Below are 114,441 nucleotides of genomic sequence, written 5' to 3'. Positions count from 1 at the left end.
CGACTACATCAGGCAATCGGCCAAGACCGTCTTCCATCCGGCGGGAACGGCGCGCATGGGCCGCGCTGATGATCGCATGGCGGTCGTCGGATCGGATCTCAAGGTGCGCGGCGTCGAGGGGCTGCGTATCTGCGACGCCTCGGTGATGCCGACGCTGGTGTCGGGCAATACCAACGCGCCGACGATGATGATTGCAGCAAAGGCTGCCGCATTCATGACGGGAAAGGCGATTTCCGGCTGAGCCCGAAATCGCCGATCGCACTACCCCGTGGGGAGCGGGGCAACAACTGGAGGAGACAATGCCTATAAATCCAAGAGGGCTGGCAATCGGCCTTTTTCTGACGCTCGTTTCGGCGTTCAGCGCCCATGCCGCCGCATCCTGCGGCGACAATAGCGGCAAGCCGGCAACCGGCGAGCCGATCGTGATCGGCGCCATCACCGGCAAGACCGGGCCGGACGATTTCTCGAATTCGACCAAGGCTGCCAAGGCTTATTTCGACTGCCTCAATGCCAATGGCGGCATCAAGGGGCGACCGGTCAAATATCTGGTCGAGGACGACCAGTGGAATCCGGAGATCGCCGCGCAGCTTGCGGCCAAGCTCGTCAATGACGAGAAGGCCGTGCTGATGGTCGGCAATTCGAGTTTCGTCGAATGCGGCGCCAATGCCGATTTCTACAAGAAATCCGGCATTCTCGTCGTCGCCGGCGTCGGCGTCCCCCGCGAATGCTTCTTCGCGGCAAATTACGCGCCCACCAATGCCGGTCCGCGCGTCTCGATGCTCGGCGCCATGGGCTATGCGCTCGATCAGCTCAATGCCAAGTCGGTCGTCTGCATCGGCCCGAACATTCCGAATGTCGGAACCTGGTCCTGCGACGGGATCATCCAGCTTGCCAAGGAGAAGGGCCTGAAGGCCGACAGAATCCTGATGGATCCCGGCACCGCCGATTCCACATCGACCATCCTGCAGGCCGCGGCTTCCAAGCCGGATGTGATCATCCTCGGCCTGCCCAAGGGCGTCACCGTGCCGCTCTTGACCGCCGCCGAAGAACAGGGGCTGAACCAGAGCATCAAGTTCCTCAGCGCCGCCTCCGCCTATGATCTCTCGGTTCCCGGCACGATCGGCGGCGGCTGGGACGGCAATTTCATCGTCAACATGGAATTCAACGATCTCGAAGCGACGACGCCCGACAATCAGAACTGGCTCGCCGTCATGGATCAGTACGGCCAGAAATCGGATCCGCGCGATACCTTCGCCCAGGCCGGCTATCTCGCGGCACGGATTGCCGAAACGGCGCTGATGACGCTCGATCCCGCCAACATCAATCGCGAGACGGCTTCGGCCGCCGTGCGGGGGATCAAGGGCTTCAAGAGCGATATCTTCTGCGCGCCCTGGTATTTCGGTGACGGCCAGACCCGCCACAACGCCAATTCGACGACGCGCATGGCCGTCAGCGAGGGCGGCAAGTGGAAAGTCGTCTCCGACTGCGCGCCGTCGCCGGATCCTGAGCTGAAGGACATCCGCGCCTTCGAAAAGTCCGCCGGTCTCAACTGAGCCTGCGTCTGCCATCATGCTCCGCGGCATCACCCGCGGAGCATGATAAGTCCCAGAGGATCGCCCATGAACATTCTTCCTTTCATCATTTCGGGGCTCGGGATCGGAGCGGTCTATGCCCTGTCGGGCGTCGGCCTCGTCGTGCTGTTTCGCGCGACCGGTGTTCTCAATTTCGCTTTCGGCGCCTTCGGCGCGATCGGCGCACATTGCGCCTGGCAGCTGCTCGAATGGAAGATGCCGCTCGGCGTCGCCATCCTTGTCGCCGTTGCCGTCTCGACGGCGATCAGTTTCCTCTATGGCCGGGTCTTCGCGCCGATGCTGTCGCATCGCGACACCGTCGTGCGCGCCGTCGGCACGCTAGCGCCGGCGCTCGTCCTGATCGCGGTCATGGGCGTCACCTGGGCCGAGCTTCCGCGCCGCCTGCAATTTCCGACCGACCAGATGTTTGTGTCGCTCTTTGCCGTGCGCCTCACCTACACCCGTATCATCGCCCTTCTTCTTGCCGTCGCCATGGTCGTCGCGATCACCTTGCTGCTTTCTCGCACGCGGCTTGGCCTCGACATGCGCGCACTTGCCAATGATCGCGATCTCAGCGCTGTGCTCGGCGTACGCGTCCTCCATACCGAGACGGCCGCCTGGATCATCACCGGTATCTTCTCAGGCCTGGCCGGCCTGTTGCTTGCCGATCTTGTGCGCCTGCAGGGCACGTTTTTGACCCTGCTGGTCATCCCGGCCATTGCCGCGGCGATCCTTGGCCAGTTGCGCTCGCTCTGGGAAACGGCGGTTGCCGGCATTCTGATCGGCATCGCCGAGGCGGCACTGACGCCGATTGCCTGGATATCGCCCTATCGCGCGGCGGCCCCCTTCATCATCGCGCTTGCCGCTGTCACGATCCTGGGAGGCACGGCGAAGGCCGCGTTGAAAGACCGATGAGCGTTCAGCCGCAAACGATCGCCTCCAAGACCGAAGGCCCGCCGATGATCCGCTTGCCGAAGCAGCTTCTGCATGTCCCCGTGGCAATGACGCTCTTCGCAGCCGTGGTCGCTTTTCTCGCCAATTCCTTCTGGCTTTCGGCGGCAACATCGGCCGTCGCGCTGTCGCTGTCGGTTGCCGGTCTTGCCATTCTCTACGGTCAGCTCGGCCTGGTTTCGCTCTGCCAGTTCGCCCTCGTCGGCGTCGGCGGCTGGGTAACGCTGCGCATCGGTCACGCCTTTCATCCGCCCTTCGAGGTCAGCCTGCTTGCCGGCGGCATCGTCGCCTCCGCGGTCGGGCTCGCCTTCGGCGTGCCGGCCTTGCGGCTGCGTGGTCTCTACCTCGCGCTCGTCACCCTGATGCTCGCCGGCGGCTTCCAGATCATCATCAGCGCTTGGGGTTTTCCTGATGGCGGTCCTGGTTTTCTCGGTCGGGCGGACGGCTCCGGACGCGAAATGCTGGCGAGGCCTGCCATGGCCGACGGCGAGATTGCCTATTTCCTCTATGTCTGCGCGGCAGCGGCGATCGGTCTTTTGATCGCGCAATGGCATAAGCTTGCGCGTCCCGGCAGGGCCTGGGCGCTGATCCGCAAGGGCGAGACTGTCGCAGTCGCGAGCGGCGTCAACGTTCTCATCTACAAGGCCTGGGCTTTTGCGCTCAGCGGCCTGCTCGCCGGCCTTGCCGGCGGGCTGCTGGCCGGCAATGTCGGCCAGCTCGACGGGCGCGCCTTCGGCGCCTTTGAGAGCCTCAACCTCTTCGCGCTCGCCATCGTCGGCGGTGTCTTCAACTGGTATGGCGCGCTGATCGCCGGGCTTCTGCTGCGCGCGGTGCCGGCGCTGCTGACCGATCTCGGTATCGATGGTTATGTCACGATCGGCATTTTCGGCGTCGCCCTGTTCCATGCGCTGGCAACGGCGCCGACCGGCATAGCCGGCCAGATCGCAGCTCTGCTCGCCCGTCTGAACAGCGGCCTATCAAGGGGGAGGGCACGATGATCACCATCGACAATCTCGTCGTCCAGTTCGGTGGTGTGAAGCCGATCAACGAGCTCAGCGCCGTGCTCACCGCACCGGTCGCGGGCCTCATCGGCCCGAATGGAGCCGGCAAGACGACGTTGCTCAACGTGCTCTCCGGTTTCATCAGGCCGGTTCAGGGGACTGTGTCGCTCGGTGCTCAGGCGCTGTTGCCGATGACGCCGCTGCAGCGCGTGCGCGCCGGCCTGCGCCGCTCGTTCCAGACCGAACAGGTGGTCGAGGACCTGACCGTCGCCGGCAATATCGCGGCGATCGCCGATCATGTGGTTGGCGCGCCGCATCGCTCCGAAGCCGTGGACGAGGCGCTTTCCTTCGTCGGTCTCAGCGCCGCTGCCGACCGACTGGGGCAATCGCTCAATCTCTTCCAGCGCCGCCTGGTCGAACTGGCGAAATGTGTCGTCGGCGAGCCGAAGTTGATCCTGCTGGACGAGCCGGCCGCCGGCCTGACCGAGGAGGAGGGAAAGGCGTTTCGCGAGCTGGTGCTGCGCATCCCCGCGGAATTCCGGGCGCAGGTTCTGGTCATCGATCACGACGTCGACCTTATCCGCTCCATGTGCAGCGAAACCATGGTGCTCGACTACGGCAAGCTCCTGGCCCTCGGCCCGACGCAGGCCGTGCTCGCCGATCCGAACGTGCGGCGCGCCTATCTAGGGGAGTTCTGAGATGAGCGGGAATTCCGAGGTCCGCGTCGAAAACCTCGTCGTCGAACGCGGCGGCAAACGCGTCATCCACGACATTTCCTTTTCGGTCGCGGCCGGCAAGGTGACGACCCTGCTCGGCGCCAACGGAGCGGGGAAATCGAGCACGGTCATGGCCATGGCGGGTGTTCTGCCGCGCGGCGGAGCGGTGCGTCTGGGCGATGTCGCGCTCGAAGGATTTGTGCCCGACCGCATTCGCCGGGCAGGCCTTGCGCTCGTTCCGGAAGGGCACCGCGTGCTCGGGCAATTGTCGGTGGAGGACAATATCCTCGTCGCCGCGCTCGATCCTTCGGCAACGGCGCGCCGGCAGGGGCTGGAGCGCGCCTATGAGATCTTTCCCGAGCTTGCCGAGCGCCGGCGTCAGTCGGCTTCCGATCTTTCCGGCGGTCAGAAGCAGATGGTGGCGATGGCACAGGCTTTCGTCGCAAAGCCGCGTTTCATGATCGTCGACGAGCTTTCGCTCGGCTTGGCGCCTGCCGTGGTCAAGCGTCTGGCCGAGGCGCTGAAGATTGCCGCTGCCGGCGGCATCGGCGTGCTGCTGATCGAGCAATTCGCCAATCTGGCGCTGGATCTTGCCGATAAGGCTCTCGTGCTGGAGCGCGGCCGCCTCGTCTTCGACGGTCCCGCCGCGACGCTGAAAGGGCAGCCGGACATTCTCCACGGCGCCTATCTGGCGAGCTGAAGCGAGGAGGATGTCATGCGTTTTTCCGCTGATTACCGCCCTATCGAGACGGCTCGGGGCCAGGAATTCGCCGGGCTTGCCCGCGCGCTGTTCGGCAATGTCAGGCTCGATTTCACTGCGGCCGACGAGGAGAAGAGTTCGATGCTCTCGGCCATGCTGGGAGCCTGCCGGCTGACGCGGCTCGAAGCCGACCGGCATGTGGTTTTCGGCGAGCGGGTGACGGCGGGGCCCGACGATCCCGACGCGATCAAGCTGATCCTGCAGACCGAAGGCAGCGCCTCGATCACCCAGGGTGGCTTGCACGCGCCGGTCTCCAGCAATGCGCTTGTGATCTATGATCCGCGCCGGCCCTATGTGCTGACAAACAGTACGCCGGTTCGCCAGCTGCTATTGCAACTGCCGCGGCAGGCATTGCCGGAGGCCGCCGTCGAACGGCTGGCGGCACCCTTCAGCGCGCATGCCGAGCATGACGGCATGTGCCGCATTCTGTTGTCGCTGATGGAATCGACCATGTATGAGATCGGCCATCTGGATGCGGCGCGGCGCTCAAGCGTCGGCCAGACCATGATCGACCTCGTCCGCACCATGATCGGCGAAGGTCCGGCCGGACAGGTCGTCAACCCGCTTGACCTGTTGCTGGCGCGCATCAAGGACTTCATCGCCCGAAATATCGACCGGCCGGATCTCACCATCGCCATGATCGCGCGGCGCATGGGCTGCTCGGTGCGTTACATCTATCGCGCATTCGAGGCCGAGCGGCTGACGCCCTCCGACTATATCTGGGACCTGCGGCTGCAACGGGCCGCGGCGAAGCTGCGCGAGGCCGGCGGCCACAGCGGCGAAATATCGGGGATCGCCTTTGCGCTCGGCTTTTCCTCCAGCGCGCATTTTTCGCGGGCTTTCCGCGCCCGCTACGCTGTCTCGCCGTCGCAATGGCGCAAGGCCGCGCTTTCCTGAGGCGGCCCGGCTTTGCGCCGGGCCGCCCGGATTCTATCGCATCGATTCAGCGACGCGCAGCGTATCGGTAAACTGCTCGAAGCGCCGGATCTTGCCGTCCGCCACGCGCCAAGCATGGATGACGCGGGCCTTGAAGGATTTGCCGGTCTGCCGGTGGGTGCCGCTATAGTCACCGATGGCGATGACGTCGTCGCCGGCATCGAGGAGGCGCTCCAGCTTGAAGGTATAGCCGTCGAATGTCTCGCCGAGCGCCTGGAAGACATTCTTGCAGACTTCCTGCGGACCGACATAAGTGCCGGCGCAGGGAAAGCCGTCCATTTCGGTCCAGCGGCAGTCGGATGCGATGTCGGCCAGCATGCCGTTGATATCGCGGCGGTCGTTGGCGTCGTAATGCGCCTTTACGATGTCGAAAGCTCTTTTCATTGTCTTGTCCTCACACCGGTTCCTGGCCCGGCAGGTAATAGGTCATCGAGGCCTTGCGGATGAAGGCGCCGGCCGGGCTGTTCTGTATGCGTCCGTCACCGGCGATACCGAGAAATTTGCCGGTCGAGCGCATGTCGTCGAAATTATAGAAAAAGGTGGAAGCGACCGGGATTTTGAACTCGCGGAAGGTGAAGACGTACTGGTTCTCGTCGAATTTGTAGGTGGTCGTCAGATCGACGTCGCCATGGCCGCGCTGGACACCGACCAAGCACTGCCAGGCGTAGCGCTCAGAGGAAAGGTACGTGTGTTCGTAGACGTGATTGGGGCTGTAGGTGAAATGCGCCCTGAGCCCGATGAGGTCGCGGCTTTCGGCCGGCGCTGGCCCGCCGGCAGCGGCGCCCTCGACGATGCCGGGCCGGAAGATCTGCGCCACCTGCGGCTCGCCGACGGCATCCTTCGCATCGCGGACGATGGAATAGATCGAAAGCGCTCGGCGGGTCTGAACATTGACGATCAGCGTTTCGGCTTCCTGCGGCCGGCCGGCAAAGACGATCTCGACGAAATAGGTATTCGACCCGACCTCGATCACCTCAGCCCTGTCGGTCGCGCTTTCCTTGCCGTCGGACCAGCGGACCTCACCCTTGCCGAAGGAAAGTTCGAGCCGACGGCCATCGTCGAAGTTGACCCTATGGACAGAGCCGGCTAGCGCCTCCGTTGCCGGCAGCCGGTTGGTGTCGATGCCATAGGCGAATTCGTCGTAAGTCTTCCAATCCTTCGGCTTGTCGTTCATCGCTCTCTCCTCCTCATATCAATCCGCAAAGGCAAGGGTCGGCAGGTCGACGGTGCCGGCGCCGCCATCGACGGTCAGGATGGCGCCGTTGATCATCGCCGCCTCAGCCGAGGCGAGAAAGCAGACCGCGCCGGCCACGTCGTTTGCGGTGGCCGGCCGGCCGAGCGGCACATCCTTGGTAACGAGCGCGTAGGCCTCGTCGATATTCCTGAGCTTGAATTTTTCGACCACGGCCTGCATCTGCTCGTCAGCCATCGCCGTCCTCACCCACCCCGGGCAGACCGTGTTGGTGCGCACGCCCTTGCGGCCGTAGTCGCGCGCCAGCGACTTCGCAAGCCCGATGCAACCGTGCTTCATCGTGACGTAACCAGCCGCATCCGGCCCGGCGAACAGCCCGGCGATCGAGGCGAGAACGACGATATTGCCCTTGCTCCGGATCAGATGCGGCAGGCATTCGCGGGCGCTGACAAAAGCGGTATTGAGGTTCATCCGGATGGCGAGGTCCCAGGTCTCATCGGACATGCTGATCGTCGGCCCGACACCGTGGCCGCCGGCATTGGCAATCAGAATGTCGAGCCCGCCGAAGTCCTCGACGACCGTTTCGAGTGCTTCCCGCATCGCGGCGCCGTCAGCCGCATCGGCCGTGATGACGCTGGCGCCGATCTCATCGGCAACGGCGCGAAGCGGTTCGGGGCGCCGGCCGACGAGCGCGACATTGCCGCCTTCCTGCCGGATGCGCCGGGCGACCGCAGCACCGATGCCGGTGCCGCCGCCGGTGATCAGCGCCGTCTTATTGCTGAAACGCATATCTCTTCCTCCTGGACCTTTCGATTATCATGGTCGAAAGGCCGGGAGGCGTCCTGCCCAGGCGTGCAGTCCGTTTTGACTGAGCGTGCAAAACGCTGCGGGATGCGGGAGGTCAGTAGACCTTCACGTCGCCCGCCGGCCTGGCCGCTTCGGCCTTGTGGAAGTCTTCGAGCAGCTTGGCCGTGGCATTGGCGAGCAGCATGACGTCGTTGCCGATCGCGACGAAGGTGGCGCCGAGTTCGAGATAGCGCTTGGAAAGGGCGAGATCGCCGATCAGGATGCCGGCGGCCTTGCCGTGCGACTGGATCCTGGCAAGCGCCTTTTCGACTTCGGCCTGCACTTCGGGCGCGCCCGGTCGGCCGAGATAACCCATGTCGGCGGCGAGATCGGAGGGGCCGATGAAGACGCCGTCGACGCCTTCGGTCGTGGCAATCGCGTCGAGCGCGGCAAGCCCCGCGCGGCATTCGACCTGCAGCAGCAGGCAGATCTCGTCATTGGCGGTCTGGAGATAATCTGGAATGCGATTGAAATCGGAGGCGCGGGCAAGGGCAGCACCGACGCCGCGCACACCCTGCGGCGGATAACGCACGGCGCGGACCATAGCTTCGGCCATCTCCTTGCTGTCGACCATCGGAATGAGCAGCGTCTGCGCGCCGATATCGAGCATCTGCTTGATGATCCAGGTCTCGCCGACCGGCGGGCGGATCACCGCATGGCTTGCCGATCCCTTCATGGCCTGCAGCTGCGAGGCGAGAAGCGGCACGTCGTTCGGCGCATGTTCGGCATCGAGCAGCAGCCAGTCGTAACCGGCGCCGGCGCAGATTTCGACCGTATAGGGGCTGGCGAGCGCCTGCCAGAGACCGATCTGCGCCCGCCCCTCTTTCAGGGCCTGCTTGAAGAGGTTCTTAGGCGCCGGCATGTCTTTGCTCCTTCATGCAAAATAGAGGCTGACCGAGCCGTAAGGGCCGAAATCGGCATGAATGGTGTCGCCGTGCCGCGCCTCGATCGGACGGATGAATGAACCAGCCAGCACGATCTGTCCAGCCTCGATGCCATCGCCATATTGCGCCAGCCGGTTGGCGAGCCAGGCGACGCCGCGGGCCGGCTGGTTGAGGACGCCGGCCCCAAGCCCCGTCTCCTCGACTTCGGCATTGCGGCTGACGATCGCGCCCATCCAGCGCATGTCGATCTGGTCAGGCTTCACGGCGCGGCCGCCGGTGACGATGCCGGCATTGGCGGCATTGTCCGAAATCGTGTCGACGATGGTGCGCGCTTTCTTCGTGTCGGGATCGACCCGGAGGATGCGCGTATCGAGGATTTCAAGCGCCGGCGTCACGTAGTCGGTGGCGTTCAAGACATCGAAGATCGAGACGTTTGGCCCTTTGAGTGGAGCCTTCATCACGAAGGCGATCTCGGCTTCGATGCGCGGCTGGATGAAACGGTCAGCCGGTACGGTCGCGCCGTCTTCGAAGACCATATCGTCGATGAGCACGCCGGAATCGGGGATGTTGATGTTGAGGGCATACTGCATCGCCTTCGATGTCAGCCCGATCTTCCAGCCGATCGGCTTGCGGCCGCCGGCGATCTTCTTCTTCACCCAGGCGCTCTGGACGGCATAGGCGTCGTCCATGTCCATGGCGGGGTGTTTCAGCGACAAAAGCCCAGTCTGGACGCGGGTTCGCTCGGCCTGGTCGAGGCTTTCGGCCGCCACCTGGATTTCGTCCTGCGACAGCATCAGAACACCTCGTCGGCGATGGTGTTCTTCAGGATGCCGAGCCCGTCGGCCTCGACTTCGACGACATCGCCGGGCTTCAGCCAGATCGGCGGATCGAAGCGGGCGCCGGCGCCCGTCGGCGTTCCTGTGACGATGACGTCGCCGGGAACGAGAGTGGTGAAGGTGGAGATGTAATTGATGATCTTGCGGAAGGAGAAGATCATCCGGCTGGTGCGGTCGCTCTGGCGAACCTCGCCGTTGACGCGGGTTTCGAGCTTGATGTCCTCGAGCTGCGCGGCGTCGGTGAAGGGGATCAACCAGGGGCCGATCGCGCCGGTACGATCGAAATTCTTGCCCTGGGTGACGTTGAACTTCGCATGGCGCACCCAGTCGCGGATCGTGCCTTCATTGCAGAGCGACAGGGCGGCGATGTGGGAGAAGGCGTCGGCCTCGGCGATCCGCCGGCCGCCTTTGCCGATGACGATGACGATCTCGCCCTCATAATCGAGCTGCGGGCTTTCCGGCGGGCGGATCAACGCCTCGCCGTGGCCGGTGAAGGAACGGGGAAAACGGATGAACAGCGAGGGGTTGGAGGGGGCTGCCTGGCCGTCCTTATATTCCTCGTTGCGGTCGGGGAAATTGACCCCGACGCAGATGATCTTCTCCGGAGCCGGAATGGGAATTTCGAAGCGGATGTCGTGAAGCGCGAAATCCGGCTGCAATGATCTGCTCTCCTCGGCGAGCTGAACGAGGCGGCCCGCCTCGATCACCTCGCGAAGGCTCGCCCAGCTTGCGCCGTGGCGAGCCGACAGGTCGATGACGCCGCCCTCGACGGCAAGCCCATAGCCATGACGGCCGTTTCTGGAAAAGGACAGGAATCGTGGATGGGTCATGCTTGTCTCGGGCCTTCTCTTGGCCTCAGGCGATACCGCCGAGGCAGACATATTTGATTTCGGTGAATTCCTCGATGCCGTATTTCGAGCCTTCACGGCCGAGGCCGGAAAGCTTGACGCCGCCGAAGGGGGCTTCGGCCGTCGAGATCAGCCCGGTATTGACCCCGACCATGCCGTATTCCAGCGCCTCGGCGACCCGGAAGACCCGGGCGAGATCCTTGGCGTAGAAATAGGAGGCAAGGCCGAACTCGGTGTCGTTGGCCTGGGCGATCACATCGGCTTCGTCCTTGAAGCGGAAGAGTGGCGCCACGGGTCCAAACGTCTCTTCCTTCGCCACAGCCATGGCAGGGGTGACGTCGGCGAGCACTGTCGCCTCGTAGAAGCGTCCGCCGAGCCGATGGCGATGGCCACCCGCAACGACGCGGCCGCCCTTGGACAGCGCATCGGCGACATGCTCCTCGACCTTGGCAAGGGCGGACTCGTCGATCAGCGGGCCGAGATTGATGCCTTCGTCAAGGCCATTGCCGGTCTTCAACGTGGCCACCGCCTTCGACAACTTCTCGGCAAAGGCATCATAGACGCCCTCCTGCACATAGAGGCGGTTGGCGCAGACGCAGGTCTGGCCGTTGTTGCGGAATTTGGCGATCAGCGCGCCTTCCACCGCCGCATCGAGATCGGCATCGTCGAAGACGATAAAGGGCGCATTGCCGCCGAGCTCCAGCCCGAGCTTCTTGATGGTCGGCGCACTCTGCCTATAGAGCTCGGCGCCGACTTCGGTCGAACCGGTAAAGGTCAGCTTGCGCACGACGGGACTTGCAGTCATCTCGCCGCCGATTGCGCGTGCCGAACCGGTGAGAACGCTGAAGAGGCCCTTGGGAAAACCGGCGCGCTCGGCAAGGATGGCGATGGCGATCGCCGAAAACGGCGTCTGCGAGGCCGGCTTCAACACCATGGCGCAGCCGGCGGCAAAGGCGGGCCCTGCCTTGCGGGTGATCATCGCATTCGGGAAATTCCACGGAGTGATGGCTGCAACCACGCCGATCGGCTGCTTCATCACCAGGATGCGCTTATCCTTCTGATGGCCGGGAACGATGTCGCCATAGACGCGCCGCGCCTCCGCGGCAAACCATTCGATGAAGCTCGCCCCATAGGCAATCTCACCCTTGGCTTCGGCGAGCGGCTTGCCCTGTTCCGCCGTCAGGATGCGGCCGAGATCGTCCTGATTGTCCATCATAAGCTGGAACCAGCGGCGCAGGATGACCGACCGCTCCTTGGCGGTGCGGGCGGCCCATTCCTTCTGCGCAATCTCGGCCGCGGCAATCGCCGCCTTGGTCTCGGCTGCGCCGAGATTGGGAACGCGACCGATGATCTCGCCGGTCGCGGGATTATCAACCGCGATCCCATTGTCCCCCGCCTCGATCCAATCGCCGCCGACCAATGCGGCCTGCCGGAACAATGTTGCGTCTTTCAATTCCATGACTCTATCCTCGCCAACGTTGAAAAGCGGACGATTTCGCCCGCTTTCGGGGTAAACGTTCAAGGCGCGATGATCGGCTGTGCCTTTAACTCAGGCTCGACCACCTCGGCGCCGGCAAACAGGCTACCATGTTCGAACCAGGATTTGGGAGCCGGTGCGCCCCAAAGTGTCTGGCGCTGCGGATCCTTGAGGTCCCACTTGATCGGCTCCAGATCGGGATCGACCGTCTGGTAGTCCGAGCAGTAGATCTCGATGCGGTGGCCGTCGGGATCGAGGATATAGAGGAAGAAGGCATTGGAGATGCCGTGGCGGCCCGGGCCGCGCTCGATGTTGGAGACCCATCCGGTGGTTGCCATCAGGTCGAGCAGGTCGATGATGTTGAGCGGCGTCGGCACCCAGAAAGCGGTGTGGTGCAGACGCGGGCCGCGGCCGTTGGTGAAGGCGATGTCGTGCACGCCGCCCTTGCGGTGCGTCCAGGCGGCCCAGAGACGGCCGGTCTCGGCATCCTCGGTATATTCGGTGACGCGGAAGCCAAGCTCGTTATAGAAGGCGACGCTCTCGTCGACATTCGGCGAGAAGCAGTTGAAGTGGTCGATGCGCAACGGCTTGACGCCCTTGTAGAGCGCATATTTCTGATGGATCGGCGGCAGGCGATCCATCTTCGAATAGAATTCGAGCGGAATGCCGTGCGGATCGCGGGTGCGGAAGGTGCGCGCCTGATAGGGGCGCTCGATCCATTCCACAGGCAGGCCCTTGTCCTTGAAGAAATGGGCGGCCTTGTCGAGATCCTCGTCGCCGAAGACCTTGAAACCAAGGTCGCGGGCTTCGGCCTTGCCGGATTTCTTCAGCACGATGCAGTGATGGCCGCGTTCTTCGAGCGCCCTGAGATAGATGGTATCGACGGTCTCATCCGTCACCTGCAGGCCAAGCGTATCGACATAGAAGGCGCGGGACTTGGCGAGATCGGTGACGCCGAGTTCGACATGGCTGAGACGCACGATGTTGAAGGGCGGATAGAGATTGGGTGTCGGCAGGGGCATGGGTTCCTCCTCTTTATCAGTATGGCTCAGCCGCCGAGTTTCTGGATGGCGTGCGGCTTGGTGGCGAAGGCGACGTTCTTGGTTTCCATGTAGAAATCGAAGGACCAGTCGCCGCCGTCGCGGCCGATGCCGGAGTTCTTGACCCCGCCGAAAGGCGTCGGCAGGTGGCGGACGTTTTCCGAGTTCACCCAGATCATCCCGGCATCGAGATGGTCGGTGAAACGGAAGGCGCGGGTGACGTCGGAGGTCCAGAGATAACCGGTGAGCCCGTACTGGACGTCGTTGGCCAGCGCCAGCGCGTCGGCTTCGTCCTTGAAGGGGATGGCTGTCAGTACCGGCCCGAAAATCTCTTCCTGGGCGATGCGCATCTTGTTGTCGGCGCCGGTAAAGAGGGTGGGGGAGACATAGCAGCCGCCGCCCGGGCCATCGAACTTCTCGCCGCCGGCGGCAAGCGTCGCGCCTTCGGAGCGGCCGATCGCGATATATTCCAGCACCTTCTTTTCGTGCACGGGATGGATAAGCGGGCCGATGACCGTTTCGGGATCGAGGGGGTGGCCGACCTTGATGCGCCTGGCCTTTTCGGCGACGAGCGTGGTGAACCTGTCATAGACGCTGTCTTCGACCAGCAGGCGCGACGACGAGGTGCAGCGCTCGCCGTTCAGCGAATAGATCATGAAGACGGCGGCATCGGCGGCGCGTTCGAGATCGGCGTCGGCAAAGACGACGACCGGGTTCTTGCCGCCGAGTTCGAAATGCACTCGCTTCAGCGTGTCGGCGCCCTGTTTCATGATCATCGAGCCGGTGCGGCTTTCGCCGACGAAGCCGATCGCCTTGATCAGCGGATGTTCGGTCAGCGCCTTGCCGGCATCCTCGCCGAAGCCGTTGACGAGGTTCCACACACCCTTGGGCAGGCCGGCCTCTTCGGCGATTTCGACGAGCAGGCGGGCCGTCAGCGGCGAGAATTCGGCCGGCTTGTGGACGATGGTGCAGCCGGCAGCAAGGGCCGGCGCGATCTTCCAGGTCGACAGCATGAAGGGCGTGTTCCACGGCGTGATAATGCCGACCGGGCCGATCGGCACGCGCGTCGTCAGGTTCACCTGGCCGTCGGCGCGCAGCGCCTTGCCGTCACGGGCCTCAGGCGCGCGATCGGCGAAGAAGCGGAAATTTTCCGCACCGCGCAGCGCCGCCTTCGCCATGAACTTCAGCGACTGGCCGGTATCCATGCATTCGACGAAAGCGATCTCCTCGGCCCGCGCGACGATCGCGTCGGCGATCTTATGCAGCAGCTTCTTGCGCGCATCGCCCGGCATGGCGGCCCATTCGGCAAAGGCCGATTTGGCGGCTCTGGCGGCGCGGTCGATATCGGCGGCGGTGCCGCGGGCGATGCTGGCGAGCGGCTTCAGATCGACCGGCGAGAGCGTCTCGAAGGTTTCCCCGTCACCACCCCTCACGTCCTCGCCGTTGATGCGGTTGAGGACGCCGCGCTCCTTGAACTTCGCAAGATAGGTTTCGGCCTTTGCGATGTTTTCCTGCAGTTTGGACATCGTCTGTTTCCCTGATGTTGTCTCGTCCCGCGGTGGGGGTGTTGTCACTTGCCGCGAAGCCGCGGATGGAGGGCGTTTTTCTTCCAACTCAGCTCCGCATCGATCTCGCGGATCTCCAGCGATAGCGCAAAATGCGGCGTCTCGAAGAGCGGGCCGAGGATGTCGGCCGCCGCCGCAAGGATCGCTTCGCCGGTGCGCTTCTTCTCCTCGGCCGTGCGGCCCTTGCCGATGCGGAAGTTCAGATCGACGAAGGCGTTTTCCGGGAGCTGGTCGGCAATCGCATAGTGATCGGCGCGCAGGGCGCGCACGCGCACCGCGCCGAGTTCGAAAAGGTCCGTCTCCAGCACGGTCTTCAGCAGCGCCTCGCAGAGCGCGCCGATATCGGCGCGGCCATCGAGATTGGCCGAATATTCGATGGTGAGATGTGGCATCGATCCTCCCCGATCGCTAGCTCTTTTTATTAACATGTTAAATATATCAGGCGCTGTCAAGCGCTTCTTGCAAAAAATTGCTTAACATGTTCTCTTTCTTCGACCGTCCGGGGAGGGAGGGTGGATGAGAGGTAGGGAACCGCAGACGAGTGCGGCACAGATGCCGCAGGCCGCGATGCGCGCCGAGCATGATGCGTGCGAGCATGGTATGGCGATCAACGGCTGGCAACTCGAATGTCTTCAACTGTCGGAAGGACCTTTCGAGAGCCATTTGTTCCAAACTCGCTTCGAGCATCTTCAATTGATCCGCGAGCGCACCAACCGCGCGCTGTTGAAGCGCGGCGCCGGCTGGGCCGGGTCGGTCGTGTTCAGCCTGCCATTGGCCGCGTCGGGAGACGGCTGGACGGGCGGGCGGCCGATCGCCTATCCGTCCGGATTGCTTGCGGACGGACAGGACCTGCCGGAACTCGTGACACCCGTCGAACTCGACCTCGTCTGCATCGCACTCGATCGGCAGTGGTTTGCGCTACAGGCAGACGCTCTCGGCCATGCCGCGCTTGCCCAGCGTCTCCGGCGGCAGGAAATATTGGTGATTCCGCCGTCTCGGCTCCACCTCTTGCAAGCATTGTTTCGGGAGCTTTTCTGCGAGATTTCGCAACGGCCGGCGGTGCTCGGCTTCGAGAACGCCCGCCGAGAGATTCAGAATGCGATCATCGAGCATATCGTGGAAGCCTTGGCCGCATCGGTGTCGGTCGAGCCGCGCGAGGACACGCCACGCAAGACCACCGCCGATCGGGCGCGGGCGCTGGCGCTTGCCGACGCTTCGGAGACACTCGATATCGGCGGGATTTGCCGTCGGCTGAGTGTCAGCCGGCGCCATCTGCAGAATTGCTTCCTAAGCTCTTACGGCCAGAGCGCGACCCATGTGCTGCGGGCTATCCGGCTCAATGGCGTGCGTCGCGAGCTTCGCCACCATGCCCAGCTCGGCGTCCGCGTTTCGATCGGCGATATCGCCGCCCGGTGGGGATTCTGGCACTGGAGCCGGTTTGCCGAAGATTATCGGAAGCACTTCGGCGAGCTTCCATCGGCAACGGTGCGCGACGGGAAAGCACTGCCGGCATGGCAAAGTTTTCCGGCCGTGCCGAAAACGGATAACGCCTGGCGGCGCTGATCTTCTAAAATCCCCGAACTGGTTCAGAAGAGACCAGCAGGGGAACCTTATCATGAAGACCAGCGCATGTGGATGCGCCCTCGGCCTTGCCGCGGGTGCCGCGATTTTCAATGCCTTCTGTTTCGTACCCGGCGTCTTCGCCGCCGAGAACGGCGCGACGATCACGCCATTCGGCGTCACCGATTTCGGCGCAGGCATGCTCCCGCCGTCAACGCCCTTCGGGACGGTCGGCGTCAGAGCGGCCTACTACTCCGCCGACGTCGTGAAGAACGGCAGGGGCGACAGGATCGACAATGATTTCGATCTGACGGTCAAAACGATCGGCCTCGCCTACATCCACATGAGCGAGACCCAACTGTTCGGCGCCTCGGTCGGGTTCGGCACCATCATTCCGCTGATGGACATCAACGGCAGTCTCACGGTGCCGACGCCGGGCGGGCCGTTCACACTGGCCGGCGAGGATTTCGCACTCGGCGATATCCAGATCATGCCGCTGATGCTGCAGTGGAACGCGCCACCCAATCTCTTCGTCAATGCCAGCCTGCAGGTTCAGGCGCCGACGGGCTCCTATGACGTCAATGAGCCCTTCAACGTCGGCACCAACCATTGGGCAATCGCTCCCCTCGTCGGTTTTACCTATCTCACCGACGGCGGCTTTGAGATCTCCTCGCGAATCGAGCTCAACTTCAATACGGAGAACCCGGATACGGACTATACCAGCGGCGTCGAATACAAACAGGAATTCGCCGTCGGTCAGCATTTCGGCCCCTGGACCCTCGGGGCCGGCGGATATGTCTACCAGCAGCTCAGCGATGATACGGGACCGACGGCCGGCGACGGCAATCGTGGGCGTGTCATGGCCCTCGGACCCGCCATCAGCTTCTTTGAACCTGGTCTGCCGGTGATGAGCCTGCATGCCTACCGCGAATTTGCTGCCGAGAACCGGGCTGAAGGGGTCAATGTCGCCTTCCGCATCGGTATGGCTTTCTGAGGAGGTTGAGATGAGTCATTCTTCTTTCCCCGGCGGCGCCGACCGCCAAGCCGGACCGAAGCAGGGCCTGGTAATCCAGATTGCCAGCAGCCTGACGATCATGGGCGCCGTCATGATCGCGCCGATGCTGCCCAAGCTTGCTGCGGAATTCGCGCCATCCTCGCCGCGGGCGGCCGAACTGGTTCCCCTCGTCGCCACGGGACCGGCGCTTGCGATCGCCCTTTTTGCTCCGGCCGTCGGTTTCCTTGCGGATCGGCTCGGCCGTAAGACGATGCTGATCGTCGGCAGCCTTCTCTATGCCCTTTTCGGTTTCTTGCCGGCGGTCCTCGACGATCTGGGCAGTCTGCTTGCCGCGCGCCTCGCCTTTGGTTGCGCCGAAGCGATCATCATGACCAGTTGCACGACCTTGATTGCCGACTACTGGACCGGCGAGGACCGCTCGCGTTATGTCAATCGCCAAGTGGTGACGATCGGCATCGTCGGTTCGATCTTCTTCGTGCTGGGCGGTGCTGCCGGCGAGACGAACTGGCGCTACCCATTCTATCTGTATCTGCTGCCGCTCCTTCTGCTCCCCTTCATCGCTCGCACGCTGTGGGAGCCGGCGCGCCGCGCCGAGCAGGACGTCCGGGAGTATACGTTTTCGCGGCCAAGGATCCTCGGCGCCGTCACGGCTTCCTATCTGCTGGTCTTCACCGGCATGATCGCAAGCTTCATCGTGCCTGTCATGGCGCCCGGGCTTCTGGTCGCGCTCGGCACGACCTCGTCGTCGCTTATCGGTCTTTGCACCGGTCTCGGGCTGCTGGCCACACTCGTCGGGTCGCTCGCCTGGCCGAGCGCCCGCCGGCGTCTCGGCACCGCCGGCGTCAATGTCCTCCTGCTTTCGCTGCTGGCGCTCGGCCTGTGGCTGCTGACAAGTGCCGGAAGTTATGCCGCCGTCATGATCGCAGTCGCGGTTCACGGTTTGGGTGCGGGCTTTCTGGTGCCGAACGCCATGTTGCCGCTGTTGCAGACATTGTCCGCCCGCTATCGGGCGCGTGGCGTCGGCGGCTTCACCTCGGCACTCTATCTCGGGCAATTCGCAAGCCCGCTCATCATCCTGGCTTTCGCGCAAGGCTTCGGGGGAACACCGCAGGGAATTCCCGCGGCGATCAACCTCTGGGCCGGCGTCGTTCTGGCCATAGCGCTCATCTGGGCCGGTATCTGGCTCCTCCACCGCGAAAAAGGACGGCGGGTACTCCCCTCCTGACGGCTCGACGCGGCCTTGCGCCGGCGCGTCGCGGGCGCTCCGGCGCATTTTTCATACCGAGGAAAGGTATTCAGCATGAACGACTTGTCACGTCTCGCCACGCCGGATGGTCTTGCGCTCGCCGCGGCCATCGGCAGCGGCCGGCTCTCGCGCCGAAGCGTTACCAGCGAGGCCGTTGCGCGCATTCGCCGGGTCAATCCAGCCCTGAATGCAATCGTCGACGATCTCGGCGACGATGCGATGGCAATGACCACAGCATCCGCACCGGGCGGCGTTTTCGATGGCGTGCCGACGGTGATCAAGGATCTCTTCATGCCCGTCGCGGGCGCAAGAATGACCAACGGCTCCCTGGTCTGCGGCACCGTCGTCGCACCCTTCGATGCGGAAGTGGTGAGACGGGGCCGGGCCACCGGCATTTCGATCCTCGGCACGACGACTTCGCCGGAATTCGGCACCTCCTATACAACGGAAAGCCGCCTTTTCGGGAAGACCGCCAATCCCTGGTCGCTCGAACATACGGCTGGCGGCTCCAGCGGCGGATCGGCGGTGCTGGTGGCAGCCAGAGCCGTCCCCTTTGCCTTCGGCAATGATGGCGGGGGATCGCTGCGCGTTCCAGCCTCGTGCTGCGGCATATTCGGCCTGAAACCATCCAGGGGTCGAGTGCCGATGGGGCCGATGATCGGGGAAGGATGGGCCGGCATGGGATGTAACAATATCATGTCGATTTCCGTCCGCGACAGCGCCGCAATGCTGGATGCCCTGAGCGGGATGGAGACCGGCGCGCCCTATGCCGCCCCTCATGACGAAGACAGTCTTCTCTCCTGCTGCGCGAAACGGCCGGCCCGCCTGCGTATCGGCCTGGTCACGCAGCTCGATCCCTTTGGAACCAGCAGCCAGTGCCTGCAGGCGGTCGAGGACGCAGCCCGGCTCTGCGAGGAACTTGGCCATCATGTCGAGACGGCGACGCTGCCGGTGGATGCGATCGAATACTACGATACCGTTTTCACGATCATCGGCGCCCAGACCAGAAGCTTCATAGGCATGATCGAAGAGATGGGTGGCCGGGCGGTCGACCGTGGTGCGCTCGAGGCGCGCACGCGCATCATCCTTCGGGAAAAGGGCGAGGTATCCGGTGCAAACTACGCTGCGGCGGTGGATTACATTCACGCCTTCGGCCGCCGTATGGGGCGGCTTCTGGAGGATTACGACGTCCTGCTGTCACCGACGCTTGCCAAGCCTCCGCAACTGCTCGGCAGCTTCGATATGAAAGACAGCGAAGCGCTGTCGGATCTGATCGAACGTTTCCACAGCTTTTCCCCCTTTACCTCGTTGTTCAATGCGAGCGGCCAGCCCGCCATGTCGGTCCCGCTTTGCTGGTCGCCGGAAGGCCTGCCGATCGGCGCGCACTTTGCCGCCGGCTTCGGCCGGGAAGGCTTGCTGTTTTCGCTTGCCGCTCAGCTTGAAGAGGCCCGCCCCTGGGCAGGGCGCATTCCGTCCCTCAACGCATTGGCGCCGTGAGGACGCGGTCAGACCGAGCTTATAGACAGGAGAATGGCCGAGGAGTTCGGACGCTTCAAGAGGCCGCGACGAGTTATTCGTTGCCCCAGATGTAGGTTTGACCGACACTCATTCGTCATGAAGGCGTAACCTCAATCGATCGGTCACGGAGAACGCAAATGACCAAGGTCGCTTTCAATATCAGCATGTCGCTCGACGGCTTCATTACCGCAGGAAGCCAGACCAGGGAGGAACCGCTCGGCAAGAACGGCGAATTTCTTCACGAATGGTTCTTCAACGGCGGTGCAGAGGGTGATGCGTATGTGCAGCGCCTCACCAGCAATGTTGGCAGCGTGATCTGCGGGCGCAAATGCTATGACGACTCGATCCCATACTGGGACGAAAATGGGCCGACGGGGCCGTTAAAGCTGCCGCTTTTCGTCGTCACCCACCGGCCGTTACTCGCCTCGCACAGCACTGGAATCTATCACGCGACTGGGACAATTCCCGACGCGGTGAAGCAGGCGAAGTTGGCGGCCAGAGGCAAGGATGTGAGCCTCATGGGCGGAGCCGACGTCTTTCGCCAAGCATTGACCGGCGGGCTTGTCGACGAGATTGAGTTGCATATCGTGCCGGTGCTCTTTGGCGCTGGGACTCGCCTGTTCGACATGCTGCCCAATCAGATCAAACTTGAGCCCACCAGCGTGCTCGACACGCCGCTCGCTCGGCATATCGCCTATCGCATTGTGAAGTAAGCGAACGCAACCAGCCCTGTCTGATTAGGGTCCAGCCCATAAATTTGCTTTATGATCAGCGAGGAATGTCCCTCCTGTCCGGGAAGATCCGGGCATGAACCGCGACCTGTTTTGGCTATCGGACGAGCAATTCGAACCAAATCGCGGCGACCGTCGCCTACTGGTTATGGGTGCGGAACCTAGAGAAATCGGGAAAGCGCTAGCGAATGGGCGCAGCAAGTTCCATCGCTTCCTCGACGTAGCGGCGCAGGCGCTCTTCCGCGTCCGGCATATCCGGGCGCGCGCCGACCCAGCCGATATAGGTGAGGCTTCGCAAGAGCAGAAAGAGCGGCAGCGTCTTAAGGGTTGAATCCGATAGAGGCCGCCGTTTGCAGTAGCCGGCAATGAGCGCGTCCCGGATCAGGTCGTAGCAGGGTTCGCGCCGGTTTCTGAGAAGCGCGGTGGCAATGTCGAACATGCGCCAGCCATAGCCCGCGTCGTCGAAATCGATGAACTCGACGCCGTCTGCGCCGAGGAGCACGTTTTCACGCACCAGATCGGCGTGAATGAGCCCGTAGTCGAGCCCGGACCGTTCGGCCAATCTGAGTTTCTCGCCGAGAAGAGACCTGAGATCCCCGAGCTGCCCTGCGGTTGCGGGTGTCAATCCCCGGCAGTCCCAGAACCGGCCCCAGAACGGGCTCTCGCCGAGCAGGCCATCAAAGTCCCACGCCGGGCGGGTGAAGGATGCAGGCGGTGTCCACCGGTCGGATATGGTGTGAAGCTCAGCCATGGCTTCGCCCAATCGGCTGAAAATGGCCTCGATGCGATCGGTCGAATGATGAAGGGGCACGCCGGACCGGCCCAATTCTTCGCCGCTCATCCAGCTCACGATATCGGCATGCTGAACTGCAAACGCCGAGCTGGCCGGCAAGGTCACCAGATGGCGGCCGTCCAAGGTCGGGATTGGTGCAGGAACCCGAAGCCCGCCCGCTTCGAGCGCCGCCACCCACTGCAGCTCCGAGACAAGGGTGCGATCGTCATGGTATCCGGGCCGATGGAGACGAAGGGCCGCCGGTTCGCCATCCGCCAGGCGAATCCGAAACACCGCATTCTCTCGGAATTTCAGCAGCGTCGGTGCCTGGTCGGCCAGGCCCCAATGCCGAAGCGCCTCCTTCGCCCTCGCGGAAAGGGCATCCATTGGCCATGCGAATTCGTTTTCGCCCATCGAGCCGCTCACAGGCCCGACAGCACGTCGTCGAAGACCGACAACATCAGATCGGCATTCTCCCGGGAGAAGGGCATCGGCGGCCGGATCTTGGTGGCGCATTGATGGAGGCCGATCTTGCCCATTAGCACGCCGCGTTCGCGCATTTCGTTGACGATCCGGTTTGCCTCGGCGGTGGCCGGTTCCTTCGTCGCCCGGTCCAGCACGAATTCCATACCCATGAAGAGGCCGCTGCCGCGCACGTCGCCGATGATCGCATGTTTTTGCGCAAGCCGCTTGAAGGCGTCGCGCGTATATTCGCCGACATCGCGGGCGTTCTCGACAAGCTTCTCATCCTCGATGACGTCGAGGACCGCCATGGCGGCGGCGCAGGAGACCGGATTGCCGCCGAACGTATTGAAATAGCGGAACGCCTTGCGGAAGGCGTTCAGCACATCGGCGTTGGCAACGACGCCGCCGACAGGATGACCGTTCGCCATCGGCTTGCCGAGCGTCACGATATCGGGAACGATGCCGGCGCGCTGGTGGCCCCACATATCAGAGCCGGTGCGGCCGAAACCGGGCTGCACCTCGTCGGTGATGACGAGGCCGCCGGCCTTGCGCACTGAAGCCACCGTCTTGTCCAGAAAGCCCTGCGGCAAATCCGGAAAGCCTTCATTGGCAAAGAAGGGATCGATGATCAGTGCGGAAAAACCATGCGGGCTTTCCTGCAGCGAGGCGATCGCCGCCTCGACTTCGGCCGCGAAGGCCACGGCAAAAGCCTCGCCGCCTTGGCCGCCGAGCGGGCGGTAGCTGTCGGGCGCCGGCACGTGCCTGACATGGCCATCGAAGCCGCCGACCGGCGGCATGCGGGTCGAGAGCTGCGACACGGCGGCCGTGTTGCCGTGATAGGTATGGTTTGTGGCGATGACGCCGGTCTTGCCGGTAACGGCCTGGGCCATGCGCAATGCCACGTCGTTTGCTTCGCTGCCGGTGCAGGTGAGGATCGCCGCGTTAAGGCTCCTGTCGAAGGTTGCGGTCAGGCGATCGACGTAGTCGAGAATGCCTTCATGCAGATACCGCGTATGCGTGTTCAGCGTCGACGCCTGCCGGGTGATCGCCTCGACTACGCGCGGATGGCAATGGCCGACGTGCGGCACATTGTTGTAGCAATCGAGATATCGCCGGCCGTCGGCATCCCAGAGCCAGACGCCTTCGCCGCGCACCAGATGGACCGGCTCGTCATAGAAGAGCGACATGTTGTGGCCGAGAAGCCGCTCGCGGCGCGCGATAAGGGCTGCGTTGTCGGACATGATCAGGCTCCCGCCGCGGTTAGGCCGGCGTCGAGCGCCGTCAGGATCGTCTGCACATCCCCCGCCGTGATGACCAGCGGCGGCGACATGATGACGTTGGCGCCGGAAGTGCGCACGAGCGCGCCGGCATCATAGGCGACATCCTGCACTTTCTGCAGGATGTCCTTCGATGCCGCGCTTTTCCTCTTCCGATCGCTGACGAGTTCGAGCGCGCACATCAGGCCCTTGCCGCGCACGTCGCCGATCAGCTCATGTTTATCCTGCAGCTTCCTCAGGCCGGCAATCAGTTCTTCGCCGCGAGCCGCAGCATCGTCGGCGACGTTCAGCCGCTTTGTTTCCTTAAGCGTCGCGAGGGCTGCAGCCGCGCCGGCCGGATGGCCGGAATAGGTATAGCCGTGGCCGATGCTGCCGAATGCGCCCTTGCTGCCTTCGAAGACCTCCGCCACCTTGTCGGCGATCATGACCGCGCCGAAGGGGAAATAGCCGTTGGTGATCGCCTTGGCGGTCGACATCAGATCCGGCTTGACGCCCCAGAGGCGCGATCCCGTCCAGGCGCCGGTCCGGCCGAAAGCGGTGATGACCTCGTCCGCGATCAGCAGGATGCCGTGACGGTCACAGATCTCGCGCATCAGCGGCAGGAAGGTCTCATGGGGAACGATGACGCCGCCGGCGCCGAGCACCGGTTCGACGATCAGCGCGGCGATGGTATCAGCGCCCTGGAAGGCGATCTCGTCCTCGAAGAGCCGGCCGATGGCGGCGGCGATCTCCGCCCCGTCGCTGGTGCCGAACGGATTGCGATAGGAGAACGGTGCCGGCAGATGGATGACACCGGGAAGCAGCGGCTCGTAGCTGCGGCGGAAATTCTGATTTCCGTTGACGGAGGCGCCGCCGAAATGCGTGCCGTGATAACCCTTCTTCAGCGCGACGAATTTGGTGCGTTCCGGCTGCCCGTTGATCTTGTGATATTGCCGGGCAAGCCGCAGGCAGGTCTCGACCGAATCCGAGCCGCCAGAGGTAAAAAAGGAGCGGCTCAATCCATCCGGCTGGAACCATTCGGCAAGCTCGTAGGACAGCTCGATCAGCGGTGAGTTCGTCGTGCCGCGGAATGTCGAATAGTAGGGCAACTCGTCGAGCTGGTCGCGGATCGCCTTCTTCACCGGCTCGCAGGAATAGCCAAGATTGACGTTCCACAGGCCGCCGACCGCATCGAGCACCTTCTTTCCCTGAATGTCGACGATTTCGACGCCTTCGCCCGCAGTGATGATGCGCGGCGGCTGGGCCTGCATTTCGGCCGGATGAGCCATCGGGTGCCACATGTGGCGGGCGTTGTTTTCGATTATGAAATTGGTTTCACGCATCTCTATTCCTCTCGGGTTCAGAGGCCCAGCATCGCAAGGGCGCGGGCATAGCTTTCGGCAGGGCGGGTGACGTCGAAATGCACATGCGGCAATCCGGCGGCTTCGGCGCCTTCAATGTTCTTCTTCTGGTCGTCGACGAAAACGCAGGCTTCGCGCGGCAGGCCGAGTTCGGACAGCACCTGTTCGTAGGCGCGCGGATCGGGCTTGAGGATCTTGGTGTAGGTGGCGTCGACGATGACGTCGAAGAGCTCGATCAGCGGGAAGCGCTTGCGGAATTCGGCTCCGTAGAAAAGGTCGAGTTCGTTCGACAGGATCGCGAGCTTCAGTCCCGCGTCCTTGGCCCGCAGGATGGCGTCGCGGGCCTCCGGGCGCAGCACCAGCTCGGGTTCGGCGCCGCGGGCGCGGCGCACGAATGTCTGCATGTCCGTCCAGCTCTCGCCGACCATCTGGCCGATTTCTCCGGCGCGCGTCAGCCAGTAGTCGCGTTCGGTGATCTCGCGGTTCTGCATCGCCACCCAGAGCGGGTCGGTCGCGGTATCGAACGGCCCAAGCCAGGTGAGCGAGCCTTGGGGAAGGCCGAGCGTGCGCTCGGTGATCTCATGCGTTTCGAACAGGGTGCGGGTGACCACACCGCCGAAATCGAGGATGAGGGCGCGTTCTCTTGTCATGGCCGTCCTTCCGGGATGATGCCCTCGGCCACCCAGCCGTCGAAAACGGCAAGGGCTGCGCCGGAAAAGGAGGGAGAATTGATGTGGGCATCGACTTCCTGAAAAGTGACGGAAGACGGCACGGTGCGACGCATCTCGTCGAGGAAGGCGGCGAGACCTTCCGGATCGTGCAGCGGCTCGTCCGGCTTGTCCCATTCCTGCAGCCCTTCGGTCGGCAGCAGAAAGGCGACCTTGGCATCGGCCCGCGCCAGCTTTTGTCCAATCAGCCGAGCCACTTCCCGCCGGCCTTCCGGCGAGGTCGTCACCGACCCTATCAGCCGGTTATGGGCATGATAGGGGCGGTCGGCAAAAATATCAGGCAGCGTCTGCCAAGCCTGGAGATCGACCATGTCGACGGCGCCGGGAGCCACGATCTGGGGAATGCCGGCGCGCCCGGCATTTTCGAGCCTGTCCGGTCCCGAGGTTACCACCGTGCCGTAATGGTGATTGCTGACCTCCTGGATGCAGAAGTCGAAGACGGCGGCAAAGCCCGACTGCGCGGCGATGGCTTCGAAGGCGCGGCCGCCCATGCCGGTGGAGTGGAAAACGGCGACATCATAGCCGCGCTTTTCCAGTTCGGGCCGCAGATGCTTCATGTATTTCAGGCAGGAGGAGCCGAGCGAGGTCATGCCGATCAGCGGACGGGTGCGATCGGGTTTGGTTCCGTGCCGGGCAGCGCCGACGACGGCGCCGCAGGCCTGCGACAGCACCGAACGGCAGATGCTGTTGAGGCCGTAGAGGCCGCCGGCCCACAGGATCATCATCAGGTCAGGCGCGATGCGTTCGGGCGGGATCAGGTGGGAATAGGCGATCGTCGAGACCACGAATTTCGGCACGCCTAGCGGTAGGACGGCGGCGACATCGAGGGCCAGATCCGTGCCCATCGAGCCGCCGAGAACGATGATGCCGTCGACGAGCCCGTCCTTGTAGAGCCGGAGGGTCAGCGCCGCCGCACCCTCAGCCATCGCCGCCATGGCGCTGTTTTCATCGCCGCTTTCTGTAATGGCCGCAATCGAGGTGGCGGCGGCCTTGGCGATGTCGTGCTTGGAATAATCGGGAACATAGGGCGGATCGCCGAGAATGCTGACATCGACCATAACAGGCCGGCCACCGGCTTCCGCGATGACGGACGCCATGAACTGCAGTTCGTCGCATTTGGTGTCACCGGTTCCGATGACGAGTATCCTTGGCAGGGGAGCCGCAGGGCTCATCAATCTCTCCTCCTGATGTTTGGACTGGTTCCCATGAGCCTTTCCGACCCGTAGTATTTTTCTGAAATTCCATTGGCGGCGGTGATGGCCTGCGCGCCGAATTCGTGAATGGCCGTCTTCGTGGTGCGCGAAAGCGGGGCGGCGATCGCAACGCAGCCGACCGGCCGTCCATCCGGTGCGCGCACGGGCGCTGCAGCACTGATGACGCCGGCTTCGAGACCCTGATGGCTGATCGAAAAGCCGCGCGCGGCCGTCTCGTCGAGCAGCCCGCGGATCAGTTTGGGATCGACGACGGTATGGTCGGTGAATTTTTCGAGCGGCTTTTGCAGCGCCGCGTCGATCTGCTTGGGCGGGCAGAAGGCGAGGAAGGCAAGCCCGGAGGCGGTGGCGTGAAAGGGCAGGATGCTGCCGACATCGACGATGATGCGATGCGCCCGCGGCGGATCTTCCACATGAATGGTCGACAGCCTGCCGCCTGAGAACTCGGAAAGATGCACCGTCTCCGCCGAGGATTCGGCGAGCGTCTTGATGAAGGGCACGGCGACCCGCAGAAACGGATAGCGGGCCTCGCGGATGCGGGCGAGCCGAACCGGCGCCGAGCCGATCCGGTAGCGGCGGCTATCGGGGTCCTGCTCGACGAAACCGTGTTTTTCCAGTTCCACCAGAAAGCGTCGTGCCGTCGCCTTGTCGAGCGAACACAGGCGGGCGATGTCCGTCAGACCCACCTCCTTGTCCAGCCGTGACAGGGTATCCAGCAATGAAAGCGCCTTTCCGATCGTGCTCATCGTTCGTCCTCTTGGGGTGGGTTCATGTCCCGGCTTGTCGCATCCGGCTTTACGCCATCCGCCAAATCAGCCCGCAAACCCTGTACCGCGGCACGATGGCAGCGACCCAAGATACTTAACATGCGAATTAACTTGACAGAGGCCGGTAATGTTTGCAAGTCTATATTTGAAGCTGAGGTTCAAATAATGAACCGTAAGCGCTGACGGCGGCAAAATCAACAAAAGCCAAAAACACCGTTTGTCAGTCCGGTTCTGGTGGAGGTCGCTTGCGCATATCGCAGCGATGATCGGATGTTCTTAAACAAGGGGAACGAAGGCAGATGAATACGCAAAATTCGCAAAGCCCGGCTGAGAACCAGCTGCGCAAAAACAGTCTCGGCGTCGGCGCCGTGACCTTCCTGGTGGTGTCGGCCGCCGCACCGCTGACGGCGGTTGCCGGCGGCGTGCCGCTGTCGATGATGCTCGGCAACGGAGCGGGCATTCCGCTGACCTTCCTGCTGGTGACCGGAATTCTCCTGCTGTTTGCCGTCGGTTATGTCGCCATGGCGCGCCATATCCGCAATGCCGGCGCCTTCTATGCCTATACCGCCCAGGGCCTCGGCGGCCTGATGGGCGGGGCGGCGGCGCTGATCGCGATCCTCGCCTATAACGCCATGCAGGTCGGCGTTCTCGGCCTCTTCGGCGCGGCGACCAGGGGCTTTTTTGCCGAGCAGCTCGGCCTCGACCTTCCCTGGTGGGTTTGGAGCTATATCGGCATCGCCTTCGTCGCCGTGTTCGGCTACCGGCGGGTCGATCTTTCGGCCAAAGTGCTGATGGTTCTCGTCATTCTCGAATATCTCGTCGTCCTCGTCATCGACGCTGCGATCTTCGCCAAGGGTGGCGACAGCGGCCTCTCTGCCGCACCCTTCACGCCCACCGCTTTCTGGAGTGGAACGCCGGCGATCGGCATCCTGTTCTGCTTCGCCGCCTTCATCGGCTTCGAGGCGACCACCATCTACAGCGAGGAAGCCCGTGAACCGCACAAGACCGTGCCGCGCGCGACTTATATTTCCGTACTGATCATCGGTCTCTTCTACATGCTGACATCATGGCTGATGGTAAATGGCGCCGGCGCCGACAAGCTCGTGCCTGAACTGCAGGGCCTCGCCGATCCCACGACCTTCCTCTTCGGCCTTGCCGAGCGTTATGTCGGCCACTGGATCACCGTGGTGATGAGCGTGCTCTTCATCACCAGCCTGTTTGCCGGCGTCCTTGCCTTCCACAATGGCGTTGCCCGCTACATGTATGTCGCCGGCCGCGAGGGCCTGCTGCCGAAGTCCGTCGGCGTCACGCACCCGGTCTTCCAGAGCCCGCATGTCGGCTCGATCATCCAGACCGTCATTGCCGTGCTCGTGATCGCGCTCTTTGCAGCGACGGGGCAGGATCCGGTGCTGGCGCTCTTCTCCTGGCTCACCAATGTCGCCACGCTGGCCATCATTCTGCTAATGGCCTTCACCGCCTTCTCGATTGTCGTCTTCTTCAGCCGCAATCCGGGGCTTGAGCGTAATGTGCTGGCCGTCAAGGTGCTGCCTGTCGTCACCGGCCTGATCCTCCTGGCGCTGGTCTATTACATCTCGGTGAATTTCGGCGCGATCGCCGGCGCCAACGGTGTGCTCGCGGTGTTCCTGCCGGGTCTCGTGCTGATTGCCGGGATCATCGGATTGCTTGCAGCAGTTCGTTTGAAGTCGGCGGATGCCATCGGTTTTGCTCGGCTGGGCGCCGGGCAGGAAGCCTGACGCGAACCCTATCAACGGTGGCGGATCATATATCCGCCACCCTTTTTCGTGAGAGCATGAGATGCAGGACAAGATCGATCAGTTGCGAACATTGCCCGTTCCCTCCCAATCGCTGTTCATCGACGGAGCCTGGCGCCCCGCGATAAGCGGCACCGCGATGGATGTCATCTCGCCGATCGACGGGGTGAGGCTGACGACGATCGCCGATGCCGGCGCCGAAGATGTCGACCAGGCGGTCAAGGCGGCGCGGCGCGCCTTCGAAAAAGGCAGCTGGTCGCGGGCGGCACCGGCCGAGCGCAAGAAGGTGCTGCTGAAGATCGCCGAGCTGATCGAGAAGAACGCGCTCGAACTCGCGGTGCTCGGCGTGCGCGACAACGGCACGGAAATCTCCATGGCGCTGAAGGCCGAGCCGAGCAGTGCCGCCGGCACCTTCCGCTATTATGCCGAGGCGATCGACAAGGTCTATGGCGAGATCGCTCCGACGGCCGATAATATTCTCGGCCTTATTCATCGCGAGCCGGTGGGCGTCGTTGCCGCCATCGTGCCGTGGAATTTCCCGATGATGATCGGCGCCTGGAAGATTGCGCCGGCACTAGCGGCCGGCAATTCCGTGGTGCTGAAACCGGCCGAGGGCGCGTCGCTGGCGCTGCTGCGGCTCGCCGAACTTTGCACCGAGGCGGGATTGCCGGATGGCGTGCTCAACGTCGTCACCGGGCGCGGCGCCGTCAGCGGCGAAGCCCTCGGACTGCACATGGATATCGATGTGCTCGCCTTTACCGGTTCCGGTCCGGTCGGCCGCCGACTGCTGGAATATTCGGCGCGCTCCAACCTGAAGCGCGTCTATCTCGAACTCGGCGGCAAATCCCCGAACATCGTCTTTGCCGATGCGCCGGATCTCGATCAGGCCGCCAAGATCTCGGCCTACGGCATCTTCCGCAACTCCGGTCAGGTCTGTGTCGCCGGTTCCCGCCTGCTTGTGGAAAAATCGATCCATCGGGAGTTTTCGGAAAAGGTCGCCGGCATCGCCGCGGTCATGAAGGTCGGAGATCCCTTGCAGCTCTCCACCGAAGCCGGTGCGATCTCGAGCGAGATCCAGCTGCAGAAAGACCTTGGTCACGTCGCCCAGGCCGTGTCGGAAGGCGCTCTGCTGCGCACCGGCGGCGCCCGCATCCTGGAGGAGACCGGCGGCTATTACATGCGACCGGCGGTCTTCGATGTGACGCCATCGATGACGCTTGCCCGCGAGGAGGTCTTCGGGCCGATCCTGTCGATCATTCCGTTCGAGACGGAGGTGGAAGCCTTGCAGATCGCCAACGCCACGGAATACGGCCTGGCGTCTGCCGTCTGGACCTCGAACCTGTCACGCGCCCACCGGATGGTGCGCGGCATCCGCGCCGGCGTCGTGCACGTCAACACCTATGGCGGCGCCGACAACAGCGTGCCGCTCGGCGGCGTCAAGCAATCGGGCAACGGCCACGATAAATCGCTGCATGCGCTGGACAAATATATCGATCTGAAAACCGCGTGGATTCAGCTCTGAAACAGGAATCTGGCCAGCAGGAGGAGGCTGCCCATGACTTTCGCCGAAACCATCACCGTCGAGGATCTCGAAGCCGACCCTTATCCGATCTATGCCCAATTGCGGCGGGAGATGCCGGTCGCCTATATCCCCGCCGTCAATCTCTGGTTCGTAACGCGTTTCAAGGATGTCGAATACCTGTCGAAGACGCCGGAAATCTTTACTGCCGCCGTCGAAAGCTCGCCACTCGACCGGACCTGGGGCAAACCCACCATCCTGACCGCTGACGGTCCGGTGCATAAGAATCTACGCAGCGGTGTCGATCCGAAATATCATCCGAAGCGTGTTGCCGCCTATATGGACGATCTGGTCCTGCCGATCGCCCGTGAATGCCATGACCGTTTGCGGGCCAGTGGCGGCGGCGATCTGATGTCGGACTATTTCGAACCCATCTCGATCCTCAGCCTCACCCGTTCACTTGGGCTCGGCCATGTCGATCTCGAAACGCTCAGGCGCTGGTTCTTCGGCTTAGCGCAGGGGGCGATCAATTTCGAATGCGATCCGGATCGGCAGGCCGTCGCCGATGCGATCAGCGCCGAAATCACCGGGATCGTGACGCCCGTGATGCAGAAGCTCATCGAAGAACCGGATGATTCCGCTTTGTCGCATATGCTGCATGACGGCATGCCGGAGGGCGAGACCCGCACCATAGATTTCGTGCTGCCGACACTCAAAGTCCTGCTGCTCGGCGGCATGCAGGAGCCTGGCCACGGAGCGGGTTCGATCATGGCTGGCCTGCTGCAGAACCAGGATCAGTTCTCAGAAGTGAAGGGCAATCCCGATGCGCTTCTGCCGCGGGCCGTCGACGAAGGCTTGCGCTGGGTGACGCCAATCGGCTCACAAACGCGGCAGACGACGCAGCCCGTCGAAATCGGCGGCGTGACGATCCCCGCCAACCAGCCGGTCGCCGCCGTGCTCGCCTCGGCCTCGCATTGCGAAAGCCGGTTCACGGACCCAGGACGCTTCGACATTCACCGCAACGAAGGAAGTCATGCGGCCTTCGGCTTCGGCCATCATTTCTGTGCAGGACGCTGGTTTGCCCGGCAGCAGATCACCTCGGCGCTCCGCTATCTGATCGACCATTCGCCGGAGATCTCGCTCCGTGATGATGGCCCGGTGCAGTTTCGCGGCTGGGAATTCCGTGCTCCCTCGACATTGAATGTCACGCTGCGATAGATAGTACAGCGTAGGACGCATTACCGCTCGCACTCCTCGGCCTCGTGTTCTAGCCTCCGAAACTGCCCACCTGTGTCGGCACGTTGATGTAATTGCGGTCGAAATAGAGCAGCGCATTGCCATCCGCCCGCGAGCGAATGCCGATGACCTGGCCGATGAAGATATGATGCGTGCCGACCAGGCGCGCCTCGGTGAGCCGGCAGTCGAAGGAGACCATGGCGCCGGCCAGCGCCTGGCTTCCCGACGGCATGTCGACCCATTCCGCCGCGGCATAGCGTGCCGCCATATCCGCCTGGCGGCCGGCGAAATAGCCGGCGAGTTCCTGGTGGTCATCCGCGAGGACGTTGACACAAAAGCGATGGTTTTCGAGAAAGACGCCGCACTGAGCCGAGCGACCGTTCATGCAAACCAGCAGTGTCGGCGGTTCGTCGGTGACGCTGCACATGGCGGTGGCGGTGAACCCGCCGCGCCCAGCAGGTCCGTTGGTGGTGATGACGTTGACGGGCGCGCAGACCCTGGCCATCGCATTGCGGAACTCGGTTTTCGAGACTTGCTCCTCCATGGCCGTATCCTCATTCGGCCGCGTTGCGGACGGCGGATATCTCATCGAGCGGCGGCAGCCAGGTATCGCCGGTCCAGCCGGTTTCGTCGTAATCGCTCATGCATTGGTCGACGAGCGCTTCCATCTCCCTCAGCCGTCCGCCGCGCTCGGCGCCCTTCAGTACTTGGAGCCGGACTTCCTCAGGCGCGCCGGCATAGTTGAGTTCGTAGAGCGCGTGACGCCCGCCGAATTCGGTGCCAGTCGCATCCCAAAGCAGTTTCATGATCTTGATGCGCTCGATATGGCCCATGTCGTTGGACCCGCGCACATATTGGGCGAGATAGCGGTCGATCTCGGGATTGCCGAAATCCTTTGTCGAGGAGGGGAGATAGATCAGCCCCGAGGCTACGACCTTGCGCACCGTCTCGATCACGCGCGGATAGGCCTCCGACATGAAGGTGCGGTAGGAGAGCGCTGCCTCCATGTTGGGCAGCACCGCGCCGTTTGCCCATGGCTGCGGATTGTGGGCCATGGCGTTGGAAAACGACCAGAACATGTGGCGCAGCGCAATGACCTCGCCGAGTGCTGCCTGATTGCCGCGGAAAGCGTCGCCGCCGGTGGCGCGCAGCGCCTTGGCCAGCAGCCCCGCCATAAAGTCAAGCTTGACGGCAAAGCGCGTGCAGCCCTGGAAGCAGTAGCCGTGCATGAAGCCGGAGGCCGGATGGAAGGACAGGATCTTGGCCGCATCGCGCAGGACCAGCACGTCCTCCCAGGGTACGAAGACGTTGTCGAGCACCAGGATCGCATCGTTCTCGTCAAAGCGCGACGACAAGGGATAGTCGAAGGGCTGGCCGACGGTATTGGCGGTCTGCTCATAGGAGACGCGGCAGAACATCTTGATCCCCGGCGCATTCATCGGGACGATGAACATGACCGAGAGCGAGGGATCTTCGGTTACCGTCGCCGAGCTCTGGGCGAGGAAGTTGTAATGTGTAAGCGCCGAGGAGGTGGCGACCACCTTGGCGCCGGAGACGTAGATGCCGGCATCGGTTTCCTTGGTGATGTGAACGAAGACATCCTTGACGGCATCGGCCGGCTTGTGCCGGTCGATCGGTGGATTGACGATCGCATGGTTCATGAACAGCGCTGCTTCCTGGGCGCGTTTGTGCCAGGCAAGTGCATTGTCCTTGAACGGCCCATACCAGTCGGCATTGGCGCCGAGCGTGTTCATCAGCGCCGCCTTGTAGTCGGCGGTGCGGCCCATCCAGCCATAGGACATGCGAGCCCAATCGGCGATGGCGCCCTGCTGAGCGACGAGTTCGGCCGAGGATTTGGCGACGCGGAAATATTTATGGGTATAGCCGCCATTGCCGGTATCGGTCGGCGATGTCAGGCGGTCTTTGGTCTTTTCGTCATGCAGCGCATCATACATCCGCGCGATCGAACGCGCCGAATTGCGCATGGAGGGATGTGTCGTGACATCGGCGATGCGTTCGCCATTGATATAGACCTCGCGCCCGTCGCGCAGGCTGGCGAGATATTCGGCGCCGGTGAACGGCCTTGTCTTGTCGCTGCGGTGATCTTCGGCTCGCATAAGCTTTTCCTCCCTGTGATGGGAGGAAACTAAGTCCGAACGGCGCGTGCGGCCATGGACAAAGCCTGCAATTCGCTGGTACTTTTTCCGGCATGGCGACACGAAACGAGGTTCCGAATTTTTTCGTCTATGGCGAGCCGAGCCGCTCGCTCGACGTCGGCTTCCTGCATGTCGAAACGGTGATGGAGCGGAAAACCCTGCATTTCGGCCATGTTTCGCCGCACAAACATCCGCTGATGGGACAGATCACCTATTGGTTTCAGGGCAGCGGAACATATCGGATCGAAGACGAGACTTGGAATTTTTCCGCTCCCGCCGTCAGCTTCGTGCCGAGCAACGTGGTGCATGGGTTCGATGTCGAAGAGCAGTCCGACGCGATCGTCGTCTCGGTCTCCGACGATATGCTGAAGGCGATCGCGCCGCAGGTCGCGCTCAATCTCGATCTGCCGGCCTTTCTGACCGACCAGCCCGCAGATCCGGTATGGGCAAAGCTTTCCACACTCCTCGACATGGTTGCCGAAGACTATCGCGATCGGGGCGCGGAAGGCGAAAAGGTGCTCAGCGGCCTGATTTCCGTCGTGCTCTCGCTGATGGGCCGCATCGGCGGCCACGTCGCCCTACCGTCGACCTCGGCGGCAGTGTCGCTCGGCCTTGCGCTGCGCCGTCTCATCGATCTTCACTATAGGAAGGACTGGCCCGTCGGCGCCTATGTCAACCTGCTTGCAACCACGCCGCATCTGCTCGATAAGGCCGCCCGCGAAGTCTTCGGATTATCAGTCAAGGAATTGCTGCTGGAGCGGCGGACGCTGGAAGCCAAACGCCTGCTGATGTTCACCGTCCGCTCGGTGGAAGACATCGCACGCGAAATCGGATTCGAGGATCCAGCCTATTTCTCCCGCTTCTTCCGCAAGCGCACCGGCGAGGCGCCGGCCACCTGGCGCCGGCGGCATTCGCAGGCGATATCGTGACCAGCGACGGGGCCGCGACCTTGAAGGTGAGCGGCCCCTTCGGTTTGACCGACTGGACAGGCAACTGGATCAGGATGCTGAGGCAAAGGGCCGCCATGCCGACACGCAGCAGCGAAGCGACGAGAGGATCGATACCGCTGAACCATGACCGGCCGGGCGATGATGGAACCGACCGCCTGGCCGGTTGCGGCGCCAAGCCCAAGCAGGACGCCGATCCACAGCGGTCCCTTGATCCTCTCCCATTGATGGATCTGTGACCGGCTCTTGCCGAAAACGATGGCGAGAAAAACGCCTGCGGCCGTCAAAGCAATCCCCGCCACCGCAGAAATCGATAGCGCCTCCCCCAGCACCAGCCAGCCGAGCAGTGAGGCAATCGGAGCATTGAGGGCGAACAGGATGCCGGCGCGACGCGGGCCAAGCCGGTTCAGGGCGGCAAAAAGCAGCGTATCGCCGATGAAGATGCCGATCAGTCCGGACAAGAGCAGCGGACCGACGCTTGCCTCGTCGAGTTGGCGCCAGGATCCGGTCAATATCACATAAAGCGCCAAAAGACCGGTGACGAATACCTGGCGGACCCTGTTGAAGGCCGGCGCGCCGAGATGGCCGGATGGACCCGCCGCGATCAGACCCGTGAAGGCCCAGCACGTTGCCGCTCCGAGCGCGACAAGTTCATGAATTGGCATCTTGCTTCGATCCTCAATGCATATCGCCCGAAAATGTGCAGCTGTTTCGGGTGACATGCATAAAACAAAGGGACCAAAGCGCGGCGCCTGAATCAAGTTTGATGCGACGCGCTTTGGAATCCGGGCGCGGAGCGTTTAAACTTGATCGAAGAGCAACTGTCGAGGGCTGTTCGAAGCGAGGCCACGGATGGCTTCTCAGCCACCGTCATCGACAGGACATCACGCAATATTTGTCAGTATTCTCTAACTGACGGCATGGCCGGCCAAGCCATAGACCGCCGGTTCGCCGTTCGTCCTGTTTAGGAAGCGCCGCCCCTTGGACATGGTCGTCACGGTTTCCGAGACGGCCAGGCGGCTTTGTTGAAGGAACTCGGCGAACAGGCCCTTCTCCCGCGTATCGACACGCGCGAACCGACCTGCCAGATCCTTGAGATGCACGGCTGCGAGATGGATCGCGTCCTGATCGTTGCTCGCCACGATCGGGCCGACGACATGGCCGCGTCCGAACTCGCGACACATGGAATAACCGACGATTTCGTCGCCCCGCCGGAGTGTGCAAATAGCAGCACCTTCCGCAAGCAAAGCAAGCAATTTGCCGCGATCGGTGCCGAAAGCGCGCGCATCGAGAGCATTGATCTCCTCGACATTGTCATTTGACAATTCGTGCAACTGCCCGTTCAGCTCCGGCAGGGGAGGGAGCTTAGGCGCGACATCTCCCTGGTATTGATAGACAATCGCTTCCTTGGTGAAGCCGAGCGAAACATAGAGTCTGTAAGCCGCGTGGGTTGAATTCAGGCTCAGATCGCGGTCGCCGCACTGCTCGAACACCTGTTCCATCAGCCATCGGCCGGTCCCTTGCGCCTGCGTGCGCGGCGATGTGATCACCAGCCCGATCGTGGCGAAGTCATCCCCATGCGGAAACCACATCGCGCTTCCGAACACGCGTCCGATCCCATCGACGGCGACGATGCCAAGCCCAGCACGCCGCAGGATATCCCAGTCCTTCGGCCGGTGCGGCCAGCCGACGCCGATCGACAATGCGTGAAGCAGGCTGACATCGACACTGTTGATATCCTGCGTAATCAATTCGAACGATTTCAGCCGCACTGATTTTTGCATTTTCGGGTATCCGCTCCGTTCGCCAGATCACCAGACTCCCCTGGAGGTAGACAGCGTCTTTGATCCTGCGCCGATTGCAACCAAGTCACAATATCGCACACCAAGGCCGGCAGGATTGGCTTGTTCGCCGCAACAATTCGAAATCTTCAGCTGAACCGAGGCCCCACTCAGCAGGCAAAACTCCTGCCTTTGCTTAGGCTAGTTAGCATCTCGCCCACTCCAAAGGCAACTTGGTCACCCATGAACGTCATAGATATTCTCGCGAGGCTGATCGCGTTCCCTTCCGTTGTCGGAACGCCGAACGGCGCGATTGCCGACTGGATAGGCGACTATTGCCGGGAGGCGGGAGCCGAGGTGACGGTCCATCCCGGCCCGGAAGGTGATCGATGCAACCTTTTCGCGACTATCGGACCACCGGAAGGCCGAGGTTACATTCTGTCGGGGCACATGGATGTCGTGCCGGCCGGCGAACGGGAATGGAGTTCGGACCCTTTCGTCCTGCGCGCGGCGGGAGACAGGCTTTACGGACGCGGCGCCACCGACATGAAAGGTTTCCTCGCCTGCGCGCTCGCCGCATTGCCGAAGCTTGCCGCCATGAACCTGCGGCAGCCGATCCACCTTGCCTTCTCCTATGACGAGGAGGCAGGCAGCCGCGGCGTGCCGCATCTGATCGCAGCACTGCCGACGCTGTGCAATGCGCCGCTGGGTGCAATCATCGGCGAACCGAGCCGGATGCAGGCGGTGCGGGGGCACAAGGGCAAGGCAGCCGTCCGGCTGGAGGTGATCGGGCGATCGGGTCATTCCTCGCGCCCCGATCTCGGGCTGAACGCCATTCATGCTATGGCCAATCTGATCACAGAGGTCGCCGAATACGGCAGGTCCCTGACGAGCGGCCCCTTCCACCATGATTTCGCGCCTCCCTACTCGTCACTGCAGGTTGGTGTCATTTCCGGCGGCCAGTCGGTCAACATCATACCGGATCGCTGCACCGCCGATATCGAGGTTCGCGCCGTGCCGGGCATCTCGCCCTCATCGCTGCTCGAGCCGGTAAAAGCCAGACTCATGGCTCTTAGAGACCAAGGCTTCGAGGTCGGTTGGCACGAGCTGAGCGCCTACCCCGGACTTGCGCTCCCCGAAGACAGCGGACTCGCAGCGCTGCTGACGGGATTGACGGGGCAGGAGCCGCTGGCCGCCGTGAGCTATGGCACGGAGGCCGGGCTCTATCAGCAGGCCGGCATCGATTCCATCATCTGCGGACCGGGGGATATCGCCCGTGCGCACCGGCCCGACGAATACATCGAGATCGGCGAGCTCGCCGCATGCCAGACGATGATCGAGAAGCTCGGCGCCTCCCTTGCCGAAGGCTGAAAGAAGGCGATTATCCATGGCGTTTCTCTTCAACTCCGATGCCACACGCGGGGCGATTTTCCAGGAGGCTTTTGCCCGCGCGCTTCCGGATCTGGAATTCGTCGGGCAGGGCGAACAGGTGGACCCGGACAAAGTGCGCTATCTCCTGACCTGGACGGTCCCCGGCGACATCTCGCGTTACCGTAATCTGGAAGTTTTGTTTTGCATCGGCGCCGGCGTCGATCAGCTCAAACAGGACAGCCTGCCGGACCATGTCGCCCTCGTCCGTATGGTCGAGGACGGCATTATCCGGATGATGCAGGAATACGTCACGCTTGGCGTCCTGACGCTCCACCGGGAGATGCTTGCCTACCGGGAGCTGCAGAGACAGTCGGCCTGGCAGACGCTGGCCGCGCCGCAGGCCGCCGGGCGCAGAATAGGGTTCCTCGGCCTCGGCATCCTGGCGCAGGCGGCGATCGAGCGCTTGAAGCCGTTCCAATTTCCCCTCGCAGGATGGAGCCGTAGCAACAAGCAAATCGATGGCGTCACCTGCCATCATGGCCCGGATGGACTTGCCGATTTTCTGGCCAAGACGGACATTCTGGTCTGCCTGCTGCCGCTGACCGATGAGACACGCGGCATACTCAATGCCGAACTCTTCTCCCAGCTGCCGGCCGGTGCCAGACTGTTGCATGTGGGTCGCGGGCCGCATCTCGACCAGGCGGCGCTAATCGAGGCGCTCGATAGTGGTCGTCTGGCCGCCGCAATGCTCGACGTCACCGATCCCGAGCCGCTGCCGTCAGACCATCCGCTCTGGCAACATCCAAAAGTGGCGATCACGCCGCACATCGCCTCCGTCACCCAGCCGGAAACGGCGGCGCACTCCGTCATCGAAAATATCAGGCGCCACCGCGCCGGCGAAACCCTGATCGGCCTGGTCGATCGGACACGTGGTTATTAAACGAGGAAAAAGAAATGCCGCTTCTGCTGACCATCGACACCGATCCGAACTTTACGCCAAAGCAGGCAGTGCCGGACGAGGAACGGCTGATTTCCGGAAATCCGGCCTACAAGACCTGGGCACAGGATGCCTCAAAAGGCGAAAAGGTGCTCACCGGCATCTGGGAAGCGACACCAGGCGAGCACCATTCCATCAAGGGTACGGTCTACGAATTCTGCCACATCATTTCCGGTGTCGTTGAGATCGACGAAAAAGACGGGGAGACAAAGACGTATCGCGCCGGCGACAGTTTCGTGATGAAGCCTGGTTTTGTCGGCGTCTGGCGCACCATCGAAACCGTGCGCAAGATCTATGTCTGCGTTTATGACTGAGGGCCGCCGACGGCGCGCCCGAAGAAGGGCGCGCCTCTTATATCCGGCAATCGCGTGCTGAAAACAAACGAGGAGGCCGATCCGCTTTGGCGCGGCAGGATTAGCCTTCGGCGATGACAAAGATCTTCTTGAGGTTGCCGTGAATTGAAATACGGTTCACCGTCCCGCGGCCGACGAAGATCGCGTCTCCCGGCCCGACAGATGTTAGCGTCCCGTCGCCATCAGTCACATCAGCCTGCCCCTCCAGGATGTACATCAATTCATGGACGGGATGAGGGCGTGACAGCCGGATGTGCGGCGTCGTTGCCCAGACACCAGCCCGAAACCCGGCCGTTTCATCGGAAAATGCCCTGAAGAGACGGCACTCAGGCGTGTCCCCTTCCACGAACTGCGTCGGAGGCGGCGGGGAGGGGGCAAGCGTCACATCCCTGTCGATCGCCACGACGCCCTGCGTGCTCGATGTCGCCGCGGTCGTTGCGCAGAAGATCCACCGCGTGCCTTTTTCCGCTTCCGCCGTAATGTCCTCGCCCCGGCCGATGACCACGCTGTCGCCGGACGTCAGATGAAACGTCAAGCCGCCCGAGTGCAGGACCAGACGCCCTGCCACGACGACCAGGCATTCCGTGTGGGGAAAGCTGGCGATCGAGGCTTTTCCGTTCCAATCGACCGACCCGGCGAAAACCCCGCCCGAAGCGCTCCAGACGACATTGCGGCCGGCCGCGAATATGCCGTCTGACCCCAAGGCGCTTCGTTTGCCTTCCGGGGCCGATCCGCTTTTGGCCTCGAAGACCAGAATGGCTTTACCGGTCATCACGTCACTCCCGTTTTGGTGAGATATTCATAGGCTGATGCTGCTGCCGATGGGCCGCGGGCCCATTTTCCGGGAGCCGGGGCAGTGCCTTTCCCGGTCCTTGGCTGGGAAAGGCCGCGGGATCGAATTCTGCATAGATCCTAATCCGTGGCTTCAAAGGGCGCGCTGCGGAGTTGGCGCATAAACAGAATATCCTGTGGTTTGCGGCCCCCAACACAGGCAATTGTTGCGAAACAAAGCCGCCTGCGCCGCACCTCTCCAGCGCAAGCAGGCCTATACTTCCTGCATCGGATCAGACGAGCATAAGGGCATGCGCCAATGAAATTTGCGTCCTACTGGCATGACACCTCGATCCCCTTCGCCGGAGGCCTCGCCGACCCCGTCTCGGGAGATTTCCAGGTTGCGGTGATCGGCGCCGGTTTCACCGGGCTGAACGCCGCGCGCACGCTGGCGCAATCCGGTGTGAAGGTCGCTCTGCTGGAAGCCGAGCACGTCGGCTATGGCGCGTCCGGCCGCAATGGCGGGCACCTCAACAGCGGCCATTTCGCAAGCTTCGGCGCCGCCAGGCAGCATCTCGGGGAAGACCGGGCGCGCCGCTTGTGGCGGGCCTATGACGACTCGATCGACATGATCGAACGGATCATCGAGGAAGAAAACATCGCATGCGATTTCCGCAGGGGCGGCAAGCTCAAGCTTGCTTCGAAGCCCTCTCATGTCGGCAAGCTGCAGGCGATGGCCGAAGAAATCCGCCGCGAGGTCGACCCATCAGCCGAATGGCTGACGCGCGAGGACCTCCGCAAGGAGGTGGTTTCGGATGCCTTCCATGGCGGGATTCTCTATCCGAAATCCGCCATGATGCACATGGGGCGCTACGCCAACGGCGTGGCGCAGGCGGCCCATCGCCACGGCGCGGCGATCTGGGAGCGCAACCCCGTCACTGCCCGCGAGCGCGTGCCGAATGGATGGCGGCTCACCACGCCGACCGGCTCGCTGACCGCCCGCCAGGTCATCCTGGCGACCGATGCCTATACGCCAAGCGTCTTCAATTATTTCCGCCGAAGGCTGATGCCGATCGCGTCCTTCATCATTGTGACACGCCCGCTCACCCCGCAGGAAGTCGCCGCGACGGTTCCCGGCAACCGCAATTTCACCAACTCCCTCAACATCGCCAACTATTTCCGCCTGACGCCGGACAACCGCATGCTGTTCGGGGGAGGGCGAGATTTTCGGCCGTGTCAAACCAGAAAACCGACGTCAACTCCGGCCAGTTTCTGCGCCAGCAGATGGTCGGCATGTTTCCGCAGCTTGCAGACGTCGGGATCGACTATTGCTGGGGCGGCCTCGTCGGCTGCACGCAAGACCGTTATCCGCGCGCAGGCAGCGCCGAGGGTGTCATTTATAGCATGGGCTATTCCGGCCACGGCGCCCAGCTCTCGACCTTCATGGGCAGCGCGTTGGCCCATATGGCGATGGGGCGCAAGGACGCCAATCCGCTCGACGGCTTCGCATGGCCCGCCGTTCCGATGCATACGGGAAACCCGTGGTTCCTGCCCATCGTCGGCACCTACTACCGCATGAAGGACCTGCTGCCCTGACCGATCCCAGCGCCGGGCTAGTCGCGGCTTCGACAGCCTCGCGCAGGACGGCCCCCGTTCCCTACCGATCCTCCGCGCCTAATGCCGCATGAAGGACCCTTAAATGATCACGCCTCTCGAACATCTGTCCCGCAACGGTCGTCTGGACAAGTTCTTCATCGACGGTCGATGGCTCGAACCGAGGGGCAGCGCCAAGGGTGTCGTGGTCAATCCTGCCACGGAAGAGACGGTGACCCAGTTTGCGCTGGGCAACGGCGAGGATGTCGACGCTGCGGTTTCCGCCGCCCGGCGGGCCTTCGCCACCTGGAGCCGGACCACGCCGGAATGCCGCGCGGATCTGCTCGATCGCCTGCAGGCGCTGCTCGAAGCGCGCAGCGAACTGTTCGCGCAGTGCCTGAGCCTCGAAATGGGCGCGGCGATCGGATATGCACGCAGCGCGCAGGTGCCGCTGGCGATCGCCCATGTCAAGGTCGCCCGCGATCTCCTGGAGGCCTTCCCCTTTGTCAAGCAGCGCGGCCACACCGCCGTCACCCACGAACCGATCGGCGTCTGCGCACTGATCACCCCGTGGAACTGGCCGCTCTACCAGATCACCGCCAAAGTTTCGCCGGCACTCGCCGCGGGCTGCACGGTCGTGCTGAAGCCCAGCGAGCTTTCGCCTCTCGGCGCGCTGCTGTTTGCAGAGACGATCGAGGAGGCAGGCTTCCCCAACGGCGTCTTCAACCTCGTCAATGGTGATGGCCCCTGCGTCGGTTCGGCTCTTGCGTCCCATCCGGATGTCGACATGATTTCGATTACCGGCTCTACCCGCGCCGGTATCGCCGTGGCCCAGGCCGCCGCACCGACCGTCAAGCGCGTCGCGCAGGAGCTTGGCGGCAAGTCGCCGAACGTGATCCTGCCGGACGCCGATCTCGACCGCGCCGTTTCCCTGGGCGTAGCGGCTGCCTTCCGCAATCTCGGCCAATCATGCAGCGCGCCGACACGGATGATCGCGCCGCGCGCGCTGCTGTCCGACAGCGAGTCCATCGCAAGGAGAGCCGCAGATGAGATCGTGGTCGGTGATCCTCTTTCAGAAGCCAGCACTCATGGCGCGATCGCCAACCGCGCCCAGTTCGATCGGATCCAGACCATGATCGGTGTCGGGATTGCCGAAGGCGCGACGCTCGTTACCGGCGGCGAGGGGCGTCCGGCCGGTCTGAATGCCGGGTTCTACGTTAAACCGACGATTTTCTCGCAGGTGCGCACGGATATGCGCATCGCCCAGGAGGAGATCTTCGGCCCCGTTCTCTGCCTCATCCCCTACGACACGGTGGAGGAAGCCATCGCCATCGCCAACCATACCGTCTACGGCCTGGGTGCGCATGTACAGGGCAAGGATATAGAGGTCGTCAAGAACGTCGCGTCACGGATCCGCTGCGGTCAAGTGCATCTCAACTATCCGGCCTGGGATCCACACGCACCTTTTGGCGGCTTCAAACAATCTGGAAATGGACGCGAATTCGGCATCGAGGGCATGCTGGAATACCTCGAGGTCAAATCCATCCTTGGCTACTTTTAGCATCACGCCGCGGCGCCATCCCCGATGGATTTGGCATTACCGACGGCACCCTCGAGGTTTCGCTCAATAGTCGACATGACGAAATAACAGATGCAGAGCGAGCGAGATGGAAGAGCCCAGAATTGCGGCCGCGGTCTTCCATTCCGCTCTACACCGGCAATCCCTGGTTCATGCCGGCTGTCATCCGGACCTACAGGATGCAGGACTGCATCGCCCTCTGCCGCGCCAGCCGCTGATACTCGCACACATCAATAAACCCGGTGCGAAGTGCCTGTGCGTGGAGCTGGAAATCGATGCCACGAGTGTTTCTACAATTCTTGCTTTGTGAGTGTTCCCGGCGACAGTCGGCCGCCGAAGCTGCAAAAACAAGATGTGCTGTTGAGATGCGGAAAACGGTATCTCCGACCGCGCTGGCGGGGACCGTCGATGCATGCTGCTTTTCCCGTTCCACTAAATTTAAATATACCGTGGGCACCTATAGCGGCACCAATACGGCATGCATCATAACGGCCGCAATAACACCGCCAGGTATGCTCCAGCTCGAGAGATAGCGATCATGAAAACGCTCCTGCTTACAAAAGAAGAAGTAGACGGGCTGATCTGTATGCACGAAGTCATTGGTGCAGTGGAAGAAGCGTACAAAGCTTTCAACAGCGATCAGGTGCTGCAGCCCGGTTATATTGGGATACATCTCCCGTCACCTCGTGGGGAAGTGGACTTCAAGCTTGGCTATAACAAAGCGAATGAAGTGATTTCCATGAAGGCGTCTTCCGGAGGTTTCATCGACAACCCGACCGCACATGGGGTGCCTAGCGGCATGGGCACGATCCTCCTGTTCGATGCCAGAAGCTGCGCGCTGACCTGCGTCATGGACGGAAGCCTGATCACCGGCCTCAGAACCGGAGCCGCTGGAGCTGTTTCCGTGAAAGCATTGGCACGGAAAAACGCCAGGACAGTCGCTTCGATCGGCACAGGAAACCAGGCGAGAATGCAGATCCGGGCAATCAACGAGATCATGACGATCGAAGAGGTCCACGCCTGGGATAGTCATCCGGATACGCTTGCCAGATACAAGAGGGATATCGAGACCGAGTTCGGTATTCCCGTCGTCATGCCAAATTCCAAAAGGGAGGCCGTTGAGCAGGCCGATATCCTGGTTACGACGACCCGCGGGAAAGGCTCGCTTGTGGAAGCGGATTGGGTCAAAGCTGGCACGCACATCGTGGCCATCGGTACCGATCAGCAGGGCAAACAGGAACTGGACCCGGAGATATTCAGGAACGCCAAGGTGGTCGTCGATTCAATGGCGCAGTGTGCCGAGAAGGGTGAGACCTGGCATCCGCTGAATAAAAAAATTATCGCCAAAGACGACATTCATGGAGAGATCGGCGAGATTTTGGTGGGCAAAAAACCGGGCAGAGAAAACGATCATGAGGTTACCATTTTTGACTCCACGGGAATGGCTATCCAAGACAATGTTGCAGCGAGCAGGATTTACCAGAACGCAATAGATAGGGGCGTCGGAACGTTCTTTGAATTCTTCAAATCATGACCTGCGGGTCGTGCGCTCTTCCAGTCGCCTTGTGAGCCGATCCAAGGCTTGGCGCACAATATCAAACAACCATCGATCAGCGCTCTGCACCCATGTTCAGAAGAATGGCGGCCTGCAAGCGGAACGCCGAGGAGCACCATGCGCAACCATCCAACCATTCAGGACATACGCGAAGCCCAGGAAAGGCTTAAGCCCCACATCAGGCACACGCCGCTGCTGCGTGCGGAAAAAATCGAGAAGGCCGTTGGCTGCCAGCTCTACCTCAAACCTGAGACCCTGCAGATCACCGGCGCGTTCAAAATCCGTGGCGCTCTCAACAAGGTGCTTTCGCTTCCGCGAGAAGAGATTGCAAACGGCGTCATCGCCAGTTCTTCGGGCAACCACGCCCAAGGGCTTTCCTACGCGGCGAGGATGCTCGGTGTGAAAGTGATCCTGGTGCTCCCGGTCACCACGCCGAAAATCAAGATCGCCAACACGAGAGCGCTCGGCGCGGAAGTCATTCTGTTTGACGGTGATACCGCTGCCAGATGGAAAAAGGTCTATGAAATCGCCGAGGAAAATAACTACGCGACCATTCACGGGTTTGAGGATCCCCTGGTCATGGCCGGCCAAGGCACGATCGGATGCGAAATACTGGAGGATTTGGATGATGTGGATGCGGTAATCGTGCCCGTGGGTGGCGGAGGGCTCATCTCAGGCATCGCCACCGCCATCAAAGAAACGAAACCCTCGGTGCGGGTTGTTGGTGCCGAGCCAGCCTTAACACCGAAGTATTTTCATAGCCGGATCAACAAGGAACGCACCTCGTTGCCGTTGAAGAATACCGTCGCCGACGGCTTGAGAATAAGCGTTCCAGGTCAGAACCCGTATCCGATTATCGAAAAATATGTAGACGAGATCGTCCTCGTTGATGACGAAGATATCATCGCAGGCATGTGTAGCCTGGCAAGAGATGCGAAGCTGATCACTGAACCGGCCGCGTCGATCGGTATCGGAGCCTTGCTCGCCGGCTCGATAAAAGTCAGGCCGGATGAAAAGGTCTGTGCGGTTTTGACTGGAGGAAACTGGGACCTGTGCGATCTTGCCGAGATATACAAGGTTTTTGAATAATCGTTTCATCTGGCCATTACCCCGACGGCCCGGAATGACGATCCCATTCTTGCTTTGATGCTGCGACCGATGGCGCAAAGCGCCCAAGCACCCACGGTCGAAGATGGCTGTCAGGTCGGCCAAAACGTTATTTTCCACCGCGCCGCCCCCCGCAGTCGATGCATGCTGCTTCCTTTGTTTCGCTAGGCTTGGCCTAGGAACACGTCGAGGCCAGCGATGACGACGCAAGACGAAATCCATGCAACACGATGGCTTTTGCAGCCAGCGACTGATGGTCAGAGAGGAAACGATATGCTCGAGTTGAACGACAAAGACCTTTTCCAGCAGGCCGGCCTGATCGATGGGATCTGGTCGCGTGCGGCGTCGGGCAAGACGGTGAACGTCGTCAATCCCGCCACCCAGGAGAACCTCGGCACCGTTCCGGATATGGGAACTGCCGAGAGCCGCGCGGCGATCGATGCAGCCCAGGCCGCTTTCACCTCATGGAAGAAGAGGACGCATGCCGAGCGTGCAGCTCTGCTTGAGCGCTGGTATGCGCTGATGATCGAAAATCTCGAAGATCTGGCGCTGCTCATCACCCTTGAACAGGGCAAGCCTCTCGATGAATCACGCGCCGAAATCCGTTACGGTGCTTCCTTCGTCAAATGGTTTGCCGAAGAAGCCCGCCGCATCGGCGGCCATACCATTCCCTCGCCGACGCCGGATCGCCGCATCGTCGTGCTCAAGGAAGCGGTCGGCGTCTGCGCCATCGTGACACCTTGGAATTTCCCGATCGCCATGATCACCCGAAAGGTGGCGCCCGCCCTGGCGGCCGGCTGTACTGTTGTCGTCAAGCCTTCGGAATTCACCCCCTATTCGGCGCTCGCCATGGGTGTCCTTGCCCAGCGCGCCGGCATCCCGGCGGGTGTGATCAATATCGTCACCGGCATGCCGACGGAGATCGGCAACGAGTTCATGGCAAACGCGACGGTGCGCAAGATCTCCTTCACCGGCTCGACCCGGATCGGCTCGCTTCTGATGCGCGGCGTCGCCGACAGCGTCAAGCGGCTCTCCCTTGAACTCGGCGGCAACGCGCCGTTCATCGTTTTCGACGACGCCGATCTCGATCTCGCGGTCGAGGGTGCAATCCTGTCCAAGTTCCGTAATGGCGGCCAGACCTGCGTCTGCGCCAACCGCATCCTGGTGCAGGCCGGAGTGTATGATGCCTTTGCCGAAAAGCTCGGCGCCCACGTCAACGCCATGAAGGTCGGCCCCGGCACGGAGCCGGGCAATGTCATCGGCCCGATGATCAACATGGCGGCGATCGAGAAGATCAACCGACATGTCGACGACGCGCTGGCCAGAGGCGCCAAGATCGCCGCGCGCGGCAGCTCCGTAGCCGAAGGCTCGCAATATGCTGCGCCGATGATGCTGACCGGCGCGACGACCGACATGCTGCTTGCCAGCGAAGAAACCTTCGGCCCGGTTGCTCCGCTCTTCCGCTTCGAGACGGAGGACGAGGCGATCGCCATCGCCAACGGCACGCCGTTTGGCCTCGCCGCTTATTTCTACACCGAAAACCTGAAGCGCTCCTGGCGTGTCGGCGAAGCTCTCGAGTTCGGCATGATCGGGCTCAATACCGGCGCAATCTCCACCGAAGTCGCCCCCTTCGGCGGCGTCAAGCAGTCCGGCCTCGGCCGCGAGGGGGCGCAAGTTGGCATCGAGGAATATCTCGAGATGAAGAGCTTCCACATCGGCGGGCTGAGCTGAGCCGGAAGCGATTACGAGATGCAATGTGGCGCACCCGCGTGCGCCATTTTTTCACAGCCATCGCGATACACGGACGGGCAATCCTTCGGCTTCGCTCGATCCGGCGGCAGGCACCCTCAAGCTCTGAGTCTCTGGAATGTTCGCTTGCTCGGAGAAGCCGTTAAGCAGGCTTAAGGCGCGCGGGGGGCAATCCATTGCGGCTCGCTGCCGCTGGAATTGCCTGCTGCTCCGCGAGCACGGCGGACCACTTCAAAAACGCGCGGGCGGGCGAACACGCCCGCGCTTTCCCTCATTCAATTCAGAGACCAAAAATACCGGGCAGGCCGGAGATGTCCGGGATTTCGACATAGCCATAGAACGGGTTGGCGGGTTCATGGCGGCGGTTCACCCACACCTTGTTCTTGATGCCGATATCGTTAGCCGACATATGGTCGTAGCGGAACGACGAGGAGCAGTGCACAACATCCTCAGGCGCGCAGCCGAGCATGTCGAACATATATTCAAAGGCCTGCAGGCGCGGCTTGTAGGCCTGTGCCTGTTCGGCTGTATAGACCGCATGGAAGGGCGCCCCGAGCTTTTCGACATTCGACATGATCTGCGAATTCATCGCGTTCGACAGGATCACCAGCGGGATCTCCTTGGCGACCTTCGCAAGGCCAGCCGGCACGTCGGCATGCGGCCCCCAAGTCGGTACTCGCTCATAGACCATGCGGGCGTCTTCGTCCCTGAACTTGATCCCGTTACGTTTGCAACTGCGCTCGATCGAATTGTGAACTACCTCGGCATAGGGCTTCCAGTCGCCCAGAACTTCGTCGAGGCGATAGGCGGCGAAGTCGCGGACGAACTCGGCCATGCGGGGCTCGTCGAGCTGGGCGCCGTAAAGGTCGCGGGCCGCCTCCGCCATCTGGAAATTGGTCAGCGTGCCGTAGCAGTCGAAGGTGATGTATTTCGGACGCAAGAGGGTCATAGGCATATCCTTTGGAGGGTGGACCGGGGATTTGACGTCATGATAGACGCGGCCCGCCCTCCGGCTCGCCTGAATGCGTGAGCGATCGAAGCAGATTATTTCGTATCGAAAGGCGGCTTTGGCAGATGCTTGTGAATGCCCCGCCCGCTGGCGGCGGCTGAACGACGGGCAGGATGGCTATGTCGCCCTCTCTTATACTTCTCGATTTGATCGGCTCGCCGCACTCGTTCGCCTGCCCGGGTGCAGCGAATGTTGCCCGCCACCCGGCCGGTGACGCCCACATGCCAGCATAAGATGCGGCGGGCGACAAAGGGAAAACGATAAGATACTGCACAGGGCGTGGCCTTCAGACGATTAGCCAACCCCCACTCCTTCACACTCCCAGATAGGAAACGAAGGAAGTGTCATGCAGACAAGCCAGATCGACTTTGCCGCGTTCGGCAGCGAACACCTGGGTGCCGCCCTCACGCTGTCGCGGCAGGCGGGCTGGCCGCATCGGCCTGAAGACTGGGAGATGGCGCATGCCTTGAGCGAGGGCGTCGTTGCCATCGAGGGCGACCGGGTGGTGGGCACCGTGCTTGTCACCCCCTACAAGCAAGACTGCGCCACGATCAACATGGTCATCGTCGATGAAGCCATGCGCGGCCGCGGTCTCGGCCGCAAGCTCATGCAGGCCGCAATGGAGCTTGCCGGCGATCGCCCACTCCGTCTTGTGGCGACCGCCGATGGCCTTCCCCTCTACGAGAAGCTCGGCTTCCGCCAGACCGGCCGAATTCTGCAGCATCAAGGCATCGCAGCAGAATGCGACGCGCCGACGGCGACGTCAGCCGCCGCAACGACCGATTTCTCCGCGATCACCGAACTCGATCGACAGGCCCTCGGCGCCAATCGCGCCGATCTGATCGCATATCTTGCCAAGGTCGGTGAACTGGCCGTGCTCCGCCGCAACGGACGCGTCGCCGGTTTTGCCGTCCTTCGCAGCTTCGGTCGGGGCGAAGTCATCGGCCCCGTCATTGCCGGCAACGTCGAGGACGCCAAAGCGCTCGTCACGCATTTCATCGCACTGCGCCCCGGCGTGTTCCTCAGGGTCGATACCACGGCTGCCGCCGGCCTATCCGACTGGCTGGCCGAACAGGGCTTCGCCCATGTCGGCGGCGGCATCGCCATGATGAAGCCAACGATCCCCGCCGCCGATTCCGTCGCCACCATCTTCGCCCTCGCCAGCCAGGCGCTCGGCTGATCCGGAGAGCATCATGTACAGCAATTCCCTTGTCGAACTCGACCGCGCCCATCTCGTGCACCCCGTCGCCTCCTACCGCAACCACGAAAAGCTCGGTGTGCGCGTGCTCGCTTCGGCCAAAGGGGCGACGGTGACCGATGCTTCGGGCAAACAGTTGGTCGATGGCTTCGCCGGCCTGTGGTGCGTCAATGCCGGTTACGGTCATGAATCGATCGTCGAGGCGGCGGCCCGGCAGATGCGCGAACTGCCCTATGCTACCACCTATTTCGGCCTCGGGTCGGAACCGGCGATCCGGCTTGCCGCGGCATTGGCCGAACGGGCGCCGGGCGATCTCAACCATGTTTACTTCACCCTGGGCGGATCCGATGCCGTCGACAGCACGATCCGGTTCATCCGCTATTACTGGATCGCCCGCGGCCAGCCGCAGCGCGACCAGTTCATCTCCATCGAGCAAGGCTATCACGGTTCATCGACCGTCGGGGCGGGACTGACGGCGCTTCCGCTGTTCCACGCCGGCTTCGGCATTCCCTTCGATTGGCAGCATAAGATCCCTTCGCACTACGCCTACCGCAACCCGGTGGGTGAGTATCCGCAGGCCATCATCAATGCCTCCCTGGCGGCACTGCGGCGCAAGGTCGAAGAGATTGGCCCCGAGCGCGTCGCCGCCTTTTATGCCGAACCCATCCAGGGTTCGGGCGGCGTGCTGGTGCCGCCGAAGGGCTGGATGAAGGCGATGCGCACGCTCTGCAGCGAGCTCGGAATCCTCTTTGTCGCCGACGAAGTCATCACCGCTTTCGGCCGCACCGGGCCGCTCTTTGCATGCGAAGACGACGAGATCGTCCCTGACTTCATCACCACGGCAAAGGGTCTGACCTCCGGCTATGTGCCGATGGGCGCGGTCTTCATGGCCGACCATGTCTACCAGGCTATCGCGGATGGCGCCGGAGGCGCAGCCATCGGACACGGTTATACCTATTCGGCCCATCCCGTCAGCGCCGCCGTCGGTCTCGAAGTGCTGAACCTCTACGAAACCGGCCTCCTGGAGAACGGCCGGAAAGCCGGTGCAAGGCTGATGCAAGGGCTTGAAAGCCTGAAGGACCATCCGCTCGTCGGCGACGTGCGCGGCCGCGGCATGCTGGCCGCCGTCGAACTGGTGGTCGACAAGGAAAAGAAAACGCCGTTGCCGGCAGCCGCCGAGCCGGCGCGCCGGGTCTTCGACCGCGCCTGGGAAAACGGCCTGGTCATCCGTGCCTTCGCCAACGGTGTCCTCGGCTATGCGCCACCGCTCTGCTGCACCGACGCCGACATTGACGCTATCATCGAGCGCACGCGCAAAACGCTTGATGACACCTTGGCCGACCCCGATGTACGCGCGGCCCTGAAAGGCTGACGGCAATCGGCCGGGGCTTCACTGCTGCGCTGTAACGAAGTTGTGCCGCACCACTCCCTTGAGCTGGTGCGGCCTCAAAGGTTCAGGGCGCCATCTGAGCATCTGCCTGTGCCGCGGCCACCTAACCGACATGGTCGATCACCTAAAGCGGAAACAGGCTCGTCAATGGCATGTGCGATTTGACGATCGGCGACTTCAGGACGACGAAGCTGAAATACTTGTCGATGCCGATCTCCATGTCGGACAGTCGTTCCATAATCGTCTGGTATTCGCCGATCCCGGCCGTCACGAATTTCAAGAGATAGTCGTAGCCGCCGGAGACCAGATGGCATTCGATCACCTGGTCGATCTTCTCGACCGTCGTCAAAAACCGGGCAAAATCGATCTGCCGGTGGTTTTTCAGGGTGATTTCCGTGAAAACGGTCAGCGTCTGGCCGAGTTTGGCGACGTTGATCTGTGCGGAATAACCCTCGATATAGCCTTCAGACTGCAGCTTCTTCACCCGCATCAGGCAAGGGCTCGGCGACAGGTTGACGAGCTCGGCGAGCTCGACATTGGTGACGCGGCCATTCTTCTGCAACTCATGCAGAATTTTTATATCGATCCGGTCGAGTTTCATTGCTCCACTCCGCCTGTCGAACCTGTCAGGGCCGCAGCATATTGTGCCGATATCCTGCCGACACTACCACATCGAAGGCGCGAGTCGATGGCGTTTCGCGGGCTCCTGGAGGGACGAACAGAATGCGGCCGGGCCTGTAACAGCATTTTATGCTGTCTTCCGAGGACGCGATGATGTGTGACACCTCGCAGCCCTGCTTTAGACATTGGAGGAATGGATCGCGTCGCAAACCGCATCGGTGACCTCTTTGGTCGTGGCGGTGCCGCCGACGTCGGGGGTGAGGATGCCCGCGCCTGTGACCGCTTCGACGGCGCGCATGAGATGGGCCGACGCCTCCTGCTCGCCGAGATGGTCGAGCATCTGCGCGGCGGTCCAGAAGGTCGCGATCGGGTTGGCGATGCCCTTGCCGGCAATGTCGAAGGCCGAGCCATGGATCGGTTCGAACATCGAGGGAAATCGGCGCTGCGGGTCGATATTCGCGGTGGGCGCGACCCCGATGCTGCCGGCGAGCGCGCCGGCAAGGTCGGAGAGGATGTCGGCATGCAGGTTGGTCGCCACGATCGTGTCGAGGCTCTGCGGTTTCAGCGTCATCCGCACCGTCATCGCGTCGACCAGCATCTTGTCCCAGATGACGTCAGGGAATTCTGCGGCCACCTCGGCGGCGATCTCGTCCCACATGACCATGCCGTGCCGTTGGGCATTCGATTTCGTCACGACCGTCAGCAATTTGCGCGGCCGCGCCTGCGCCAGTTTGAAGGCGTAGCGCATGATGCGGGTGACGCCGACGCGCGTGAAGATCGCGACCTCGGTTCCGACTTCCTCCGGCAGGCCGCGATGGGCGCGGCCGCCATGGCCGGAATATTCTCCTTCGGAATTCTCGCGGACGATCACCCAGTCGAGATCGCCGACGCCGCAGTTGCGCAGCGGAGGGGTGATGCCTGGAAGGATCTTGGTCGGCCGGACATTGGCATACTGATCGAAGCCCTGGCAGATCGGCAGCCTGAGCCCCCAAAGGGTGATATGATCGGGAACATCCGGCGCGCCGACGGCGCCGAAATAAATCGCGTCGAATTTCTTCAACTGCTCAAGCCCGTCGGACGGCATCATCATGCCATGCCTTTTGTAGTAGTCTGAACCCCAGTCGAAGTTTTCGATGGCGAACTTCACGTCGCCGAGACGTTTTTCCAGATTTGCGAGCACCGTCCGCCCGGCAGCAATGACCTCAGGTCCGATCCCGTCGGCGGGGATCGCTGCAATTGAGTATTCACGCATTGATTTTCTCCAGTAGCGTCTTCACATCCACCGCGGAAGGCAAGTTTTCCGCGCTTCTCGAAAGCCTAATGCTGGAGCCTGAGTTTACTCAAGCGCGAAGCGATTATATAAAATATCGATATAGTAGGAGGGCATCCCCGTGGAGCTGGAACAGCTGAGATGCTTCATAGCAGTCGCGGAGGAGCTTCATTTCGGCCGGGCGGCACAAAAGATAGGGCTGCTTCCGGCCTCGCTCGGGCGCCAGTTCGCTTGTTGGAGGCGTCGGTTGGAAGCCAGTTACTGTACCGCACGACCCGAAGCGTCTCACTGACGGAGGAGGGGATTGCTCTTTTGGAAGAGGTCAGGCCGCTTCTTACCCGGCTCGACGAGCTTGGAGAGCGGTTTCGCGCCAACCGGCATCGGCGCAACCGCATCCTGCGGATCGGTGCCATCGACAGCGCCGCCGCCGGCCTGCTTCCGACGCTGATCCAGGATTTTCGCGCCATCGCGCCCGACGTCAAAACACTACTGACAGAGGACAAATCCATCCGCCTTGTGCCCAAGCTATTGGCCGGAGGGCTAGATCTGGCCTTCATCAGGCCGCGTTCGGGAATGAGCCGAAACCTTGCAGTCGAGGATCTGTTTTCCGAGACGGCCGTCCTGGCGGTGCCGACCTCGCACGAACTTGCAGACAAAAAAAGCATCTCGATCCTTGACTTGGCAAACGTGCCGCTGATCGTACCGGACAGAAGATCCAGGCCGCACAGCTATGACTTGACTCTGGATTTGTTTGCGGCAGCCGGGCTACACCCGCATATCGCTCAGGTCGCCGATGAAAAACAAACGATCGTCAGCATGGTCGCCGCGGGGCTCGGCCTCGCCATCGTCCCCCGATGGACATCCTCGCTTGCCTTTGTCGGGGTCAGCTTTCTTCTCGTCAACGACGGGACCGGGCAACCGACGCGGAAATTGCCGCTGGCGGCTGCCTGGATGGAAGCAGTCCGCGATCCGGAGAGGGATGCTTTGCTGGATCTCGTGAGGCGCAATCTCGAGAGATATTCGGCGCAGGCCTGACCCGGCGCCCAGATCCGACTTCTCGGGCGACACTACGACCGCTGGCGCGAACATCGTCCTTCCCTGGGGACCGAAACAACCTCAGATGCTTTCGGGCGAGCCGTCGCCATGTGAAAACTTCTGCGGCGTCAACCCATTCCGCCGCGCCACAGAGGACACCGTGAAGCCAGGCTCGCAGCTCTCCGCAATAATCTGCGCCTTCTGATGGTCGCTCCATTAGCGAGGACTGCCATTGCCAATGAACACCTCAAACCGGCGTATCGGCTCATCCTGGATTTAAGCGTAAGTTCTGAAATCGACATATGTCCGAGCCTTCTTTATTTCCCCGATCAGGGCCGCTTCTGGGAAGTCATCGACAAACACAAGGTCAATATCTTCTATACCGCGCCGACGGCGATCCGCTCGCTGATGGGGGCCGGCGACGATTTCGTCACGCGCTCCTCGCGCTCGTCGCTGCGGCTGCTCGGCACTGTGGGCGAACCGATCAATCCGGAAGCCTGGGAATGGTATTACAATGTGGTTGGCGACAAGCGCTGCCCGGTCATCGATACCTGGTGGCAGACTGAAACCGGCGGCCACATGATCACGCCGCTGCCCGGCGCCATCGATCTGAAACCCGGTTCTGCGACAGTGCCGTTCTTCGGCATCAAGCCTGAACTGGTCGACAATGAAGGCAAGGTGCTGGAAGGGGCCCCGACGGCGTCGACGACGTGCTTAACGTCTCCGGCCACCGGCTCGGCACCGCGGAGGTGGAATCTGCGCTTGTCTCGCACAATCTGGTTTCGGAAGCCGCAGTCGTCGGTTACCCCCACCCGATCAAGGGCCAGGGCATCTATTGCTATGTGACGCTGATGGCCGGCCATGAAGGAACGGACACGCTCCGCCAGGACCTGGTGAAACATGTGCGTTCCAAAATCGGCCCGATCGCTGCACCCGACAAGATCCAGTTTGCGCCCGGCCTGCCGAAGACCCGTTCCGGGATCATGCGCCGGATCCTGCGCAAGATCGCCGAGGACGATTTCGGTGCTCTCGGCGATACATCGACGCTCGCCGATCCTGCCGTTGTCGACGATCTGATCGCCAACCGGCAAAACAACACCGGCTAAGGCCCCTCAACGTCTGCGGCAACCTGCGTGAGACAGGTGCCTACACTCATCGCAAACGAGTGTCCTCCGGCGAGATGATCGGTTCCAACGCCGCACGCGAGATCAGCGCCCTCGCGCCCGCACCCTCCTGGCGATTTCCTGAGCGCCGTTCCAGTCGCGTCCTAATCTGCTCGGCGTGGTGTCCATGGCCTCCGCGATACAAACACCGTCCGCCCGGCAGTAAACGACCGCATATCCAATGCCCATCGGCGGAGATAGCCGCGGTAGGCACGCATTGATTTGTTCCGATATTGTCTTCAGCCCGTCTCCACCCGATGTCCCCAAACAGGTATAGAGCTAGCAAGTGTGTCGAGAATGTCGGACACAACGGCTACGTTCAATATCAGACTAAACGAGAGGCTCCCCACCAAACGTATTCTGCACCTTCGATCACTGCGTATTTATAACCATCCGCGTTCAACGAAACGATGAAGTGGATACTCATCCCGTCTTCCCTCTGATCGGCGAATTGCTGCGGGCAAGGGCCATCAGCATCGGACCGATGGCGAATTCGCCTCTCTCGGCGCGGCGTGTCAGATCGCGCAGATAACCGCCGGCCGAGTTGATATGCCCTGCCCTTTCGAGGACACAGGCCATGACGGTCGCGGCATTTTCAGCTCCCATGATCTCGCAGGCCTCTTCATAGGCAGAGGGGCTGACGCCGAGCATCGAACGAACGACGACAGCCGCCGCCATCAGATCGCGCCACGTGCCGACCGACCCCTCGGGTCCATAGGCTGCGATCTCAGGGCAGGCCTGCAGCACCAGCCCCAGCGGGAAGGATCTGAGCGCACCATTGACAGCGGAGGCAGCCCGTGCCCCGGGCACATGCTCGTTCTTTCCTTGATCTTTGTGTATTTGGGCTATCGGTTCGGCCCGACCTGCCGATCGATCATCCGACGTCGCGCCCTGCTTCGGTTCGAAGCTTGGTTCAAGTTCAGAAATAAATTGTGGGTTTGAATTCTGTATGTGCCGCTCAGCATGTTGGGCATTGCCGCTTTGATTGTGGGTTTTAACCTGCATTTCCAACTGATTGACGATCTCTTCGCGCAGCAGCTCCAATTCGTCGAGCGTGGCGGCGACCTGTTCTGCGGATGGCGACCGTGGCAGGCGCTCGACGGCATTGCGAAAATGCAGGTGAACCGCGCTCCAGTCGCCGGCAGCCCCCTCCTCCAACGCCATCTCGATAAGCTTGGCGACGTCGCGTCGGCAAAGCGTCAGGCGTTCTCTGAGCCGCTGCAGGTGCAATCGTTCCGCAACCACCTCCGCCGCCAGCCGCTCGATCTCCTCGGCGCGCGCGAGTAGCGGCGCCAGCGAGAAGCCGAATGCCTCGCGCAGCTCCCCGCCCTGCTCCTTGCGGGCGTAACGCTTGCCGTTCGGGCTGTCCTTGCGGATAAGCAAGCCGGCCTCGATCAAGCTCGCCAGATGCCGGCGGATTGTCTGCTCCGCCATTCCATGCGCGCGCAGGGAGAGCTGTGCATTGGAAGGAAACACGACGAGCCCGTTGTCTTCGGAGATCTCTCCCTTGGGATAGAAGCTTAGCAAGGCGTTCAAAATAGCAAGCGCCCGGTCGGTGACGCCGAGCAGCGGCCTCGCCTCGCACAGCGCACGATAGAGTTTCCACTTATCAATTGATTGGCCGGGCTCGATTTTTCGAGCAGCCGTTTGGCTTGCCAGCATGCCAAACGTCATCGGCCGCCGCCCGAAGGGCGTCGTCACACTTCCGCTTTCCATTGTCTTCGCCTTCTTCAAGGCAAAAGATCGCAGCTCACCAAATTCGGTGCCAAAGACTCTTGACTATGATTCGCGGAAATGTGATTCTCTGGGTGTCTAGATCAGAGAGGGCTTCCGCGACGGCAACGTTCGGGGGCCTTTTCTTTTGCCTATTGATCTCCGTTTTTCGTCGAATCCTGTGTCTTCTCGAACGCCTCGTAAAGACGATCCAGATTGCTGGCGATATAGGCTCCAAAGGCAGATGCCTTTTCCGCCTTCAGCGCGATGGTGAACTGTTTCCCGTCATCCTTGATCTTCGCCTTGACCGCGCCGTCCTTGCGCTGCCAGGCGTGAGCAGCAGGCTGAAGCGTCACTGTCGATGATGCCGGTTGTTGCCTCCTGCTGATGAAGGCAACCAGCATATCGAAGCGGGCATCCGGGTCGGCTGTCTCGAATTCCGCCAACCTGCTGAACTCGATCGCCCGGGCCGAGATGTTTTCGGTCTCGAATTTTACCGACAGATCGTGCCAGCGGTCACGGCCGGTGGTCTTTGCCGCGCCGATCGCGGCCAGGACTTCGGCTGGGATCCGCTTGGTGACGGACAGCATCTTGGAAACCGTCGTCTTGTCGGCGCTGAGCGCCGACATGATCGTTTCCCTGTCGAAACCCAACGAGTCGAGCTTGTCGGCGAACATCGTCCTCTCTATGAACGAGAGATCGGCGCGCGCCGAATTCTCCTGGCCCTGCGCGATGACATGGTCGCGATCGTCAAGTTTCTTGACGACGGCGCGGACAGGGATGCCGAGTTCTTTGGCAGCCCGGGCACGACGGTGCCCGAAAGCGATCTGATACCGTCCGTCCTTATCAGGATGCGGGCGGACGAGGATCGGCGAATCCTGACCACGCAGGCGGATCGCCTCGACCAATTCGCGAAACTGTTCGTCGGCATGGGCCAGCCGGTCGGTCACGAACGAATCTTCGATCAGGGAAGGGTCGAGATCAATCACCGTTTCGCCGGTCGCCAGCTTCTCCTCGATCGCCTTTGCCGCGTCGGCCTTGGCAGCCAGCGCATCGATACTGCGCGTGACCGCGCCGAGAGCGCCAATCCCCTTATAAACGACCTGCTGTTTCTCGTCCTTATGGACGGGTTCCTCACTGTTTACCGCAGTAAACTTCTTGGAATCGTCCATCAGCCCCGAGAGGAGGTTCTTACGTGCCATCAGCCGGCTCCTCGCCCCTGTTTACCGCAGTAAACTTTCCGGTCATTTCCGCCCCCATGCCTTGTGAATGAGATCGCCGATCTCATTGTTGACGGCATCCATAGCCTCCATGGCGCGATCATAGGTCGCGCGGGTGAACTGGCTCCGCTCGACCTCGTAAAGCGTCTGGTTGGTCATCGCCGCATCCGAGATCGCGACGCTGCGCAACATCGGATTGGTCAGCACATGGTTCTTGAACATCGAACGCATGAAGGCGACCATCTGCGTCTGCGGCCCATCCTGCGGGTCGTAGCGGGTCACGAGATAACGCAGCCAGTCGAGGTTCATATCGCCGCCGGCGCCTTTCAGCGTATTCAGCACTTCGCCGAGCATCTGCAGGAACTGGCACATCGACATGACATCGAGCATCTGAGGATGCACGGTGATCAGAACCGCCGTGGCGCCGCAGATGGCGCTCATCGTCAAAAAGCCGAGCTGGGGAGGGCAGTCGATGATGACCACATCGTAATCATCGGCGACCGAAGACAGCGCCTCGTCCAGCCGCGCGAAGAAAACGCGCCCATAGTCGCCCGCCTTGCCCTGAGCAAGCACGCGCGGCGTATCATGCTCGAATTCCATCAGCTCAAGATTGCCGGGCACCAGATGCAGGTTCGGGAAATTCGTCAGCCGGATGATCTCCCTCAGCGGCCGCCGATGATCGTCATAGCGAATGGCGGCGTAGAGCGTCTCATTCTCGTTGACGTCGAACTCAGGCTGAAAGCCGTGGATGGCGGAGAGAGACGCCTGTGGGTCGAGGTCGACGGCAAGCACACGGTGACCCGTCAGGGCAAGGTGCTGGGCAAGATGCGCGGCACTCGTGGTCTTGCCGCTGCCGCCCTTGAAATTGACGACGGCTACGACCTGGAGATGTTCGCTGCCTTGGCGGTGACGCATATAATGCGTTCCGGCGCGGGCATTGTGCTCCAGAAAGCTGCGCATCTCCTCCATCTGCTGGGCCGTATAAGACCGGCGGCCCGATGGCGTGACCTGGGGAAGGGCGCCCTTACCTTCCAACGACAGATTGCGAAGATAACCGCTGGTCACGCCGAGAAAACGCGCCACTTCGGCCAGCTGAAATTCCCTGAGTCCTTTAATGGCGCGTTGCGGAAACATTTCGAGCCGATGCTGTTTCAGCTTGTCGGACAGTTCCTGCGCCTGACCTATGATCAGTTGGTCAACATCTAAAATTGTCTTTTCTATCTGGTGCGCCACATTCATGGAAATCTCGAAAATGCGATTTAAAACCCCTGCGAGCTTTGAAACCGCATTCAGCCCCGATTCTTGGAGGAGGGGCAAGGTAAATGATGTTTAAAAGACCCTATCGCGAGGTTGTCAAATCTTTTTCAAAGGCTTGGACATGGCGCCCGCTGGCGCTGCCGGCGCAGCTGCCGCGTGTTTATGGGCCGAATCGCCAGAGCAAACACCGTATCGCTATGATAGCCGATTGGCACAAGCGGGAATCGAGTGCGTGGTGTTCTCCAGGCAAGCTGCAACGGCTCGTCAGCTGGACCGTGACCGCCGCTCAGTGCCGCGTGCCGAAAAGACTGCTGTCCTGACCGCTTTCATGGGAAAGCGATACGCCGCTTCTGTCGAGGTCCTGGATCAGGGCGCCAAACGCAAGGTCGAGGCAATAGGCGGAGAATTCGGCGTTCAGGTCTCTGGCGTTCTCTCGGGCATAGGCAACGAGTCGGGCAAGCGAAACCAGCTCCTTGAGCTCGTCGTCACTTTTCGGCGTCGTGGTTGCTTCGGTTGCATCGTGCATCTGAGAATTCTCCAGCTTCCCTTGTCAGCACATGCCGACAGAGCAAAGACAGCTTAATCCTCTTGAACGAAAGACGCGCGTGACACAGGCGTGACAGGAGTTGCCGGCTTACCCTTTTCGGCGCCAGACTTCAGAAGCCGGCCCTGCGTAATGCCTCGCGATACTGTTCCTTCTGCCATTGCTCCTTGAAGGGAACGACCGAAAGCCATTTGTCGACATCGAAATCCGGATAGATTTCGCGCACCTTGCGCATATAGATACGCGCGTTTTTCATATCGCCGAGCATCGCCCAGCAGGCAGCCGAAAGCCGGTCGGCCGGTGTGCGGTCGTCCATGATAGAAATCTGCTCGAGCGCCTCGGCATAATGGCCAAGGGCGAAATTCGCGCCGGCCGCCGTCCATAGATAGTCGGTCGGGCTCAACGGATTGAGCGAGATGGCCCGCTCGATCTTGGCCAATGCATCGGCAGGGCGCGATGCATGAACGAGCGTATCGGCATAACTTGCAATGCCGTCGGCATAATGCGGGCTCAGTTCTTCCGCGAGCTTCAGCGCCACGACGCTTTCATCAAGCTCCCCGAGATAAAGTTTGGCAACGCCGAGCTCACGAAAGCCGGCCGCAAACGACGGATCGGCGACGATTGCCCGGTTCGCATAGTCTTCCGCGAGCCCGAGCAGCTCGCTGTCGCCGCGTGCCGTCAACAGCCATTCGACAAGAAACGTGCGCGACAATCCGCTGAGCGCAGGGGCAAAGTGTGCGCTGTGCTGAAGCGCCTCGCGAAAAGCCTTCCGGGAGCGGCGCACGTCGGGCAGGGCAAGCCGCTTGATATCCCGCAGACCGAGAAGGTAGCTATGATAGGCGGCCGAATTGCCCTCGAAGGCATCGCGCATGGTTTCATGCCGGCGGACCTGCCCGGCAAGCTCTTTGGCAATCTGCCGCGCGATGTCGCGCCGGTGGCTTATCAATTCGTATTTCTCGAGGCTGAAACGCTCGGCCCAGATGACTTCATCGCTGCCGGCATAAGTCAGCTGGACAAAGAGCGCAGGGCTGCCCCCACGATTGGTCAGCCTCGTGTCGAGAACATAGGAAATCGAATGGCGCAGGATCAGCTGAGCCTTGTCGGCATTGTGTGCGATGCGAGCAGCCGTATGGGGTGCGACCACCGAAACCGTATTCAGCGCGCAAAGGCCAATGGTCACGTCCTCGATCAGCGCCTCGGAGAGCATCGGCAAGGCACCGATGGCATCCGTCCCGCCGGGCGGCAGCAGCACGAGACGGGGGAGGGGACCGAGAATTCGAACGCCTCCATCGATGAGCGGTACCGCAGCGCTCTGCGGTGGTCGACTACCGGCGAAGATCTTGCGGACCTCTCCCAGCGCCTGCACGTCAAGGCCGATATCGACTGCGCTTTCCAGCTGATGCCTGCTCGTCTCGAAAAGGCGGCGCGCTTTCTCCAGCTGGCCTTCGGACTCATAGGCCTCCAGAAGGATGCGACGAATGTTCTCGTCATCCGGTGCCTCGCGGAAAATCCTGAGCGCCGCCTCCTTGATCAGGCTGACATCCTCTCGCGACCGGGCAGCGGGCAGCGCCGTCTTCAGTGCATCCACCAGCACTGCCATGTGCCGGTCACGCTGGCCGGCGATCCACTGCCGCGTCGTGGCGCTTTGGTCGGCGAGCCCGGCCAGGAAATCCTGGCGAAAGATGGCAACCAGCCGCCGCAGCCTGCCAAGCGCGTCGTCGCCTTCGGGGTCGGCAAGTTCGAAGAGATCACCTGAAAATGCATCCGACCTGACCCGCACGCCGGTCGCCGTGAAGGCCAGAAGCTCGGCACCGAGTTCGGTCTGACGCTTCTGAATGCGCGATATGGTTTTGCGCAGGTTGGCCATGATGTCAGAATTGTCGTGGCTGTCCCACAAGAACCGTGCCAGCGCCGAGCGCGGATATTCGCTCCCGGCTCCGTCGCTCAGATCACGGTCCCGCAGATAACAAATCGCCAGCAGGCCTTTTTCCGGGAACGCCGCCGGCCGCCCGGCGGGGTCGATCAGCCGCAACTCACCAAATGATTCGAGCCTGAGCTTCATGCGGATAATGCCTGCCGATATGTCCGACTATTCTCCGAGCGGAAAGGTGATATCCGCGACAGGGGCACCCAATGTTACGCCGCTGCTTTCCGCTTGCGCCATCGCCTTCACCAATGCGATGATCGTTTCACGGATATTTCGGTCGGCGATCTTCAGAAAGGCGCGGTTGAGCACCAATCCCTCTTTCGTTTGCAGGAATTCGGCAACCGGGTCGCTATTTGCCGGCAGATCGAGCCCTTGCAACGTCAACGGCTCGGAATTTTCCTGTTCGAAGAAAAAGCTCGGCGACGTGTGAAGCACGTCGGCTATTCGCTGCAGGCGGCTCGCGCCGATGCGGTTGATGCCCTTCTCATATTTCTGAACCTGCTGAAAGGTCACGCCGATTTGCTCGGCAAGTCGTTCCTGGCTCATTCCGAGCAACTGCCGGCGCATTCTTATGCGCGCTCCGACATAGCCGTCTATTGCATTCGGTGTCTTGACATTCATCGCGTGTTTTCAGCCTCGATCGCATTTCAATCGACGCAGCTGTAGTATCCCCCGTCCCGGTTTTCCATGGTTGTTTTCACATCGCATACGATATATGCGACGATCGCAACCGATTGTGGTAGGAAAGCCCCCGTCCGGCAAGTGGTAAAGCAGCGCAGGATAGGCTGCAAAAGGGAAAATCGAACAAAAGCCGTACCGATCCTGATGAAACTGGGCTGTTGCTGCCCCCCGGCTTACGCTAAATGCACTTAAGCGACCGCCGCTTGATCATCTTTCCCAGCCCCGATCGCCCGAAATCCATCGAATAAAGCGACGCGGCACGGCAACCAACCGGGCCGTCCAGGAGGAATTCCATGGCAACTGTTGCCGAGCGCGCGCCCCGTTTCGAAAAAACAACGATGTCCATCCTGATGGCGGTCAGCTTCTGTCACATGCTGAACGACATCATGCAATCGCTGCTCGCCTCGCTCTATCCGCTGTTCAAGGCAAACTACGACCTTGATTTCGTGCAGATCGGCCTGCTCACCATGACGTTCCAGGTCACGGCGTCGCTGCTGCAGCCGCTGGTCGGCATCGTCACCGACCGCTGGCCGATGCCCTATTCGCTGCCGGTCGGCATGGCGAGCACCTTTTGCGGCCTCATCCTGCTCGGCAATGCCGGCAGCTTCGCATTGCTGCTCGTCGCTGCCAGCCTGATCGGCTTCGGCTCGGCGGTCTTCCACCCGGAATCCTCGCGCGTCGCCCGTCTTGCCTCCGGCGGCCGCCACGGTTTCGCGCAGTCCTTCTTCCAGGTCGGCGGCAATGCCGGTCAGGCGATCGGCCCGCTGCTTGCCGCCTTCATCGTGCTGCCGCTCGGCCAGCACAGCGTCTCCTGGTTTGCCGCCATCGCCATGGTCGGCATGGTCGTGCTGAGCTGGGTCGGCAACTGGTATATCGGCCATCGTCGCCAGAACGCCAGCAAACCTGCGGTAAGCCGCGCCCTGCCGCTGCCGCAGAACAGGGTGGTCTGGGCGCTGCTGATCCTCGTGCTGCTGACGGCGACGAAAAACGTCTACATGGCCAGCGTGTCGAGCTACTTCACCTTCTATGTCATCGACAGGTTTGCGCTCAGCGTCCAGCAGGCACAGCTGATGCTCTTCCTCTTCCTCGGCTCGGTCGCCGTCGGCACGTTTCTCGGCGGGCCGATCGGCGATCGCTTCGGCGCTCGTTTCGTCATCTGGTTCTCGATCCTCGGCGTCATTCCGTTCGCGCTGCTTCTACCCTATGCAAACCTGTTCTGGACGGGCGTGCTCAGCGTCGCCATCGGACTGATCTTCGCGTCGGCCTTCTCGGCAATCGTCGTCTTCGCGCAGGAACTGGTGCCCGGACGCGTCGGGCTGATTGCAGGCGTCTTCTTCGGTTTTGCGTTCGGGGCAGGGGGGCTGGGTGCAGCACTGCTCGGCAGTTTCGCCGATACCCACGGCATCGACTTCGTCTACCGTATCTGCTCCTACCTGCCGCTTCTCGGTCTGCTGACGATCTTCCTGCCGCGCATCCCGAAGCCAAAACCAGTCTGAGGCGATATCGCGCTTCGAGAACGCATCGACCCGGAATATCCGCCATATTCCGGGTCGATGACTGATGCGGTGTCGCAGGCAGGCGATCACTACGGATGAGAATGTATTTTTCTCCTCACCATGATGAAGAGGGATAGGCTTGCTTTAATCCACTATTTTTATAGATAATATCTATCCAATAATCGGTCGCGGCACGATATCGGAAGGAAATGGCATGTCTGCTTACAAACTGGTCGGTCTGGCGGGTAGCTTCAACCGTCCCTCGAAGACCTTCACGCTGGTCGAAGATATCGCCGGCCTTGCCGGTGAAAAATACGGCTTCGACAATACCCTCTACGATCTGACCGATGTCGGGCCCTCGCTCGGCCAAGCGTTGCGCCGCGACGATCTCGATAGCCGCGCCAGGGAAGTCATCGACGATATCGTCAATGCCGATCTGCTGGTCATTGGCGCGCCGACCTACAAGGGCAGCTATCCCGGCCTGTTCAAGCACCTGATCGATCTGATCGACCCGCATGAGCTGCGCGCCAAGCCGGTCATCATCACCGCAACCGGCGGCGGCGACCGGCATGCGCTGATGGTCGAGCATCAGCTGCGCCCGCTCTTCGGCTTTTTCATGTCTCACACGCTGCCGACGGCCGTCTACGCCTCCGATCGCGACTTCACCGATTACCGCGTCTCATCCGAACCGCTTTCCAAGCGGATCGGCGAGGTCATCGGCGAGCTTTCAGCCTTCTTTCCTGCCCAAAAGCAGGCTCTTATCGCTGCCGAGTAAAAAGGTTTCGACACCGACTTGCAACGGCGCCCTTGAGGCGCCGTTTCCCGTTCGGGCCATTCTTGCACGCCATTATAATCCATAAATTTGGTGGAAATTTATCCTGCCGATATCGATGGCGGGGCAAGAGTTTTTCCGAGCCTTCCTCGACATCGGACATTCGTGCTTCGCTCGCGACGGGCGCATTTGCCATGATCGGTCTGCTCGGGGCGCTTGGCCTCATTCAGTCAGACGGGATATAACAATGACCAAGAACAACAATCTTCACGGCTTCCCCCTTTCGCGCCGCGCGGCTCTTGCCGCTGTCGCCGTTTCCGCTGCCACGCTCTTTGCCTTTGCAGCACCCGCTCCTTCCTTTGCCGCGGACAAGTCGATTAAGGTCGGCATCATGGCCGGCGAGGAGGAGGACATCTGGCGCGTGGTCACCAGCGAGGCGGCCAAGAAGGGCCTCAAGATCGAGACCGTTATCTTCAACGATTACACGCAGCCGAATGAAGCGCTGGAGCGCGGCGAGGTCGATGCCAATGCTTTCCAGCACCAGCCCTATCTCGACAATCAGATCAAGCAGCACGGCTATCACATCACCCGCGTCGGTTACACCGGCGTCTGGCCGATTGGCCTCTATACCAAGAAGTACAAATCCGTCGCCGAGATTCCGGAAGGCGCTGTCATTGGCGTCCCAAACGATCCCTCGAACGAAGGCCGGGCGCTGCGCGTTCTTCAGAGCCAGGGCTTGATCAAGTTGAAGGACGGCACCGGCATTCTCGCAACCGTCGCCGACGTCACCGACAATCCGAAGAAGATCGAGATCAAGGAGCTCGATGCCGGCATCGTCGGCCGTTCGATCGACGATCTGGACGCCGGTGTCGTCAACACCGACTGGGCGCTGAAGAGCGGCCTTTCTCCGGCCGAGCGCATTGCGCAGGAGCCGATCGCCGACAATCCCTATCGCAACTTCATCGCCGTCAAGGACGACAATAAGGATGCCGACTGGGTCAAGACGCTCGTGTCTTCCTATCAGAACGACACCGTCAAGGCCGAGTTCGACAAGGTCTATAAGGGGACGGGTCTCAGCGCCTATTGATCGGAAACAGGGCCGGGGTTAAGGCCTGCCGAGAGGCGGTCCGGGCGTTTCTTGCCCGGGCCGCCTTCAGTCTTTGTAAGGAAAAGCACATGAATTCCTTTGTTTCCACCGCAGCGATCGAGGCACAGCCGCAAGTAGCGGCAGGCGAAGAGGTGGTGAGGCTGACCGACGTGAAGCGGCGATTCGGAACCACGCCCGCCCTTGATGGTATTTCGCTGACGGTGACGAGAGGCGAGGTCCTTGGCATCATCGGCCGCAGCGGCGCCGGCAAGTCGACGCTGATCCGCTGCCTGAACGGCCTGGAGCGCGCCGACAGCGGCCAGATCCTGATCGAAGGCCGCGACATCACGGCGCTTGCCGAACAGCAATTGCAGCCGCTGCGCCGCCGCATCGGCATGATCTTCCAGCATTTCAACCTGCTGTCCGCCAAATCAGTCGAAGAGAATGTCGCGCTGCCGCTGAAGATCGAGGGCGTCGCCAGGAACGAACGTTTGCGAAGGGCACATGAGTTGCTTGATCTCGTCGGCCTTGCCGACAAGGCGAAGGCCTACCCCTCATCGCTCTCCGGCGGCCAGAAACAGCGAGTCGGCATCGCCCGCGCACTCGCGGCGCGCCCGGCGCTCCTGTTATCCGACGAGGCGACATCGGCGCTCGACCCTGAGACGACCCGGTCGATCCTGGCATTGCTCAAGGATATCAACCGTAAGCTCGGCCTGACCATTCTGCTGATCACCCATGAAATGGAAGTGGTGCGCGGCATTGCCGATCGCGTCGCCGTCATCGATGCCGGGCGGATCGTCGAACAGGGGCAGGTCTGGTCGGTCTTTGCCGATCCGCAGGAAACCATCACCAGGAGCCTGCTCGGCGGCATCCGCCCCCAGCTTCCCGATCACATCGCCGGCCGGCTATCTGCGACGGCGGGCAGCGAAGCGATCCTCAGCGTCGATCTCGCCGGGCCGCAGGCGCAGGGTGCCCTGTTTGCCGAACTCTCGGCGGCGTTGCCGCATTCCTTCCGCCTCGTCCATGGCGGCATCGACCACATCCAGAACCAGCCCGTGGCGCGGTTCTTCATCGCCGTTCCCGCACGCGACCCCGCGCTTGCCGGAAAGGTCGAACAATTTCTGACGGCCCGGTCCGCCCGGGTGGAGGTGCTTGGTTATGACACCGATCATGCTTGAACTGCTTCTTCGCTCGCTGTGGGAGACGGTCCTGATGACCGTCGCCTCGGGCGTGATCTCGCTCGTTGCCGGCCTGCCGCTCGGCCTTGCCCTTGTCGTCACGGCACGTGGCGGCATTGCTGAAAACCTCTGGATCAACCGCGGGCTCGGCGCCGTCATCAACGGCTTCCGTTCGGTGCCTTTCATCATCCTGCTGGTGGCGCTGATCCCGCTGACGCGGCTGATCGTCGGCACGGCGCTCGGCACCTGGGCGGCCATCGTGCCGCTCGCCATCGCGGCGACGCCCTATTATGCCCGCATCGCCGAAGTGTCGCTGCGCGAAGTCGACCGCGGGCTGATCGACGCCGTGCGCGCCATGGGCGGCAACCGCTGGACGATCATCAGCGAAGTGCTGGTGCCCGAAGCGCTGCCCGGCATCGTCGCCGGTTTCACCGTCACGCTGGTGACGCTGATCGGCGCCTCGGCGATGGCTGGGGCGATCGGCGCGGGCGGCCTTGGCGACCTCGCCATCCGCTATGGCTATCAGCGCTTTGAAACCAATGTGATGATCGCGGTGGTGGCCGTCCTCATCGTCCTCGTCTGCGGCATCCAGTGGTTTGGCGACCGGCTCGTCGCCAGGCTGGACCGCAGATAAGTCAGCGGCGGAAGCGCGCGGCGGGATGGGCGGCGGACAATCTGCCGTCCCCGCCGCCGAAGAGCTTCTGCCGCAACGGTCCTTCGGAATAGTCCGCTTTGAAGATGCCGCGCTCCTGCAGCACCGGCACCACCAATTCGACGAAATCGCGCAGGCTCTCCGGCGCCACCGTCCGCGCCAGGTTGAAGCCGTCAATGTCGCCTTCCTCGATCCATGCCTGCAGACGATCGGCGATCTGCTCCGGCGAGCCCACCATCGGCTTCATCCGGCTGCCGAGCACCATCTGGTCGACGATCTCTCGTTTGGTCACCGGTCTTGCCGCCTGCTTGGTGATGGCGGCAAGCGCCGATTGATTGGCATTGGTCGAACTCTGGTCGATGACGTCGTCCAGCCGGTATTTCGACAAGTCGATGCCGATGGAGGCGGAGTAATGCGCAAGCGAAGCTTCGACGCTCGCATGGCGGCGATAATCCTCCAGCCTGTCCTGCGCTTGGCTCTCCGTCCGTCCGACGACAACGGTGATCAGGTTCAGGATCTTCAATGCGGCTCTGCCGCGGCCGATTGTCTCCGCCTTCGCCCGGAGCGCATCGACGGTCGGCCGGGCCGCCCCGGGGTTCGGACTGGCGATGAAGACACATTCGGCGTGGCGGGCGGCGAAATCCTGCCCGCGGGCCGAAGCGCCGGCCTGGAAGAGCAGGGGCGTGCGCTGCGGCGAAGGCTCGGCAAGATGAATGCCCTCCATCCGGTAATATTCGCCCTCGTGACTGACAGCGCGCACCTTCGACGGATCGGCATAGATGCCTGATGCCTTGTCGCGCCGAACCGCATCGTCGTCCCAGCTGCCCTCCCAGAGCTTGTAGAGGATCTCGAGATATTCCTCGGCTGCGTCGTAACGCGCATCATGTTCCGGCAGCTTGTCGAAACCCATGCTGCGGGCGGCGCTGTCGAGATAACCGGTGACGATGTTCCAGCCGATCCGCCCCTTGGTCAGGTGATCGAGCGTCGACATGCGCCGCGCCAGCAGGAAGGGCGGCTCGTAAGTGGTGTTGACGGTGACGCCGAAACCCAAATGTCTAGTGACATAGGCCATCGCCGAAATCGGGATCAGCGGATCGTTGACGGGGACCTGCGCCGCCGTCTCGATCACCGGCGCCGGACTGCCCTTATAGACGTCATAGATGCCGACGATATCGGCGAGGAAGATGCCGTCGAGCTTGCCGCGCTCGGCTGTCCTGGCGAATTCCGTCCAGTAGTCGAGATCGGTATAGCGCACCGATTGGTCGCGCGGATGCGTCCACAGGCCGTGGTTGATATGCCCGACGCAATTCATGTCGAAAGCATAAATCTGCATTGTCTTCATAAGACGAGTCCTAAGCCCGGAATAAAAATCAAGGATTGGTATCGCACGGCGATCCGGTGAAATGGTAGGGTGCGGATGAAAAAGCCGGAGGAAAGGCATGACGAAGAAGACATTGTCGGATTGGGCGGAGCTGGCGCAAAAGGAGTTGCGCACCGCGCCTGAGACGCTGACCTGGCAGACGCCTGAGGGTATTGCCGTCAAGCCGCTCTATACGGCCGAGGATCTCGAGGGCGCCGAGCATCTCGGCTCGCTTCCCGGTTTTTCGCCTTTCACCCGCGGCCCGCGCGCGACCATGTATGCCGGCCGGCCCTGGACGATCCGCCAGTATGCCGGCTTTTCGACGGCGGAAGCGTCGAACGCTTTTTACCGGAAGAATCTTGCCGCCGGCCAGAAGGGCCTGTCGGTGGCCTTCGATCTTGCCACCCATCGCGGTTATGACAGCGATCATCCGCGCGTCGAGGGTGATGTCGGCAAGGCCGGTGTTGCGATCGACAGCGTCGAGGACATGAAGATCCTGTTCAACGGCATTCCGCTCGGCGATATGTCGGTGTCGATGACCATGAACGGCGCCGTCATCCCGATCCTTGCCTCCTTCATCGTCGCCGGCGAAGAGCAGGGCGTTTCGAAGGCCGATCTATCAGGAACCATCCAGAACGACATCCTCAAGGAGTTCATGGTCCGCAACACCTATATCTATCCGCCGGAACCCTCGATGCGGATCGTTGCCGACATCATCGAATATACGGCAAGGGAGATGCCGAAATTCAACTCGATTTCGATCTCCGGCTACCACATGCAGGAAGCCGGCGCGACGCTCGTCCAGGAACTCGCCTTCACGCTGGCCGATGGCCGCGAATATGTCAGGGCGGCGATCGCCAAGGGCCTGAACGTCGACGACTTCGCCGGAAGGCTCTCCTTCTTCTTTGCCATCGGCATGAACTTTTTCATGGAGGCGGCGAAACTGCGCGCTGCCCGGCTGCTCTGGAGCCGGATCATGGAGGAGTTCCAGCCGAAGAAAGCCTCCTCGCTGATGCTGCGCACCCATTGCCAGACCTCCGGTGTCTCGCTGCAGGAGCAGGATCCCTATAACAACATCATCCGCACCGCCTTCGAGGCTATGTCGGCCGTGCTCGGCGGCACGCAGTCACTGCACACCAATTCCTTCGACGAGGCGATCGCGCTGCCGACGGAATTTTCCGCCCGCATCGCCCGCAACACCCAGCTGATCCTGCAGCATGAAACCGGCGTCACCAAGGTGGTCGATCCGCTGGCCGGCTCTTACTACGTCGAGAGCCTGACGAAAGAGCTTGCCGACACGGCTTGGGCGCTGATCGAGGAGGTGGAGGCACTCGGCGGCATGACCAAGGCCGTCAATGAGGGCCTGCCGAAGCGGCTGATCGAAGAGGCTGCCGCGCGCCGCCAGGCCGCCGTCGACAAGGGCGAGGAGGTCATCGTCGGCGTCAATCGCTACAGGCTCGACAGCGAGCAGCCGATCGACATTCTGGAGATCGACAACAGCGCGGTGCGCACCGCGCAGATCAAACGCATCGAGGAAACGAAGCGCCGCCGCGACGGCAATGCCGTGCGCGAGACGCTGGCTGCCCTGGCCGAGACCGCACGCAGCGGCCGCGGCAACCTGCTGGAAGCCGCAATCGAAGCGGCGCGGGCCCGCGCCACCGTCGGCGAAATATCCGATGCCATGCGCGAGGCCTTCGGCGATCATGCCGCAACGTCTGAGGTCATCGCAGGCGTCTACGGCGAGGCCTATGACAACGAGCCGGAACTCGCCGTCCTCAAGGAGCGCATGACGGAGGTCACGGAAGCGATGGGGCGCCGGCCGAAAATCATGGTCGCCAAGCTCGGTCAGGATGGGCACGACCGCGGCGCCAAGGTGATCGCCTCGGCCTTCGGCGATATCGGCTTCGATGTGCTCGCCGGCCCGCTGTTCCAGACGCCCGACGAGGCTGTCGCGTTGGCGCTTGATGAAAAGGTCAATGTCGTCGGCGTCTCGTCGCTCGCGGCAGGCCACAGGACGCTGCTGCCGCAGCTGATCGACAGGCTGAGGGAAAAGGGCGGTGACGATATCATCGTCGTCTGCGGCGGCGTCATCCCGCGGCAGGATTATGAATTCCTGCACGAACACGGCGTTGCGGCCGTGTTCGGTCCGGGCACCAACGTCCTCGAGGCGGCAAACTCCGTCCTCGACCTGCTGCAGGGCAGGCGGCGAAACCAGTAGCTTAAGCATTTCAGGAAAAGTGCGAAGCGGTTTTCCGCCCGGAAATGCGCAGAATCAAAGAGTCAAAGCAATCCGCGCTTTGCGAGGTTGCGCATCAACGCCGAAATGCCGAAGGTCCAGGGCGGGCATTCGGTGGAGAGCCGTACGGTATTGACGAGCGCACCGAGGCCGACCGAGGAAATTTCGACCACGTCGCCGAGCTTGTGGGTGAAGCCCTGCTTCGGCGCGTCGCGATCCTGGGTCGGCGCAAACAGCGTGCCGAGAAAGAGCATGAAGCCGTCGGGATATTGATGATGGGGCCCAAGCGTCTGTTTGACGAGATCGGTCGGATCGCGGCTGATCTTTGACATCGAGCTCTTGCCGTTGAGCACGAAACCGTCCTGGCCGGTGACTTTCAGATCCAGTTCGGCCTTGCGAACGTCGTCCAGGCCGTAATCGGCATCGAACAGACGAATGAAAGGACCGATCGAGCAAGAGGCGTTGTTGTCCTTGGCCTTGCCGAGCAGCAACGCCGAGCGGCCCTCGACGTCGCGCAGATTGACGTCGTTGCCGAGCGTCGCACCCTTGATTTCACCGCGGCTGTTGACCGCGAGCACGATTTCCGGCTCGGGATTGTTCCAGGTCGAGATCGGATGCAAGCCGACATCCGCACCCCAGCCAACCGAGGAGAGCACCGGCGCCTTGGTGAAGACCTCGGCATCGGGGCCGATGCCGACTTCGAGATATTGCGACCACATACCTTCGTCGATCAGGGCCTGCTTGACCTTGGCCGCCTCCGGCGAACCGGCCTTCAGATTGGTGAGGCTGCCGCCGATCAGCGTGCTGACGCGCTCGCGGATCGAGGCGGCGCGCTCCGGATTGCCGGCGGCCTTTTCCTCGATGACACGCTCGATCATCGACTGGGCGAAGGTGACGCCGCAAGCCTTGACCGCCTGCAGGTCGACGGGCGCAAGCAGAAAAGGGCGTGTTTCATCCGGCGTTCCGGTGCTGTTGGCAGCGATCTCCTCCAGCGAGCCCATCGCCTTGCCATCTGCAGCGCGGGCGAAGCCTGCGGCATCGTCTTTCTCGAGCAGGGCGCTCAGCGTCGGCGCCTCTCGCGAGGTGATGTCGACCAGCGAACCCTCCCGCAGCGTCACGACGCTCGGCCCGGCAACCTCGGGGGACCAGACGCGGCCGACAAAAAGACCACCCGAAGCGGCGGCATCGAGAAGGGGATGAGACATGGGGATCTTCCGTCACAGCGAGCGGGGAGCGCTCTTTGAAATTTTTCGGGGTCGTTGCCGCCCTCCAGCCCGGCGGTCGCCGAAATCGATCACATTCATCGAGATCGGGCAAGATAGGCTAGGGAAAAAGACCTTCGCCCGATCGGATCGAACGGTCGCCCTCTGGGTAAATCTCAATCGCCAAAAGCTTGCAAAATAACTATTTAGATACAAAATAACCATTGAATTTCAGATATTTAATTCTCGACACGGGCGATTTCACCTCGGATCTTGCCTTGACAGACGCCAGCTTTCGTTATCTGTTTTGCCCGACATGGAGGATGCCGGCCGCGGTCGGTGCTCAGAAAATCCCGGAGGATATTGCAGCGATGTTGAGATTTGCCGCCGTCGGAATCGACCATGGGCATACGTTCGATCACGTGAAGGGACTGCTCGCGTCAGGCGGCGAGTTCGTCGGCTATTGCCCGCAGACGTCGGTCCCGGCGTTGCGCGAAGCCTTCGAGAAGACCTATCCCGATGCGCCGCAGATCGACCGGGAGAAGCTGTTCGACGATCCGTCGATCGACGTCATCTGCATCGCCGCGATCCCGCGCGACCGCGCCGGGCTTGCCATCCGGGCGATGAAAGCGGGCAAGGACGTAATGACCGACAAGCCGGGTGTGACGACCTTCGCCCAGCTCGAAGAGGTTAGGAAGACCGTCGCCGAAACCGGCAAGATCTTCTCGATCTGCTTTTCCGAGCGCCATTGCGTGCGCTCCGCCGTCAAGGCCGGCAAGCTCGTCGCCGACGGCGCGATCGGCAAGGTGATCCAGACGCTCGGCGTCGGCCCTCATCGGCTGCAGCTGCCGACCCGGCCGGACTGGTTCTTCGATCCCGAAGCCTTCGGCGGCATCATCGTCGACATCGCCTCGCATCAGGTCGACCAGTTCCTGTTCTATACCGGCTCGACCTCGGGCGAGGTCATTGCCAGCTCGATCGGCAATTTCGGCATGCCCGACAAGCCTGATTTCCAGGATTTCGGCGAAGTGCTGCTGCGTTCGGACAGGGCGGCAGGTTATGTCCGCGTCGACTGGTTCACCCCGGAGGCGCTGCCGACCTGGGGTGACGGACGCCTGACCATCCTCGGCACCGAGGGTTATATCGAACTGCGCAAATATATCGATATCGCCGGCCGGCCGGGCAAGGATCACCTCTTCCTCATCAACGGCAAGGAGATGACCCATATCGATTGCAGCGGCGAAAAACTCGACTATTTCGATGCTTTCACCGCCGATGTCGGCAACCGCACACAGACGGCGATGACGCAGGATCATGTTTTCGAGGTCTGCCGCCTTTCGCTCGACGCCCAGGCGAAAGCCGCGCGCATCGGCGCTCGCTGAGGAGAATATCATGACCAGGAAACTACGCGTCGGCGTCATCGGCGCAGGCATTGCGGCGCGGCATCTGGCCGGCTTCGGCTGGAACAAGGATCTCTTCGAGGTTCCCGTGCTCTGCTCGCTCGATGAGGAGCGCGGCAGGGCGCTATGCGAGGAATACGGTATTGGCGAATATACCCAGGATACGGATGGGCTGTTTGCCCGCGACGATCTCGACATCATCGACATTTCGACGCCGCCGAGTTCGCATTTCGAACTTTGCCGCAAGGGCATCGAATCCGGCAAACATGTAATCTGCGAGAAGCCGCTCTTCGGCTCGATTGCCGAGGTCGACGAGATGGGCCGCATCCTCGCCCGTTTCCCCGGCAGGAAGCTGATGCCGATCTTCCAGTATCGCTATGGCTCCGGCCTGCAGAAGCTGAAGCTGCTGATCGACAGCGGTCTTGCCGGCAAGCCGTTCCTGACGACGATCGAGACGCATTGGTGGCGCGGGCCGGACTATTACGCCGTGCCGTGGCGCGGCAAATGGGCGACCGAACTTGGCGGCGGCCTTCTCGGCCACGCGATCCACGCCCATGACATGCTGAATTATGTGCACGGCCCCTGCGCCGAGGTGTTTTCCTATGGCGCGACGCTGGTCAACCCGATCCAGGTGGAAGATACGGCAGCCCTTTCGGTGAAGATGCAGAACGGCTCGCTGGCGACGCTGTCGATGACGCTCGGCTCGCGCAAGGAAATCTCGCGGCTTCGCTTCTGCTTCAGCGATCTCGTCGCCGAAAGCATCCTCGAACCCTATACGATGGGCCGCGATCCCTGGGTCTTCACGGCAGGTACCGAGGAGCACCAGGCGAAAATCGACGCGGCGCTCGCCGCCTATGTGCTCGGCGAGGACGGCTACACCCGTCAGTTCGAACTCTTCCATAAGGCGATCGTCGAGGACAAGGAGCCGCCGGTGACGCTGCAGGATGCCCGCAATTCGCTGGAACTGGTGACGGCCGCTTATTTCTCGCAGCGCACCGGCCAGCCGACGCCGATGCCGATCGCCGCCGATCATCCGCTCTACCGGTCCTGGCTTCCTGAAGAAGAACGGCGCCCGGCGGCCGGCTGAACGGGAGGAGGGCGTTTCATGCTGAAATCCTTCGAGCATGTCGGCATGACGGTCAGCGACATGGACCGCACGGTCGGTTTCTATTGCGGCCTGCTCGGCCTGCGCCTGCATCTGCGCAAGGTCATGGCCGACGGCGGAGAGATCGCCTTTCTCGATGCCGGCGGCGGCATGCTCGAAATCGTCGCACCGGCGGGTGGGGCGGCAAGGGCGGTGGATGTGCCTGAGGGTACGGCCGGCCTGCGCCATCTGACCTTCCTGTTCGACAGTGTCGATGAGACCTTCGCCCGGCTGGAAAAGGCCGGCGTCGAGATCAAGGAAAGGCCGCGCCTGGCTATCAATGCCGAGGTGCTGCACAAAGTTGCCTTCCTGCGCGATCCCGACGGTATTCAGATCGAGCTTGCCGAGAAACGGTAAGCCGTCAGCGCTGACTCGGCCTGCCGATCGCCCTGGTTCGCGCGATCAGCCCCGTCAGAAGAAGCGCGACAAGCCGCTTGAACATCTTCGCCATTTTTCGCTCCTCACGTTCAGCTCGCCAATCTGGTGCTGATATAGCTTCGCCAGCCGCCGAGCGAGGTGATGTCCTCCGCGCCCTTCACTGCATGCGCCTCGCAGAGAAAACCGGAAACACTCGTGCCGTCGTCGAGCGCCACCTTTCCAATGCCGAGCGGTGCCGGGATCTTTTGGACAAAGCGCCCGAAGGCATCGGCCGGCAGTGCCCAGACCTCGACCTCCAGACCGGCGCCCTGGAAGCCAGGTTCGCGGATGAGGCCTGGCTTCGGCGGCACGGTATCCGGCAGCACAAAGAGACGATATTCGCCTGATGTGCTGCAGGTCTTGACCAACCGGGCGCCGGCGCCGGTCAGCTCGTGATTGAGCGGCATGCCGGTCAGATGCGCACCGACGACGACGATCTCGACGAAGCCGTCATCGACAGCCACAACGCGGCTCGCCTCAGGGATCGCCGCCTCCCGGTCGATACCCATACCGGAGGCGGCTGTGCGATGCAGCGCATCGGCAAGCGGCGCCAGCGCATCGTCGGTGAAAGCGGGCGCGATCACTGTCACACCGCCCGGCAAGTTGCCGTTTCCGAAGCCGGCCGGAACGGCGATCGCCGCGCAATCGAGAAGGTTGACGAAATTGGTGTAGCGGCCGAGGCGGCCGTTCAGCACGACAGGATCGGCAAGCATGTCGGCGACGGTGTAGGTGGTCGGCGCGGTCGGAAGCAGAAGCACGTCCGCCTTTTCCCATTCGGCCTCGGTCTTTCGGCGCAGTTCTTCCAGCCGATATCGGCCATTGAAGGCGTTGACCGCTGATTTGCCCCTGGCGCCCTCGATAATCCCCCGCACCGTCGGGTCGAAATCGGCTGCATTCGTGGCGAGGAAGTCCTCGACCGCCGCCAGGCGTTCGGCGACCCACGGCCCGTCGTAAAGGAGAGCGGCGGCCTCGCGGAAGGGTGCGTAGTCGAAAGCCACGATAGTCGCGCCGAGCGCTCTGGCCCGCTCGATCGCCTGGTCGTAAAGCGCCTCCACCTCCTTGTCGCCGAAGAATTCCCGTTCCACGCCGGTCAGGACGCCGATGCGCAACCCCGACACCGGCAGCGTCGCCGGCTTGGCTCGACGCGAGAAAGGATCGGCAGCGTCAAATCCCTCGGCGACCCTGCGGATCGCAATGCCGTCACCGACGGTCGGAGCGAAGATCGTGATGCAGTCGACACTCCTGCAGGCCGGAATTGCGCCGGTATTCGGAAGAAGCCCCGGCGTCGGCTTGATGCCGACCAGATTGTTGAGCGCCGCCGGCACGCGGCCGGAGCCTGCCGTATCCGTGCCGAGCGAGAAGGCGGCGAGGCCGGAGGCAACCGTGACCGCTGATCCCGAGCTCGAGCCGCCGGATATATAGGCCTTATCGAAGACAGAACGTGGCGCGCCATAGGGTGAGCGTGTACCGTTGAGGCCGGTCGCGAACTGGTCGAGATTGGTTTTGCCGATCACAATGGCGCCGGCTGCCTTCAATCTGGCGACGACGGTAGAATCGACGTCCGGCCGATATTCATAGGCCGGGCAGGCGGCGGTCGTCGGCAGGCCGGCGGCATCGATATTGTCCTTCACTGCGAACGGCACGCCCCAGAGCGGCAGGCTGTTTGCCTCCGGCGCGCGCGCCATCAGAGCCTTGGCGGCAGAGCGCAACTCGTCATCCGGCACCGGCGTAATGAAGATTGCCGGATCTTTCGAGGCGGCGCGGCGGGCGATCACCTCTTCGACGATGTCGAGCGGCGTCAGGCCGGAGCGATAGGCCGCACGAAGGCTTGAGAGATCGAGAATGGTCGGCAGCATGTTCAGCATTCCTCCAGGACGACGATGATATCGCCGGCTTTGACGTTTCTCCCCGGCCCGGCGCGCAGGTCGCGGACGCGACCTGCCGCATGGGCGGTGACGTTGATTTCCATTTTCATCGATTCGATGATGGCAAGTGTGTCGCCGGCCGCAACCGGGGCTCCCGGCTCGACCAGCAATTTCCAGATATTGCCGGGCACGGCACTGGCGACGCCGAAGCATCCGTCGGGGATGTCCGCGTCCGGATTTTCGCTTGTGCCTTCATCGGCGACGAAGCTGTCGAGGCCGGCCTCCTTCCAGTGCTGGCGTTCGGCATCGAAGGCCGCCTGCTGCGTCGCCTTGAAGCGGCCGATGGATGCCGCATTCGCCTGCATATTCCTATCATAGGCGGCGTAGGAGAACTCCGTCTCTTCGATCCTGACAGGATAGCCGCCATGCGGGAAGGCGGCGCGCGCCTCCGTCAGCTCCTGATTGCTGACCGGGAAGAAGCGGATCTGGTCGAAGAAGTTCAGGAGCCAGGGCTTGCCCCTGGCAAAGGCCGGCGTTTCCCGCCACGTGTTCCAGACCTGGATGGTCCGGCCGAAGAGCTGATAGCCGCCCGGTCCTTCCATGCCGTAGATGCACATATAGGCCCCGCCGATGCCGACCGCGTTTTCCGGCGTCCAGGTGCGGGCGGGATTGTATTTGGTCGTGACGAGACGATGGCGCGGGTCGATCGGGGTCGCAACCGGAGCGCCGAGATAGACATCGCCGAGACCGAGAACGAAATAGCTCGCATCGAAGACGATATCGCGGACGGCCTGTTCGTCGGGAAGACCGTTGATGCGGCGGATGAACTCGATATTATCAGGACACCAGGGCGCATTCGGGCGGACAAGCTCCTGATACTTGCGCATGGCAAGTTCCGCATCTGGGTCGTTCCACGACAGCGGCAGATGCACGATGCGGCTCGGTACCTTGACATCCTGCGCCGCCGGGAGCGTCGTCTCGATCTCCGCGAGCAGCCCGAGCAGGCGCCGGCGCGTCAGCTGCGTGCCGTCATAATGGATCTGCAGCGAACGGATGCCGGGCGTGAGGTCGACGATACCGGGCAGGCGGGCCTCGGCGACGGCCTGCATCAGCAGATGAACCCGCAGCCGAAGCGCGATGTCGAGCGTCATCGGCCCATATTCGACGAGCAGATTGTCGTCGCCCTGGCGGCGATAGACGACCGAAACCGGGCCGTCCTCGCTGACGCCGACGATCGGCGAACCCGTGTCTTCCGCGATCCGTCGCACCGCCGGGCCGGCGATCGGGTCTTCCGGCCGGGCCACGGCATGAAAGCGGATACGGTCGCCGGGCTTGAACTGCCCCATCTTCCACTGTTCGTCACGCGCGATCACCGCCGGGCAGACGAACCCGCCAAGGCTCGGACCGTCTGGCCCGAGAATGATCGGCATATCGCCGGTGAAATCGATCGCGCCGATCGCATAGGCATTGTCATGCAGGTTGGACGGATGAAGCCCCGCCTCGCCACCGTCGCGTCGCGCCCAAAGCGGGGCGGGGCCGATGAGGCGCACCCCGGTGCGGGCGCTGTTGAAATGCACTTCGTAAGCTGCGGAGAACAGCGTCTCGATATCGCTATTCTGAAAGAAATCCGGTGCGCCATGCGGACCGTAGACGACGCCGACATCCCATTCTCGGGACAAGGCAGCCGGCTCCGCTGCAGGCTTGGCCGGTTCCACCGGCGCCTGCCGGGCGAAATGCAGCACATGCCCCGGCTTCAGCGTACCGGTGGCGTTGCCGCCGAATTGGCCAAGGCCGAAAGTCGCCCGCGAGCCGAGCACGACAGGCGCGGCAAAGCCGCCGGCAACGGCAAGATAGGCGCGCTGCCCCGGTCCTTCGATCGTACCGACCGACAGCACCTGACCGCCCCGGATCAGGAACGGTTCGTCGTGGGGAAGCCTGACCCCATCGCATGTCATCGCCATCCGCGCCCCGGCAAGGGCGATCGTCTGGTCGGCATAAAATCGCAGCGTCGGACCGGAAACCGTCAGTTCCAGCGCAGCCGTCTGATCGCCATTGCCGACCAGCCGATTGGCATGGCGGAAGGAGCGCTCGTCCATCGGCCCGCTCGGCGGCACGCCGACATGCCACAGGCCGAGCCGGCCCGGCAGCTCCTGAATGCTCGACTGTGCGCCGGGTGCGATAACCTCGACGATATCGGGAACGAAGGCGAAGTCGCGCAGCGCCGTCGTCGCAACCTTGCCGCCGGCGAGCAGTTCGGAGGCGGCGATCGCCCTGAGATAATCGAGATTGGTTTCGATGCCGGATATCGCTGTGGCGGCAAGCGCTGCCTTCAGCTTCTCGATCGCCGCCGGCCGATCCTCCGCCGCCACGATCAGCTTGGCAAGCATCGGATCGTAGAAGGGCGTCACCTCGGTTCCCGTCTCGATCCAGCCGTCGACGCGGGCATCGTCGGGAAAGACGACCTCGGTGAGTAGGCCCGCGCTCGGGCGGAAATCGGCATGCGGCATCTCGGCATAAATGCGCATTTCGATTGCCGCACCCTTCTGCACCAAGGCCCCGGCGCCCGAGAGCACGTCCTCGCCCGCCGCCTGCCGGATCATCCACTCGACGAGATCGATGCCGAAGACAGCTTCGGTGACGGGATGCTCGACCTGAAGTCGGGTATTGACTTCGAGGAAATAGAATTCCCCGCGCTGGGGATCATAGATGAATTCGACGGTGCCGGCCGATTCATAGGAGACCGAAGCTCCCAAATCGACCGCCGCCTTGTGCAGCCGCGCCCGTGTTTCCGCCGACAGGCCGGGGGCAGGCGTTTCCTCGACGACCTTCTGGTTTCGCCTCTGCAGCGAGCAGTCGCGCTCTCCTAGCGCGATCACTGCGCCCTTGCCGTCACCGAAGATCTGCACCTCGACATGGCGTGCTTCGGCAACGAAACGCTCGATGTAGACACGCGCATCGCCGAAGCTGGCACGCGCCGTCCGCTGCACGCTTTCGAAAGAGGCCTTGAGACCGGCCGCATCGGCGCAGAGCTGCATGCCGATACCGCCGCCGCCCGCCGTGCTTTTCAGCATGACGGGATAACCGACGGTCTCGGCGGCCAGGAGCGCCTCTTCGACACTTCGCAGCAGATCAGTGCCCGGCAGCAGCGGCACGCCGCTCGCTTTCGCCAATTCACGCGCTGTGTGCTTCAGGCCGAAAGCCGACAGATGCTCCGGCCGCGGGCCGATGAAGGCGATACCTTCGGCGGCGAGCCGCTCGGCAAAGCCGATATTTTCCGAGAGGAAGCCATAACCGGGATGTACGGCCTCGGCGCCCGTCGCCTTGCAGGCGGCGATGACGGCATCGACGTTGAGATAGCTTTCTCCAGCAGGCGCCGGGCCGAGACGCACGGCTTCATCGGCGAGCAGCACCGGCTTCGAGAAGCGATCGGCATCGGAATAGACGGCAACCGAGGCGATGCCCATCCTCCTCAATATCCGGATCACCCGGACGGCGATTTCGCCGCGATTGGCGATGAGAACCTTGGCGAACATCGATCAGTCCTCGCCGTCCCAGATCAGCACCCGGATCGGTGTCGGATCGAAGCCGTTACAGGGATTGTTGACCTGCGGGCAGTTGGAGATGACGCAGAGCACGTCCATTTCAGCCACCAGTTCGACATAGTCGCCGGGCGCGGAAATGCCGTCGACGATGGTCATCTCGCCGTTCGGCTTGATCGGGACATTCATGAAGAAATTGATGTTCGGCACGATGTCGCGCTTGCTCATGCCGTGCCGGGTCACCTCGAGCACGAAATTGTCGCGGCAGGCATGCAGGTATTTCGTGCCGTGGCCGAAGCGCACGGCGTTGCTTTCGCAGGAGCAGGCGCCGGCGGAGGTATCATGGCGGCCGCAGCTGTCGGCCGTCATGACAAGCATGACGTTGCCCTCGTTCGAGACGATCTTCGTGCCGGCGCCGATATAGGCGCCGCCCTGCGCCCGCATCGTGTCCTGGTTGGAATAGCGCTCGCCAAAATCATCGGCGCGATAAAACAGCGTGTCGATCGCCTGCTGGCCGTGGCTGTCTTCGATGCGGATCGTCTGACCCTTGCGCACGATGCCGGACCACGGCGCTTCGGCCGGGATGAAATGATCCTGCACCGCATTTTCGAGGCTGCGTGAAGCTGAGGTCTTGATGAAATCGGTCATCGTCATTCCTCCTCAGGCCAGCATCGCGGCGTTGTTCTCGAAGCCGCGAACGGCTTCGGCGGTCGCCGTACGCGCGAGGTCGTCGACGGCGGGCGCGGCACGAAAGCGCGTCACGATCACCGGCTTCGGCGCATAGACCGGATCTGGATCGAGCGGATGCGGGCAATTCGAAAGGCCGACGATCATGTCCATTTCGGCGCGCAGTTCGGCATAATCGCCGCTGTTGGAAAGCTTGCCGCGCCAGTGGAAGCCACCCTCATCGTCGACGCGGACGGGAGCGAAAAGGTTGAGAATCGCCGGGATGTCGCGTCTGGTGAGACCGAGCTTGCCGGCGACGAGCACGAGATTGTCGCGGGTGTTGCGGGTCTTGGCGCCGGGATGTTTTGCGGCGTTCGAGGCCGCCGTCGAGCCGCCCATCAGGCAGTCATGGGCACCGGAACTGTCTTCGATCAGCGAAAACATCACGCGTCCCATATCCGAGAAGATGACGCGGCCTTTGCCGAGGGCGGTCGTCCACTGCACCTTGACCGTGTCGACGAGATTGAGCCGCTCACTCGTGTCAGCGGCGTTCCAGGCGACGAGCGCCACGGTCGATCCGCCGTCGCCTTGGTCGATGCGAAGCGCTTCGCCGCGCTTCAGCGCGGTCGACCAGTACCAGCCGCCTGGGATGGTTTCCTGGTGGATGATCGCAGCCGCATCGATGGCGGGAGCGGGCAGGGGGCTCGGCGCCGGCAGAGCCTTCGGCGCGAATTCCAGCCCCTTCTTCTGATGTTCCTCGTAACGCTGCCGGTTGGCTGATATTTCTTCGGGCGAACGTCTGACATGCATCATGGTTTTTCTCCTGACGGACTGGAAGCCGGGTCGTCCCGGCGATGGCCCAGAGAAATGACCGGGCCGTCCCGGTCGGGGCTGAAGATGGAAGGCCCGCCGGCAAGCCGGGGCGGCCAGATGGAAATGTCCTTGGTGATGGTCGCGCCGTAACGCTCCTTCTCCTCCGGGCGGTCACGCCGGCGCTCGAAGGCGACGACGCGCGTCGCCAGCGTGAAGGCCTCGCGCATATCGTGCGTCACCATGACGACGGTCATCTGCGTTTCGTGCCAGAGCCGTTTCATCAAGGTATGGATTTCGGCGCGGATGCCGGGGTCGAGCGCGCCGAAGGGCTCGTCGAGCAACAGCACTTTCGGCTTCATGATCAGCGCCTGCGCCAGGGCCAGGCGCTGCTGCATGCCGCCGGAAAGCTGCGCCGGATATTTGTCCTCGGCGCCGGCAAGACCGACTTCGCCGATCAGCCGCCGTGCCTCGTCGACGGCGCTGCGGCGGGCAGCGCCGAAAAGCTTTGCCTTGTAGCGCGCCGCGGAAAATTCGCGGCCGAGCAACACATTGCCGAGCACGGTCAGATGCGGGAAGACCGAGTAGCGCTGGAAAACGACGCCGCGATCCGGCCCCGGCTCAAGCGGCAGCGCTTCGCCATCCAGCCGGATGGCACCCCGCGTCGGTCGTTCCTGACCGAGCAGCATGCGCAGGAATGTCGTCTTGCCGCAGCCGGACGGGCCGACAAGAGCGATGAAGGCGCGCGAGGCGACGGTCAGCGACACGTTCTCAAGCACGATCTGGTCGCCATATTCCTTCCAGACTCTTTCGATCACCAGCTCGCTCATGCCTGCTTCTCCAGTTCCGACCAGGGGAAGAGAGCGATGCGGATGCGATCGAGGATGTAATTCATGACCACGGCGAGCAGGGTGATCCAGACGACATAGGGAAAGATCACGTCCATGGAGAGGTAGCGGCGCACAAGGAAGATGCGGTAACCGAGGCCGGAATCCGACGAGATCGCCTCCGCCGCAATCAGGAACAGCCAGGCAGGGCCGAGCTGAAGCCGGAGACAGGTGATCAGCCGCGGCAGGATCTGCGGCAGCACGACGCGAAGGCCGATCTGCCAGGAAGAGCCGCCAAGCGTTTCAGCCTTGACGATCTGTTCGCGCGGCAGTTCCAGAGCCTTCAGCGCCAGGTCGCGGATCATCGTGGGCGCAATGCCGATGGCGATGAGCGCGATCTTGGAGGCTTCTCCAAGCCCCATGGCGATGAAGAGAATCGGCAACAGCGCCAGCGGCGGCACCATCGAGATGACGGCGACGAAAGGGGAGAGCAGCGACCTGAGATAGGGCAGCATTCCGATCAGCATGCCGATGACGAGGGCAGTGACGGTGGAGATGCCGAGGCCGGCAAACAGCCGCACCAGGCTCGCCACCGTATCAGACCACAGCAGGTATTCGCCGGTGCGCGGATCGGCGATGAAGACCAGGCGATTGATCGCATCGGCGAAATCTGCGAAGCCCGGCAGCAGCTTGTCATTGGCGTTTTCCGCCAGTCGCGCCGCCGAGCCGAAAACATAGGCGACGATCAGCAGCACAAAAGGCAGCAGCGTCAAGGCAAGCTGCGCACCCCGGCTCGGCCTCGTGTTGATCCAACGCATGAGAGAAGCTCCGCTGATGAAGGATGGCGGCGTGGGCAAGCCATGCCGCTGTTCGAAGGTTGCTCAGAGCGAAGCGTCGGCGGCCGCCTTCATGTAGGTCTCGGTAAAGCGCAGCTTGACGTTGCCGCTGTCGCCGAGAACCTTGCCATCCGGCATTTCGATGCCGATCACATCAGCGGACGGCGCGCCGCTGCCGAGCAGACCCTTTTCGAACAGGAAGGTGCGGACGAGATCCATCGTCTTCGGCAGGCTGCCCGACGCAGTAAAAGCAACCGCATCGGCCGGCTTGGCAAACAGCTTGGTGGCGGCAAGCTGGGCTTCGAAGCCCTTGAGATCGGTGCCCGATGCCTGGCCCATCGCCTCGCGCGCAGCCTTGCCGTCGGCGCTGTCGGCGGTCAGCAGCGCTGCCGTCTCATACCAGATGCCGGCAAGCGCCTTGCCGAAATTCGGGTTGTCCTTCAGCACGCCGGTGTTGGCGACCGTCAGGTCGATGATTTCGCCCGGCACCTGCGAACTGTCGAAGACCTTCTTGGCCGTGGGATCTTCGAGGATGGTCGATACCAGCGGATTCCAGGTGACGACCGCCGTTACGTCAGCCGTCTTGTAGGCAGCGACCATGTCGGCATCGGAGGTGTTGACCACTTTGACGTCGCGCTCGGTCATCTTGGTGCTTTCGAGCGCGCGGGCCAGCAGATAGTGCGAGACGGAGAATTCGACGAGATTGACGTTCTGGCCCTTGATGTCGGCAAGGTTCGCCTTGTCTTTCAGGATGACCGCATCATTGCCGTTCGAGAAGTCGCCGACAATCACGGCTGTGGTATCGACGCCGCCGGCCGCCGGGATCGACAGTCCGTCCATATTGGTCAGCGTCACGGCATCGAAGGCACCGGCCGTATACTGGTTCATCGATTCGACGTAGTCGTTGAACTGGGTGACCTCAATCTTGATGCCGTATTTGTCAGCCCATTTCTTGACGATGCCGTGATCGGCCGCATAACCCCACGGCATCCAACCGACATAGATCGACCAGGCAACCTTGAAATCGGTCTTCTGTTCGGCCTTCGCGATGGAGCCGAAGCCCAGCGCCAAGGATGCCGTCAGTGCGGTGATGGAAAGAAGCTTCGAAAAAGTCTGCATTGAAATTCCCCTTTGCGTTCTTCAAAAGGGATCGGCAATGACCATCGTGCCGCCAATCCCTTGGCTTACGAGGTCTCCCGGGTTTTTATCCCGCCGTGCACCCGGCAGGATGTCTCCCCTGCCGGTGGCAGCTCTCGGACCAGTCACGCCTTGCGACGCCGGAACCCTAGCCACCAACTCGGCAAATATCGAAGCAAGCGGCGTGCCAGTTCAAAAATCATTGATTTCATTGGCGGTACCATTGCGCCGCCCGTGGCGACATCGCATGGTGCATGCACTTGCGCAAAAAATGTGCGCAGTCTGCCGTCGCCATAGGCTGATCTTTTTTGATCGGAAGAAAAAGGAAAGCGCGAGCAGCCAGGCTTAAAGATTGTGACGCGCTAGTTCCGGAAGGCGCCGGCGGGAACCGTCGTTACCAGCCGGATATCGCGGCGGAAGTCCGATGGCGACATGCCGGCGATGTGGCGGAAGGATTTGTTGAAGGCGCTGATCGAGCCGAAGCCGCTGTCCATCGCCACCTGCAGCACATTGGCGCCTTCGCTCATCAGCATCGCCTGGGCGCGCGACAGCCGCAGCAGCGTCACATATTTGCTGAGCGTCATACCCGTCGATCGCTTGAACAGGTTCATCGCATATTTTGGATGCAGATCGGCGGCGCGGGCGATATCGACCGAATCGATGTCCTGAAGGAAATTGGCGGCGATGAAATCGCACATGCGCGCGACACTGCGCGAGGAATGCGAATGCGGATGATCGCCATCAAGATTGATGGCCGCCTGCGACGTCATTGAATAGGGTTCCAGCGCGATACGTTCGATGCGCAGCAGCAACTCGTCGACGGCATGCTGCGCCTTGGCGGGATTGCCTGAGTTGGCATAGCGGAACCAGCGAGCGAAATTGTCGATGTCGGCCGCATCGGTTGCCGACGTCAGCAGTGTCTCGCCCTTCATCAGCCGGCTGGAAATGCTGATCGGCAGCCGCAGCCGGAAGAAATAGACGAGCGGCAGGTGCGCCCCGGCATAGAGCGAATCATCGGAGGACTCGTCCATCTGATGCGGCTGGCCGCCCCAGAAGAGGCACATCTCGCCGGCGTTCAGCCGGAATTCGTGGTCGCTCATGCGATAGTGCACGCTTCCGCGAATCACGTAGTTGACCTCGACCTGCGCGTGCCAGTGCGGCATGGCCATGATGGGCGGATGGGCATGAAACATCTGCAGCGCCGTCGGCGAACCCTCGATGCTGCTCGCTCCGGGCTGATAGATTGCACGCACACCGACCTTACTTTCCGCCAAATCCATATTCCCTTTTTAGGAGACAGCCGCTCCCTGACAGTTAGTTTAACCGGGTTCGTGAAAGATCGGCAATTGAAAAGGGAGGATTTTCAATGCGCTTCAAACTTCTCGCTGCGACCGCCGCTGTCGCACTGCTTGCTTCCGGCTCTGCATTCGCTGAGTCGGCCAATCTGACCATCTGGAGCTGGAATGTCGCCGCGTCGGCATTGAAGTCCACGCTTCCGGGCTTCAACAAACAGTTCCCCGATATCAAGATCACCGTCGAAGACCTCGGCAACAGCCAGGTCTTCGACAAGACGCTGGCTGCCTGCGCCGCCGGCGGCGACGGCTTGCCGGATATTGTCAGCATCGAGAATTTCGAGGCTGAAATCTTCTGGAGCCGTTTCCCGGATTGCTTTGCCAATCTGAAGGAGCTCGGCTACACGCCCGAGATCCAGGCGAAATTCCCTGACTTCAAGCGCACCGAGCTTGAGGTTGGCGATGTCGCCTACGCCATGCCGTGGGATTCCGGTCCTGTCGCCGTCTTTTACCGCCGCGACATGTACGAAAAGGCCGGTGTCGATCCGAGCACGATCAGCACCTGGGACGATTTCATCGCCGCCGGCAAGAAGATTTCCGCCGCCAATCCCGGCGTCGTCATGGCCCAGGCCGATTTCAACGGCGACAGCGAATGGTTTCGCATGATCGCCAACGAACAGGGCTGCGGCTATTATTCGACCGACGGCCAGAATATCACCATCAACCAGCCGGCCTGCGTCGCCTCGCTGCAAAAGGTGAAGGAAATGAAGGACGCCGGCACGCTGACGGCCGCAAACTGGGACGAAAAGATCCAGGCAAATACCGCCGGCAAGGCTGCGAGCCAGCTGTATGGCGGCTGGTATGAGGGCACCGTGCGTTCGACTTCTCCCGATCTCAAGGGCAAGTGGGGCGTCTACCGGATGCCGAGCCTGACGGCCGACGGCCCGCATGCGGCCAATCTCGGCGGTTCGTCGCTCGCCATTTCGGCGACCTCGGCCAACAAGGAAGCTGCCTGGAAATTCGTCAACTATGCGCTGGGCACCAATGAGGGCCAGATCACCATGCTGAAGGAATTCGGCCTGGTGCCGTCGCTGCTTTCGGCAGAGAAGGACCCCTTTATCAGCGAACCGCAGCCCTATTGGGGCGGCCAGAAGGTCTGGGCCGATATCCTGGCGACGCTGCCGAAGATCGTGCCGAGCCGCGGCACCGCTTTCCAGAGCGATGCCGAAGCCATCTTCAAGGCAACACAGACGAAGTTCTTCGCCGGCGGTTATCCCGACGCGAAGGCAGCCCTCGACGATGCCGCCAAACAGATCGCTTCGGCGACCGGGCTTCCAGTGGCGCAATGACTGACGACGCCGGGCGCTTCGGCGCCCGGCTTTCTCCCGCCTTTGCAAGGCGGCCGGTCATTCGTTCGTGAGGAGGAGGCTCGATGCCGTTCAGAACCCGGAGCGCCTATGCGTTCCTTGCTCCTTATTTGCTGGTCTTTGCCACTTTCTGGGTCTGGCCCATCATCAATTCGTTCCTGATTTCCTTTCAGAACACCCGCATCAATCCGTGGAAATACAGTTTCCAGGCCAATTGGGGCCGGCTCTTCTACGATCCGGCCTTTTACAACGCTCTTTATAACACTCTGATCATCCTGGTGATCCAGGTCCCGGTCATGATCGCGCTTGCGACCGTCATGGCCGTTATGCTCAATTCGCCGCTCTTGAAAGCGCGTCCGCTTTTCCGTTTCGCCTTCTTTGCGCCCGTCGTCGTCGGCGAGGTCGCCTATGCCGCCGTGTTCCGGCTGATGTTCAGCCTCGATTTCGGCATCATCAACAAGTTGATCTCCGCCGTCGGTCTCAGCCCGGTTTCCTGGTTCGACAATGCCAATGCCGCCATGGCGCTGATCATCCTCGCCGTCACCTGGCGCTGGGCGGGCTATAACGCCATCATCATCTTGGCCGGCCTGCAGTCGATTCCGGACGATGTCTACGAGGCTGCGACACTCGACCGGGTCAGCAAGGTCCAGCAGTTCTTTCACATCACCCTGCCGCTCCTGAAACCGATCATCCTCTTCTGTGTGGTGCTCTCGGTGATCGGCACCATGCAGCTCTTCACCGAGCCCTTCCTCATTACCAATCGCGGCGGCCCCGGCGGCGGTACCGAGACGCTCGGCCTGCTGCTTTACCGCCAGGGCTTCACCTCGCTGAACTTCGGCTATGCCTCGGCGATCGCCTACACGATGGCTTCCCTTGCCGTGGTGATCTCGCTTCTCAATCTCTGGGTCGGGAGGGATCCGAAATGAAATCCAGGTCGCGATCCCTACTCATGCGCCAGATCGTACTGCACGCCGCACTGGCGCCGCTGGCGCTGATCTGGCTGTTTCCGCTCTGGATGATGTTCGTCTTCTCGACGATGCCCGACAACGGCATTTTCAGCCCCGACATCGTGCTCTGGCCGTCCACAAACTTCATCGCGAATTTCAAGAACCTGCAGGCCGACACCGATTTCATCGGCGCGATGACGATCTCCGTCGGCGTCGCGATCATTTATACTTTCCTGTCGGTGATGCTGACCTCGATGGCGGGCTGGGCGCTGGCGCGTTACCGTTTCGTCGGCCGCTCCATCGTCATCGCCATCATCCTCGGCACGATCACGCTGCCCTTCTCCGTGGTCGTCATCCCGCAATTCATCATGGTGGCCCGCGAGTTCCGGCTGGCGAACACATGGGTGGCGCTGATCGTGCCGCCGCTGTTCAATTCGCTCGGCGTGCTGTTCATGCGGCAATCCTTTTCGATGATGCCGGGCGAGCTTTTCGATGCGGCCCGTGTCGAAGGCGTCAAGGAGTGGCAGATCTTCCTGCGCATCGCTTTGCCGCTGGCGCGCCCGACCATGGCGGCATTGGCGATCATCCTCTTCCTCGCCTCTTGGAACAACTATCTCTGGCCGCTGCTCATCAACTCCAAACCGGGAATGATGACCGCGCCGGTGGCATTGGGAACGCTGATCGGCCTCACCAAGGTGTCCTGGGGCGGCATCATGGCCGGCGCGGTGCTGCTGACGGCGCCGATCCTCGTCGTCTTCGTGGCTCTCCAGCGCCATTTCATCGCCGGCATCGCCGCCGGCGCAATCAAGTAATCAGGAGGCCGCATGGCAGAGCTTTCACTCAGCAATATCGTCAAGCGCTTCGGCGGCTTCGAGATCATCCATGGCGCCGATCTGGAGGTGAAGGACGGCGAATTCGTCGTCTTCGTCGGCCCTTCCGGCTGCGGCAAGTCCACGCTGCTCAGGATGATCGCCGGCCTCGAGGACATCACCTCAGGCGAGCTTCGGATCGGCGGCAGGGTCGTCAACGACGTCGAGCCTGCCGATCGCGGCATTGCCATGGTCTTCCAGTCCTATGCGCTCTATCCGCATCTGACCGTCGAGGAAAATTTGAGCTTCGGCCTGCGGATGAACGGCAATCCGAAGGCCGATACCGAGCGGCGCGTGCGCCATGTCGCCGAGATCCTGCAGATCACCGAGCTGATGAAGCGGCGGCCGAAGCAGCTTTCCGGCGGTCAGCGGCAGCGCGTCGCAATCGGCCGCGCCATCGTCCGCGAACCCGAGGTCTTCCTGTTCGACGAGCCTTTGTCGAACCTCGATGCGGAACTGCGCGTGCAGATGCGCGTCGAAATCTCCAGGCTGCACAAGCAGCTCGGCACGACGATGATCTATGTCACCCACGACCAGACCGAAGCAATGACGCTTGCCGACAGGATCGTCGTGCTGCGCGCCGGCAATATCGAGCAGATCGGTGCGCCGCTCGACCTTTACGACGATCCCGCCAACCAGTTCGTCGCCGGTTTCGTCGGCTCGCCGAAGATGAATTTCCTCAAAGCCATGGTGGTCGAGACGCAGCCGGGCAGGGTGGTGATCGCGCTCGAAAGCGATGCCAATATGCGCCTGCCGCTGCCCGTCACCGAACCCATCGAAGCTGGCACGAAGGTAACGCTCGGCATTCGTCCCGAACATTTCGTCGATGCCGGCATGGGCGATGCCGATCTCACCGTCGCCATCGACGTCGCCGAGCATCTCGGCAACACCAGCTACATCTATGCCGCCATCGGCGGCGAGCAGCTGATCATCGAGCGTCCGGAATCGCGCACCGCCGGCAACCGCGAGACGCTGACCGTCGGCCTTCCCGCCAGCCACACATTCCTTTTCGACGGCGCCGGCAAACGGCTTCGCTAAACCACAAATCCCAAGGCAGAAAGACGAAAGAGGTTTCCATGACTTCCGATCAACCGATCCGCTGGGGCATCATCGGCCCCGGCACCATCGCCCGCACCTTTGCAGACGGCGTCGCCCATTCGCGCACCGGCAAACTGGTGGCGATCGCTACCCGCAATCCTTCCAAGCCGGGACTTTCAGAAAACTTCCCCGGCGCCCGCATCGTCGAGGGTTACGAGGCGCTGCTTTCCGACCCCGAGGTCGATGCGGTCTATATCTCCGTGCCTCATACCGGCCATGCCGAATGGGCGATCAAGGCCGCGCGCGCCGGCAAGCATATCCTTGTGGAAAAGCCGATCGCGCTTTCGGCCTATGATGCCGAAGCCGTTTATTACGAGGCCAAGAAGGCCGGCGTCTTTGCCGGCGAAGCCTTCATGTACCGCGTGCATCCGCAGACGGAAAAACTGGTCGAACTCATCAAGAGTGGCGTCATCGGCACCGTCCGCATCATCCGCTCGAGCTTCGGCTTCAATATGGGCAGCTACAGGCCGGAGCACAGGCTGTTCGCCAATGATACCGCCGGCGGCGGCATTCTCGATGTCGGCGGCTACCCGGTCTCGATGGCAAGGCTGATCGCCGGCGCCGCGGACGGCAAGGCCTTCCTCGACCCGGAGAAGGTTTCGGGCGTCGCCCATCTCGGTGAGAGTGGCGTCGATGAATGGGCCTCCGCCGTGCTCAAATTCCCGAACGAGATCATCGCCGAAGTCTCCTGCTCGATCATGGCGCAACAGGACAATGTGCTGCGCATCATCGGCTCCGAGGGTCGGATCGAAGTCGCCGACTTCTGGTTCGCCTCGGGCCATAAGGGCGGCGTCGGCAAGATCGAAATCTTCAAGGGCGGCAAACAGGAGACGGTCGAGGTCAAGGAAGATCGCTGGCTCTATTCCTTCGAGGCGGACGCGGCGGGCGATGCCATCCGCGCCGGCAAAACCGAGTTCAGCTCTCCCGGCATGAGCTGGGCGGATTCGATCGCCAACCTGCGCGTGCTCGACCAGTGGCGCGCCTCGGTCGGCCTGGAATACGGCGTCGAGAAAGCGGCAAAGCGCACGACCAACATTGCCGGCGGCACGGTCACGCACGGCAGCAGCATTCCGCGGCGTGAGATACCCGGCATTTCCAAGCCGGCCTCGGTGGTGACGCTCGGCTTCGAATTCTTCCCGAACTTTGCCGCCGCCTCGCTGACGCTCGACGCCTTCTACGAGGCCGGCGGCAATGCCTTCGACACGGCCTATGTCTATGGCGCCGGCAAGACGGAAGCGATCTTCGGCGACTGGCACACGAGCCGAAAAGTGCCGCGCGAGGAGATCGTGCTGATCGGCAAGGGCGCGCATTCGCCGCTCTGCTATCCCGACATGATCGCCAAGCAGCTCGACCAGTCTCTCGCCCGGCTGAAGACCGATTATGTCGACATCTATTTCATGCATCGCGACAATACAGACGTGCCCGTCGGCGAGTTCGTCGATGCCATGGATGCCGAGGTCAAGCGCGGCCGCATCCGCGGCATCTTCGGCGGATCGAACTGGACGCGGGCGCGTTTCGACGAGGCGATCGCCTATGCCGAAAAGACCGGCAAGGCAGCGCCGGCAGCACTCTCCAACAACTTCTCGCTTGCCGAGATGCTGGATCCGATTTGGGCCGGCTGCGTCGCCGCCTCTGACGACGATTGGAAGACGTGGCTGAACGAGAAGCAGATCCCGAACTTTGCTTGGTCGAGCCAGGGCCGCGGCTTCTTCACCGACCGCGCCGGCCGCGACAAGCGGGACGACGAGGAGATCGTGCGGGTCTGGTATTCCGAGCGCAATTTCGGACGCCGCGACCGCGCCATCGAGCTCGCCAACAAGCTCGGCCGCAATCCGATCCACATCGCGCTCGCCTATGTGATCGCCCAGCCTTTCCCGGTCATTCCGCTGATCGGACCGCGTACAGTCGCCGAGTTGGAAGACAGTCTTTCGGCGCTCGACATCCGACTGACACCCGATCAGGTGAAATGGCTGGAAGGCTGACCCAATAAAAAGGGCGCGGTTCGAGCCGCGCCCTTTTTCGATCGCGTCACGGCCGACGCCGAGCCATCGAGACGGGGCGTATATCCCTGTTAATCCTGGTCAGCTTGCCGGATTGCGCGCGGTGACGATCCACGCCGCGGCGTCGATCATCACCGACCGCTCACCGGGGCAGCCCGCGAAGGCGGCACGAACCGCGGCCGAGGCGCGGGCCCGGATGCCGTCGGGTTGACCAGCGAGAGCGCGCGACAGCGGGCCGACCTCGAGTGTCATCTCCACCGCGTCGTCGATCGCCGCGTCCCGCGTCCCCCCCTCGCCGAACGGGATGGAGGCATCGAATGGCGCGATAGCAATATCGATGAAGCCGGCCGCCGTCAGGATACGCGCCACGCGCCCCGGATCGCCAAGCGAGAATGGGCCGGGCGCTTCGGAATCAGGCGGCGCGGTCGGCGGGACGATGCCCTTGATCGCGCCCATCGGCAAGCGCACCCAATCGTTCTCGGCCATGCCGCGCCAGCAGACGAAAGCGACCCGCGCGCCCGGCTTGAGCGCACGGCGCATATGAGCGAATGCCGCTGTCGGATCGTCAAAGAACATCACTCCGAAGCGCGAGAACAGGATGTCGAACGCGCCCTCGGGCAACTCGGTGCTGCTGGCGTCGGCCACCTGGAACAAGACCGGCGTATCCTGCGGAGCTAATACGCGCGCTCTGCCGATCAGCGGCTCGGATATGTCTACGCCCAGCACTTGGCCCCCGGCGCCGACGCGGGCGGCCAAATCCAGGCTAGACGCCCCCGCGCCGCAGCCGACGTCCAGCACGCGCTCACCCGTGGCGGGCGCGGCGGCTTCGATCGCGGCCTGGCCGAACACCGCCATCATGGCATCGAGCCGGGCCTGGTAAGCGACCCAGCGCTCCCCGCTTTGGCCATTCCAGTCAGCTACCTGATAAACATTTTCCTCTGCCATGCCATATCCTTGTTCCGATCCATTCTTGACTAGGCTATCCGCCCGCGTGGTCGCTGCCACGGTGCGCGGCGATGAACATGGCGACGGCCGACCGGCAATAGGATTCGATTTCGTTGTCGTCCTCTGCTCTTGCCTGATCGAAGCGCGCAATAATCAGGAGATCGGATCCTTTGATAAGCGCGCCAAACAAGCGGGCGGACTGAAGAGGATCGGGCACGTTCAGAACCGCCTTCGCGTGCAACTGACGCAACAGGGCCTCGATTTGGGCGATGACATGGGCGGGGCCGGCTTCGTAATAGAGCTTGCTCAACGACTTTTGATTCGTCTTGTCGGCCATGACCATGGCTTCGACACTGCGGACGTCCGAGCTCAACAGCGTGCGAAGCAGGGATGATCCCACCGCCATGAGTTGATCTTCGGCCGAACCGTCGACGCCTTCAAAAAGGGCTTGTGGTGCAAACTGATGGCAGCGGGCGGCGACGGCCGCGCTGAACAGCGCCTCCTTGCTCTCGAAGTGCCGATAGATGCTGAGCTTGGATATCTTCGCGCGCTGGGTGACCTTGTCCAAGGTCGTCGCTTGAAAACCCAATTCAACAAAGAGTTCGTATGCTGCATCGACTATCGTTTGGCCAAGCGCCTCGTTGGCTGGCCTGCCGCGCCGGCCTCGACTATTTTCGGTCACGATTATTAAGATCCTTGACAGTATCGTTATTCATGTTTACGATACCATGCAGTATCAGAAATATGCAAGCCAAAGAGCGGATTTTATCCTGTCCCCCAGATCGAGTTTCTCTAAGCCGCTTGGCCATATCGATGCATATCGGTGGACGAGACGCGCCAAGGCTCAGCCAATCACACTCTCTCAACAGCACGGAGCTTATCACCATGGATGACGTCATCATCATCGGCGGCAGCTTTGCCGGTCTCGCCGCTGCCCTGCAGCTCGGCCGTGCCCGCCGCAAGGCCACCATTCTCGATACCGGCCTGCCGCGCAATCGTTTCGCCGGCCACTCGCATGGTCTGCTCGGCCACGATCACAAGCCGCCGCTGGACATCCTGGCCGAGGCGCGGCAGCAGTTGGCGCGTTATCCTACGGTCAAGCTGGTCAATGCCCGAGCCGAGAGCATCTCCGGCGCCATCGACGACTTCTCCGTCCTCACTGGCGATGGCGAAAATCTTGGAGCGCGCCGCCTGATCCTGAGCTACGGCGTTGCCGACCAGATGCCTGATGTTCCCGGTTTTGCCGAAAGCTGGGGCACGTCCATCGTGCCCTGCCCCTATTGCGATGGCTTTGAAGTCGCCGACCAGCATTGGGGCCTCGTCTGGTCCGGTCCGCCGTCGCACAATTATGTCAGGCTATACCAGGATTGGACCGACACGTTGACGGTCTTCGCCGATGGTCACGACATTGCACCCGATATCCGCGCCGATCTGGCGCGCCGCAACATACCTGTCGTTGATGGCCGGATCGCCGAAATCGCGCATCACGGGGGCCATATCACCACCGTTAATCTCGAGAGCGGCCGCAATGCCGGGGTCGATATCCTGTTCGCGCATCCGCGCAACAAGCCGTCCGCAAGCCTGCATGAATCACTGGGCCTCGCCACGGTCAATACGCCCTTCGGCATCGCCCTCAAGGTCGACGAGCGCCGCGAAACCAGCATGCCGGGCATCTACGCCGCCGGCGATCTCGCAAACCCAGCCATGAACTCGGTCACCACGGCAATATCGCAAGGCGCGACGGCAGGTATCTCCGCCCAGCAGTCGATGTTGGTTTGAGAGCACAGATCCCCTTTTCCGGGTGCCGCGGGCTATCATATTTTGGAGGTTGTGGGCAGCGGACGGACAGGGCGCTCTGCCTCCTTAAGACCTCCGGCCGCAATCGTGTGGTTACGGAGGCACCTGCCGGGCGGCGCCGCCTAGCCCCGCAACCTTCGTGCACTTGCGTAGCCGCGCTGTCGATTACGTCCGAGGCCAGAGTATGGTTTTGCCGGTCGCACTGCTCCCATGAGCCCATATCACGCACACCGGCGACTATCTCTGGAACGAAATGGCCGACCCCTCGAACGTTTAAAGCCAAGTCCGTGCGAACCGCTTCAATCCAAACAACTTCAATTCCCTTAGCGGGTATTGTAGAAATGCCCACGGAGCCCCTTTCTACTTACGCGTCTCGGACGCCTTCTTCCTGGCTGCGTCATCCATCAGCTCGTACCACATGGCATTGAGGACGGCGAAGGCGGCTGCCAGCGGCAGGCCGAGGATCCATGCGAAATACCACATTGTTTCGTCTCCCTCAGTATGCGTGGCTGTTCTTGTCGGTGATGGATTTCTCGTCGACCTTGCCCCACAGAACCTTGTAGACCCAGGCCGTGTAGGCAAAGATGATCGGCAGGAAGATCGCCGACACCACCAGCATGATGAACAGCGTCATATGGCTGGAGGATGCATCCCAGACCGTCAGGCTCGATCGTGGATCGAGCGAGGAGGGCAGGATGAACGGGAACATCGACAGGCCGACCGTCGAGATGATGCCGAGGACGGAGACCGTGCTGAAGAGCAGCGTCATCACCTCGCGCCTTGCCCGCATGGCAATGAAAGCCAGTGCCGCCCCGGCAAAGCCGAGGACCGGTGCTGCGATCATCCACGAATGGGCGGTGTAGTTGGCAAGCCAGGCGCTCTTTTCGATCACCACCGTTTTCAACAGCGGATTGGAAGGTCCGATCGGGCTGATATCGCTGGTGATGCGGTAGCCGCCGACGTTGATCCACAGGAAGACGCCGCCGAGGGCAAACAGCAGGATGGCGGCCAGGGCAGCGATGCTGCCGTAGCTTCTGGCCCGCTCCGCAACCGGACCGCTCGCCTTCAGCACCAGCCAGGCCGCACCATGCATCGTCAACATGGCGACGGAGAGCAGGCCGCAAAGCAGTGCAAAGGGGTTGAGCAGGGCAAAGAACGAGCCTTCATAGAAGATCCGCATATCGTCGGCAAAGCGGAAGGGCACGCCCTGCAGCACATTGCCGACGGCGACGCCGAAGATCAGCGACGGCACGAAACCGCCGATAAAGAGCGCCCAGTCCCAGCCGTTGCGCCAATTGGCGCTTTCTCGCTTCGACCGGTATTTGAAGCCGACCGGGCGCAGGATGAGCGCGAAGAGGATCGCAAACATCGCAAGATAAAAGCCCGAGAAGGAGACCGCATAGAGCGGCGGCCAGGCGGCGAAGATGGCGCCGCCGCCGAGGATCAGCCAGACCTGGTTGCCTTCCCAGGTGGCACCGATCGTGTTGATCACCACGCGCCGTTCCGTATCGGTCCTGGCGACGAAGGGCAGAAGCGTGCCGACGCCGAGATCGAAGCCGCCTGTCGCCGCAAAGGCGATCAGCACTATGCCGAGCAGCAGCCACCAGATGATGCGCAGGGTTTCATAGTCGATGAGTTCGTGAAGGATCATGACAGGTCACTCCGCGGCCGGGACGAGGGTTTCGGAAATCAGCACCGCTTCCGGCTCGTCGTCCGGTTCAGGGCCCTGGCGGATCGCCTTGATCATCAGGCCCATCTCGATGACGATCAGCACCGTGTAGAGCGCGGCAAAACCGATGATCGTCAAACGCACGGTGCCGGCGCCGAGGCTGGAAACGGCTGCCGCGGTCGGCAGCACGCCTTCGATCACCCAGGGCTGGCGGCCGAACTCGGCAACGACCCAGCCAAGCTCGATCGCGACCCAGGGCAGGGGGATCGCCAGCACCGCAAGCCTCAGCAGCAGCGGATATTTGTCGAGATGCCGGCGCGCCGACAGCCAGAAGAAGGTTGATGTCAGCAGGATGAAGAAGATGCCGAGGCCGACCATAATGCGGAAGGACCAGAAGAGCGTCGGCACATGCGGGATAGTATCGCGCGCAGCCTGGACGATCTGCGCGTCGGTCGCCTGGCGGGGATCGTCGACATAGCGCTTCAGAAGAAGGGCATAACCGAGATCATGGCCGAGATCCTCGAAAGAGCTGCGAACTTCCTGCGCCACCTGATCCTGCGCGGGTGCTGCACGGATCTGCATCAGCGCGTGATAGGCCTTGATGCCGTCGCGGATGCGGGTTTCGGCCTGCTGTTCGAGCTTATCGATGCCGGGGATCTCTGTCGTCAGCGACCGCGTGCCGATCAGGCCCATGACCCAGGGGATATGCACGGCGAAATGCGTCTCGCGCGCCTCCTGATCCGGGAATCCGAAGGCGGTGAAGGCGGCCGGCGCCGGCTCGGTCTTCCACATGCCCTCGATCGCAGCGAGCTTCATCTTCTGGTTTTCGGTGGCGAGATAACCGCTCTCATCGCCGAGCACGACCACCGAGAGCGCCGAGGCGAGGCCAAAGGAGGCGGCGACGGTCATCGAGCGCTTGGCAAGCTCGATATGCCGGCCCTTCAGCAGATACCAGGCCGAAACGCCGAGCACGAAGATCGAGGCGCAGACATAACCGGCCGAGACGGTGTGGACGAATTTCGCCTGGGCGACCGGATTGAAGACCACGTCGAAGAAGCTCGTAATCTCCATGCGCATCGTCTGCGGATTGAGCGCAGATCCGACAGGGTTCTGCATCCAGCCATTAGCGATGAGGATCCAGAGGGCTGAGAAATTCGAGCCCAGCGCCACCGCCCAGGTGGCGACAAGATGGCCCACCTTCGACAGCTTGTCCCAGCCGAAGAAGAACAGACCGACGAAGGTCGCCTCCAGGAAGAAGGCCATCAGGCCTTCGATCGCCAGCGGCGCACCGAAGATGTCGCCGACATAATAGCTGTAATAGCTCCAGTTCATGCCGAACTGGAATTCCATGACGATGCCGGTGGCGACGCCGATCACGAAATTAATGCCGAACAGCGTGCCCCAGAATTTCGTCATCTGCCGCCAGATCTGGCGGCCGGTCATGACGTAGACCGTTTCCATGATCGCCAGAAGCACGGACAGGCCGAGCGTCAGCGGTACGAACAGGAAGTGGTACAGCGCCGTCAGCGCGAATTGGAAGCGCGAAAGCGCTACGATATCTAGTTCCATTGTCTTTCTCCCACGGTCCCACGGGGTACGGAGCGTTCCTCCAGCGCCGGCCGGCGCCTGAGGGCATGCGATCTCGCTCAGTCCGGCCGAAGCCGGTCGAGCGCCTTTTCGAACGCCGTCTCTCCGCGGCGCGAAATCTCTGAAATGCGGCCGCCTTCGATGACGGCGATGCGGTCCGCGATGGCAGCCTCGCGGCGGATATGCGTGGCGATCACCAAAGAGCGGCCGGCCGCCATTGCCGACAGGCGACCGAGCACGTCGCGGGCGGTGGCGCCGTCGAGACCCTCTGTGGGTTCATCGAGCAGCCAGAGCGGCGTGTCGCGCAGGAAGAGGCGGGCAAGCGCCAGCCGGCGCGACTGGCCGCCCGAAAGGCCGAGCCCGCCTTCGCCGAGCGGCGTATCGATCCCGCGCGGCATGGCCTCGACATCGGCAAGAAGGCCGGCAGCTGCGAGCGCGTCTCGAAGATGGGCCTCGCTCGCATCCGGGTTGGCAAGAGCGAGATTGCCGCGCAGACTGTCCTCGAAGAGTTCCGTCCGTTGCGCCAGCAAGGTTGCCGTTACCGCTGCGACTGTTCCCGTTCTTGCCAGCAGTTCGCCGGAAAGCAGAGCGAGCAGGCTCGACTTGCCGGCGCCGCTGCTGCCGATGACGGCGAGGCGTTCGCCCTGCTGAAGCGTGAGTGCGATACCCTGAAGTGCCGGCACGGCGGAATTTTCATGGAAGGCGGATACATCGGCCAGTGAAAAGGCAAATCCCGAAAGTGGCGCCGCCAATGGTTCGGAGGCCTCCGCAACGGCAAGCCGCGGCGCCACGCGCCTTGCCGCAAGCAGTGTCCGCCCAAGTTCCAGCGCGCCACGGCGCAGTGCCGCGAAGGGTTCGGTCGCCGCGAAGGCGACCAGCAGGCCGAGAGCTGCGACGGGAGCGGTGATCGCCTTGGTCTCCGCAAGAGCGGCGACGGCAAGCAGTGATGCCGTCAACAGAAGGGTGGAGACCAGACCGAAGCCGAAGATCAGGCCGGTCTCGACGCGGTTCAATCGGTTATCGGCGCCGGCGGTGTAGCGGTCCGCCGCAGCTATTGCCTGCCTTTGCGCCGCAAGCCGACCGGCCATCAGGAGATCGGTCTGGCCGGCGACGAGATCGATCGTCCGTGAGCGCAGCGCCTCGATGCCATGGGCACGCCTGCGGGCATGTTTGCGCGCCGCCCGGGCGGCGATCAAAGGCAGGCCGAGACCGGCACCAATGAGAAAGAGACCGGATAACAGGCCGAACAGAGGATGCATGAGCCCCAGCACGAGGCTTGCCGCAAGGGCAGCGCCGATCGCCACCGCGGACGGCACGAGGATCCTGAGATAAAGAGAGTCGAGCGCATCAATATCGGCGGTCAACCGGAAGAGCAGCCTTGCCGGACGATGCGAGAGGGCGCGCGCAGCAGCCGGTTCGGCAAAGCCGCGAAACAGTCTCTCGCGAAGAGCGGCGAGCACGCCGAGCGTCGCATCATGGGTCGCAAGCCTTTCGCCGTAACGGGCCACTGTCCTGACGATGGCGAGCAGCCGGATGCCGGCCGACGGCGCAAAAACGTCGAAGGTAACGGCGGCAGCGGCCGAAAGCCCGGCAAGCGAGGTGGCGGTGATGAACCAGCCGGAAATGCCGAGCAGCGCTATGCCCGCCGTCACCGTCGCCGCCGAAAGCGCTGCGCCGAAGAGCAGCGCGCGTCGGCGCTCGGCAAGGAAGAGCCGCAGGATCGGCTTGAGGTCTGCAGCAAACGTGCTCATTCGGCGGCCTCCCGGATCATGATATCGGCGTCGATGCGGATGCTGCGATGCATGCGCGCGGCCAGAAGTGGATCATGGGTCGCCACGATCAACGTGCGCGCCCTCGCGAGCGAAAGCAGGCTCTCTGTAACCTCAGCGGCAGTGGCGGCATCGAGATGTGCGGTCGGCTCGTCAGCGAGGATGATCCTCAGATGCGGATTGCAGGCCGCCCGCGCGATTGCCAGCCGCAACGCCTCGCCGCCGGAAAGCCCGATACCGCCTTCGCCGAGGGGCCGGCCGCCATAGGCATCAGCCACCTTTCCGACTCTCCCGGCATCGAGGGCGTAGGCCACATCGCCGCGCAGCACGCCGGGTCTGCCAAGCGCGATATTCCCCGTTACAGTGCCGGTAAAGATGTGCGGCTTCTGGCCGATCCACGCCATGCCGTCCCGTAGGTTGGCGGCAGTATCATCCGCAAGCTCGACGCCGCCAATGACGATACGGCCGCCGGTAGAGGGCGCCAGCCCCGCCATCAGCGACAGAAGCGTCGATTTGCCGGAACCGCTGACACCAAGAAACGCCAGATGTTCCCCGGCAGCGATATCGAGATTGAAACCGTCGTGGATCAACGGTTCGTCGGCGCCGTAGCGGAAGACGAGATTTTCAAGGCGGATGGCCGGCGCTTCGGCGGCGGCAAGGACCGCTGGTGCGATTTCGGCCGTTCCTCGAATGGACAGGCCGTCGCCTGCAGCCAGAGCATCCAGCGCTTTCATCGCCGCTTCGCCGGCCGCCCGATCGTGCCAGACGGCCGAAAGCTCGCGCAATGGCTCGAAGAAGGCCGGCGCCAGCAGCAGGATGAACAGTCCCTCGGTCAGGTCGAGCCGGCCTGCCCAGGTGCCGAAGCGGATCTCGCCGAGCAGGCTGAAACCGACATAGACGGCGATCATCGCCACGCCGAGCGCGGCGAAAAGTTCGAGCACGGCCGAGGAGAGAAAGGCAATCTTCAGCACCGCCATGGTGCGCGCACGCAGCGATTCCGCCTCGCGGCGAAGCCTGAGCGCGGTGGCCTCCACCGCGTCGAGCGCGCGGATCGTCGCCAGTCCGCGCAGCCGATCGAGCAGGAAGCCGTTGAGGCCGCCGGTGGCAACAAGCTGTTTTTCGCTGGCCGCCTGGGCGCGCCAGCCGATCAACGCCATGAAGATGGGGATCAGCGGCGCGGCAAACAGCAGCACCAGCGCGGCGACCCAGGAGATGGGAAGGATCGCCGCAAGGATGATCAGCGGCACGAGGCTCGCCTTCACCCGCGCCGGCTGGAAACGGGCGAGATAGGGCACGATGAGTTCGGCCTGCTCGCCGATGACGCTCGCGGCTTTGCCGGAGGCCGGCCGGCCACGATCGATCGGCGACGACAGGGAAAGGGCAGAAGCCGCGACCTGCCGCCTGCGGCTGAGCTCGGCGCGCGCGGCACGAAAGGCGAGGCGGCCGCCGGCCGCGTCGAGACCGCTTCTTGCCAATCCGAGGGCGAGGATACCGAGAGCCTGCCAAAGAACGTCGTGCAATCCGCCGCCATCGGCAATGCGGCCGACTGAGAGGGCGAGCAAACCGGCCTGCGGGATCCAGATGGCGGCGGCCAGCGACTGCAGCATCGCCGCCCTGCGCAGCCCGGCATTCGCCGCGTCACCGCGGGGCAAAACGGCATCGCCATCCGGCGGTCGCGTCTCTGGTCTGTCTGTCGCGTCGAAGAAAGCAGTGCCCATGGCGCTAACTCTTGTTCGCTGGATTCGGCCGGCGGCTGCGGCCGAGCGAAACGACCCGGTCCTTGGCCTCCAGAAGCTTTGTCACTTTCGCGCCCAGCGAGAGTAGCGTTGCGAGCCTTTCGGTTTCAAGTTGTTTTACGTCTTCATACCAATGTGTCAGTTGCTCGATCAGCGTGTGCATTTCGCTCATGCGCTGCTGCGCATGGCGTTCGGCCTCGCTGGCGGGGCGCTGCATCAGGATTTCGCGCAGAACCGACAGCGTCGGATCGACTTCCCGCTTCTTTCGCTCCTCGGCAAGCGTCCGCAAGATGAGCCACACATCATCGGGCGTGGTGAAAAAGTCGCGGCGGTCGTCCGGCTTGTGTTTGAGAAGCACAAGGTTCCACGCCTGCAGTTCGCGCAGGCTCATTGACACGTTGGAGCGCGAAATGGCGAGTGCATCGGCAATCTCCTCGGCGCAGATCGGCGCTGGCGAGACGTAGAGCAAGGCATAGATCTGGCCGACCGTGCGGTTGATTCCCCAGCGGGAGCCCATTTCGCCGAAATGGAGAACGAAGGACTGAACGAGAGGCGGAAGGTTCATGGTCATTTCCGTTGCGTCTGTGATTTCAGTAATTTCTGAAATCACTATAGTCAATTTCGCGACCAGCCGACAATTCGCAAGGCGACCCTGCGTCAATTTGGATGTCCGTTCATTGATCGTGAACTGGATATAACAGGGCGCGGCACGGCCGGATTTGACTTGGATCAATTCAGCAGCACTTCGCAGCCATCACGCAGTAACGCCCGGCAACGCGATGCGCATGCCGGGCGTTCTGGTCTGACTGTGATGATGAGCGGCGTTTATGCACGCCGCCGCTGATCGAGGCGGCTCAGATCAAGCCGGCCAGGATGCCCACACCCGATATGGCAGCGATGCCGCCAGCCGCACGCGCCACGAAGGCGCCCTGACGTCCACCGGCGCGGCCGATGACGTAACCAAGGGCAAGGCCTGCGCCGTGCAGCAGCGCGGTCGCGATCATGAAACCGGCGGCATAGGCAACGCCAGCCGCATTTTCCGGCATTTCGGCGCCGTGCGCATGACCGTGGAAGATCGCAAAGAGGCCGACAATGCCGAGTGCTGCGGCGAGCGGCGCCTTGACGTCGAGCGCAACGATAGCGCCGAGGACGACGACGGAAAGCGCAATGCCCAATTCAACGAAGGGAACATCGATGCCGGCAGCGCCGAGGGCGCCGCCGAGCGCCATCACCAGAACGAAGGTCGTCGGCACCAGCCAGGTGGCGCGACCGCCGAGCTGGAATGCGAAAACACCGACCATCACCATGGCGAGGACATGATCGAGGCCTGATATCGGATGGGCAAAACCATGGCTGAAACCGGCCGCGTCGCCGATGGCGGGATGGGCGAAGGCGGCGGCCGGAAGCGCTGCGGCAGCCAAAGCCAGCAGGACGCTCTTGAGTGCTGATTTCATTGCTCGATTCCCTCGTGAATTTTTGAATATCCTGCCGCCGCCGAACATCAGGCATGGCTCCAAGTCGCGCGCATCAGGCTAGTTCAAAGAGTCTGCCCGGTCAACGAGAAAGCATAAATCACAAGACAATTCAATTGCTTATATGATAGGCAAATGCCGCTTTCGATAGCGCATCCATCCTTCGAAGGACCTCGGCTCTTCAATTCCTGTTCCATGAACTGGAAACAGCCCGGCACAGCGGCTATCAATCGTCCGGACGAGGCGACACAAATCGCCCGCGCGTTGGAGGAGACACTCATGACCAACACCGAACGCCCGCTGGCGATCAGCGCGCCCGAACCGCGCACGCTCGACCTGATCTTCACCGACACGGCGCGCGCCGAATTGCATGCGAAATACGAAATCGTCGAGGCCGATCCTGACAATATCGCCGGGCTCGGCGACGAGATCCTCGGCAGGACCCGTTACATTATCGGCCAACCGCCGCTTTCGGCGGAAACATTGGCTGGAATGCCGGCCCTGCGCTCGATCCTCAACGTCGAAAGCAATCTTCTCAATAACATGCCCTATGACGTGCTCTTCGAGCGCGGCATTCATGTCGTGACCACGGGCCAGGTCTTTGCCGAGCCGGTCGCCGAAATCGGTCTTGGCTTCGCGCTGGCCTTGGCGCGCGGTATCGTCGATGCGGATGTCGCGTTCCGCCAGGGAGACGAACTCTGGGGCGGGGAGGGCAATGCGGGTGCGCGGCTGATCGCCGGCTCCGAGATCGGTATTGTCGGCTTCGGCGATCTCGGCAAGGCGCTGCGCCGGCTGCTCTCCGGTTTCAGGGCCCGCATCAGGGTGTTCGATCCCTGGCTGCCCCGCTCGATCCTCGAGGAAAACGGCGTCGAACCCGCAAGCCTGGAGGAGGTGCTGACAAAGAGCGATTTCATCTTCGTCGTCGCCGCCGTCACCAGTGAAAACAAGGGATTTCTCGGCGCAGAAGCCTTCGCCGGCATGCGCCGGGGTGCTGCCTTCATCCTGCTCAGTCGCGCCGACGTCGTCGATTTCGAAGCGCTGATGGCGGCCGTCTCGTCTGGTCATATCGTCGCGGCAAGCGACGTCTACCCAGAAGAGCCGCTACCGCCCGATCACCCGGTGCGGAACCTGAAAGGTTTCATCCGCTCGGCGCATCGGGCCGGCGCGCTCGACAGCGCCTTCAAGAAGATGGGCGACATGGTGCTCGAGGACATGGACCTGATGGACCGCGGCCTGCCGCCGATGCGCTGCAAGCGGGCGGAACGCGAAACGGTTTCGCGCATGCGTTCCAAGCCGGTCGCGGTCAATTAAGCCGGCAGACGCGCGCCACCTCAGGCGGCGCGCTGCTCGCTTCCCTGGATCGCGGCAAGCTTCCAGTCGGCGCCTGACTTGCGCACGAAGGTCCAGACCTCGATGCTTTCGCTCGGGCGGCGGTCGTCGCCGGAAACCACGCGGCCGCTGTCGCGTTCGACCATGGCATCGATCGAGGAGTAACGCATGGCAAGCGTCGCATATTCCTGGCCGTCTTCGCGCCAGGCCTCGGCAATGTCGCCCTGCAGCAGCTTGACGTCGGAGACCCGGTTGCGCACGCCGTTGGTAGCGTTTTCGCCGAGTTCCTCGGCAAGATAGGACATCGCCTCAGGCGTCGTCAGCCGGCGCAGCGTGGCGTAATCCTCGGCACCGTAAGCGGTCTGAACGTCGGTCAGCAATTCCTCGAACTGATCGAGATCGGCCTGCGCCAGCCCGATCTCGTCGCTCGGCCGGTTGCCGCGCGAGGATGCCCTTGAACCGGCACCCGAACCGATCGCCGGGATCTGGAAGGACGAATTGTTGGCAGGCGACATGCTATTGGACCGGCTGAAGGAGCCGCCCTGGCCACCGGCGCCATAGGAAGGCTGGCGGCGGTTGGCGAAATAACGCATGGCGAGCATGACGGCACCGCCGATCAAAGCGATCTGCAGCAGCATGCCGAGGAAGCCGAAGCCGCCGCCGAAACCATGACCGAGCAGCATGCCGAGGAGGCCGCCGGCAATCAGGCCGCCGATCATCGAACGGCCAAAGCCGCCGAAGAGACCAGGGCGCTGGGCGCCGAAGGGCTGCTGTGCGGTCGCTGGCGCCGTGGTCTGCGGACGCGGCGTCATCGACCGTTCGATCGGCGCGGCGGGTGCAGGCGCGGTGCTGGTGACAGGCGGAGCCTGGAAGGTGCGGGTACCGCGGCTTCCGAAGCCGCTGCTGCCGGCCCGGCGCGCTTCTGCATCGTCAAGGGAAGCAAAAACTGTGGCGCTCGTCAGAGCGGCAATTGCCGCGAACTTGGCAAAACGCGAAATGGCACTCGGCATTCCTGATCTCCTGTCATGCACAATCACGGCATGTCGGGAGAGAATATAGGTACTCTTTTCCAGGTTTGAAGTTTTTCGCCGCTTACTGGCAGACATCGACCCAGCTGGCGCCGGTCAGCTCGGCCAGCCGTCCGGTTTCGATGCGCACGGCCGAATTCGTCGAGCCGGCCGCCGGCACGACTTCATCGAAGCGTTTCAGCGAGATGTCGCAATAGATCGGCAGCGGCGAGGGCAGGCCGAACGGGCAGACGCCGCCGACCGGATGGCTGGTGACCGCCACGACCTCCTCGGCGTCGAGCATGCGCCCCTTGGCGCCGAACGTGTCCTTGAACTTGCGATTGTCGAGCCTTGCCGTGCCGCCGGCAACGACCAGCATCATCTGCTCGCCGACGCGCAGGCAGATCGTCTTGGCGATCTGGGCCGGCTCGACGCCATGGGCCTCGGCAGCAAGCGCCACCGTCGAGGAGCTCTCGGCGGTTTCGATGATGTCGATATCGGGTGCGTGCGCACGCAGGAAAGCGCGGACAGATTCAAGGCTCATGGCGACATGCTAGCGCATCGGCTCGAAAATCGGAACCGATTTTCGGAGGTACGAAGCGAGGCGAAAGCGTTGAAACCTGCTTTGTGCGTCCCGAAAGACAGGCGGGTCCGCAGGAGGGCAAGCACAATTCGAAGCGTAAAAGGCACTCCCGAAAACCGCCGCTTGCAAGTCTGACAGACATCGTCATAATAATTTTGCACACGTGCTCAATTTTGTCATTCGGCCGTTACATCAAACCCCTAGAGCGGACATCGTCACGTTTTCGTGGGGTTTCGGAGCGGCCATCATCAGCAGTGCTGACCCGCCAAGAGGCTTCACACTGCTCTTCTAGGGAGACGAAGAAGATGACCATTTTGCCGACACTGAAATCCCTCACTATTGCTGCCGCCATCCTGGCCTCGAGCTCTGCAATCGTGCTTGCCAAGGACGTTCACATCAGCGTCTGGGCCGGCGGCACCGGCCCGAATGACGTCTATCGCCTCGACGCCATCGAGATCGCAGCCCAGCAGTTGCAGCGCGAAGCCGCCCTCAAGGGCGAGGACCTGAAGATCACCGTCGAGAAGAAGCCCTATTCCGCCTGGGAAGACTTCAAGCAGGCGCTGACCCTTGCCGCGGAAGCCAAGACCGCCCCGAACATCGTCGTCAGCGGCCACGAAGACATCGCCCCCTGGTCGCAGGCCGGCCTCATCGTCCCGATCGAAGATTACGTCGATCTCGACTCCTGGCCGCTCAGCGACATCTATGAAAACCTGCTAAAGATCGCCTCCTACAACGGCACCGTCTACGGCATTCCGCAGGATGCCGAATCCCGCCCGATGTTCTTCTGGAAGCCTTATATGAAGGCGATCGGCTACAGCGACGCCGATCTCGATGCGCTGCCGCAGAGTGTCCAAGACGGCAAGTACACCATGAAAAACCTGCTCGAAGACGCCAAGAAGATGCAGGACAAGGGCCTCGTTCAGCCCGGTTACGGTTTCTATCCGCGCACCAGCAACGGTCCCGATTACTGGCAGTTCTACACCAGCTTCGGCGGCACGATGGAAGAAGGCGGCAAGCTCGTTTTCGACAAAGCCGCGATGACCCGCACCTATCAGTTCTTCGCCGACGCCGTTAAATCAGGCGTCACCAAGAAGAACCACATCGGCATGCCTGGTGATCAGTGGTGGAAGGAAGTCGCCACCGGCAAGGCAGGCATCTGGGACGGCGGCACCTGGCATTATGCCCGCCTCGTCAACCAGGAAGGCCTCAAGGACTTCTTCGGCAACGTGATCTTCACGCTGATCCCCGCCGGCGAAGGCGGCAAGGCCAACACGCTGACCCATCCGCTCGTCTATCTCTTGACCGCAGGCCACGATCAGGAAGACACCGAGATCGCCGCCCAGTTGGTCAAGATCGCCTCCGAGCCGCGCACCAACGCGCTGCATGCGGTCAAATCGGCCCATCTCGGCATCTCCAAGTCGGAATCCACCGTCGACTTCTACTCGGCCGACCGCTGGACCCGCGAAGCCACCGAGCGCCTGCTGCCGCATGCCAATGCAATGCCGAACAATTCCGATTTCGGCACCTATTGGAACATCATGTGGAAGAACCTCGAAGCCTCCTGGACCGGCGCCAAGACCGTCGACGCCGCCATCGGTGATGCCGAGAGCGAGCTGAAGAGCACGCTCGGCGACAAGATCGTCATCCGCTGAAGCATCCCTCCGGGCGGCGGCAATCCCGCCGCCCGGTCGGTTCCGCGAGGAGACCTTCTATGAAATCGTCCAGAACGCTCGGACTGGTGATGATCGCGCCTGCGTCGGTCATGATCGTCCTGTTCTTCCTGATGCCGGTGGTTCTGACGGCGGTCTTTTCGATGACCAACATGACGACGGCGACCGGCATTTCCGGCGGCGTCTACCAGATCGCGCCCAACTCCCTGATCGCGCTGAAATCGGCGCTGCCCGAAATCGCCACCGAGATGGCCGAACCGCGTTACACCATCGACGAGGCGGGCCTTAAGGCCGTCGAAGGCCTCGGGCTTGCACCGGGCATTGCCGCGGAGTTGCGCGCCAAACATGCAGGCGAGGTCTTCCCGGCACGCCGCGACGTCGAGCGGATGATCAAGGATCTCGCCGAGCGACCTTCGACACGTGAGGTCAAGCAGATCTCCGAACAGTTCAACCGCTCCGTCCTCAACACCCGCTTCGACAGCAAGGAGCAGCTGTTTTCGGCACTGGACGATCTCGGTTTCAAGCTGACGCCGGAGCAGAAGGAAACCGTCGCCAAGATAACCTATACCGGCTGGACCTGGACGACCGACAATTTCTCGCGCATGGCCAGTTCGCCCGACATGGCGCGGGTGCTTTTCAATACGGTGCTCTATGTCGCGCTGGTGCTGACGCTCTTCAACGTCGGTTATGCCCTGCTGCTTGCCATCTGGACGCATTACATGCCGCCGACGCCCGCCTCGATCTTTCGCGGCATCTGGCTGCTGCCGCGCATTACGCCCGTCGTCATCTACGTCCTGCTGTGGAAGTGGCTCGCCTGGGACAGCGGCTTCATCTCTATCCTGATGGGCAAGTTCGGCTACCCCCCGAAGAACTACCTGCTCGATACCGCCTATAATGCCTGGTTCTTCGTCGTGCTGATCAACGGCTTCATCGGCGCCTCGATGGGCATGCTGGTGTTCTCCTCGGCGATGAAGGCCATACCGAAGAGCCAGTTCTATGCAAGCGAGGTCGACGGCGCTTCGCGATGGCAGCAGATCCGCTACATCATCCTGCCGCAGATGCGCTGGCCGATCCTCTTCGTCACCTGCTACCAGACGCTGTCGCTGCTCGCCTCCTTCAATGAAATCCTGCTTGCCACCAATGGCGGCCCGGGCAACGCCACCGAGGTCTGGGCACTTGCCGCCTATCACACCGCGCTCAGGAACTATGCCGGCAATCTCGAATACGGGCTGGGCGCCGCCATGGCGCTTGTGCTCGTCGTCATCGGCGTGATGCTGTCGCTCGTCTATCTGCGCGTCTTCAACTACGGCACGCTCGTCGCCAAGCCCCTGATCGAGGATTGACCATGGCCGAACGCTCGCAGCCCTCGGCAAACTACCGCAGCTGGCCTGTCATAACGGCGCTGACCATCGTCAGCCTGCCGCTGCTGCTAATGTATATCTATCTCTTCCTCGACACGGTGACGGTGAAGCAGCCGGATGCGCTGTTGCCCTCCGGCTTGACGATCAATCACTGGCGCTTCTTGTGGCAGACGACAGCTGGCAAGGCGAATATCTGGCACGTGACACTGAATACGCTACTGTTTTCGGCCTGCACCACCAGCCTGGTGCTGATCGTCTCGTCGATGGCCGGTTACGTGCTGTCGCGGCTGAACGTACCGGCGCGCGGCTTCTTCCTTGCCGGCGTCATGGTGCTGCACGCCTTCCCGTCGGTGACGCTGATCATCGCCATTTTTATCGTCCTGCAGATGATCGGCCTCTATAATTCGCTGATCGGCGTCATCCTGGTGAAGGCTGCGATCGACCTGCCGCTCGGCATCTGGATGATGAAGGGTTTCTACGACACCGTGCCCTGGGAAATCGAAATGGCCGGCGTCGTCGACGGCGCCTCGCGTTTCCGTGTCTGGCGCAGCCTCGTGCTGCCGCAGGTCAAGCCGGGCATCATGGCGCTCGGCCTGTTCTCCTTCCTCGCCGGCTGGGGCGAGTTCATCCTGCCGCAGGTGCTGGCGCCGGGCAATCAGGTGCAGGTGCTGTCGGTCTATCTGGCGGGCTTCCTCGCCGACGACAACAATTACGATTTCAACATGTTCAAGGCGGTCGGCCTCTTCTACCTCATCCCGGTGCTGATTGCTTACGCGCTCTTCAACAAATATCTCATGAACATCTACGGCGGCGGGAGCAAAGGCTGATGCGCATCCTCCTCGACAATTTCTCGAAGAGCTTCGGCTCCACCAAGGTCATCGAGAATATGCAGCTCGAAGTCGGCGACGGCGAGATGCTGGCGCTGCTCGGCCCTTCCGGCTGCGGCAAATCGACGACGCTTTTTGCGGTCTGCGGCATTCACCGGCCGACCAGCGGACGCATCCTCTTCGGCGACCGTGACGTCACGGATCTGCCGAGCCAGGCCCGCAATGTCGGCGTCGTCTTCCAGTCCTATGCGCTTTACCCGCACATGACGGTTGCCGAAAACATCGGTTTTCCCCTGAAGGTAAAGGGCGTCAACGCCGCCGAAATCCGCAAGGAGGTCGAGCGCATTTCCGAGCTCGTTCATATCGGCAATCTCATGGAACGCCGTCCGGCGCAGCTTTCCGGCGGCCAGCAGCAGCGCGTGGCGCTGGCGCGCGCGCTGATCCGCAAGCCCGACGTGTTGCTGCTCGACGAACCGCTCGCCAATCTCGACGCAAAACTGCGCCTCGAAATGCGCTCGGAAATCCGCCGCCTGCAGCGCGAAACCGGCATCACCGCCATTCTCGTTACTCATGACCAGGTTGAGGCGATGAGCATGTGCGACCGCATCGCCATCATGAAGGAAGGCGAGATCGTCCAGATCGCCACGCCGGCGGAAATGTACAATGATCCGAAGACCGCTTTCGTCGCCGGCTTCCTCGGCAATCCGCCGATCACTTTCCTGCGCGGCATCGTCGACAAGGGCGCCTTCGCCATTCCGGAAAGCGAAATCCGCGTGCCGCTGCCTGATACCGTCGGCGCCGCCGAGGGCACCAAGCTGATGCTTGGCGTCCGGCCGGAGCATTTTACGCCTGCAGGCGATACACCGGTGTCCGGCAAGGTCACCTTCGCCGAAACGCAAGGGCGAGAAAACCTTTACGACGTTCGTCTTGCCGACGGCCCGCTGCTGCGCTCGATCCAGCCGGTGCGCAACGATATTCACGTCGGCGACGATGTCCGCTGGGCGATCGACAGCTCCGGTGTGTTCGTCTTCGACGAGAACGGAACGAGGCTCTGATGAACCGCAATTTTTCGGCATTTTTCGAGCGTTACGGCTGGCCGTCGGCCAAGGGCCGGCTTCCCTTCTGCATCGGCCATCGCGGCGCCAGCGGCCATGAGCGCGAGAACACGATATCAGCTTTCCGCCGCGCTGCCGAACTCGGCGCCGAGATGTGGGAACTCGATACGCAGCTGACCCGCGACGGCGTGGTCGTCGTCTCGCATGACGACCATCTCGAGCGTGTCTTCGGCATCGACCGCCGCATTTCGGAAATGACGGCGGCCGAGCTCGCCGCCCTCGACGGCGTCGATGTCCCGAGTTTTTCGGAGGTCGCCGCCCTCGGCCGCGAGACCGGCACCGGTCTCTATGTTGAACTCAAGGCGCCCGGAACCGGCACGCTCTGCTGGCGCCATCTTGACGAGATGAACCAGCGTTTTGCCTGCCTCGGCTCCTTCGATACGGCGCAGGTGCGCGAACTCCGCGACGCCGGCTGCGACTTCCCGCTTTCGGTGCTGATCCGCGTCGCCCATGATCCGCATGCGCTGGGTGACGAGGCGGGCGCCGATATCCTGCATCTCTGCTGGGAGAGGGCAGGCGAGCGGCCGCAGGATCTGGTGACCGAGGCACTGATGCACCGCGCCTTTGAGGCCGGCCGCGAAATCGTGCTCTGGCACGAGGAACGGCGGAGCATTCTCGATGACATCATGAAGCTTCCGGTTCTCGGCATCTGCACGGATTTGCCCGATCTGATGCGGCCGTCGGCAGAGAGGGAAAAAGCAGTTGGCAGACAGGGATAAGGGACCGCATAAGGTAACCTCCTTCGATGTGGCGCGCGTCGCCGGTGTTTCGCGCGCCGCCGTGTCGCGCGCCTTCACGCCGGATGCCAGCGTCTCACCGAAAACGCGCGAGAAGGTCTTCCAGGCCGCCAAGGATCTCGGCTATCGGGTGAACTATCTTGCCAGAAGCCTCACCAACAAACGTTCCGATCTCGTCGGAGTCGTTGCCGCCGGCCTCGACAATCCGTTCCGGACGCTGCAGATCGAGAATCTCGCAAGAGTGCTGATCGCCCGCAATTTCCGCCCCATCCTGCTGCCGACCTCGCAGGAGGCGGATACCTCGACGGTCATCGGCCAGCTGCTGCATTACGCCGTCTCCGGCGTCATCGTCACCTCGGACGCCCCGCCGACCGAAATTTGCGAGCAATGTGCAGCCGAAGGCGTGCCGATCGTGCTGATCAACAAGGGCAACGATATCCCCTTCGTCGACCGCATCATCTCCGATGACCGCATGGCCGGCTATCTCGCCGCCGCCCATCTGATCGACAGCGGCGCGCGAAAGCTCGCCGTCATGGCGGCTCCCGCCATATCCTATACGGCGCGGCGGCGGAGCGAAGCCTTCATCGCGCGCTGCAAGCAGCTCGACGTCGAGGCGCAGCTGCTGCAGGTCAGGATCAACGACTACAAGAGCGGCTATGATGCGGCCGCCAACCTTGCCTCATCCGGCATCGACGGCTTGTTTTGCGCCAACGACTATATGGCCTGCGGCGTTGTCGACCGGGTCATGCAGGGCCGCAGCCGCGACGATGCGGCGCCGCTCTCCATCATCGGCCATGACGACATCCCCCAGGCGAGCTGGACCGCCTACGACCTCACGACCATCCGCCAACCCTGCGATCTCCAGGCCGAACAGACGGTCGATCTGCTGATGAGCCGGATGGCTGAACCGGACCTGACGGCCCGCGTCGAATTCACACCGGTAACGCTGATAAGAAGAAGGACTGCCTGATGAAATCAGCATTCGATGCCGCCGCCATCCGCGCACGGGCGGAGGTCGCGATATCAGTCGCCCTCGAGGCCGGACGGGAAGCCGCCCGGTTTCGGCGCGACTCCAATCCCGGCACGCTGGCCGTCGAGAACAAGGGTTTGCAGGATTTCGTCACCATCGCCGACAGGAAGACCGAACAGGCGATCCGCGACGGGCTGCTCTCACATTTTCCGGGCGATACTTTCATGGGCGAAGAAAGTGGCGGGCGATCGGGCGAGGGCGGCACCTGGGTCGTCGATCCGATCGACGGCACGACCAACTATATCCGGGGCTTCCGGCATTGGGCCGTCTCGATCGCCTTCGTCGCCGGCGGCAAGGTCGAAATCGGCGTCGTCTACGATGCCACCGAGGACAAGATCTTTCACGCCGTTCGCGGCGGCGGCGCCTTCAAGGACGGAATTCCAGTGCACGCGGCGGCGACCGCCGATCCGGCCAATGCGCTCGTCATTCTCGGCCACTCCCGCAAGACCAGTTTCGACGACCATCTGGCGCTCTCCAAGCGGCTCCACGAACGCGGCATGGACTATCGCCGCACGGGCGCGGCGGCAATCGACCTCGTTCGCGTCGCCGAGGGTGCTGCCGATCTCTATTACGAGCGCCATCTCAATGCCTGGGATATGCTTGCCGGTGCACTGATCGCCGAAGAGGCCGGCGCCATTGTGGCGATGCCTGGTGTCGACAGGCTGCTTGCCGATGGCGGACCGGTCATCGCCCACTCACCGGGACTTACAGGCGAATTCGCCTTCATCCTCGACATCGAGGGGCTATAAGAGCATGTCGCGCCAAAGCGTGCAGCGGTTAGGCAACAACGCGATTGCGGCCGGTCTTTTTCGCCGTGTAGAGATTCTGGTCGGCGCTCGCTAA

The 114,441-nt window shown here is 62.3% G+C and carries 100 protein-coding genes, 4 pseudogenes and 1 riboswitch (2 of these 105 only partly in view); of the genes and pseudogenes, 51 read left to right on the top strand and 53 right to left on the bottom strand.

Annotated features, from left to right (window positions below; genetic code table 11):
- From CO657_RS33990 to CO657_RS33960, 7 genes are all read left to right on the top strand, one after another.
- On the top strand, nt 1–241 hold the end of the coding sequence (locus CO657_RS33990) for a GMC family oxidoreductase (RefSeq protein ID WP_054183535.1). 1,355 nt of this gene lie to the left of the window's left edge; only the last 241 of its 1,596 coding nucleotides appear in the window; its start codon lies off the left edge, out of view; the stop codon is at nt 239–241.
- Between the two features lie 58 nt (nt 242–299).
- The gene (locus CO657_RS33985) at nt 300–1,553 is read left to right on the top strand and encodes an ABC transporter substrate-binding protein (protein ID WP_054183534.1); all 1,254 of its coding nucleotides are present in this window, start codon (nt 300–302) and stop codon (nt 1,551–1,553) included.
- 66 nt (nt 1,554–1,619) lie between these two features.
- Nucleotides 1,620–2,486, top strand: a complete 867-nt coding sequence (locus CO657_RS33980) for a branched-chain amino acid ABC transporter permease (RefSeq protein ID WP_054183533.1) — start codon at nt 1,620–1,622, stop codon at nt 2,484–2,486.
- Entirely contained in the window at nt 2,483–3,520 is a 1,038-nt protein-coding gene (locus CO657_RS33975; RefSeq protein WP_054183532.1) for a branched-chain amino acid ABC transporter permease, read from the top strand. Before CO657_RS33980 ends, CO657_RS33975 begins: the two co-directional genes overlap by 4 nt.
- Complete coding sequence (locus CO657_RS33970; protein WP_054183531.1) at nt 3,517–4,221, top strand: ABC transporter ATP-binding protein; 705 nt, start codon at nt 3,517–3,519, stop codon at nt 4,219–4,221. Before CO657_RS33975 ends, CO657_RS33970 begins: the two co-directional genes overlap by 4 nt.
- Nucleotide 4,222: 1 nt before the next feature.
- Nucleotides 4,223–4,939 (top strand): ABC transporter ATP-binding protein, encoded by a 717-nt coding sequence (locus CO657_RS33965; RefSeq protein WP_054183530.1) that lies wholly within the window; start codon nt 4,223–4,225, stop codon nt 4,937–4,939.
- Nucleotides 4,940–4,954: 15 nt separating this feature from the next.
- A complete protein-coding gene (locus CO657_RS33960) occupies nt 4,955–5,896 on the top strand; it encodes an AraC-like ligand-binding domain-containing protein (RefSeq protein ID WP_054183529.1) in 942 nt (313 codons plus the stop codon).
- 33 nt (nt 5,897–5,929) lie between these two features.
- On the opposite strand, the gene CO657_RS33955 is transcribed toward CO657_RS33960, so the two are convergent.
- The 10 genes from CO657_RS33955 to CO657_RS33910 form a co-directional block, all read right to left on the bottom strand.
- The gene (locus CO657_RS33955) at nt 5,930–6,319 is read right to left on the bottom strand and encodes a nuclear transport factor 2 family protein (protein WP_054183528.1); all 390 of its coding nucleotides are present in this window, start codon (nt 6,317–6,319) and stop codon (nt 5,930–5,932) included.
- A 10-nt stretch (nt 6,320–6,329) separates the two neighbouring features.
- Entirely contained in the window at nt 6,330–7,109 is a 780-nt protein-coding gene (locus CO657_RS33950) for a MoaF C-terminal domain-containing protein (RefSeq protein WP_054183527.1), read from the bottom strand.
- Nucleotides 7,110–7,127: 18 nt separating this feature from the next.
- Nucleotides 7,128–7,916 carry an SDR family NAD(P)-dependent oxidoreductase gene (locus tag CO657_RS33945; protein WP_054183526.1) on the bottom strand — a complete coding sequence of 263 codons (789 nt, stop codon included), beginning with the start codon at nt 7,914–7,916 and terminating at the stop codon, nt 7,128–7,130.
- A 112-nt stretch (nt 7,917–8,028) separates the two neighbouring features.
- Entirely contained in the window at nt 8,029–8,835 is an 807-nt protein-coding gene (hpaI, locus tag CO657_RS33940) for a 4-hydroxy-2-oxoheptanedioate aldolase (RefSeq protein ID WP_054183525.1), read from the bottom strand.
- A gap of 12 nt (nt 8,836–8,847) precedes the next feature.
- Nucleotides 8,848–9,651 carry a 2-oxo-hept-4-ene-1,7-dioate hydratase gene (gene hpaH / locus CO657_RS33935; protein ID WP_054183524.1) on the bottom strand — a complete coding sequence of 268 codons (804 nt, stop codon included), beginning with the start codon at nt 9,649–9,651 and terminating at the stop codon, nt 8,848–8,850.
- Nucleotides 9,651–10,523: a fumarylacetoacetate hydrolase family protein gene (locus tag CO657_RS33930; protein WP_054183676.1), complete on the bottom strand. Its 873-nt coding sequence runs from the start codon at nt 10,521–10,523 to the stop codon at nt 9,651–9,653. The genes hpaH and CO657_RS33930 overlap by 1 nt, the downstream gene beginning before the upstream one ends.
- Before the next feature lie 25 nt (nt 10,524–10,548).
- The gene (gabD, locus tag CO657_RS33925) at nt 10,549–12,000 is read right to left on the bottom strand and encodes an NADP-dependent succinate-semialdehyde dehydrogenase (RefSeq protein WP_054183523.1); all 1,452 of its coding nucleotides are present in this window, start codon (nt 11,998–12,000) and stop codon (nt 10,549–10,551) included.
- A gap of 59 nt (nt 12,001–12,059) precedes the next feature.
- Nucleotides 12,060–13,040 (bottom strand): 3,4-dihydroxyphenylacetate 2,3-dioxygenase, encoded by a 981-nt coding sequence (hpaD, locus tag CO657_RS33920; RefSeq protein WP_054183522.1) that lies wholly within the window; start codon nt 13,038–13,040, stop codon nt 12,060–12,062.
- A gap of 26 nt (nt 13,041–13,066) precedes the next feature.
- Nucleotides 13,067–14,584, bottom strand: a complete 1,518-nt coding sequence (gene hpaE, locus CO657_RS33915; protein ID WP_054183521.1) for a 5-carboxymethyl-2-hydroxymuconate semialdehyde dehydrogenase — start codon at nt 14,582–14,584, stop codon at nt 13,067–13,069.
- A gap of 44 nt (nt 14,585–14,628) precedes the next feature.
- On the bottom strand, nt 14,629–15,015 hold the full coding sequence (locus CO657_RS33910; protein ID WP_054183520.1) for a 5-carboxymethyl-2-hydroxymuconate Delta-isomerase: 387 nt from the start codon (nt 15,013–15,015) through the stop codon (nt 14,629–14,631).
- Nucleotides 15,016–15,139: 124 nt separating this feature from the next.
- On the opposite strand from CO657_RS33910, the gene CO657_RS33905 reads away from it, so the two are divergent.
- The 5 genes from CO657_RS33905 (at nt 15,140) to CO657_RS33885 (ending at nt 20,675) form a co-directional block, all read left to right on the top strand.
- Nucleotides 15,140–16,186 (top strand): helix-turn-helix domain-containing protein, encoded by a 1,047-nt coding sequence (locus CO657_RS33905; RefSeq protein WP_082366292.1) that lies wholly within the window; start codon nt 15,140–15,142, stop codon nt 16,184–16,186.
- A 52-nt stretch (nt 16,187–16,238) separates the two neighbouring features.
- A complete protein-coding gene (locus CO657_RS33900) occupies nt 16,239–17,177 on the top strand; it encodes a SphA family protein (RefSeq protein ID WP_082366291.1) in 939 nt (312 codons plus the stop codon).
- Between the two features lie 10 nt (nt 17,178–17,187).
- Nucleotides 17,188–18,423 carry an MFS transporter gene (locus CO657_RS33895; RefSeq protein WP_054183518.1) on the top strand — a complete coding sequence of 412 codons (1,236 nt, stop codon included), beginning with the start codon at nt 17,188–17,190 and terminating at the stop codon, nt 18,421–18,423.
- A gap of 75 nt (nt 18,424–18,498) precedes the next feature.
- Nucleotides 18,499–19,941 carry an amidase gene (locus CO657_RS33890; protein WP_054183517.1) on the top strand — a complete coding sequence of 481 codons (1,443 nt, stop codon included), beginning with the start codon at nt 18,499–18,501 and terminating at the stop codon, nt 19,939–19,941.
- A 158-nt stretch (nt 19,942–20,099) separates the two neighbouring features.
- On the top strand, nt 20,100–20,675 hold the full coding sequence (locus CO657_RS33885; RefSeq protein ID WP_054183516.1) for a dihydrofolate reductase family protein: 576 nt from the start codon (nt 20,100–20,102) through the stop codon (nt 20,673–20,675).
- 199 nt (nt 20,676–20,874) lie between these two features.
- Here CO657_RS33885 and CO657_RS33880 read toward each other — a convergent pair whose 3' ends face one another.
- Genes CO657_RS33880 through CO657_RS33855 form a run of 6 tightly spaced genes read right to left on the bottom strand, consistent with a single transcriptional unit; the run spans nt 20,875 to nt 27,232 of the window.
- A complete protein-coding gene (locus CO657_RS33880) occupies nt 20,875–21,879 on the bottom strand; it encodes a phosphotransferase enzyme family protein (RefSeq protein ID WP_054183515.1) in 1,005 nt (334 codons plus the stop codon).
- Between the two features lie 8 nt (nt 21,880–21,887).
- Nucleotides 21,888–23,171, bottom strand: coding sequence for an aspartate aminotransferase family protein (locus tag CO657_RS33875; RefSeq protein ID WP_054183514.1), 1,284 nt, complete (start codon nt 23,169–23,171; stop codon nt 21,888–21,890).
- Between the two features lie 2 nt (nt 23,172–23,173).
- Nucleotides 23,174–24,529 (bottom strand): aspartate aminotransferase family protein, encoded by a 1,356-nt coding sequence (locus tag CO657_RS33870; RefSeq protein WP_054183513.1) that lies wholly within the window; start codon nt 24,527–24,529, stop codon nt 23,174–23,176.
- Between the two features lie 17 nt (nt 24,530–24,546).
- Entirely contained in the window at nt 24,547–25,197 is a 651-nt protein-coding gene (locus tag CO657_RS33865) for an HAD family hydrolase (protein ID WP_054183512.1), read from the bottom strand.
- Entirely contained in the window at nt 25,194–26,447 is a 1,254-nt protein-coding gene (locus CO657_RS33860; protein WP_054183511.1) for a Tm-1-like ATP-binding domain-containing protein, read from the bottom strand. Before CO657_RS33860 ends, CO657_RS33865 begins: the two co-directional genes overlap by 4 nt.
- Nucleotides 26,447–27,232, bottom strand: a complete 786-nt coding sequence (locus CO657_RS33855) for an IclR family transcriptional regulator (protein WP_054183510.1) — start codon at nt 27,230–27,232, stop codon at nt 26,447–26,449. The genes CO657_RS33860 and CO657_RS33855 overlap by 1 nt, the downstream gene beginning before the upstream one ends.
- A gap of 320 nt (nt 27,233–27,552) precedes the next feature.
- On the opposite strand from CO657_RS33855, the gene CO657_RS33850 reads away from it, so the two are divergent.
- The 3 genes from CO657_RS33850 (at nt 27,553) to CO657_RS33840 (ending at nt 31,762) form a co-directional block, all read left to right on the top strand.
- On the top strand, nt 27,553–29,007 hold the full coding sequence (locus CO657_RS33850) for an APC family permease (protein ID WP_054183509.1): 1,455 nt from the start codon (nt 27,553–27,555) through the stop codon (nt 29,005–29,007).
- 61 nt (nt 29,008–29,068) lie between these two features.
- Complete coding sequence (locus CO657_RS33845; protein ID WP_054183508.1) at nt 29,069–30,547, top strand: aldehyde dehydrogenase; 1,479 nt, start codon at nt 29,069–29,071, stop codon at nt 30,545–30,547.
- 33 nt (nt 30,548–30,580) lie between these two features.
- On the top strand, nt 30,581–31,762 hold the full coding sequence (locus tag CO657_RS33840) for a cytochrome P450 (protein ID WP_054183507.1): 1,182 nt from the start codon (nt 30,581–30,583) through the stop codon (nt 31,760–31,762).
- A 49-nt stretch (nt 31,763–31,811) separates the two neighbouring features.
- On the opposite strand, the gene CO657_RS33835 is transcribed toward CO657_RS33840, so the two are convergent.
- Both CO657_RS33835 and CO657_RS33830 read right to left on the bottom strand, forming a co-directional pair.
- The gene (locus CO657_RS33835; protein ID WP_054183506.1) at nt 31,812–32,324 is read right to left on the bottom strand and encodes a flavin reductase; all 513 of its coding nucleotides are present in this window, start codon (nt 32,322–32,324) and stop codon (nt 31,812–31,814) included.
- Between the two features lie 10 nt (nt 32,325–32,334).
- Entirely contained in the window at nt 32,335–33,897 is a 1,563-nt protein-coding gene (locus CO657_RS33830) for a 4-hydroxyphenylacetate 3-hydroxylase N-terminal domain-containing protein (RefSeq protein ID WP_054183505.1), read from the bottom strand.
- A 92-nt stretch (nt 33,898–33,989) separates the two neighbouring features.
- On the opposite strand from CO657_RS33830, the gene CO657_RS33825 reads away from it, so the two are divergent.
- Nucleotides 33,990–34,865, top strand: coding sequence for a helix-turn-helix domain-containing protein (locus CO657_RS33825; protein ID WP_054183504.1), 876 nt, complete (start codon nt 33,990–33,992; stop codon nt 34,863–34,865).
- A gap of 10 nt (nt 34,866–34,875) precedes the next feature.
- On the opposite strand, the pseudogene CO657_RS33820 reads toward CO657_RS33825, so the two are convergent.
- Nucleotides 34,876–35,548, bottom strand: a pseudogene (locus CO657_RS33820) (DMT family transporter); the annotation flags it as partial.
- Nucleotides 35,549–35,791: 243 nt separating this feature from the next.
- Complete coding sequence (locus CO657_RS33815; RefSeq protein ID WP_054183503.1) at nt 35,792–36,667, bottom strand: GNAT family N-acetyltransferase; 876 nt, start codon at nt 36,665–36,667, stop codon at nt 35,792–35,794.
- Between the two features lie 240 nt (nt 36,668–36,907).
- On the opposite strand from CO657_RS33815, the gene argE reads away from it, so the two are divergent.
- The 3 genes from argE to CO657_RS33800 are packed head-to-tail and all read left to right on the top strand — an operon-like array spanning nt 36,908 to nt 39,346.
- Nucleotides 36,908–38,035 (top strand): acetylornithine deacetylase, encoded by a 1,128-nt coding sequence (gene argE / locus CO657_RS33810; protein ID WP_054183502.1) that lies wholly within the window; start codon nt 36,908–36,910, stop codon nt 38,033–38,035.
- A 16-nt stretch (nt 38,036–38,051) separates the two neighbouring features.
- The gene (locus tag CO657_RS33805) at nt 38,052–38,975 is read left to right on the top strand and encodes a 2-hydroxyacid dehydrogenase (RefSeq protein ID WP_054183501.1); all 924 of its coding nucleotides are present in this window, start codon (nt 38,052–38,054) and stop codon (nt 38,973–38,975) included.
- Between the two features lie 14 nt (nt 38,976–38,989).
- Nucleotides 38,990–39,346: a cupin domain-containing protein gene (locus CO657_RS33800; protein ID WP_054183500.1), complete on the top strand. Its 357-nt coding sequence runs from the start codon at nt 38,990–38,992 to the stop codon at nt 39,344–39,346.
- Nucleotides 39,347–39,446: 100 nt separating this feature from the next.
- Here CO657_RS33800 and CO657_RS33795 read toward each other — a convergent pair whose 3' ends face one another.
- Nucleotides 39,447–40,157: a cupin domain-containing protein gene (locus CO657_RS33795; RefSeq protein ID WP_054183499.1), complete on the bottom strand. Its 711-nt coding sequence runs from the start codon at nt 40,155–40,157 to the stop codon at nt 39,447–39,449.
- 405 nt (nt 40,158–40,562) lie between these two features.
- Between CO657_RS33795 and CO657_RS33790 the strand changes: the two are divergent.
- From CO657_RS33790 to CO657_RS33770, 5 genes and pseudogenes are all read left to right on the top strand, one after another.
- Nucleotides 40,563–41,752 (top strand): annotated as a pseudogene (locus CO657_RS33790) (NAD(P)/FAD-dependent oxidoreductase).
- A gap of 103 nt (nt 41,753–41,855) precedes the next feature.
- Nucleotides 41,856–43,310: an aldehyde dehydrogenase family protein gene (locus CO657_RS33785; protein ID WP_054183497.1), complete on the top strand. Its 1,455-nt coding sequence runs from the start codon at nt 41,856–41,858 to the stop codon at nt 43,308–43,310.
- A gap of 556 nt (nt 43,311–43,866) precedes the next feature.
- Nucleotides 43,867–44,862, top strand: a complete 996-nt coding sequence (locus tag CO657_RS33780) for an ornithine cyclodeaminase family protein (protein ID WP_054183496.1) — start codon at nt 43,867–43,869, stop codon at nt 44,860–44,862.
- A 138-nt stretch (nt 44,863–45,000) separates the two neighbouring features.
- Nucleotides 45,001–45,972 (top strand): threonine/serine dehydratase family protein, encoded by a 972-nt coding sequence (locus CO657_RS33775; RefSeq protein WP_054183495.1) that lies wholly within the window; start codon nt 45,001–45,003, stop codon nt 45,970–45,972.
- Between the two features lie 291 nt (nt 45,973–46,263).
- Nucleotides 46,264–47,721 (top strand): NAD-dependent succinate-semialdehyde dehydrogenase, encoded by a 1,458-nt coding sequence (locus tag CO657_RS33770; RefSeq protein ID WP_054183494.1) that lies wholly within the window; start codon nt 46,264–46,266, stop codon nt 47,719–47,721.
- Nucleotides 47,722–48,019: 298 nt separating this feature from the next.
- Here CO657_RS33770 and CO657_RS33765 read toward each other — a convergent pair whose 3' ends face one another.
- A complete protein-coding gene (locus CO657_RS33765; protein WP_054183493.1) occupies nt 48,020–48,688 on the bottom strand; it encodes a haloacid dehalogenase type II in 669 nt (222 codons plus the stop codon).
- 406 nt (nt 48,689–49,094) lie between these two features.
- Between CO657_RS33765 and CO657_RS33760 the strand changes: the two genes are divergently transcribed.
- Together CO657_RS33760 and CO657_RS33755 are read left to right on the top strand one after the other, a co-directional pair.
- The gene (locus CO657_RS33760) at nt 49,095–49,928 is read left to right on the top strand and encodes a GNAT family N-acetyltransferase (protein WP_054183492.1); all 834 of its coding nucleotides are present in this window, start codon (nt 49,095–49,097) and stop codon (nt 49,926–49,928) included.
- 13 nt (nt 49,929–49,941) lie between these two features.
- Nucleotides 49,942–51,318, top strand: coding sequence for an aspartate aminotransferase family protein (locus tag CO657_RS33755; RefSeq protein ID WP_054183491.1), 1,377 nt, complete (start codon nt 49,942–49,944; stop codon nt 51,316–51,318).
- Nucleotides 51,319–51,460: 142 nt separating this feature from the next.
- Here CO657_RS33755 and CO657_RS33750 read toward each other — a convergent pair whose 3' ends face one another.
- A complete protein-coding gene (locus tag CO657_RS33750; RefSeq protein WP_003577877.1) occupies nt 51,461–51,937 on the bottom strand; it encodes an Lrp/AsnC family transcriptional regulator in 477 nt (158 codons plus the stop codon).
- Between the two features lie 198 nt (nt 51,938–52,135).
- Nucleotides 52,136–53,209: a tartrate dehydrogenase gene (locus tag CO657_RS33745; protein ID WP_054183490.1), complete on the bottom strand. Its 1,074-nt coding sequence runs from the start codon at nt 53,207–53,209 to the stop codon at nt 52,136–52,138.
- 139 nt (nt 53,210–53,348) lie between these two features.
- Here CO657_RS33745 and CO657_RS33740 point away from each other — a divergent pair.
- Nucleotides 53,349–54,262, top strand: a pseudogene (locus tag CO657_RS33740) (LysR family transcriptional regulator).
- Nucleotides 54,263–54,343: 81 nt separating this feature from the next.
- Here the strand turns inward: CO657_RS33740 and CO657_RS38340 are convergent.
- Nucleotides 54,344–54,451 carry a hypothetical protein gene (locus CO657_RS38340; protein ID WP_425349938.1) on the bottom strand — a complete coding sequence of 36 codons (108 nt, stop codon included), beginning with the start codon at nt 54,449–54,451 and terminating at the stop codon, nt 54,344–54,346.
- 132 nt (nt 54,452–54,583) lie between these two features.
- Between CO657_RS38340 and CO657_RS33730 the strand changes: the two are divergent.
- Nucleotides 54,584–55,368: pseudogene (locus CO657_RS33730) on the top strand (AMP-binding enzyme); the annotation flags it as partial.
- Between the two features lie 480 nt (nt 55,369–55,848).
- Here the strand turns inward: CO657_RS33730 and repC are convergent.
- The 6 genes from repC to CO657_RS33700 all read right to left on the bottom strand — a co-directional run bounded on the left by repC (nt 55,849) and on the right by CO657_RS33700 (nt 62,707).
- The gene (repC, locus tag CO657_RS33725) at nt 55,849–57,141 is read right to left on the bottom strand and encodes a plasmid replication protein RepC (protein ID WP_054184227.1); all 1,293 of its coding nucleotides are present in this window, start codon (nt 57,139–57,141) and stop codon (nt 55,849–55,851) included.
- A gap of 149 nt (nt 57,142–57,290) precedes the next feature.
- Nucleotides 57,291–58,340 (bottom strand): plasmid partitioning protein RepB, encoded by a 1,050-nt coding sequence (gene repB, locus CO657_RS33720; RefSeq protein WP_054184228.1) that lies wholly within the window; start codon nt 58,338–58,340, stop codon nt 57,291–57,293.
- A 42-nt stretch (nt 58,341–58,382) separates the two neighbouring features.
- Nucleotides 58,383–59,597, bottom strand: a complete 1,215-nt coding sequence (repA, locus tag CO657_RS33715; protein ID WP_054184229.1) for a plasmid partitioning protein RepA — start codon at nt 59,595–59,597, stop codon at nt 58,383–58,385.
- A 304-nt stretch (nt 59,598–59,901) separates the two neighbouring features.
- Nucleotides 59,902–60,141 carry a hypothetical protein gene (locus tag CO657_RS33710; protein ID WP_054184230.1) on the bottom strand — a complete coding sequence of 80 codons (240 nt, stop codon included), beginning with the start codon at nt 60,139–60,141 and terminating at the stop codon, nt 59,902–59,904.
- 130 nt (nt 60,142–60,271) lie between these two features.
- Complete coding sequence (locus tag CO657_RS33705) at nt 60,272–62,221, bottom strand: AfsR/SARP family transcriptional regulator (RefSeq protein WP_054184231.1); 1,950 nt, start codon at nt 62,219–62,221, stop codon at nt 60,272–60,274.
- A gap of 27 nt (nt 62,222–62,248) precedes the next feature.
- Nucleotides 62,249–62,707 carry a helix-turn-helix domain-containing protein gene (locus CO657_RS33700; protein WP_054184232.1) on the bottom strand — a complete coding sequence of 153 codons (459 nt, stop codon included), beginning with the start codon at nt 62,705–62,707 and terminating at the stop codon, nt 62,249–62,251.
- Nucleotides 62,708–63,060: 353 nt separating this feature from the next.
- Between CO657_RS33700 and CO657_RS33695 the strand changes: the two genes are divergently transcribed.
- The 5 genes from CO657_RS33695 (at nt 63,061) to CO657_RS33675 (ending at nt 67,934) form a co-directional block, all read left to right on the top strand.
- Complete coding sequence (locus tag CO657_RS33695) at nt 63,061–64,263, top strand: MFS transporter (protein ID WP_054184233.1); 1,203 nt, start codon at nt 63,061–63,063, stop codon at nt 64,261–64,263.
- 214 nt (nt 64,264–64,477) lie between these two features.
- Entirely contained in the window at nt 64,478–65,038 is a 561-nt protein-coding gene (gene msuE / locus CO657_RS33690; RefSeq protein WP_054184234.1) for an FMN reductase, read from the top strand.
- A 244-nt stretch (nt 65,039–65,282) separates the two neighbouring features.
- Nucleotides 65,283–66,122 (top strand): MetQ/NlpA family lipoprotein, encoded by an 840-nt coding sequence (locus tag CO657_RS33685; protein WP_054184235.1) that lies wholly within the window; start codon nt 65,283–65,285, stop codon nt 66,120–66,122.
- 89 nt (nt 66,123–66,211) lie between these two features.
- Nucleotides 66,212–67,300 (top strand): methionine ABC transporter ATP-binding protein, encoded by a 1,089-nt coding sequence (locus CO657_RS33680; protein ID WP_054184236.1) that lies wholly within the window; start codon nt 66,212–66,214, stop codon nt 67,298–67,300.
- Entirely contained in the window at nt 67,281–67,934 is a 654-nt protein-coding gene (locus tag CO657_RS33675) for a methionine ABC transporter permease (protein WP_054184237.1), read from the top strand. The genes CO657_RS33680 and CO657_RS33675 overlap by 20 nt, the downstream gene beginning before the upstream one ends.
- Nucleotide 67,935: 1 nt before the next feature.
- On the opposite strand, the gene CO657_RS33670 is transcribed toward CO657_RS33675, so the two are convergent.
- Nucleotides 67,936–69,294 carry an LLM class flavin-dependent oxidoreductase gene (locus CO657_RS33670; protein ID WP_054184238.1) on the bottom strand — a complete coding sequence of 453 codons (1,359 nt, stop codon included), beginning with the start codon at nt 69,292–69,294 and terminating at the stop codon, nt 67,936–67,938.
- A gap of 97 nt (nt 69,295–69,391) precedes the next feature.
- Between CO657_RS33670 and scpA the strand changes: the two genes are divergently transcribed.
- The gene (gene scpA / locus CO657_RS33665) at nt 69,392–71,530 is read left to right on the top strand and encodes a methylmalonyl-CoA mutase (protein WP_054184239.1); all 2,139 of its coding nucleotides are present in this window, start codon (nt 69,392–69,394) and stop codon (nt 71,528–71,530) included.
- Between the two features lie 62 nt (nt 71,531–71,592).
- On the opposite strand, the gene CO657_RS33660 is transcribed toward scpA, so the two are convergent.
- Nucleotides 71,593–72,753 carry a fumarylacetoacetate hydrolase family protein gene (locus CO657_RS33660; RefSeq protein ID WP_054184240.1) on the bottom strand — a complete coding sequence of 387 codons (1,161 nt, stop codon included), beginning with the start codon at nt 72,751–72,753 and terminating at the stop codon, nt 71,593–71,595.
- Nucleotides 72,754–73,121: 368 nt separating this feature from the next.
- Here CO657_RS33660 and CO657_RS33655 point away from each other — a divergent pair, with 368 nt between their 5' ends.
- From CO657_RS33655 to CO657_RS33645, 3 genes are read left to right on the top strand one after another with little or no spacing between them, the layout of a single operon-like run.
- Nucleotides 73,122–74,132, top strand: coding sequence for a Gfo/Idh/MocA family protein (locus CO657_RS33655; protein WP_054184346.1), 1,011 nt, complete (start codon nt 73,122–73,124; stop codon nt 74,130–74,132).
- A 10-nt stretch (nt 74,133–74,142) separates the two neighbouring features.
- Nucleotides 74,143–75,237 (top strand): Gfo/Idh/MocA family protein, encoded by a 1,095-nt coding sequence (locus CO657_RS33650; RefSeq protein ID WP_054184241.1) that lies wholly within the window; start codon nt 74,143–74,145, stop codon nt 75,235–75,237.
- A gap of 18 nt (nt 75,238–75,255) precedes the next feature.
- Nucleotides 75,256–75,651 (top strand): VOC family protein, encoded by a 396-nt coding sequence (locus tag CO657_RS33645; RefSeq protein WP_054184242.1) that lies wholly within the window; start codon nt 75,256–75,258, stop codon nt 75,649–75,651.
- Nucleotides 75,652–75,761: 110 nt separating this feature from the next.
- Here the strand turns inward: CO657_RS33645 and atzF are convergent, their stop codons facing one another.
- From atzF to CO657_RS33605, 8 genes are all read right to left on the bottom strand, one after another.
- Nucleotides 75,762–77,567, bottom strand: coding sequence for an allophanate hydrolase (atzF, locus tag CO657_RS33640; RefSeq protein WP_054184347.1), 1,806 nt, complete (start codon nt 77,565–77,567; stop codon nt 75,762–75,764).
- 2 nt (nt 77,568–77,569) lie between these two features.
- Complete coding sequence (uca, locus tag CO657_RS33635) at nt 77,570–81,109, bottom strand: urea carboxylase (protein WP_054184243.1); 3,540 nt, start codon at nt 81,107–81,109, stop codon at nt 77,570–77,572.
- A gap of 3 nt (nt 81,110–81,112) precedes the next feature.
- Nucleotides 81,113–81,763: an urea amidolyase associated protein UAAP2 gene (locus CO657_RS33630; RefSeq protein ID WP_054184348.1), complete on the bottom strand. Its 651-nt coding sequence runs from the start codon at nt 81,761–81,763 to the stop codon at nt 81,113–81,115.
- A gap of 12 nt (nt 81,764–81,775) precedes the next feature.
- Nucleotides 81,776–82,594 carry an urea amidolyase associated protein UAAP1 gene (locus tag CO657_RS33625; protein ID WP_054184244.1) on the bottom strand — a complete coding sequence of 273 codons (819 nt, stop codon included), beginning with the start codon at nt 82,592–82,594 and terminating at the stop codon, nt 81,776–81,778.
- On the bottom strand, nt 82,591–83,421 hold the full coding sequence (locus CO657_RS33620) for an ABC transporter ATP-binding protein (RefSeq protein ID WP_054184245.1): 831 nt from the start codon (nt 83,419–83,421) through the stop codon (nt 82,591–82,593). Before CO657_RS33620 ends, CO657_RS33625 begins: the two co-directional genes overlap by 4 nt.
- Nucleotides 83,418–84,236 (bottom strand): ABC transporter permease, encoded by an 819-nt coding sequence (locus CO657_RS33615; RefSeq protein ID WP_054184246.1) that lies wholly within the window; start codon nt 84,234–84,236, stop codon nt 83,418–83,420. Before CO657_RS33615 ends, CO657_RS33620 begins: the two co-directional genes overlap by 4 nt.
- Before the next feature lie 63 nt (nt 84,237–84,299).
- Entirely contained in the window at nt 84,300–85,373 is a 1,074-nt protein-coding gene (locus CO657_RS33610) for a putative urea ABC transporter substrate-binding protein (RefSeq protein WP_054184247.1), read from the bottom strand.
- Nucleotides 85,374–85,445: 72 nt separating this feature from the next.
- Nucleotides 85,446–85,554: riboswitch (guanidine-I (ykkC/yxkD leader) on the bottom strand.
- A gap of 199 nt (nt 85,555–85,753) precedes the next feature.
- Nucleotides 85,754–86,671 (bottom strand): helix-turn-helix domain-containing protein, encoded by a 918-nt coding sequence (locus tag CO657_RS33605; protein ID WP_054184248.1) that lies wholly within the window; start codon nt 86,669–86,671, stop codon nt 85,754–85,756.
- 86 nt (nt 86,672–86,757) lie between these two features.
- Here CO657_RS33605 and CO657_RS33600 point away from each other — a divergent pair, with 86 nt between their 5' ends.
- The 5 genes from CO657_RS33600 to CO657_RS33580 all read left to right on the top strand — a co-directional run bounded on the left by CO657_RS33600 (nt 86,758) and on the right by CO657_RS33580 (nt 92,946).
- Nucleotides 86,758–88,032, top strand: coding sequence for an extracellular solute-binding protein (locus tag CO657_RS33600; RefSeq protein WP_012560129.1), 1,275 nt, complete (start codon nt 86,758–86,760; stop codon nt 88,030–88,032).
- 83 nt (nt 88,033–88,115) lie between these two features.
- Nucleotides 88,116–88,976, top strand: coding sequence for a carbohydrate ABC transporter permease (locus CO657_RS33595; protein WP_012560130.1), 861 nt, complete (start codon nt 88,116–88,118; stop codon nt 88,974–88,976).
- Nucleotides 88,973–89,809 (top strand): carbohydrate ABC transporter permease, encoded by an 837-nt coding sequence (locus CO657_RS33590; protein ID WP_003595713.1) that lies wholly within the window; start codon nt 88,973–88,975, stop codon nt 89,807–89,809. The genes CO657_RS33595 and CO657_RS33590 overlap by 4 nt, the downstream gene beginning before the upstream one ends.
- Before the next feature lie 12 nt (nt 89,810–89,821).
- The gene (locus tag CO657_RS33585; protein ID WP_054184249.1) at nt 89,822–90,904 is read left to right on the top strand and encodes an ABC transporter ATP-binding protein; all 1,083 of its coding nucleotides are present in this window, start codon (nt 89,822–89,824) and stop codon (nt 90,902–90,904) included.
- Nucleotides 90,905–90,942: 38 nt separating this feature from the next.
- Entirely contained in the window at nt 90,943–92,946 is a 2,004-nt protein-coding gene (locus CO657_RS33580) for an aldo/keto reductase (protein WP_054184250.1), read from the top strand.
- A 99-nt stretch (nt 92,947–93,045) separates the two neighbouring features.
- On the opposite strand, the gene CO657_RS33575 is transcribed toward CO657_RS33580, so the two are convergent.
- Nucleotides 93,046–93,909, bottom strand: coding sequence for a class I SAM-dependent methyltransferase (locus tag CO657_RS33575; RefSeq protein WP_054184251.1), 864 nt, complete (start codon nt 93,907–93,909; stop codon nt 93,046–93,048).
- Nucleotides 93,910–93,943: 34 nt separating this feature from the next.
- Nucleotides 93,944–94,591, bottom strand: a complete 648-nt coding sequence (locus CO657_RS33570) for a TetR/AcrR family transcriptional regulator (protein ID WP_054184252.1) — start codon at nt 94,589–94,591, stop codon at nt 93,944–93,946.
- Between the two features lie 203 nt (nt 94,592–94,794).
- Here CO657_RS33570 and CO657_RS33565 point away from each other — a divergent pair, with 203 nt between their 5' ends.
- Entirely contained in the window at nt 94,795–95,688 is an 894-nt protein-coding gene (locus CO657_RS33565) for an NAD(P)/FAD-dependent oxidoreductase (protein ID WP_054184253.1), read from the top strand.
- A gap of 378 nt (nt 95,689–96,066) precedes the next feature.
- On the opposite strand, the gene cydX is transcribed toward CO657_RS33565, so the two are convergent.
- From cydX to CO657_RS33530, 7 genes are all read right to left on the bottom strand, one after another.
- Nucleotides 96,067–96,189, bottom strand: a complete 123-nt coding sequence (gene cydX / locus CO657_RS33560) for a cytochrome bd-I oxidase subunit CydX (protein WP_003595707.1) — start codon at nt 96,187–96,189, stop codon at nt 96,067–96,069.
- Between the two features lie 13 nt (nt 96,190–96,202).
- On the bottom strand, nt 96,203–97,357 hold the full coding sequence (cydB, locus tag CO657_RS33555) for a cytochrome d ubiquinol oxidase subunit II (RefSeq protein ID WP_054184254.1): 1,155 nt from the start codon (nt 97,355–97,357) through the stop codon (nt 96,203–96,205).
- Nucleotides 97,358–97,363: 6 nt separating this feature from the next.
- Nucleotides 97,364–98,944: a cytochrome ubiquinol oxidase subunit I gene (locus CO657_RS33550; RefSeq protein WP_054184255.1), complete on the bottom strand. Its 1,581-nt coding sequence runs from the start codon at nt 98,942–98,944 to the stop codon at nt 97,364–97,366.
- Nucleotides 98,945–99,021: 77 nt separating this feature from the next.
- Nucleotides 99,022–100,713: an amino acid ABC transporter ATP-binding/permease protein gene (locus tag CO657_RS33545; RefSeq protein WP_054184256.1), complete on the bottom strand. Its 1,692-nt coding sequence runs from the start codon at nt 100,711–100,713 to the stop codon at nt 99,022–99,024.
- A complete protein-coding gene (gene cydD, locus CO657_RS33540; RefSeq protein ID WP_054184257.1) occupies nt 100,710–102,449 on the bottom strand; it encodes a thiol reductant ABC exporter subunit CydD in 1,740 nt (579 codons plus the stop codon). Before cydD ends, CO657_RS33545 begins: the two co-directional genes overlap by 4 nt.
- Before the next feature lie 4 nt (nt 102,450–102,453).
- A complete protein-coding gene (locus CO657_RS33535; RefSeq protein ID WP_054184258.1) occupies nt 102,454–103,032 on the bottom strand; it encodes a GbsR/MarR family transcriptional regulator in 579 nt (192 codons plus the stop codon).
- Nucleotides 103,033–103,321: 289 nt separating this feature from the next.
- Nucleotides 103,322–103,921 (bottom strand): HupE/UreJ family protein, encoded by a 600-nt coding sequence (locus CO657_RS33530; protein ID WP_054184259.1) that lies wholly within the window; start codon nt 103,919–103,921, stop codon nt 103,322–103,324.
- A gap of 297 nt (nt 103,922–104,218) precedes the next feature.
- On the opposite strand from CO657_RS33530, the gene CO657_RS33525 reads away from it, so the two are divergent.
- Complete coding sequence (locus CO657_RS33525) at nt 104,219–105,250, top strand: hydroxyacid dehydrogenase (RefSeq protein ID WP_054184260.1); 1,032 nt, start codon at nt 104,219–104,221, stop codon at nt 105,248–105,250.
- A 20-nt stretch (nt 105,251–105,270) separates the two neighbouring features.
- On the opposite strand, the gene CO657_RS33520 is transcribed toward CO657_RS33525, so the two are convergent.
- Both CO657_RS33520 and CO657_RS33515 read right to left on the bottom strand, forming a co-directional pair.
- On the bottom strand, nt 105,271–106,278 hold the full coding sequence (locus tag CO657_RS33520; protein ID WP_054184261.1) for a Tim44 domain-containing protein: 1,008 nt from the start codon (nt 106,276–106,278) through the stop codon (nt 105,271–105,273).
- A gap of 82 nt (nt 106,279–106,360) precedes the next feature.
- On the bottom strand, nt 106,361–106,819 hold the full coding sequence (locus CO657_RS33515) for a YbaK/EbsC family protein (protein WP_054184262.1): 459 nt from the start codon (nt 106,817–106,819) through the stop codon (nt 106,361–106,363).
- 344 nt (nt 106,820–107,163) lie between these two features.
- Here CO657_RS33515 and CO657_RS33510 point away from each other — a divergent pair, with 344 nt between their 5' ends.
- Genes CO657_RS33510 through CO657_RS33480 form a run of 7 tightly spaced genes read left to right on the top strand, consistent with a single transcriptional unit; the run spans nt 107,164 to nt 114,347 of the window.
- Nucleotides 107,164–108,510 carry an extracellular solute-binding protein gene (locus CO657_RS33510; RefSeq protein ID WP_054184263.1) on the top strand — a complete coding sequence of 449 codons (1,347 nt, stop codon included), beginning with the start codon at nt 107,164–107,166 and terminating at the stop codon, nt 108,508–108,510.
- A 59-nt stretch (nt 108,511–108,569) separates the two neighbouring features.
- Complete coding sequence (locus CO657_RS33505) at nt 108,570–109,871, top strand: ABC transporter permease subunit (RefSeq protein WP_054184264.1); 1,302 nt, start codon at nt 108,570–108,572, stop codon at nt 109,869–109,871.
- 2 nt (nt 109,872–109,873) lie between these two features.
- Nucleotides 109,874–110,716, top strand: a complete 843-nt coding sequence (locus CO657_RS33500) for a carbohydrate ABC transporter permease (RefSeq protein ID WP_054184265.1) — start codon at nt 109,874–109,876, stop codon at nt 110,714–110,716.
- A complete protein-coding gene (locus tag CO657_RS33495) occupies nt 110,716–111,771 on the top strand; it encodes an ABC transporter ATP-binding protein (RefSeq protein WP_054184266.1) in 1,056 nt (351 codons plus the stop codon). The genes CO657_RS33500 and CO657_RS33495 overlap by 1 nt, the downstream gene beginning before the upstream one ends.
- Nucleotides 111,771–112,550 (top strand): glycerophosphodiester phosphodiesterase, encoded by a 780-nt coding sequence (locus tag CO657_RS33490; RefSeq protein ID WP_054184267.1) that lies wholly within the window; start codon nt 111,771–111,773, stop codon nt 112,548–112,550. The genes CO657_RS33495 and CO657_RS33490 overlap by 1 nt, the downstream gene beginning before the upstream one ends.
- Complete coding sequence (locus CO657_RS33485; RefSeq protein ID WP_054184268.1) at nt 112,534–113,538, top strand: LacI family DNA-binding transcriptional regulator; 1,005 nt, start codon at nt 112,534–112,536, stop codon at nt 113,536–113,538. Before CO657_RS33490 ends, CO657_RS33485 begins: the two co-directional genes overlap by 17 nt.
- Nucleotides 113,538–114,347, top strand: coding sequence for an inositol monophosphatase family protein (locus CO657_RS33480; protein WP_054184269.1), 810 nt, complete (start codon nt 113,538–113,540; stop codon nt 114,345–114,347). Before CO657_RS33485 ends, CO657_RS33480 begins: the two co-directional genes overlap by 1 nt.
- Nucleotides 114,348–114,375: 28 nt before the next feature.
- Here CO657_RS33480 and CO657_RS33475 read toward each other — a convergent pair whose 3' ends face one another.
- Nucleotides 114,376–114,441 carry the end of a GGDEF domain-containing protein gene (locus CO657_RS33475; RefSeq protein ID WP_054184270.1) on the bottom strand. Its footprint extends 1,590 nt past the window's final position, so 66 of the gene's 1,656 nt are visible here — the last part of the coding sequence; the start codon falls outside the window, past its right edge; the stop codon is at nt 114,376–114,378.

It is taken from the genome of Rhizobium acidisoli, assembly GCF_002531755.2.
GTDB classification, from domain to species: Bacteria; Pseudomonadota; Alphaproteobacteria; order Rhizobiales; family Rhizobiaceae; genus Rhizobium; species Rhizobium acidisoli.
The sequence above is the reverse complement of the archived record's forward strand: the minus strand, read 5'-3'. Positions and strand labels throughout refer to the sequence as shown.

Coding starts and splice junctions, on each gene's coding strand:
- CO657_RS33965 (WP_054183530.1), top strand. CDS start 4,223: ATGAGCGGGAATTCCGAGGTCCGCGTCGAAAACCTCGTCGTCGAACGC.
- CO657_RS33645 (WP_054184242.1), top strand. CDS start 75,256: ATGCTGAAATCCTTCGAGCATGTCGGCATGACGGTCAGCGACATGGAC.
- hpaH (WP_054183524.1), bottom strand. CDS start 9,651: ATGCTGTCGCAGGACGAAATCCAGGTGGCGGCCGAAAGCCTCGACCAG.
- CO657_RS33775 (WP_054183495.1), top strand. CDS start 45,001: ATGCGCAACCATCCAACCATTCAGGACATACGCGAAGCCCAGGAAAGG.
- CO657_RS33970 (WP_054183531.1), top strand. CDS start 3,517: ATGATCACCATCGACAATCTCGTCGTCCAGTTCGGTGGTGTGAAGCCG.
- CO657_RS33815 (WP_054183503.1), bottom strand. CDS start 36,667: ATGCAAAAATCAGTGCGGCTGAAATCGTTCGAATTGATTACGCAGGAT.
- CO657_RS33825 (WP_054183504.1), top strand. CDS start 33,990: ATGGCGACACGAAACGAGGTTCCGAATTTTTTCGTCTATGGCGAGCCG.
- CO657_RS33755 (WP_054183491.1), top strand. CDS start 49,942: ATGTACAGCAATTCCCTTGTCGAACTCGACCGCGCCCATCTCGTGCAC.
- CO657_RS33625 (WP_054184244.1), bottom strand. CDS start 82,594: ATGATGCATGTCAGACGTTCGCCCGAAGAAATATCAGCCAACCGGCAG.
- CO657_RS33845 (WP_054183508.1), top strand. CDS start 29,069: ATGCAGGACAAGATCGATCAGTTGCGAACATTGCCCGTTCCCTCCCAA.
- CO657_RS33575 (WP_054184251.1), bottom strand. CDS start 93,909: ATGGCAGAGGAAAATGTTTATCAGGTAGCTGACTGGAATGGCCAAAGC.
- hpaE (WP_054183521.1), bottom strand. CDS start 14,584: ATGTCCAAACTGCAGGAAAACATCGCAAAGGCCGAAACCTATCTTGCG.
- CO657_RS33680 (WP_054184236.1), top strand. CDS start 66,212: ATGAATTCCTTTGTTTCCACCGCAGCGATCGAGGCACAGCCGCAAGTA.
- CO657_RS33750 (WP_003577877.1), bottom strand. CDS start 51,937: ATGAAACTCGACCGGATCGATATAAAAATTCTGCATGAGTTGCAGAAG.
- CO657_RS33860 (WP_054183511.1), bottom strand. CDS start 26,447: ATGAGCCCTGCGGCTCCCCTGCCAAGGATACTCGTCATCGGAACCGGT.
- CO657_RS33710 (WP_054184230.1), bottom strand. CDS start 60,141: ATGCACGATGCAACCGAAGCAACCACGACGCCGAAAAGTGACGACGAG.
- CO657_RS33615 (WP_054184246.1), bottom strand. CDS start 84,236: ATGCGTTGGATCAACACGAGGCCGAGCCGGGGTGCGCAGCTTGCCTTG.
- CO657_RS33830 (WP_054183505.1), bottom strand. CDS start 33,897: ATGCGAGCCGAAGATCACCGCAGCGACAAGACAAGGCCGTTCACCGGC.
- repB (WP_054184228.1), bottom strand. CDS start 58,340: ATGGCACGTAAGAACCTCCTCTCGGGGCTGATGGACGATTCCAAGAAG.
- CO657_RS33960 (WP_054183529.1), top strand. CDS start 4,955: ATGCGTTTTTCCGCTGATTACCGCCCTATCGAGACGGCTCGGGGCCAG.
- CO657_RS33950 (WP_054183527.1), bottom strand. CDS start 7,109: ATGAACGACAAGCCGAAGGATTGGAAGACTTACGACGAATTCGCCTAT.
- CO657_RS33670 (WP_054184238.1), bottom strand. CDS start 69,294: ATGAAGACAATGCAGATTTATGCTTTCGACATGAATTGCGTCGGGCAT.
- cydB (WP_054184254.1), bottom strand. CDS start 97,357: ATGATCCTTCACGAACTCATCGACTATGAAACCCTGCGCATCATCTGG.
- CO657_RS33620 (WP_054184245.1), bottom strand. CDS start 83,421: ATGAGCGAGCTGGTGATCGAAAGAGTCTGGAAGGAATATGGCGACCAG.
- CO657_RS33985 (WP_054183534.1), top strand. CDS start 300: ATGCCTATAAATCCAAGAGGGCTGGCAATCGGCCTTTTTCTGACGCTC.
- CO657_RS33495 (WP_054184266.1), top strand. CDS start 110,716: ATGCGCATCCTCCTCGACAATTTCTCGAAGAGCTTCGGCTCCACCAAG.
- CO657_RS33580 (WP_054184250.1), top strand. CDS start 90,943: ATGACTTCCGATCAACCGATCCGCTGGGGCATCATCGGCCCCGGCACC.
- CO657_RS33545 (WP_054184256.1), bottom strand. CDS start 100,713: ATGAGCACGTTTGCTGCAGACCTCAAGCCGATCCTGCGGCTCTTCCTT.
- scpA (WP_054184239.1), top strand. CDS start 69,392: ATGACGAAGAAGACATTGTCGGATTGGGCGGAGCTGGCGCAAAAGGAG.
- repA (WP_054184229.1), bottom strand. CDS start 59,597: ATGAATGTGGCGCACCAGATAGAAAAGACAATTTTAGATGTTGACCAA.
- CO657_RS33535 (WP_054184258.1), bottom strand. CDS start 103,032: ATGAACCTTCCGCCTCTCGTTCAGTCCTTCGTTCTCCATTTCGGCGAA.
- CO657_RS33530 (WP_054184259.1), bottom strand. CDS start 103,921: ATGAAATCAGCACTCAAGAGCGTCCTGCTGGCTTTGGCTGCCGCAGCG.
- hpaI (WP_054183525.1), bottom strand. CDS start 8,835: ATGCCGGCGCCTAAGAACCTCTTCAAGCAGGCCCTGAAAGAGGGGCGG.
- CO657_RS33835 (WP_054183506.1), bottom strand. CDS start 32,324: ATGGAGGAGCAAGTCTCGAAAACCGAGTTCCGCAATGCGATGGCCAGG.
- cydD (WP_054184257.1), bottom strand. CDS start 102,449: ATGGGCACTGCTTTCTTCGACGCGACAGACAGACCAGAGACGCGACCG.
- CO657_RS33930 (WP_054183676.1), bottom strand. CDS start 10,523: ATGACCCATCCACGATTCCTGTCCTTTTCCAGAAACGGCCGTCATGGC.
- CO657_RS33900 (WP_082366291.1), top strand. CDS start 16,239: ATGAAGACCAGCGCATGTGGATGCGCCCTCGGCCTTGCCGCGGGTGCC.
- CO657_RS33760 (WP_054183492.1), top strand. CDS start 49,095: ATGCAGACAAGCCAGATCGACTTTGCCGCGTTCGGCAGCGAACACCTG.
- CO657_RS33910 (WP_054183520.1), bottom strand. CDS start 15,015: ATGCCACATCTCACCATCGAATATTCGGCCAATCTCGATGGCCGCGCC.
- CO657_RS33650 (WP_054184241.1), top strand. CDS start 74,143: ATGACCAGGAAACTACGCGTCGGCGTCATCGGCGCAGGCATTGCGGCG.
- CO657_RS33700 (WP_054184232.1), bottom strand. CDS start 62,707: ATGAATGTCAAGACACCGAATGCAATAGACGGCTATGTCGGAGCGCGC.
- CO657_RS33610 (WP_054184247.1), bottom strand. CDS start 85,373: ATGCAGACTTTTTCGAAGCTTCTTTCCATCACCGCACTGACGGCATCC.
- CO657_RS33550 (WP_054184255.1), bottom strand. CDS start 98,944: ATGGAACTAGATATCGTAGCGCTTTCGCGCTTCCAATTCGCGCTGACG.
- CO657_RS33675 (WP_054184237.1), top strand. CDS start 67,281: ATGACACCGATCATGCTTGAACTGCTTCTTCGCTCGCTGTGGGAGACG.
- CO657_RS33745 (WP_054183490.1), bottom strand. CDS start 53,209: ATGCGTGAATACTCAATTGCAGCGATCCCCGCCGACGGGATCGGACCT.
- CO657_RS33510 (WP_054184263.1), top strand. CDS start 107,164: ATGACCATTTTGCCGACACTGAAATCCCTCACTATTGCTGCCGCCATC.
- CO657_RS33685 (WP_054184235.1), top strand. CDS start 65,283: ATGACCAAGAACAACAATCTTCACGGCTTCCCCCTTTCGCGCCGCGCG.
- CO657_RS33490 (WP_054184267.1), top strand. CDS start 111,771: ATGAACCGCAATTTTTCGGCATTTTTCGAGCGTTACGGCTGGCCGTCG.
- CO657_RS33605 (WP_054184248.1), bottom strand. CDS start 86,671: ATGGATTTGGCGGAAAGTAAGGTCGGTGTGCGTGCAATCTATCAGCCC.
- CO657_RS33795 (WP_054183499.1), bottom strand. CDS start 40,157: ATGACCGGTAAAGCCATTCTGGTCTTCGAGGCCAAAAGCGGATCGGCC.
- CO657_RS33565 (WP_054184253.1), top strand. CDS start 94,795: ATGGATGACGTCATCATCATCGGCGGCAGCTTTGCCGGTCTCGCCGCT.
- CO657_RS33500 (WP_054184265.1), top strand. CDS start 109,874: ATGGCCGAACGCTCGCAGCCCTCGGCAAACTACCGCAGCTGGCCTGTC.
- CO657_RS33770 (WP_054183494.1), top strand. CDS start 46,264: ATGCTCGAGTTGAACGACAAAGACCTTTTCCAGCAGGCCGGCCTGATC.
- CO657_RS33655 (WP_054184346.1), top strand. CDS start 73,122: ATGTTGAGATTTGCCGCCGTCGGAATCGACCATGGGCATACGTTCGAT.
- CO657_RS33945 (WP_054183526.1), bottom strand. CDS start 7,916: ATGCGTTTCAGCAATAAGACGGCGCTGATCACCGGCGGCGGCACCGGC.
- CO657_RS33850 (WP_054183509.1), top strand. CDS start 27,553: ATGAATACGCAAAATTCGCAAAGCCCGGCTGAGAACCAGCTGCGCAAA.
- atzF (WP_054184347.1), bottom strand. CDS start 77,567: ATGCTGCCGACCATTCTCGATCTCTCAAGCCTTCGTGCGGCCTATCGC.
- CO657_RS33875 (WP_054183514.1), bottom strand. CDS start 23,171: ATGTCCGACAACGCAGCCCTTATCGCGCGCCGCGAGCGGCTTCTCGGC.
- CO657_RS33585 (WP_054184249.1), top strand. CDS start 89,822: ATGGCAGAGCTTTCACTCAGCAATATCGTCAAGCGCTTCGGCGGCTTC.
- CO657_RS33975 (WP_054183532.1), top strand. CDS start 2,483: ATGAGCGTTCAGCCGCAAACGATCGCCTCCAAGACCGAAGGCCCGCCG.
- CO657_RS33865 (WP_054183512.1), bottom strand. CDS start 25,197: ATGACAAGAGAACGCGCCCTCATCCTCGATTTCGGCGGTGTGGTCACC.
- CO657_RS33505 (WP_054184264.1), top strand. CDS start 108,570: ATGAAATCGTCCAGAACGCTCGGACTGGTGATGATCGCGCCTGCGTCG.
- CO657_RS33785 (WP_054183497.1), top strand. CDS start 41,856: ATGATCACGCCTCTCGAACATCTGTCCCGCAACGGTCGTCTGGACAAG.
- argE (WP_054183502.1), top strand. CDS start 36,908: ATGAACGTCATAGATATTCTCGCGAGGCTGATCGCGTTCCCTTCCGTT.
- uca (WP_054184243.1), bottom strand. CDS start 81,109: ATGTTCGCCAAGGTTCTCATCGCCAATCGCGGCGAAATCGCCGTCCGG.
- repC (WP_054184227.1), bottom strand. CDS start 57,141: ATGGAAAGCGGAAGTGTGACGACGCCCTTCGGGCGGCGGCCGATGACG.
- CO657_RS33705 (WP_054184231.1), bottom strand. CDS start 62,221: ATGAAGCTCAGGCTCGAATCATTTGGTGAGTTGCGGCTGATCGACCCC.
- CO657_RS33630 (WP_054184348.1), bottom strand. CDS start 81,763: ATGACCGATTTCATCAAGACCTCAGCTTCACGCAGCCTCGAAAATGCG.
- CO657_RS33890 (WP_054183517.1), top strand. CDS start 18,499: ATGAACGACTTGTCACGTCTCGCCACGCCGGATGGTCTTGCGCTCGCC.
- CO657_RS33880 (WP_054183515.1), bottom strand. CDS start 21,879: ATGGGCGAAAACGAATTCGCATGGCCAATGGATGCCCTTTCCGCGAGG.
- CO657_RS33885 (WP_054183516.1), top strand. CDS start 20,100: ATGACCAAGGTCGCTTTCAATATCAGCATGTCGCTCGACGGCTTCATT.
- CO657_RS33955 (WP_054183528.1), bottom strand. CDS start 6,319: ATGAAAAGAGCTTTCGACATCGTAAAGGCGCATTACGACGCCAACGAC.
- CO657_RS33695 (WP_054184233.1), top strand. CDS start 63,061: ATGGCAACTGTTGCCGAGCGCGCGCCCCGTTTCGAAAAAACAACGATG.
- cydX (WP_003595707.1), bottom strand. CDS start 96,189: ATGTGGTATTTCGCATGGATCCTCGGCCTGCCGCTGGCAGCCGCCTTC.
- CO657_RS33520 (WP_054184261.1), bottom strand. CDS start 106,278: ATGCCGAGTGCCATTTCGCGTTTTGCCAAGTTCGCGGCAATTGCCGCT.
- hpaD (WP_054183522.1), bottom strand. CDS start 13,040: ATGCCCCTGCCGACACCCAATCTCTATCCGCCCTTCAACATCGTGCGT.
- CO657_RS33870 (WP_054183513.1), bottom strand. CDS start 24,529: ATGCGTGAAACCAATTTCATAATCGAAAACAACGCCCGCCACATGTGG.
- CO657_RS33525 (WP_054184260.1), top strand. CDS start 104,219: ATGACCAACACCGAACGCCCGCTGGCGATCAGCGCGCCCGAACCGCGC.
- msuE (WP_054184234.1), top strand. CDS start 64,478: ATGTCTGCTTACAAACTGGTCGGTCTGGCGGGTAGCTTCAACCGTCCC.
- CO657_RS33800 (WP_054183500.1), top strand. CDS start 38,990: ATGCCGCTTCTGCTGACCATCGACACCGATCCGAACTTTACGCCAAAG.
- CO657_RS33855 (WP_054183510.1), bottom strand. CDS start 27,232: ATGAGCACGATCGGAAAGGCGCTTTCATTGCTGGATACCCTGTCACGG.
- CO657_RS33595 (WP_012560130.1), top strand. CDS start 88,116: ATGCCGTTCAGAACCCGGAGCGCCTATGCGTTCCTTGCTCCTTATTTG.
- CO657_RS33600 (WP_012560129.1), top strand. CDS start 86,758: ATGCGCTTCAAACTTCTCGCTGCGACCGCCGCTGTCGCACTGCTTGCT.
- CO657_RS33905 (WP_082366292.1), top strand. CDS start 15,140: ATGAGAGGTAGGGAACCGCAGACGAGTGCGGCACAGATGCCGCAGGCC.
- CO657_RS33765 (WP_054183493.1), bottom strand. CDS start 48,688: ATGACCCTCTTGCGTCCGAAATACATCACCTTCGACTGCTACGGCACG.
- CO657_RS33480 (WP_054184269.1), top strand. CDS start 113,538: ATGAAATCAGCATTCGATGCCGCCGCCATCCGCGCACGGGCGGAGGTC.
- CO657_RS33805 (WP_054183501.1), top strand. CDS start 38,052: ATGGCGTTTCTCTTCAACTCCGATGCCACACGCGGGGCGATTTTCCAG.
- gabD (WP_054183523.1), bottom strand. CDS start 12,000: ATGGAATTGAAAGACGCAACATTGTTCCGGCAGGCCGCATTGGTCGGC.
- CO657_RS33660 (WP_054184240.1), bottom strand. CDS start 72,753: ATGTCTCATCCCCTTCTCGATGCCGCCGCTTCGGGTGGTCTTTTTGTC.
- CO657_RS33895 (WP_054183518.1), top strand. CDS start 17,188: ATGAGTCATTCTTCTTTCCCCGGCGGCGCCGACCGCCAAGCCGGACCG.
- CO657_RS33515 (WP_054184262.1), bottom strand. CDS start 106,819: ATGAGCCTTGAATCTGTCCGCGCTTTCCTGCGTGCGCACGCACCCGAT.
- CO657_RS33590 (WP_003595713.1), top strand. CDS start 88,973: ATGAAATCCAGGTCGCGATCCCTACTCATGCGCCAGATCGTACTGCAC.
- CO657_RS33780 (WP_054183496.1), top strand. CDS start 43,867: ATGAAAACGCTCCTGCTTACAAAAGAAGAAGTAGACGGGCTGATCTGT.
- CO657_RS33840 (WP_054183507.1), top strand. CDS start 30,581: ATGACTTTCGCCGAAACCATCACCGTCGAGGATCTCGAAGCCGACCCT.
- CO657_RS33980 (WP_054183533.1), top strand. CDS start 1,620: ATGAACATTCTTCCTTTCATCATTTCGGGGCTCGGGATCGGAGCGGTC.